This is a genomic window from Pseudomonas sp., assembly GCF_030683065.1.
Classification (GTDB): Bacteria; Pseudomonadota; Gammaproteobacteria; order Pseudomonadales; family Pseudomonadaceae; genus Aquipseudomonas.
Window position 1 is genome coordinate 1 of the sequence record NZ_JAUXMX010000046.1, and the last position, 115343, is coordinate 115343.

A 115343-nucleotide genomic window follows, 5' to 3' on the forward strand; every position below is an offset into this window, starting at 1 on the left:
CGGGATGGAGCAGTCTGGTAGCTCGTCGGGCTCATAACCCGAAGGTCGTAGGTTCAAATCCTGCTCCCGCAACCAGTTTTACGGAAAGGCCACTCAATCGAGTGGCCTTTTTTGTTTGTGCATTTCCAGCGCGCGCCTAAGCAATTGATTAAAAAGCATAAATCAGTTGACAAGATTCGCCATGCGGATAGAATTGGCGGCGCGGGATGGAGCAGTCTGGTAGCTCGTCGGGCTCATAACCCGAAGGTCGTAGGTTCAAATCCTGCTCCCGCAACCAGTTTTACGGAAAGGCCACTCAATCGAGTGGCCTTTTTTTATGCGCGCGCAATACTCATCAGCACAATTGATTACAGCGTAGAAACTGATTGACAAGAACGCGCATTCAGATAGAATCTTCGGCGCGGGATGGAGCAGTCTGGTAGCTCGTCGGGCTCATAACCCGAAGGTCGTAGGTTCAAATCCTGCTCCCGCAACCAGATACTCAGAAAGGCCACTCAATCGAGTGGCCTTTTTGCATTCCACCGCCTGGAACTCCAGTCGCGCATCGTTTTAGCCCAGCAAAGCTCACTCCTCATGCGCCTATGCCTGCACTGCTCAAACCAAACAGCAGCGCAGCCATAATCCGGCATGGCGGTCTTCGCGCCAGCTTGGTGGCGCTTGCTGGCTCGCTTAGCCACTCCAACCCCCAGGATAAAAACCGCCCTGCCCGCCTGTCAGAACTCGATGCACCTGGCGCTACGAGCCCTGATGATCGGCGCAGCGCTGCGCCGGATAGTTGATCCTGCGCACAGCCGGCAAGCCCATACCGTCCGCCAGCCTCACGCTGCCGACACGGGTCAAGAAGACGCCCAATCACGCCGGCACTATAAAGGAAGACCACAAATGGGCCGCGGTCGGCGGTTATTGGCTGATCGGCCTGCTGCGACACCCCCACAGACCGCGGATTGCCCTAGGTAATGGGTGGGCGCGCAGAGCACCTGTAGACAAGCATCTTTCCCAAGTACGCTCAGTGCTGGTCAATCTGGCAATCCACCGCTAGAATTGCGCACTTTTTGATCAGAGGCGCCTCCAGCGCCCATCCTTCAAAGCCTGAGGTTCGCCGCATGTCCACCCCCGCCACGCCGAAAGTCGGATTCATAAGCCTTGGATGCCCAAAGGCCCTGGTCGATTCCGAACGCATCCTCACGCAACTGCGCATGGAAGGTTACGAAGTCGTGTCGACCTACCAGGACGCTGATGTGGTCGTGGTCAACACCTGCGGCTTTATCGACAGCGCCAAGGCTGAATCCCTCGAAGTCATCGGCGAAGCTCTGGCTGAAAACGGCAAGGTCATTGTCACCGGCTGCATGGGCGTAGAAGAAGGCGCAATCCGCAAGGTGCACCCCAGCGTGCTGTCGGTCACCGGCCCGCAGCAGTATGAGCAAGTGCTCAATGCCGTGCATGAGGTCGTACCACCGAATAAACAACACAACCCGCTGATCGACCTGGTGCCGCCGCAAGGCATCAAACTGACACCGCGCCACTACGCCTACCTGAAGATTTCCGAAGGCTGTAACCACACCTGCAGCTTCTGCATTATTCCGTCGATGCGCGGCAAATTGGTGAGCCGCCCGGTCGGCGAAGTCCTCAGCGAGGCCGAGCGTTTGGTCAAGGCAGGGGTCAAGGAACTGCTGGTAATCAGCCAGGACACCAGCGCCTATGGCGTCGACATGAAGTACAAGACTGATTTCTGGAATGGCCAGCCGGTGAAAACCCGCATGACCGAACTCTGCCAGGCGCTCTCGTCATTGGGCGTGTGGGTGCGCCTGCACTATGTCTATCCGTACCCGCATGTTGACGAACTGATCCCGCTGATGGCCGCCGGCAAGATCCTGCCGTATCTGGACATCCCCTTCCAGCACGCCAGCCCGAAGGTGCTGAAAGCCATGAAACGTCCGGCTTTCGAGGACAAGACCCTGGCGCGGATCAAGAATTGGCGCGAGATCTGCCCGGAACTGACCATCCGTTCGACCTTTATTGTCGGCTTCCCCGGCGAAACAGAAGAAGACTTCCAGTACCTGCTCGACTGGCTCACCGAAGCCCAGCTCGACCGCGTCGGCTGCTTCCAGTACTCACCGGTAGAAGGCGCATCGGCCAATCTGCTGGATAACCATGTACCCGATGACGTCAAACAGGATCGCTGGGACCGCTTCATGGCCCACCAGCAAGCCATCAGCACCGCCCGCCTGCAGTTGAAAGTAGGCAAGGAAATGGACGTACTGATCGACGAAGTCGACGACCAGGGCGCAGTGGCGCGCTGCTATGCCGATGCCCCGGAAATCGACGGCAGCGTGTTTATCGCCAGCACTGACGTCAAGCCCGGAGACAAGGTCCGCGTACGCATCATCGATGCCGACGAATACGACATGTGGGCCGAGCTGATCTAAGAGGCTGTGAAAAAGACTCGCGTCCTGCGAACGCCCGCCGCGGTGCTGCATCACCTGAACAGCAGGGGGATTTAGCTCACACCCCTGCTGTTCATTTAGCTCGCCTTGCCGCAAACGCCGGGAGCTTGTTGCGCACCACGTTGACGCAGTAGATCCCTGAGCCAGAGCACCTGCCAGCGCCTCACCGCGCGCCGTCGACTAAAGGCGCCGGAGCGGTGGACATATCGAACAACGCCGCTAGGCAGTTCGGTAACCGCCTAAAGCGAGGGTTCCCCCCAGTACGCAGGCCATATCACCGCGTAAGGGATATGCAGAGACGGCTCGTCATCAGTGCATGCCTTGCGCCCATGCTGGACGCACATAAAAAAAGGCGACCTAAGTCGCCCAAATTGCCTTGCGTGCCCGTGGTTCTGCAAAGACTCAGAGCGTCTTGCTCTTTTGCGAGTCTTTCCAGATGAAATAACCAACGCCTGCGAAGAAAGCGACCATCAAACCGACGGTGCCGATTCCTGCGAGAACTACAACATCGATAAACATGGCTGCCTCCTACGGTAACCCTGCTGGGTTGCTGGGAATGACTGCACGTTATCAGGCCTGCGGAGTGGTTAATTGATCCAGGTCAAGCCCGCACGGGGGCTGCCTGCGCAAGACCGCGGACACTGATCCAGATCAACGAATCAGCCTCAGCCGCGGCGAATCAGCGTTTCTTGGGCTTGCTTTTGGCGTTGCTCTTTTTGCCCTTGGGCAGAGGCAGCGCCTGCTCGAATGCCTGACGCATCTCGTCGAGCTTCTTGTCATGCAGGTCGTGGATACGCTTGCCGCGCTCGGCGCTGAAGTCGATCAGCTTGTCGTCGTTGCTCATGATGGCGACCGGATTAAACGAAACGTCAGATTCAGGCGGGGCGCGCATGGGCTGCGCGTCTTCGCCACTTGGTGCTGCCAATGATGCTGGGTTGGCCCGCCCATGACCAGCAGCGAACCGTGATTGAGCGCCAGGGAGTGCTCGATACGGCTCTGCCCCTTGCGCCGTAGATCGAAGCGCCGGGTGCCTCCCAAGTTGATCGACGCGATCAGCGGATTGACGCCCAACTCGGCCTCGTCGTCGCTGTGCCAGCCCATGGAGTCCTGGCCGTCGCGGTAATAGTTAAGTAACACACCATTGAATGGCTGCCCCACGGTCGCGACCAAGCGGGTGCGAATCTCGGCAAGCAGGACCGTCCAGGCCAGCGGTTGATGAGTCAAGCCGGAGTAGCGGTAGCTGGCCTCGGCATCGCCGTACCAGGCGACCAGCCTCGGCACCGGGTGCTGGCGACCATAAAGCCGCACGTGCGGTTGCTGCCAGGGCGTTTGCTCAAGCAACAGCGCAAGCCAGCGATCTGCCGTCAACGGGTCCAGCCACTGCGGTTTGAAGTCCAACTCGGCGTTGGCCAGGTGCAACTCGGTGTCGGCGAATAGATCCACGGGCGGCTCAGCGGCGGCGAAACAAGGCGGTTATTGTGCGTGACTCATACCTCCACATCCACCCATAGACCTTGGCGGGGCAGCTCGTCGATTACCGCCTCGTCGGCCTCGGCCACTTCGCCTTCCGCCAGCTCTTCGGGGCTGTAACCGCGTCGCTGGCGCCGGCGCTGCTCCTCGCGCAGCAGCTCTGCCGCCTCTTGGGGATGGCGTTTATCCAGGCTCACGCCACTTTCCTTGGCGCTAGCAGCAGCCGGGGTAACCGGCGGAATATCGGGCCTGGGCTTGATCACGTCCTGCTGGACGGTGACCGGCGCCATGCCGTGGGGAATGGGCGGTAGCACTTTATTAGTCCTCCTTTGGTCAGGCTGTCGGCCACTCGAACGCAGGCTTGAGCCAGATCTCACTACACTTTCGACTCAAGTAACTACTTATAAGTGCCGGTTAGCACTATTGCGCCTTTGGCCCAGGCCGGCGTTCCGTTACCATAGCCGGCTTTTTCACACAGGAGACAGGCATGGCGCAGTTTGAACCGGGGCAACGCTGGATCAGTGACAGCGAAGCAGAGCTGGGATTGGGCACCGTCCTTATGCAGGACGGCCGGATGCTCACCGTGCTCTACCCGGCCACTGGCGAAACCCGCCAGTATGCTGCGAACAATGCACCGCTAACCCGCGTGCGCTTTTCTCCGGGTGACGAGATCACCCATTTCGAAGGCTGGAAACTGACCGTCCAGGAAGTCGATGACCTCGACGGCCTGCTGGTTTACCACGGCCTCGATGGGCAAAACCAGAGCGTCACTCTGCCGGAAACCCAGCTGTCCAACTTCATTCAGTTCCGTCTGGCCAGCGACCGCCTGTTCGCCGGGCAGATCGACCCAATGGCCTGGTTCGCCCTGCGCTATCGCACCCTGGAGTTCACCAGCAAGCAGTTGCAGTCCTCGCTCTGGGGCTTGGGTGGCGTGCGCGCACAGCCCATCGCACACCAGTTGCATATCGCCCGCGAAGTCGCCGACCGCATCGCCCCGCGAGTATTACTGGCCGACGAAGTGGGCCTGGGCAAGACCATCGAAGCTGGCCTGGTCATTCACCGCCAATTGCTCTCAGGCCGCGCCAATCGCGTGCTGATCCTGGTGCCGGAAAATCTCCAGCACCAGTGGCTGGTGGAAATGCGCCGACGCTTCAACCTTGATGTCGCGCTGTTCGATGCCGAGCGCTTTATCGAGAGCGATGCCAGCAACCCTTTCGAGGATTGCCAGTTGGCGCTGGTCGCCCTGGAATGGCTGTGCGAAGACGAGCGCGCCCAGGACGCACTGTTCGCCGCCGGCTGGGATCTGCTGGTGGTCGACGAGGCCCATCACCTGGTCTGGCACCCGGAGCACGCGAGCGTGCAATACACCTTGGTCGAACAGCTTGCACAAGTGATCCCCGGCGTATTGCTGCTCACTGCCACCCCGGAACAGCTCGGCCAGGACAGTCACTTCGCCCGCCTGCGCCTGCTCGACCCGCACCGCTTCCATGATCTCGCCGCCTTCCGCGCCGAGAGTGCCCACTACAAGCCAGTCGCCGAAGCGGTGCAGGAACTGCTCGATCAGGGCAGTCTGTCGGCCACGGCACACCAGACCATCCATGATTTTCTCGGCGCCGAGGGTGAAGAACTGCTCGCTGCGGTCAATGCCGGCGACCAGGACGCTTCGGCGCGCCTGGTCCGTGAGCTGCTCGACCGCCACGGCACCGGCCGCCTGCTGTTTCGCAACACCCGCGCCGCCGTGCAGGGCTTCCCCGAACGCGAACTGCATGCCTACCCGCTGCCGAGCCCGGATCTGTACATGGAGCTGCCGATCGGCGAGCACCCGGATCTGTACCCGGAGGTCAGCTACCAGGCCCAGGCCGAGGTCGACGAAGAGCAGCGCTGGTGGCGTTTCGATCCGCGCGTCGAATGGCTGATTGATACCCTGAAGATGCTCAAGCGGGTCAAGGTGCTGGTGATCTGCGCCCACGCCGAAACCGCGATGGATCTGGAAGACGCCCTGCGCGTGCGCAAGGGCATCGCCGCCACCGTGTTCCACGAGGGCATGAACATTCTCGAGCGCGACCGCGCCGCCGCCTACTTCGCTGACGAAGAGTTCGGCGCGCAGGTGCTGATCTGCTCGGAAATCGGCAGCGAAGGCCGTAACTTCCAGTTCGCCCACCACCTGGTGCTGTTCGATCTGCCGGCCCACCCGGACCTGCTTGAGCAGCGTATCGGCCGCCTCGACCGGATTGGTCAGAAGCACCGCATTCAGGTGCACGTGCCTTACCTGGAAAACAGCCCGCAAGAGCGCCTGTTCCAGTGGTATCACCAGGCACTGAATGCTTTCCTCGCTACCTGCCCGACCGGCAACGCCCTGCAGCACCAATTCGGCACGCGCCTGCTGCCACTGCTGGAAAGCGGCGACGACGGCGAATGGCTAACCCTGCTGGAGGAGGCCCGCAGCGAACGCGAGCGCCTGGAAGGCGAGCTACACGCCGGCCGCGACCGTTTGCTGGAGCTAAACTCCGGCGGCGCCGGTGAAGGCGAGGCGCTGGCCGAAGCGATTCTTGAGCAGGACGATCAGTTCGCCCTGCCTATCTATATGGAGCAGTTGTTCGACGCCTTCGGCATCGACAGCGAGGACCACTCGGACAACGCACTGATTCTGCGTCCCGGCGAGAAGATGCTGGATGCCAGCTTCCCACTCGGCGACGACGAGGGCGTGACTATCACCTACGACCGCGACCTGGCCCTGGCCCGCGAGGACATGCAGTTCCTCACCTGGGAACACCCGATGGTGCAAGGCGCCATGGACCTGGTGCGTGCCGGTTCGATGGGCAACACCGGGGTGGCGCTGATCAAGAACAAAGCCCTGAAGCCCGGCACGGTGCTACTCGAACTGCTCTACGTCAGCGAAGTAGTGGCCCCGCGCGCCCTGCAACTGGGTCGTTACCTGCCACCGGCAGCACTGCGCTGCCTGCTCGACAGCAGCGGCAACGACTTGGCCCACAAAGTGGCGTTCGAGACCTTGAACGACCAGCTGGAAAGCGTGCCGCGCGCCAGCGCTAACAAGTTCGTCCAAGCCCAGCGCGATACGCTCAACCCGCTGATCAATGCCGGCGAAAACAAGATCGCACCGCGCCACCTGGAGCGGGTAGCGGAGGCCAAACGCCGCCTGGCTGCCGACACCGAAGAAGAACTGGCGCGCCTGACTGCCCTGCAAGCGGTCAACCCGAGCGTGCGCGACAGTGAACTCACCGCCCTGCGCCAGCAGCGCGAACAAGGTTTGGCGCTGTTCGACAAAGCTGCGCTGCGCCTCGAAGCGATTCGGGTCCTGGTCGCTGGCTAAGGCATACGCCGTTGCAACGAGCGGGCCTGCGCATGCGGGCCCGCTCGTTTGATCGGCACCCCGCCGCGAAGGCCCGCAGGCCCGTCAAATGCTCGCTGCCAAGTCCGCCCTCGAAGAGCACCACCGCATCGTGGGAGGGGCCTTGGCCGCGAACCCTGGCTAAGGCAAATAGCCAGTCGCGGACAAGTCCCCTCCCACCTGAGCACCGCTCCCACAATCCCCGCCTCGATCTTACGCCGGCACCGCCTCGACCATGCCGGCACGCATGCGCGCGGCGTCGGCGACGAAACAGCGCGAGGCCTGCAGCAGCGCCAGCATGGTGAAAAACAGCGCTACCGGGATCAACAACATCGCATCATGCAGCCCTACTGCCTTGAAGGCTTCGCTCATCTCGCTGGCGCCAGCGGCGAGCATCGCTGCATGGGCGAAATGATCGGACAGTAAGCCCACCGCAATCGGGCCAAAGCCACCGCCAAGCAGATAGAGTCCGGCGAAGAACAACGCCATCGCCGTAGCACGCAGGCGCGGCTCGACCACATCCTGAATCGCCGTATAGACGCAGGTATAGAAGTTGTAGGCGAACAACCAGCCGACGCTGAACACCGCAACGAACACGCCAATCTCGACGCGCCCGGCCAATAGTGCATAAGCAGTGGCCAGCGCAGCAATCAGCATGCTCACAGCGGCAAACAACAGCCGCCCGGTTGCCGAGCGCTGATGAATGCGATCGGCCATCCAGCCGCCCAGCGTAAGACCGAACAGACCGGTCAAGCCGACGATCACCCCTGTGGCCACGGCTGCCTGCTCCAGCGGCAGCAGGAAATAACGTTGCAGCATCGGCACCATGAAGGAATTGCAGGCGTAGGTGGCGAAGTTGAAGGCCAACCCGGCAAGCACCAGCCACCAGAAGGTGCGGATCGCCAGCACCTTGCGCAATGGCTTATCCACTGCAGTGGCGGCCACCTGCACCGACTCTGCCGCGCCACGCCGCGGTTCCTTGATGAAGAACATGAACAGCGCGAGGATAATCCCCGGCACGGCAGCGATGAAGAACGGCGCACGCCAGCTGTCGAAGGCCGTGACCATGGCACCAATGGTGAAAAATGCCAGCAGCAGCCCCAACGGCAGGCCGAGCATGAAGATTCCCATGGCCCGCGCGCGCTTGTGTGGCGGAAACAGATCGCCAATCAGCGAATTGGCTGCTGGCGCATAGCTGGCCTCACCGATCCCGACACCCATACGGATCAGCAAGAAGCTCCAGAAACTCCAGGCCATGCCGTTGACCGCGGTCAAGCCGCTCCACGCCAACAGCCCCCAGCCCATGATCTTGCGCCGCGCTCCAGTGTCCGCCATACGCCCCAACGGCACGCCCGCGATGGCGTAGACGATGGTGAATGCGGTGCCGATCAACCCCAGCTGAAAGTCGCTAAGGCCCCACTCCATACGGATCGGCTCGATGATGATCGCCGGTATGGTGCGATCGAAAAAATTGAATAAGTTGGCGAGAAAGAGCAGGAACAGAATGCGCCAGGCATTCGTCGCTTGTTGAGACTGCTGCATGGAATCCATCTCTGATTATTGTTATGAGCGCGATACGCCGCGGCGTACGAGGCAGTCTCTGCCAAGTACCTGTGAGGTCGAATCTAGAGCCTGCGGCCTGAACTGTCTGTGACTATTTGTGGCGCTGATATGAGGAAATCGCAGCGTTTGAAGTCCCTGACTAAATCAGCGCACCGATCAATAGCGGAACATGCGTGTCGAACATCTCCACACGTGCCAATGTCCCATGCGCGGAGAGGTCGACGGGCTAGCATCACGGGCACCGTCTGGCACCGCAATGCCGAGTCATTTTTTAGGGATAGTTCAATCACAGGAGAACCAGGTGGGTCAGTACAACAAGGAACATTTCATCGGCCTGGAGTGGTTACGTTTTCTGCTCGGCGTATATGTGGTGGTTTTCCATACCCTGCATGCCTACCCGAGCGAGCAAAAACCATCTTGGCTAGTGGATCTAACCGGAGTCGGATTCTTTGCCACCAGTAGTTTCTTCGTGCTCTCCGGTTTTCTGCTGGCCCATGTGTACTGCCGCCAAGGGCAATTGCGCGAACCGGCTCGCAGCTTCTGGAGCAGGCGTTTCGCCAACCTCTATCCGCTGCACCTGTTTTCTCTGCTGCTGACGATCAGCGTGCTGTTGATCATCGGCAACCTCGGGATCCCGCCCGACGACAGCAAGGCCAGCGTGCGCTTCGTGATTTACGATACCAATGCTGACCTGGCAGGCGCATCTCGGGAGACCCTTGAACACTTCATGAGTAAAGGCGAACTGCTACTCAACTCCGCCCTGCAGTTGCTCATGCTGCATGCCTGGAATCCTTATTACCTGACGTTTAACGCACCGCTGTGGTCGATTTCCACGCTATTTTTCTTCTACCTGACCTTTCCCCTGCTGGCACCGCGCCTGATGCGTACGCCCCACAAGGGTTGGTGGCTGGTCGCAATAACCCTGATCTACCTGCTGCCACCGCTCTGGGTGATCCAGAGCCAGGAGTACGGCATGCCCTACACCGGCATGCTGCACCGCATGCCCCTGCTGCGTCTGCCGGAGTTTCTCGCTGGCATTCTGTTGTACGGGCTGTTCCGCCAGCTGCGCGACAGCGGATACGCACCCCGCCTGGGCACCAAGGTGCTACTCGGTGGTTTCTGTCTGCTGTGCTTTGCCGCGGCGGTCTGGCTGCTCAAGGGCGAACGCTTCTGGTACTTCCTGCTGCACAACGGTTTGCTACTGCCCGCGCAACTGGCACTGGTCTACCTGTGTGCCCTGATCGCCACGCCGCGCAGCGAACGCTTGATCCACTGGTCACAGCGTCTGGGCGCCGCATCGCTGCCGATGTTCGTTTTACACGTGCCGATTTTCATCCTGTTTTCTCGCCTGGAAAAACTCCTTGGGGTGGTTTCCCAAGCCTGCCTCGACCACTGGATCAGCTGCGCCAGGCAGGCCGGCGAACAAACGCTGGCGCTGTGGTTCTACCCACTCTTCCTGCTAGTGACGATTGCACTGTGCGTCTGGGCGCAAGAGCGCGCAGTAGTGCCTGCACGCAAGTGGCTGCTCAAGTGCCTGCCGGTATCCGCCCACTAAATATCTCCCAGCAAAGAGGAATCATTTGCAGATAAAATAGTCGGAAATCAGTATCCATCTCGACTGAGCCGCTAGCCTCCCTTTGTTTCGTCTGGTGAACCTGTGTCATTGAAAATCGTTAACCGCCCCTCCCGTCACAGCACCTTTTTTACACTGCAACATATGGTCTCTATCACCTTGCTGCTCTGCACTGCTCACGTACAGGCGTTCTCGCTTGATGACGTGGCCGCAAAGGCCAAGGCTCTCGGCGAAGAAAACTACAGCGCGCCGGCCAGCAATCTGCCCAGCGAGTTCCGCGAGCTGCCCTTTGCCGACTACCAGAGAATCCAACCGCGCCCTGATAAATTCGAGTGGAGCGAACTCGACACGCCGTTCAAGCTGGGTTTTTATCACCAGGGCATGCACTTCAATACGCCGGTAAAAATCAACGAAGTCACTGCCAGCACGGTCTCGGAAATCAAGTACGACCCTGCGCGCTTTGATTTCGGTGATCTGGAGTTCGACCAGCAAGCCACCAAAAGTCTTGGCTATGCCGGTTTTCGGGTGATGTATCCGATCAACCAGAAAGGCAAACAAGACGAGATCATGAGCATACTTGGCGCCAGTTACTTTCGGGTGATCGGCAAAGGACAGGTCTACGGCCTGTCAGCACGCGGCCTGAATATCGACACCGCACTGCCCAGTGGCGAGGAGTTCCCCTATTTTCGCGAGTTCTGGATCGAACGGCCGAAGCCGCAGGACAAGCACCTGGTGATTTTCGCCCTGCTCGACTCACCGCGCGCGACCGGCGCTTACCGGTTCATCCTGCGCCCAGGCAAGGATGCCGTGGTGGATGTGCAAGCCCGTGTGTACCTGCGCGATGCAGTCGACGAACTCGGCCTGGCATCGCTGACCAGCATGTTCCTGTTCGACCCGAAGCAGCCGCCCCAGCAGCACAACTTCCGCCCCGCGCTGCATGATTCCAATGGTCTGGCGATCCATACCGGCAGCGACGAATGGCTCTGGCGACCGCTTAACAACCCAAAACACCTGGCCGTCAGCAGCTGGGAAGTGGAAAACCCGAAAGGCTTCGGCTTGCTCCAGCGCGGGCGTGAATTCTCTCGCTACGAAGACCTCGATGATCGCTATGAGCTGCGCCCCAGCGCCTGGATCGAACCCAAGGGCGACTGGGGCAAAGGCCGAATCAAACTGGTGGAAATCCCCACCCAGGACGAGACCAACGACAACATAGTGGCGTTCTGGGTGCCGGATAAATTGCCGGAAAAAGGCCAGCCTCTGGCGTTCGCCTACCGCATGCACTGGACCCGCGATGAGCCGGCGCTGCATCAGCCGGATAGCGCGTGGGTCACCCAAACCCTGCGCGCGGTGGGCGAAGACAAGCAGGCCAACCTGATCCGCCAGCTGGATGACAGCATCGCCTTGCTGATCGACTTCGAAGGCCCCGCGCTGGCCAAACTGGCGCAAGACGCCACACCAAGCTCGCAGGTCAGCGTCGGCGAAAACGCCAAACTGATAGGCCACAGCGTGCGCTTCAACCCCGCTACCGGAGGCTGGCGACTGACCGTGCGGGTCAAGATCAAAGACCCCGAGCAGCCAGTAGAGATGCGCGCAGCACTGCTCAATGGCGACCAGCCGCTGAGTGAAACCTGGAGTTATCAGTTACCCGCCCACACGGCAACCAGTCAATGAACGCGCAGCGGCCCACCGCAACGTGCCAACCAACGCTGGATCGCTACCTGGTAGAGCTGTCACTGCCTGACGCAGAGCGCAAGACCCTGGCGCAGGCCGAGAACTTCGCCGAACTGCACCGTGGTTTGTCTGGCCAGGCAGCGCAGGGCACTGCCGCAGCCGTCTGCCAGTCCGCGACACGCCGCCTGCAACTTGCCACCGGGACCAGCCTGGCCGACGCCGGCGTCCTCGACGAAGACGCCGCTGGCCAGGCGCGCATCCAGGCGACCCCGCCGCTGAACCGAAGCCATGTCACACCAGAAGCCTGGCGCACCAATATCCTGACCCGCGCCTGGCGCAACCTGCTCGGCAGGAAAAGCCCACCCTCACCGCCGCGACAACAATTGGAACCCGCGCGCTGGCGCCAGATCGGCGAGCGGCGCCGACTGGTCTTGCTGCTGCTAATTCTCGGGCAAACGACTGTAGCAACGTGGTACATGAACAGCATCCTGCCGTATCAGGGCTGGATGCTGATCGACCTGCAAGAGACCATGCAGCAGAGCCTGCAACAGAGCTTCACCCAGGTGCTGCCTTATCTGGTGCAGGGCAGCATCCTGGTGCTGTTTTCCATTCTGTTCTGCTGGGTTTCCGCCGGATTCTGGACCGCCTTGATGGGCTTCTGGGAACTGCTGCGCGGCTATGACCGCTACGGTATTTCCGGCGCTCATGCAGGAACTCAGCCGATCCCGGCCCAAGCGCGAACCGCGATCATCATGCCGATCTGCAACGAGGACGTGCCACGAGTTTTCGCCGGATTGCGCGCTACCTATGAGTCGGTAGCCGCCACCGGCGATCTCGATCGCTTCGATTTCTTCGTGCTCAGCGACAGCGGCGACGCCGACATTGTCGTCGCCGAACAAAGCGCCTGGCTGGAACTGTGCCAGGCCTGCAAGGGCTTCGGGCGGATCTTCTACCGGCGCCGGCGGCGCAGGGTCAAACGCAAAAGCGGCAATATCGACGATTTTTGCCGCCGCTGGGGCAGCAACTACCGCTACATGGTGGTGCTCGATGCCGACAGCGTCATGAGCGGCGAAAGCCTCACCACTCTGGTGCGCCTGATGGAAAATAATCCTCAGGCCGGGATTATCCAGACCGCACCGAAGTCCGCCGGCATGAACACCCTCTATGCGCGCCTGCAGCAATTCGCCACCCGCGCCTATGGACCGCTGTTCACCGCCGGCCTGCACTTCTGGCAACTCGGCGAGTCGCACTACTGGGGGCACAACGCGATCATTCGCGTACAGCCGTTCATCGACCACTGCGCCCTGGCACCGCTGCCGGGCAAGGGTGCATTCGCTGGCGCGATCATGTCCCACGACTTCGTCGAAGCATCGCTGATGCGCCGCGCCGGCTGGGGTGTGTGGATTGCCTATGACGTACCCGGCAGCTACGAAGAACTACCGCCCAACCTGATCGACGAGCTGGAACGCGATCGCCGCTGGTGCCATGGCAACCTGATGAACTTCCGCCTGTTTCTGGTCAAGGGCATGCATCCGGTGCACCGTGCAGTGTTCCTCACCGGGGTGATGTCCTACCTGTCGGCGCCGTTATGGTTCCTCTTCCTGCTGCTTTCAACCGCGCTGCTGGCGACCCATACCCTGCTGGAACCTCAGTACTTCATGGTGCCTGGACAGTTGTTCCCGGTCTGGCCGCACTGGAACCCGGAGCAAGCTATTGCCCTGTTCTCAACCACGCTGACCTTGCTGTTCCTGCCCAAACTGCTCAGCATCCTGCTGATCTGGATCAAGGGTGCTCACGCCTATGGCGGCGCGTTCAAAGTCAGCCTCAGCATGCTTCTGGAAATGCTCTTCTCGATGCTGCTGGCACCGGTCAGGATGTTGTTCCACACCCGCTTCGTCACCGCTGCCTTTCTCGGCTGGGCAGTGCAGTGGAACTCACCGCAACGTGATGACGGTATCACCACCTGGGGCGACGGCGTACGTCTGCACGGCTGGCAAACCCTGCTCGGCATCCTTTGGGCTGCCGGGGTCGCTTGGCTCGACCCGGTATTTCTCTGGTGGCTGGCACCGATCGTCGTCTCGTTGATGGTGTCGATCCCGGTTTCGGTAATCTCCAGCCGCCTGAGCCTGGGCCTGAGTGCCCGCCGCAACCAGTTGTTCCTGATTCCCGAAGAGTCTAATCCGCCTCAGGAACTGGTCTCCACCTATGCCTATGCCCGCTACAACCGAGAGCATGCCCTGCATCAGGGATTTATCACCGCAGTCCTGCAGCCGCTCCCCAACGCCATCGCATGCGCCATGGCAACCGCGCGTCATGGCAGTTCGTCACGCCTCGAAACGGCTCGCCAGCGCTTGGTGCAGCACGCGCTGAAAAACGATCCTGAAATGCTCGACGGGCCGAGCAAGCTGGCCCTGTTAAGTGACCCCGTGGTGCTCAACCGCTTGCATGCACTGCTCTGGGAGCGGGCTGAACAACATCCCGCATGGCAATACGCCTTTAGCCAGGTCGCAGAACAGAGCGCCTGTTTACCCGTCACACAGGCAGGGCTGCCCCAGCCCCCGACCGCCACCGCCATCCCGGTAGCCGGCTAACCCAAGCCTTCGGGTGCGCTGATTGACGCACCCGAAGGCTCTGCTGCCGAACCACCTGAGCGCCCCCAGCAAGAACTTGCAGCGGAACATGCCAGCCCACTGTGAACTTGCCTTATGCACAGACTCACTATACTGATGCCAGATCGCCACACTCGTCAGGCATAACCGACGAGCAAAAGGCCGCGCTTGTCCGCTAGAAACACTAGCCTGGGCGCATACGCTTATTGATGATTTTGTATACCTATACGCCGAGTCAACGGCAGGTTGCCATGGTCTCACCTGTAAAAAAATCACCCGCCAAGCGGAGCAAAACGTCGCCACGGCTGTGCCTCGGTCTATTGCTGGCGCAGCTACTCTGCCTCGCCGACGCTATAGCCGCAGAGAACGTTCGCTTGCAACTGCGCTGGCTGCACCAGTTCCAGTTCGCCGGTTATTACATGGCGCTGGAAAAAGGCTTTTATGCACAAGCCGGGCTGGAGGTGGACATCCGCCCAGGCGGGCCCGGCACGCCAAAACCGATAGACCTTCTGCTGGAAGGTGACGTCGATTTTGCCATTGGCAACAGCGGCATGGTCATCGCGCGCATGCAGGGCAAGCCGCTGGTGGCGCTCGCAGCGATCATGCAAAGCTCGCCCATCGTGTGGATCGTGCGCGCCGACTCGGACATCTACACGCCCCATGACCTGGCGGGCAAGCGGGTGATGCTGATGCCTGCACCGGAAAGTGCCGAACTGCTTATCACCCTGGCCCGTGAAGGCGTCGCTCACGACCGCCTGAAGCTGCAACAAACCAGTTTCAACCCGCAAGATCTGCTCGACGGCAACACCGACGCCTACAACGGCTACATTTCTAACGAACCGTTCTGGCTACAACAGCAACAACTGCCCTACCGGCTGATCAAACCGCGCGAATACGGAGTCAACTTCTACAGTGACGTGCTGACCACTCGCGAAGCCCTGCTGCAACAACGCCCGGCACAGGTCGAGGCCTTTCTCCAGGCCAGCCTCAAGGGCTGGCAATACGCCCTGGAAAACGTCGAGGAGAGCGTACAGCTAATCCACCAACGCTACGCCCCCGAAAAAAGCCTGGAACATCTGCGTTTTGAAGCCGAGCAATTACGCAGATTGATCATGCCGGAACTGGTGCAACTCGGGCACATGAACCCAGGGCGCTGGCGAGCCATTGCGCAGAGCTACCAGGACTTGGGGATGATCGAGGGGCCAATCGAGCTGGACGGCTTCCTCTACAAGGGCGAGGCTACAACCGATAACCGCTTGCTCTACCAGATGCTTGCCGGCGCCTTGCTGGCGCTGCTGCTACTGGGTGCCGTAGCCTTGCGTTTTGCCCGGATGACGCAAAATCTGCGCATGGAGGTCAAACGCCGTCAGCTAGCCGAACAAGAACTGCGCAGCAGCAACCTGAAACTGGAACGCTTGGCCAACACGGATCGGCTAACGGGGCAATGGTCGCGGCTAAAAATTGAAGAGCTGGCGCACAACGAAATCAAACGGGCCGAGCGCTACGACTTCCCCCTGGCCCTGGTGTTTTTCGATATCGACCGTTTCAAAGCAGTCAACGATCAATATGGTCACGACGTTGGCGACTGCATCCTCACTGGCGTGGCGCACCGAATCAAGGACCACCTGCGCGACTCTGACAGCCTGTGCCGTTGGGGTGGCGAGGAGTTCATCATCCTGATGCCGCACACCGACCTCGATCAGGCCTGCCTGATTGCGGAAAAGCTCCGCGCCCTGCTCGCTGCCGAACCGCTGACCGGCACTATCAGCGTCACCGCCAGCTTTGGCGTAGCGCAGTGGCAACCTGGGCAAGGCCTGGGCGAGCTGGTGCATTGCGCCGACCTGATGCTCTATCGCGCCAAGAAACTGGGCCGCAACCGGGTCGAACGCTTTTCTCCGCTCGATACCCAGCCCCTGATGTAAAAGACTGCCGCCCCCTCAAGCGGCGCTACGCCAGCTGGCCAGCCAGGCCAAGCCGGCCTGTGTACCAGCCTCGCCCGGCAGGTATTCGGCCCCCAGCCAGCCTCGATAGCCAGTTCGTGTTAACGCATCCAGGACCGGGCCAAACTCAAGCTGGCCAGTCCCCGGCGCCCCACGCCCGGGGCAATCGGCAAACTGTACATGGCCGATACGTCCGGCCAACAACTCGATGCCCGCCAGCAGGTCCACCCCTTGGCGTGCCATGTGATAGAGGTCGTACTGCGCCGCCAGGTTGGGATGGCTGACCGTGCGCAATAATTCATCGAGCTGCTCAGGGGTGTTGAGCAAAAACCCCGGCATGTCCAGCGGGTTGATCGCCTCAACCAACACGCGAATCCCCAACACGTCAAAGGCTGCAGCGGTTTTGTGCAGGTTGACGGCCAGGGTCGCCAGCGCCAACTCGTGACTCACCCCTTCGGCCAGACAGCCGGGCAGTACATTGACGCAGGTCGGCCGCACCATCGCCGCGTAGGTCAATGCGTCCTGCAGCGCCACATCGAACTCAGTCTGGCGTTCCGGCACCGCCGCCAGACCGGCACCGCCGCTGAGCAAGTCGCCAGCGGGCAGATTGATCAGCACCAGCGGCATGCCCGCCGCCTGCAGCGCCTCCTTCAGCTGGATCGCTGCCAGCGCGTAGGGAAACTGGATTTCCACGCCATCGAAACCTGCCGCAGCGGCAGCCACCACACGCTCGCGCAACGGCAGTTCGGTGAACAGCAGCGACAGGTTGGCCGCGATTTTCATGCCTCACCCTCCCGGTACAACTCGACCAGCGTGGCCGGGTCACGCTGCAGGTTGCCATGGCTGCCATGCAAGCGCATCAGCTGCGCCGCCAAGCCGCTGAGCGGCGCGGCCGAACCCAGCTCGCGGGACAGTTTGACCGCACTGTCCAGATCCTTGAGCAGGGTGCGCACATGCCATTTGATCGGTTCGAACTGACTGCTGGCCATTTGTGGGGCGAGGATCTGCAGCGGTTTGGAGTCGGCAAAACCACCGGCCAAGGCCGGCGCAAGCAGGCTGGCATCAACTCCAGCCTGCTCCGCCAGGGCCACCACCTCGGCAATCACCAGCGCGTTACAGGCGACGATCATCTGGTTGCACAGCTTGGTCACCTGACCGGCACCGACCTCGCCCATGCGGGTCAGCCGCTGGCCCAAATGAGCAAGAATCGGCCGTGCCCGCTCGATATCCTCCTCGCGACCACCAGCCATGATGGTCAAACTGCCAGCCTCGGCGCCGGGCGTACCGCCGGATACCGGTGCATCGACCCAGCGCATACCGCAGCGCTGCTCCAGTTCGGCCGCCATCGCGCGGGTCGCCGCCGGCTCCACGCTGGAGAAGTCCACCAGCAACTGCCCGGGCCTCGCGCCCTCGACTATGCCTCCAGGGCCGAAGACCACCTCACGCACCACCTCGGTATTGGCCAGGCAAAGCATCACGACATTGGCATCGGCGCACAATTGCGCCGGGGTTTGCGCACGCTGCGCCCCCAGTTCAAGTAACGCCAGGCACTTGTCCGGCGAACGGTTCCATACGCTGAGGGGATAACCCGCAGCCAGCAAGCGGCGGGTCATGGGCAAGCCCATCAGGCCGATCCCGGCGAACGCCAGGATAGGAAGCGAAGCAGACATGATCGAACTCCTCGTGTAAAAAAACGCGATTATCTTAACGTAGCAAAGCGTGGCTGACCCCTGCGTCGGCAGCAAATCCCGCCACGGTCTGGACGCGCCACGCAACCCGCCAGTGCGCCGCGCAGATAGCCGTTTGAGGCAATACCCATAATGGACCTCACGCACCCACCATAAAGGCATGAATCCCTCTATACTCCGCGGCTTTCCCCGCTATTGAACCGGAGAACCCCCATGTTGAAGCGTCCCTTTGCGCTGGCCGCCGGCCTTGCCTTATGTTTTTCCGCCGTATTTGCCCAAGCCGCCGATGTCCTGCGCGTCTCGGCTATCCCCGATGAAGTCCCCACCGAGCTATTGCGCAAGTTCAAGCCGCTTGGCGCCTACCTTGAACAGCAACTGGACATGAAAGTCGAGTTCGTTCCGGTATCCGACTATGCCGCCGTGGTCGAAGCCCTCGCCGCCGACCGTATCGACATGGCCTGGCTGGGCGGTTTCACCTTCGTCCAGGCGCGCCTGAAGACCGCCGACAGCGCTCACCCGGCGATTCCGCTGGTGCAGCGCGCCGAAGATGAAAAATTCACCAGCAAGATCATCAGCGCCGACCCGGCCGTGCAATCGCTGCAAGACCTGAAAGGCAAGACCTTCGCCTTTGGCTCGGTGTCGTCCACCTCCGGCAGCCTGATGCCACGCTTTTTTATGCTGAAGGACGGCATCAACCCGGAAGAATTCTTCAGCCGCATTGCCTATTCCGGCGCGCATGACGCCACGGCAGCCTGGGTTCAGGCAGGCAAAGCCGACGGCGGCGTACTCAACGCCTCGGTATGGGACAAATTGGTCGCCACCGGCAAAGTCGATACTGACAAGGTCAAGGTAATCGCCACCACCCCACCCTACTTCGATTACAACTGGACAGTGCGCGGCACCCTCGACCCGGTTGTACGCGACAAGATCCAGGCGGCATTCCTCGCGCTCGACCCGGCTAACCCGGAACACAAGGCGATTCTCGACCTGCAAGCCGCCAGTCGCTTTATCCCGACCAAGGCAGAAAACTACACCGGTATCGAGGAAGCAGCCCAAGCGGCCGGCCTGTTGAAGTGAGTGTCAGCCTCAGCGGCGTGGGTCTGACCCACGCCAACGGTCAGGTTGCGCTCAGCGAAATAGATCTACAGGTAAAAGTCGGCGAGCGGGTGGCCATCATCGGCCCGTCGGGCGCGGGTAAAACCAGCCTGCTGCGCCTGCTCGCCAGCAACCTGCAGCCCAGTCGCGGCCAGATCCACCTGCTCGGCCAGCACCCCTGGCAACTTACTGCCGGTCAGCGGCAGAAGCTGCGTGCGCGAATTGGCCTGATTCATCAGGCACCACCCTTGCCGCCACGCCAGCGGGTGGTCACTGCTGTACTGGCGGGCAAGCTGGGCCAGTGGTCGCTGGGTAAAAGCCTGCTCAACCTGCTGTACCCACTGGATATGCCCGGCGCCCAGGCTGCCCTCGGTCGCCTGGACCTGGCGGACAAGCTGTTCGAACGCTGTGACCAGCTGTCCGGTGGCCAGCTGCAACGGGTCGGCATTGCCCGGGTACTCTATCAGGCGCCGGAACTGATCCTTGCCGATGAACCGGTGTCGGCCATGGACCCGGTGCTTGCCGGGCATACCCTGAGTGTTCTCAATGAGGAAGTCAGCCGCCGCGGCATGACCCTGCTCGCCAGCCTGCATGCGGTGGAGCTGGCCCTGGCACATTTCCCGCGAATCATCGGTGTGCGCGAGGGCCGTATCGTCTTCGACCTCCCGCCCGAAGCAATCAGCACCGACGCGCTGGATGCGCTATACGCTAACGAGCAATTGCAAGCCGTCCCCGCTTCGGCAGCGCTGGCGCCGGTGAGCGTGCAGATCCCGCGATGCTGAACCCCGCGCTGCGTGACCCGGCAGCCTTGCCGCGCCTGGCCCTGACCTTGCTGGCAGTACTGCTATTGTGGCCCGGCCTGAGGCTCAGCGAGCTGGATCTGGCGGTGCTGTTCGATGAGCAAAACGCGGCCAATATGGGGCGCTTTCTCGCCGACTTCTGGCCACTGGCGCATGACCGCGAGTTCCTCCAGCTACTCGGCCGCGCCACCCTGGAAACCCTGGCCATCGCTACCGCCGGCATGACCCTGGCTCTTGTGATCGCCATTCCTGGTGCCCTGCTGGCCAGCCGCGCACTGTCACTGTCCGCCATATATCGCGGCGGCCGTCCGGCCTGGTGGGCTCAGGCGCTGCGCTGGCCGGTACGCGGCGTGCTCATCGTTCTGCGCAGCGTGCCGGAAATCGTCTGGGCGCTGCTGTTCGTACGCGCCGTCGGCCTCGGCCCAACGGCTGGTGTACTCGCCATCGCCATCACCTACAGCGGCATGCTCGGCAAGGTTTACGCGGAGATCTTCGAGTCGGTCGACCCGCGCGCGAACCGCGCCCTGCTGATCGCTGGCAGCCCACGCCTGGCCGCCTTCGCCTACGGAATACTGCCCAATGCCGCTGCGGAAATGCTCTCCTACACGGTCTATCGCTGGGAATGTGCCATCCGCGCCTCAGTGGTGATGGGTTTCGTCGGCGCCGGCGGTCTGGGCCAACAGATTGACCTGTCGATGCGCATGTTTGCAGGCGGTGAAGTGGCCAGCATGCTGCTGACCTTCCTGTTGTTGGTGTTGCTCGCCGACCAACTCAGCCGCCTGTTGCGCGCGAGGTTGCTATGAAGCCCGCGGCAGATAAGCGTCTTGGCAACTATGCCCTGCTGCTGGCCTTGCTGGCGGCGGTAGTTGCATCCTTCAGTTTCTTGGGCATCGACCTTGGCGCACTGGTCGGTGGCGACAGCCTGAGTCAAATGGGCCGCTACGCCAGTAACTTCTTCAATCCGGATTTCTCGGCGCCACACGTGCGGGCCATCGGTCAGGGCGCGCTAGAAACCCTGGCCATGTCGGCCATCGGCACCCTGTTGGCGGCCCTGCTCGGCCTGTTACTGGCCTTGCCGGCTGCCGGTCGCTTTGGCTGGCTGGCCCTGAGTGGCTCGCGCTTTCTCTTGAATGCCCTGCGCGCAATACCGGAATTGGTGTGGGCGGCCTTGGTGGTACTGGCCGCAGGCCTGGGGCCGAATGCTGGAACCCTGGCCTTGGCCCTGCACACCACCGGAGTACTGGGTCGGCTGTTCGCCGAGGCCCTGGAAAACACCCCGAGCGAACCGGCCGACGCGATTCGCCTGAGTGGTGGCGGGCATGTGGCGGCATTCTGCTACGGCACTCTGCCGGCGGTATGGCCGCAGCTGATCGCCTATTCGCTGTACCGCTGGGAAAACAATATCCGCATGGCCAGCGTGCTCGGCTTTGTCGGGGCCGGCGGCCTGGGGCAGATGCTCTACGTATCGCTCAGCCTGTTCCAGGAAGCACAGGCAGCGACAGTGATTCTGGCCATGTTGCTGCTGGTGCTGGCGGTGGATGCGTTGAGCGGCTGGGCTCGTCAGCGCTGGGTCAGCGCGTAGGGCGGCCGGGGCGCCGTCCACTCGGAGCAAAGCGACAGCCCGGCACAGGCTGCTTCGCGAATCTGCGGCAGTGACGCCCGATTCGGTAGCGCCACTACAGCCCGTCTTTTTCCAGATGGTCGAGATCGACCGGGTCGCCGCTATGGGCTCCCAGAATGCTACGGATGTGCTCGAACATCTGGTCGAACTCTTCATGACCACGCATGATCATGCTGTGGTTGGCCGGCAGCCCATGCTTTTGCGCCAGACGGGTGGCCACGCTGGCAAAATTGAAGGCGGTATCGCGGTGCAACTCGAACTCTTCCTCGAAGGCCTTGCCCGCCACTTCGCCGACCATGCGCATATGCAGCATCGCCCCCTCCACAGGGTCCTGGCGCACCTCGTAGTAAAGGTCGATGCTGAACAGAGGTCGATCATCACTGACAATCTGGTTGCCGCGATGCAAGTGTCCTGGTTCGAACATGGGCGTTGCCTCTATCTAGCTGCGAGGCCGTCAGTATAACCACCCCACCGACACCTGCATGCCCGCAAGCCGCTAACAAGACACTCGCGCCAGATCAGTGCAGAACCGGGGCAGCCGCGCGCTCTTGCGTCAGCACCCAGGGCGCCACCACCACGGCCCAGAGCTGCGGATCGCGCTGCAGCAGGTCGGCCGCGCAGTCGTCGTCAACCCGCCGCAATTGGCCCGCGGCCAGCCAAGCCGATACCTGGTCTTGGTCGTTCTGCGCCACAGCCTCAGCCACCGCGATCAGGTCCTGGTCAGCCCCAACCAGCAACAAGGCACCACGAGCAAAGAATGGCTGCAATTGCTGCCAGTTAATAGGCGCAGTTTCTCCAAGCAGCTTGGCATAGAGGGTGCTAGGTTGTTCAGTCATGATTTGTCCACAAATATAGTCCGCATTTTGCTGGGGCAGCATGATAGCGCCGAGCAAGCACCTGGCAAGTACGCCGACGCTGGAAGTCACTGGCAAGACACGCCGTTTTTCTATACGTTCCTTGCAATAAAGCGACATATACCTGCACTACGCTCAATGCTTGGCTTTTCAATCAACAAAGCAGCGCTCTACACTGCACCGGTAAAGTTGCCGGGGCTATGACTGGGTGAAGTGATCCAGTTTTGCAGCGTTGGCTGCCAGAACTACACAATGAAAATAAATAAGAGTGGAGCACTATGAACAAGGCTACTAAGCAGATCTCCAAACTGTTTGCCGCCATGGCCATGGCCGGCGTTGCCAGCTACTCGCTGGCGGCTGACACCATCAAGATTGGCCTCGCCGGCCCCGTAACCGGTGCTGTCGCACAATATGGCGAGATGCAATTCATCGGTGCCAAGATGGCCATCGAGCAGATCAACAAAGCCGGTGGCGTCAACGGCGCAATGCTCGAAGGCGTAGTCTATGACGACGCTTGCGATCCGAAACAAGCCGTGGCCGTAGCTAACAAGATCGTCAACGATGAAGTGAAATTTGTGGTTGGCCACCTCTGCTCCAGCTCCACTCAGCCAGCGTCTGACATCTACGAAGACGAAGGCATCCTGATGGTTACTGCGGCCTCTACCAGCCCGGAAATCACCGCTCGCGGCTACGAACTGGTGTTCCGCACCATCGGCCTGGACAGCCTGCAAGGCCCGACCGCCGGCAACTACATCGCCGATCAGGTCAAGCCGAAAGCCGTTGCCGTGATTCACGACAAGCAGCAGTACGGCGAAGGTATTGCCACCGCGGTCAAGCAGACCCTGGAAAGCAAAGGCACCAAAGTAGTTCTGTTCGAAGGCATCAATGCCGGCGACAAAGACTTCTCCGCGATGATCGCCAAGCTCAAGCAAGCCAACGTGGACTTCATCTACTACGGTGGCTACCACCCAGAGCTGGGCTTGCTTCTGCGTCAATCGGCCGAGAAAGGCCTGAGCGCCAAGTTCATGGGACCTGAAGGTGTAGGTAACAAGGAAATCTCGGCCATTGCTGGCCCGGCCTCCGAAGGGATGTTGGTCACCCTGCCGAAGTCGTTCGATCAGGACCCACGCAACCAGGCGCTGGTTGAGGCGTTCAAAGCCAAGAATGAAGACTCCACCGGTCCGTTCGTGTTCCCGGCCTACGCTGCCGTGCAAGTGATTGCCGAAGGCATCGAGAAAGCCGGCGATACCGATACCGCCAAGGTAGCCGCAGCCCTGCGCGCTAACACCTTCGACACCCCGACCGGCATGCTCAGCTTCGATGAGAAGGGCGACCTGAAAGACTTCAGCTTCGTGGTCTACGAGTGGCACCAGGACGGCACCAAGAGCGAAGCTCCGCTGAACTGATAAGCGGCTTCCCGCCTGAACCCAAAGCCCACTGCAGCGCAGTGGGCTTTGTTTATTAGAAGAATTCTGGTCTCACCCTGCGCCATAAGCGCTGACGTGCGTGACGACCCAGGAGTTAGGCAATGCCTGATCTGTATCACTACCTGCAGCAGCTGGTTAACGGCCTGACCGTTGGCAGCACCTATGCCCTGATTGCCATTGGCTACACCATGGTCTACGGCATCATCGGCATGATCAACTTCGCCCACGGCGAGGTTTACATGATTGGCTCCTATGTAGTCTTCATCGTCATCGCCGGCCTGGCCATGTTCGGCCTGGACAGCTTGCCGCTGATGATGATCGCGGGCTTCGCTGCCAGCATCATCGTCGCCAGCGCCTACGGCTACAGCATCGAACGGGTCGCCTACCGCCCTCTGCGTGGCGGTAACCGCTTGATCCCGCTGATCTCGGCGATCGGCATGTCGATATTTTTGCAGAACCTTGTGTTGCTCTCCCAGGACTCCAAGGACAAAGCGATTCCAAACCCCTTGCCGGGCAACTTCGTGTTCGGTGAAAGCGCCATGAATGGCGTGGTCATTTCCTACATGCAGGTGCTGATTTTTGTCGTCACCTTCCTGGCGATGGTCGGCCTCACCCTGTTTATCTCCCGATCCCGCCTGGGCCGCGCCTGCCGTGCCTGCGCCGAAGATTTGAAGATGGCCAACCTGCTGGGCATCAACACCAACAACATCATCAGCCTGACCTTCGTCATCGGCGCGGCCCTGGCCGCGATTGCAGCAGTGCTGCTCGGTATGCAGTACGGGGTGATCAACCCGCACCTGGGCTTCCTCGCTGGCATCAAGGCATTCACCGCAGCGGTACTCGGCGGGATCGGCAGCATTCCGGGCGCGGTACTGGGCGGCCTGCTGCTCGGCGTAGCTGAAGCTTTCGGCGCCGACATCTTTGGCGATCAGTACAAGGACGTGGTGGCATTCAGCCTGTTGATACTGGTGCTGCTGTTCCGCCCGACCGGCATCCTGGGTCGTCCGGAGGTTGAGAAAGTATGAGCATCTTGATCAAGAAAAACCTCAAGACCGCGATCTTCAGTGCACTGCTGGTGCTCGCTGTGGCCTATCCGGTTATCGGCCTGAAGCTTTCCACGGTCGGCATCAAACTGGAAGTACAGGGCGCCAGTCCGGCAGTCCTGTGGACCATACTCGGCAGCTCGATTGCCATGTTTTTCTGGCAATTGTTCCGTGGCCAGCTGAGCGCCGCCTGGAGTCATGCGCCCAAGTTGCCAAGCATGCCGGGCAAAGCCAGCGCGTTTCTCACCCTGCCATCGACACAGCGCTGGGTAGTGCTCGGCCTGATCATCGTGGCGCTGGCCTGGCCGTTCTTCGGCTCCCGGGGCGCGGTGGATATCGCCACACTCATTCTGATCTACGTCATGCTCGGCCTTGGCCTGAACATCGTGGTCGGCCTGGCAGGCTTGCTCGACCTCGGCTACGTGGCCTTCTACGCCGTAGGCGCCTACAGCTATGCGCTGCTGTCGTTCTACTTTGGCCTGAGCTTCTGGATCTGCCTACCCATCGCTGGTCTGATGGCGGCGTTCTTCGGCTTTATCCTGGGTTTCCCGGTGCTGCGCCTGCGCGGCGACTACTTGGCCATCGTCACCCTGGGTTTCGGTGAGATCATCCGCATCCTGCTCAACAACATGACCTGGCTGACTGGCGGCCCCAACGGCATCGGCTCGATCCCCAAGCCGACCCTGTTCGGCCTGTCCTTCGACCGCAAGGCCGCCGAGGGCATGCAGACCTTCCACGAGTATTTCGGGGTGGCCTACAACTCGATCAACAAGGTGATTTTCCTTTACCTGATCGCCCTGGTGCTGGTGCTGCTGACCCTGTTCGTGATCAACCGTCTGCTGCGCATGCCCATCGGTCGCGCCTGGGAAGCCCTGCGCGAGGACGAAATCGCCTGCCGCGCCCTGGGCATGAACCCCACCGCGATCAAGCTCTCGGCCTTCACCATCGGGGCCTGCTTCGCCGGTTTTGCCGGTAGCTTCTTCGCCGCACGCCAAGGCTTGGTAAGCCCGCAATCCTTCACCTTCATCGAGTCGGCAATCATTCTCGCCATCGTCGTACTGGGCGGCATGGGCTCGCAACTGGGGATCATCCTGGCGGCCATTGTGATGATTCTGCTGCCGGAGCTGGCACGTGAATTCAACGAATACCGCATGCTGATGTTCGGCGCCCTGATGGTGCTGATGATGATCTGGCGTCCGCAAGGTCTGCTACCCATGCAGCGTCCGCACCTGGAGTTGAAACAATGAGCCGGCCGATCCTGGAAGTAAGCGGCCTGTCCATGCGTTTCGGTGGCCTGCTGGCCGTCAACGGTGTGGGACTGACCGTCAATGAAAAGCAAGTGGTGTCGATGATCGGCCCGAACGGTGCCGGCAAGACCACGGTATTCAACTGCCTGACCGGCTTCTACCAGCCAACCAGCGGCAATATCCGCCTCGATGGCGAGCAGATCGAGGGCCTGCCGGGCCACAAGATCGCCCGCAAGGGCGTAGTGCGCACCTTCCAGAACGTGCGGTTGTTCAAGGACATGACCGCAGTGGAAAACCTGCTGGTCGCCCAGCACCGCCACCTCAACACCGGCTACCTGGCAGGACTGCTGAAGACCCCGGCGTTTCGCAAGAGCGAACGCGATGCCATGGCCTTCGCCGCGTACTGGCTGGATAAGGTCAACCTCACCGAGTTTGCCAACCGTCCTGCCGGCACCCTGGCCTACGGGCAGCAGCGCCGCCTGGAGATCGCCCGCTGCATGATGACGCGACCACGCATCCTCATGCTCGACGAGCCGGCGGCTGGCCTCAATCCAAGAGAAACGGATGACCTCAAGGCGTTGATCCACATGCTGCGTGATGAACATAACGTCACCGTCTTGTTGATCGAGCACGACATGAAGCTGGTCATGAGCATTTCCGACCATATCTATGTGATCAACCAGGGCACCCCCCTGGCCGAGGGGACGCCGGAGCAGATCCGCGACAACCCGGACGTGATCAAAGCCTACCTGGGGGAAGCTTGATGCTGTATTTCGACAATGTTTCCACCTTCTACGGCAAGATTCAGGCACTCCACGACATCAGCGTCGAAGTGCGCCAGGGCGAGATCGTCACCTTGATCGGGGCCAACGGCGCCGGCAAGTCGACCCTGCTGATGACCCTCTGTGGTTCGCCCCAGGCAAGCAGCGGCAGCATCCGCTACCAGGGTGAAGAATTGATCGGCCAGAATACGCCGGACATCATGCGCAAGAGCATTGCCGTGGTACCGGAAGGCCGCCGCGTTTTCTCCCGCCTGACCGTAGAAGAAAACCTGGTCATGGGCGGTTTCTTTACCGCCAAGGCCGAGTTCCAGGAGCAACTGGACAAGGTCCTGCACCTGTTTCCACGCCTGCAGGAACGCCTGACCCAGCGCGCCGGCACCATGTCCGGTGGCGAACAGCAGATGCTCGCCATCGGCCGCGCACTGATGAGCAAGCCCAAGCTGCTGTTGCTCGACGAACCCTCACTGGGGCTGGCGCCGATCATCATCCAGCAGATCTTCAGCATCATCGAACAGCTGCGCACGGATGGCGTGACCGTGTTCCTGGTCGAGCAGAACGCCAACCAGGCGCTCAAGCTGGCCGACCGCGGTTATGTACTGGAGAACGGTCGGATCGTCATGCAGGGCACTGGGCATGATTTGCTCAATGACCCCAAGGTGCGCGACGCCTACCTGGGCGGTTAAAAACCCGGCGAGCCACGCGCACCAGGCAGCGCTCGCCGCGCGTTGAAACTGACCTCGCACACTGGACACCGCTCTTCTGAGCGGTTTTTTATCTGCACCGTTCGCCCATTGATCCGCGCACAACGCCCCTGGCCAGTTACAATGGTCGCCCTTTTTTGCCGACGACCCTTTCCATGACCGACCCGATACGCCTGTCCAAACGCCTGATCGAACTGGTCGGCTGCTCACGCCGTGAGGCCGAGTTGTACATCGAGGGCGGCTGGGTGCTGGTTGATGGTGTGGTGGTGCAAGAGCCGCAATTCAAGGTTGAAACGCAGCGCGTAGAACTGCTGCCGGACGCCGTACTGGCGCCTGTCGAGCCGGTCACCCTGCTGCTGCACGTGCCCTCTGGTCACTTTCCGGATCGCGCGGTCGAAACCGTTAGCCCGGCCAGCCAATGGCCCGAGGACAACTCTGGCATCCGCCCGCTGAAAAGCCACTTCGCGCGCCTGATCACCTGCTTGCCATTGCAGGCCGGCGCCGATGGCCTGCACGTACTGACCCAGGATTGGCGGATCGAGCGCAAGCTCAAGGAAGACCAAGCCAAGCTGGAACAGGAATATGTGGTCGAGGTGATCGGCACGCTCAGCAACAGCCAGCTGAAACGCCTGAACCATGGCCTGAGCTTCAACGGCACCGCCTTGGCGCCGTGCAAGGTCAGCTGGCAGAACGAAACCCGTCTGCGCTTTGCCTTGAAAAATCCCCTGCCCGGGCAGATCGTCTTCATGTGTAACAGCGTCGACCTCAAGGTGCTGGGCATGAAGCGCATCCGCATTGGCGGCGTGCCCATGGCCAAGGTACAGCCTGGCCAGTGGCGCTATCTGGCCGCGAAAGAACGCTTCTAACTCTTTTTCAGCTGCTGCCGCTTGTGCAGCAGCCCTCTTCAGGACACCCCCATGCTTAATAACGATGTACTGCGCAGCCTGCGCTATATGCTCGACGTCAGCGATGCGCAGCTGAGTGAAATCATCAAGATCGGCGGCAAGCAGGTCGCTCTCGACGACCTCGCAGCCATGCTCAAGAAAGAAGATGAAGACGGTTTTGTCGCCTGCGACGACGAGCTGATGGCTTACGCCCTCGACGGCCTGGTCTACTTCAAGCGTGGCAAGGACGAAAGCCGTCCAGCGCACCCCCTGGAACTGCCCGTGACCAACAACATGGTGCTCAAGAAACTGCGGGTCGCCTACGAACTCAAGGAAGACGACATGCACGAAATCATGCAGAGCGTCGAGTGCCCGGTATCAAAACCCGAGATGAGCGCGCTGTTTCGCAAATTCGGCCACAGCAACTACCGCACCTGCGGTGATCAGTTCCTGCGTAACTTCCTCAAGGGCCTGACCCTGCGCGTGCGCGGCTGAGTCAGCGCACCGGTTAGGGCTAGGCGTAGGCTGGGGCGGGCGGCGTTCCGCGCGGGGTATAGCTGCGCGTCGTTGGGCTTCGCGCAGCTCAGCCCGACCTACTCCCCGTTCTGCCTGCCGCATGGTGGCGTATTTCCAAGGCCAATGATGACTGCCACCACGCAGTCAGGCGATTAGGGTAATGGCACTCATCCGTTAAAAGGATTCGCCATGCACCCTTACTTCTCCCTGCAAGGCCGCACTGCCCTGGTAACGGGCGGCACTCGCGGTATCGGAAAAATGATTGCCAAAGCCTTTGTCGAAGCCGGCGCCAGCGTCTACGTTTGCGCCCGTGATGGCGAGGCCTGCGCGCAAACCGCCGCAGAGCTCTCAGCTTTCGGCACCTGTCACGGTATCGCCGCCAACCTGGCCAGCGAAGAAGGCGTGCAGGCCTTGGCCTCGCAGCTAGCGGGCGAAATCGGCGAGCTGGACATCCTGGTCAATAATGCTGGCACCACTTGGGGTGCACCGCTCGAATCCTACCCGGCCAAGGGCTGGGAAAAAGTCATGCAACTCAACGTGACCTCGGTGTTCAGCTGCATCCAGCAACTGCTGCCACTGTTGCGCAAAGCCGGGTCGGTGAGCAATCCGGCGCGGGTGATCAATATCGGTTCGGTCGCTGGCATCAGCTCCCACGGCGAAGACGCCTATGCCTATGGCCCAAGCAAGGCTGCGCTGCATCAGCTGTCGCGCATGCTTGCCCGCGAACTGGTCGGCCAGCACATCAACGTCAACGTGATCGCCCCAGGGCGCTTTCCCAGCAAGATGACCCAACACATCATCCAGGATGACGCGGCTATGGCCGAAGATACCGCGCTAATCCCGATGCAGCGCTGGGGCCGCGAGGAAGAAATGGCCGCCCTGGCGATCAGCCTCGCCAGCACTGCCGGTGCCTATATGACCGGCAATATCATCCCTATCGACGGCGGCTTTCACCTCTAGCAGGCCGATGACTAACGACGCATGAGACGCTGCGGCAAGTCTGTGGCGCGGCACGAGTCAGGTACTATGGCGGCGTTCTCTCTTGATCACGCCAGCATGCCCTACTCCGTTTCCCCCATCGGCTTCGTCCGCTCCTGCTTCAAGGAGAAATTTGCCATTCCCCGTCAGCCACAATTGGCACCGGCGGCGCGCGGCGTATTGGAACTGGTTGCGCCCTTCGATAGCGGCGATGCCGTGCAAGGCCTGGAGCAGGTCAGCCATGTCTGGCTGTTGTTTCTATTTCACCAGGCACTGGAAGACCGGCCACGTCTGAAAGTACGCCCACCGCGCTTGGGCGGGAATAAATCGGTGGGCGTCTTCGCCACCCGTGCCACCCACCGCCCAAACGGTATTGGCCAATCGGTGGTCAAACTGGACAAGGTCGAACCTGGCAAGCTCTGGCTGTCAGGCATCGATTTGCTCGACGGCACCCCGGTACTGGATATCAAGCCCTATGTGCCCTACGCCGACAACGTCGCGACTGCCTACAACCGCATCGCCGACGCTGCGCCGCAGCTGATCGAGGTGCAATGGCTGGACGCGGCTCTTAGCCAGGCGCGCAGCCACGGCCTGCGACTGAACGAGCCCCTGGTCGAGCTGATCGAGCAATGCCTGGCCCAGGATCCACGTCCGGCCTACCAAACCCCACAGCCCGAGCGGCGCTACGGCTCACGCTTCTGGGATGTCGATGTGCGCTGGCATTACCCAGAACCGGGAAAGATCTGCGTATTGGAAGTAGTGGCGGCAGGCTGAACCATGGGTAAGTAAAGGGCGACGCACCCGTTAACTGTTGCACAAAGAGAAGCCACAATTGGGGCGGTAGCGTTCCGTTGAGGAGCAAAGCAGCGAAGCCGGACAAGCCATTCCGCCGCCTGCTGCCTGCGGCCTGCTGCGCTCGACACCAAGCCATCGATTGCATGCAATGCCTAGCGGGGGCATGGCTGTGGCGTGAAGCCTCTTCACATGCTGATTGAAGTAATCCTTTCGCGGCGCTTGGGCTGCGGCTAAAGTTGGGCCCAAGGCGTTACCTTTTGGCACACCGCCACAGTCTTCTGCAAACCAGGGTTAATCCCGAGAACCCATAATTCACTTTATGAATAAACAGCCTTACGTGCCATCAGTTGACCTCGTAGACCTTCTCCTCGATGCCATCTGTGTGGTCGACAAGCAAGGATGCTTCGTTTTTGTCAGCGCGGCCTGCGAGCGGATTTTTGGTTATACCCCCGAGGAAATGCTCGGCAGGAACATGATCGAACTGGTATTTCCGGAAGACCGCGCCAGAACGCTGCAAGCGGCCAGCGAAATCATGGCAGGCACTAGCAAGCCCAGCTTTGAAAATCGCTATGTGCGCAAGGATGGGCAGATCGTTCACATCATGTGGTCGGCACGCTGGTCGGCGGACGATCAACTGCGGATTGCCGTGGCCCATGACATCAGCGAACGCAAACACAGCGAGACCATGCAAGCAGCGCTCTATGCCATTTCCGAAGCGGCGCACCTGGCCAAGGATCTGCCCGGACTGTTCAAGAAAGTTCACTCAATCCTTGGCGAACTGCTGCCCGCCATCAACTTCTCAGTGGCTCTTTACGATGAGCAGAATGACCAACTGGACTTTCCTTATCATATAGATGAGCAGCACCAGGCACCGGCTCCGCACAAGCGCGATGCACCGACTCTCAGCGCCGAAATCATCCGCTCCGGGCAGACCTTGCTGCGCTCAGCCGAAACGCTGGCAACACTGCCCAAGCATGTACAGTCGATCGACTGCAGCTCACTGTATTGGCTCGGCGTGCCGCTCACCTCGCATAACGGCACCATTGGCGCCCTGGTAGTCCAGAGCTATACCCATGGCGAGCGCTACACCGACAAGGACAAAGAACTGCTGCAATTTGTCTCGACCCAGGTGGCGTCGTCCATCGAACGCCAGCAAATGCTCACTCGCCTGCAGTTCATGGCCCAATACGACGCACTCACCCACCTGCCCAACCGTGCACTGCTCCATGACCGTATGCACACGGCGCTGGCAAGGGCGCACCGGGTGCAGACGCAACTGTCGGTTCTGTTCCTCGACCTGGACAAGTTCAAGCAGGTCAACGATACATTCGGTCATGCCACCGGCGATCTATTGCTACAAATGGTCGCCAATCGACTCAAGCAATGTATTCGCGAGTCCGATACGGTCGCGCGCCTGGGTGGCGACGAGTTCGTGATATTGATCGAGGACTTCCACTCACCGGATCACGCGCTACTGATTGCCGAGAAAATCCGCGTGGCGCTCAACCAGCCGTTCGAGCTGGACGGCCAGTCCCACACAATTTTGCCGAGCATCGGGGTGGCGTTCTACCCACAGCATGGTGATGATGCGCAGCAGCTGCTAAACCATGCCGACAACGCCATGTATATCGCAAAGAAAAACGGCGGCAACTGCTTTCAAGTCACCCTGGAGCCAAACTCACGCTGAGAGCTCGCCGCCCGTTCCAGCGCGGACTCGACGGTTGGGCACATCCGCGGCGGTACAACACATAGATCGGATGTAATGCGCAGGCAATGTGTCAGCGCAGGACGTTTCTGCGAATTGCATCCGCGCAAAAAAATCCCGTTCACTTGAGTCAAGGGAACGGGATTGCAGCTGCAGCAAGCCTTTGCAGTCTCTGGAGCTTACTTCTCGACGAATGCACGCTCGATCAGATAATCGCCTGGCTCGCCCATACGCGGGGAGATTTTCAGGCCGAAGCTGTCGAGCACTGCCGCGGTTTCGTCGAGCATACTCGGGCTGCCGCAGATCATTGCACGGTCGTCCTGTGGATTAATCGGCGGCAGGCCGATATCACGGAACAATTTACCACTGCGCATCAGGTCGGTCAGACGGCCCTGGTTCTCGAACTCTTCGCGGGTCACGGTCGGGTAGTAAATCAACTTGTCCTTCAAGGCATCGCCGAAGTATTCGTTTTGCGGCAAATGCTCGGTAATGAACTCGCGGTAGGCCACTTCGTTGACGTAACGCACGCCGTGCACCAGCACGACTTTCTCGTAGCGCTCGTAGGTTTCCGGGTCCTGAATCACACTCATAAAGGGCGCCAGGCCAGTGCCGGTGCTGAGCAGGTAGAGGTGTTTGCCAGGCAGCAAGTCATCCAGCACCAGGGTGCCGGTGGGCTTGCGGCTGACCATCAGTTCGTCACCCGGCTTGAGGTGCTGCAACTGCGAGGTCAGCGGGCCGTCCTGCACCTTGATGCTGAAAAACTCCAGATGCTCTTCGTAGTTGGGGCTGGCAATCGAATAAGCACGCATCAGCGGGCGGCCATTGTCCTGCTGCAAGCCGATCATCACGAACTGGCCGTTTTCGAAACGCAACCCGGTATTACGGGTGGTCTTGAAGCTGAACAGGGTGTCGTTCCAATGGTGGACGCTGAGTACGCGCTCGACGTTCAGATTGCTCATGCTGGTTCCTCAAGAAGCGCTGGCATAGTTACGGTTGCAGCAGATTCTAGGCGGGCGCAGAATATCTGTTAAGTGAATAATCAAGATATAGGTTATCGGTTATATAGATATGCGATTTACCCTCAGACAACTGCAGATTTTTGTTGCCGTCGCCCAGCAGGGCAACGTCTCGCGCGCCGCCGAATCGCTGGCCCTGTCGCAGTCGGCCACCAGCACCTCGCTGAGCGAACTGGAGCGCCAGTCCGATTGCCAGCTGTTCGACCGGGCCGGCAAGCGTCTTAGCCTCAACGCCCTGGGCATGCAATTACTGCCTCAGGCGGTGGCGATGCTCGACCAGGCCAGGGAAATCGAGCGCCTGCTGGGCGGCAAAAGCGGCTTTGGCTCATTGAACGTCGGCGCCACGCTGACTGTCGGCAATTACCTGGCCACCCTGCTGATCGGCAGCTTCATGCAGCGTCACCCGGAATGTCGAGTGAAACTGCAGGTGCACAACACCGCTTATGTGGTGCAACAGATCGCCCACTACGAACTGGACATGGGCTTGATCGAAGGCGATTGCCAGCACCCGGATATCGAGGTGCAACCCTGGGTGAAGGACGAATTGGTGGTGTTCTGCGCGCCGCAGCATGCCCTGGCCAAACGCGGAGAAGCCAGCGTGGAAGAGCTGACTCGCGAGGCGTGGATTCTGCGCGAGCAAGGTTCCGGTACCCGCCTGACCTTCGATCAGGCCATGCGCCATCACCCCAGCAGCCTGAATATCCGCCTGGAGCTGGAACACACCGAAGCCATCAAGCGCGCGGTGGAGTCCGGCCTGGGGATCGGCTGCATTTCCCGCCTGGCCCTACGGGATGCGTTTCGCCGTGGCAGCCTGGTGGCGCTGGAAACGCCCGAACTGGATCTACGTCGGCAGTTCTACTTTATCTGGCACAAACAAAAATACCAGACCGCAGCCATGCGCGAATTTATCGAGCTATGCCGAGCACTAACTGCCGGAGTCAAGCGCAGCGACGAGATCGTTCTGCCGAACATTGCCTGACCGCCGCCGCTCTCGGGCCGCCGGCCATCAGCCCAGCAGGATCACCGTCCAGACACTGGCAATCAATGCCAGGGACATGAATTGCGCGGCACTGCCCATGTCCTTGGCGTTTTTCGACAAGGGATGCAGTTCCAGGGAGATACGATCAACCGCTGCTTCCAGCGCAGAATTGAGCAGCTCGACGATCAACGCCAGCAGACAGACACCGACCATCAGGGCGCGCTCGCCCCGACTCACATCGCTGTAGAAGGCCAGTGGAATCAGCACCAGATTGAGCAGCATCAATTGACGAAATGCGGCTTCGCCAGAAATCGCGACGCGCAATCCCGCCAGCGAATAACCTGCAGCATTAACAATACGTTTAAGGCCGGTCTGGCCCTTGAATGGCGACATAATACGGCTGCCTGGAATGTAAAAAGCCGGCTGGCAACATAACTATAGACTGGCACCAACAAAGCAACCCAAGCCTGCTCAACTACTCGGGATCGACTCCATCTGCTGCAACAGCAGCGCCGCCTGAGTGCGGGTACGCACGCCGAGCTTACGAAATATTGCGGTGACATGCGCCTTCACCGTCGCCTCGGAAACGCTCAGTTCGTAGGCAATCTGCTTGTTCAGCAAGCCATCGCAGACCATGGTCAACACCCGGAACTGCTGCGGGGTCAGGCTGGCCAAGCCCGCACTGGCAGCCTTGGCCTCGGCAGACACCTGGGCAGCCTCCTCGGTTTGCTCCGGCCACCAGGTATCACCATCCAGCACCACTTGCACGGCCGTCTGGATACTCTGCAGGGAACTCGATTTGGGAATGAAGCCACTCGCACCGAACTCACGCGCCCGCGCTACCACGGCGGCCTCTTCCTGTGCAGAAACCATCACCACCGGCACTTGCGGGTATTGCCCGCGCAGCAATACCAGGCCGGAAAAACCATAGGCACCAGGCATGTTGAGATCGAGCAGAACCAGATCCCAATCTGACTTTTCTGCCAGGCAGGCTTCCAACTCGGCGATGCTGGCTGCTTCCACTAATCGTAACTGCGGGCCGAGGCCCAAGGTCAGCGCCTGCTGAAGTGCGCTGCGAAAAAGTGGATGATCATCAGCAATCAGGATTTCATAGGCCATTGCAGATCCTGTTCTTGTTATGTGGGTAACGCTGGCACTGGCTCATCGAAGGAAACTCAACAGCCAGCTCAATTTAGCCATGCATAGTACACGGGCAAGCACACATGCGCCTAAGGCGGCGCTCAGCATGCCGAGCGATCATGGAGTGGTCAAGCGAGTTACTTTACGTCACAGTTCGCGACTTTGTTCAACGAGACTGTTTTATGCAAAGCCAAGCCCTGCGCGCTGACCTCTTGATGCTGCTGACTGCGATGATCTGGGGCTCGGCCTTCGTCGCCCAGCGCCTGGGCATGGACTCGATAGGCCCCTTCCTCTATAGCGGCCTGCGCTTTGCTTTGGCGGTATTGATTCTGCTGCCCCTGCTACCGCTGCTTGAGCGTCGTTCGCGCAGCGCGCCAAGCGTACCGCTGAACCGTCAACTGCTGCTCGGTGGCGGCCTGATGGGCTTGGCGTTGGCCCTGGGGATCAACCTGCAGCAGGCTGGTTTGCTCTTTACCAGTGTCACCAACGCCGGATTCATCACCGGCCTGTATGTGATCATTGTGCCCTTGCTCGGCCTGCTGATCGGCCACAAGACGGGGCTGGGCATCTGGCTGGGCGCTTCGCTGGCGGTGGGCGGGATGTTCCTGCTCAGCGTCGGCGAAGGCTTTCAAGTCGCCTATGGCGACTGGCTACAGTTGGCCGGCGCATTTGTCTGGGCGGTGCATGTGCTGCTGGTCGGGGTTTTCGCCAGACGCCATGATCCATTGCGCCTGGCCGTGGTGCAATTTGCCACCTGTGCGCTGATCAGCCTGTTGTTGGCGTTGATCTTCGAGGACATCCAGCTTGACTCGATCATCGCTGCCGGACCGGCGATTCTGTATGGCGGCCTGTTCGGTGTGGCCATCGGCTTCACCTTGCAGGTGGTCGCGCAAAAGCATGCGATCGCCTCGCATGCCGCAATCATCCTCTCGCTCGAGGCCGTGTTTGCCGCCATTGCCGGCGCCTGGCTACTGGGCGAAGCGTTGCAACTGCGCGGTTATTTCGGCTGTGCGCTGATGCTCGCTGGCATGCTCCTGGCGCAACTATGGCCGAAAAAAACCAGCACACCGCTCACAGAAACAGCCGCAAGCGCTGATGCAGCGAGTCGTTCAGGTCAACCGCGCGCGGAGCTTTAGCCGCCAGGTAGTGCTGGCTAAAGACATCCAGGTAGGCATTCAGCGCATCGGCGGCCTGCTGATCACCGGCCAGCTCCAAGCAAAGCGCCGCCACCTCGGCGGTGCACAGGTGATCGTCGCGTGTGGAGCGCCGCAGGCGATAGCGTGACAACTGCTCGGGCTGCAGGCTGAGCACCGGCAAGCCTTCTAGGTAAGGGCTTTTGCGGAACATCTTGCGTGCTTCGGTCCAGGTCGCATCAAGCAGGATGAACAATGGCCGCTTGCCAGGCACAGGCTGCACCTCGCTGACCACCCGCTCAGGCGCGACGTATTCACCAGGAAAGACCAGATAGGGTTGCCACTGCGGATCACTCAGCAGCGCCAGCAAGTCAGGCTCGACTACGGTGCGCAACCAGCCAAAGGCCGATGTGTCGCCCACCACATCGGCAATCAACCAACCGGTATTGCTCGGCTTGAGCGCCTCGACATCATGCATCAGCAAGCACATGCCCGACCTCGCTTCCACCTGCGGACGCCAGGCGCACAGGCAATGACTCAGCGCGAGCCGACAACGCTGGCAACGCACAGCCTTGGAACCTCGGGCAAGAAAGGGTTTTTCACTACGGGCAATGCGCGCGGCACGCAAACGAGCGACGGCATGGCTCATGTGTAAAGCATTCCGCAGCGAGAGATGAAAGGCATGTTGAGTCCTGGCGTGATAAGCAGGCCAGTCTAACAAAGCGCCCACTATTGCAGGGATCTACCCTGCCGGTTGCAAGGTAAGCTGGTCACCTACTGAACCTCGGCAGGCTGATGCCTGTCTCAAAGGGTTCTAACTGACTGCGGAGAAGCCCATGCTGCGCCTGATTGCTCTAACCCTTGCCCTACCTGCGCTGGCTCAGGGTGCATCGCTGAACAACTTCGAGCTGAGTAAGGCTCTCGAACGCGTCGCCCGCGAAAGCAGCGTTGGCACGCCACGGGCGATCAACGAAGACATTCTCGACCAGGGTTATAGCGTCGACGGTAATGAGCTGGTCAACCACCTGAGCGTGCGCCCCGAGCATGCTGCGCGGATGCGTGGCAACCCGGATAGCGTGCGCGCGCAGCTGGCCAACAGCGTGTGCCGCAACGCGGGCTACCGCCAGCTATTGGACAGCGGCGCTGTCTTGCGTTACGAGTTCAGCGAGTACAAGACCAACCGCCCGGTCGTCAGCGAGCGTTTCAGCAACAGCGACTGCGGCGAGTAGGCCTGCCAGTCAGTCAGTGCGTCACGCGCCTCACCGGCGAAAAGTTTTTGCACGGGATTCGGGCTCGACCAAGGCAGGGCCGGCCAGCTCGCTGACACTCGGCAATAGTTGAGGCATGGAGGCATGCTCCGCATCGTTTGGCCCAGTCCAGGGCAACCCAAACATCCGAAATGCTGACCTGCATCAAGGTCGTCGACGGGCCTTCCCGGCACCCTGAAGTCACTCGTCATCATCAAGGATTTCCGACATGGCTCTCCTCAGCTTTCTTGGCGCCATCCAGCAAGTCACTGGTTCCTGCTACCTGATCGAAAGCCGCGATGGCGCCAAGGTGCTGCTTGAGTGCGGCATGCGCCAGGGCCGTCGCGAGGAGGATGAAGGCAACCGCGCGCCCTTCCCCTTCGACCCGCTGACACTCGACGCGGTGGTGATTTCCCACGCCCACATCGACCATAGCGGTCTACTGCCAAAACTGGTTGGCGCCGGCTATCGTGGGCCAATTTTCGCCACCGAGGCCAGTTGTGAACTGCTGGAACTGATGCTGCTGGATGCCGCGCAAATCCAGGAGAAAGATACCGAGTGGGAAAACAAGTGGCGTGCGCGCCAGGGCAAACCGCCACTGAGCCCGCTCTACACCACCGAGGATGCCGAGCAGGCCCTCAAGCAACGTCGTCCGCAAGCCTATAGCGCGCAGGTCGAAGTGGCCAAGGGCGTACAGGTTACCTTTCACGAAGCCGGGCATATTCTTGGCTCGGCGATCGTCGAAATGCAGGTGCAGGATCACCACCTCACCCGGCGCCTGGTGTTTTCCGGCGACCTCGGCAACACCTGCTCGCCGCTGATGCACCCCCCGACCACACTCGACCGCGCCGATTTGGTACTGCTTGAGTCCACCTATGGCGATCGCGATCACCGTAACAACGAAGACACCCTGGATGAGCTGGCCGAGATCCTGCAACAGGCCCATCGCGACGGCGGCAACGTGCTGATACCGGCCTTCGCCGTCGGTCGCACCCAGGACCTGATCTATTACCTCGGTCGCTTCTACCAAGAGGGCCGACTGCCGCAGCAAGCGGTGTTCCTCGACAGCCCGATGGCGATTAGCGCCAACGCCATCTATTCGCGCTTTCAACACCTGTTCGACCCGGACGATCACGCCGCCATTGCGCACAAGCCCGCCAGGCGCATCGAGGACTGGCTGCCGATCCTGCGCTGCACGCCAACCCCGGAAGAGTCCATGGCGATCAACCGGGTCAAGAGCGGCGCCATCATCATCGCCGGCAGTGGCATGTGCACTGGCGGACGCATTGCCCATCACTTTAAACACAACCTCTGGCGCGAGGATTGCCACGTGGTGTTCCCCGGCTTCCAGGCCAAAGGAACCCCAGGCCGCGCGATCGTCGACGGTGCCAGCTCAGTGAAAATGCTCCACCAACGCATCGCTGTCAAAGCGCAAATCCACACCCTCGGCGGCTTCTCCGCCCATGCCGGGCAGTCGCAATTGCTCGATTGGGTCAGTCACTTCGACCATCATCCCGAGCTGTACTTGGTACATGGCGAACTGGAGAAAATGCAGATACTGCAGCAAACTTTGCGTGAGCGTTTGAACTGGATTGCCAGCATCCCGGAGCCAGGCGAGCAGATCGCCATCTGAACCCCTGCGCGACAATTGCAGCACGTGCACCTTCCTCAGAGAGTGCAGGTGCTGAGGTTGCAGCGTTCTCGGCCAGCAGACTCTTTACGGTGTTGAGTCGCGCATCCCGGACCAAGCCAATCAGCCCCCCGCAAACCCAGCGATAGAATTCGCGGCACGGAGCTGAAGGCGGCCGAGGCACTGCCTGTGGCGACCTTGAAATCGCGCCCAGGTATCAACAGGCAAGCGTTATTATTACATCCTCTCGCGCGTCGTCCCGGCGAGCCGGTTCGCGCTTCGGCAGCAGGCCGCTAGAATCTGATGCGGTCTTCCCGAGCTTGAAATTTTCTGCATACCAATCAGGTATTTAGCACTTCCAAAGGGCAAGTTCGGGTAATACTCTGAGCATGGCTGGGCGTTCATAACAGCGAATGAGCCCGGCCGGCATCCTGAAAGGAGAAGTTGAATGCCTTATGAATTGGATGATTATTTATCCCGTCATTTTCAGACCAGCGGCATTGATCTTGCCGACAAAGTCGACGAACTGATCGCCCTGGTCGCCCCGGGAGACAGCCCGAACCTGCCGTTATATCGCGACATGCTGATCACCGTGATTCGCATGGCACAGGCCGACCGCAATCGCTGGGACGCCAAGATCATGCTGCAAACCCTGCGTGAAATGGAGCACGCATTCAGCGCCCTCGAGCAGTTCAAACGGCGGCGCAAGGTTACGGTATTCGGCTCGGCGCGCACGCCGCCCAGCCACCCGTTGTATACCTTGGCGCGCGAACTCGGGGCCACCCTGGCGCGGCACGAGCTGATGGTGATTACCGGTGCCGGTGGCGGCATCATGGCCGCCGCCCATGAAGGCGCGGGCCTGGAAAACAGCCTTGGCTTCAATATCACCCTGCCTTTTGAGCAAGGGGCCAATGCCACCGTACATGGCACCAGCAACCTGCTGTCATTCCACTTCTTCTTCCTGCGCAAGCTGTTCTTCGTCAAGGAAGCAGATGGCCTGGTGCTCTGCCCTGGCGGTTTCGGCACCCTGGATGAAGCGCTCGAAGTGCTTACCCTGATGCAAACCGGCAAAAGCCCACTGGTACCCGTGGTACTGCTCGATCAACCCGGAGGCAGTTTCTGGAAAGAGGCCATGGCTTTTATCGAAAAACAGCTGGTGGGTAACAGTTATATCCTGCCCAGTGACCTGCGCCTGGTGCGCCTGGCACACAGCGCCGCCGAGGCAGCCGCGGAAATCGCACACTTCTACGGTAATTATCACTCCAGCCGCTGGATCAAGGATCGCTATGTAATCCGCCTCAACCATGCGCTCAATGAGGTGGCCATGCAGCAACTGAACCTCGAGTTCAGCGGCCTGTGCACCAGCGGTGGCTTCCAGCAGCAGCCTTACTGCGAATCCGAACTGGACGAGCCCGAACTCTGCCACCTGACCCGCCTGGCGTTCGCCTTCAATAGCCGCGACCACGGTCGTTTGCGCGAACTGCTCGACCTGATCAACCTGCCGCAACACTGGCAACAGCCAAGCTGATTACGCCTGAGGACAACGTCTGCTTTGCGTAGCGCGTGCCGCCAACAGCACCGCGCAAATACCCACCGCCCAGAAACACGAAACCCGGAGCACTGGCTCCGGGTTAACAGGGTGTTTCAATCCAGATCAATGCCGCGCAACAAACGACTGATCAGCTCTGGTGGGTAACCACGGTAGCTGAGGAAGCGGCCCTGCTGAGCACGTTCGCGAGCATCGCCCGGCAGTTGACCGGCAAACTTGCGACGCCAGGTCTGCTCCAACTGTTCGCTCCAATCGATACCACTGTCACGTAACGCCTGCTCAACATCCGCACGCAGCAAACCACGCTGGGTCAGCTCTTCACGAATACGCAACAGCCCATAACCGGCCCGCGCGCGATAGCCAACAAAGTTTTCCAGGTAACGCGCCTCGGATAACAAACCTTCGTTCGCCAAACGCTCGAGCGCTGTGTCGATCAACTCAAGCGGCGCGCCACGTTGAAGCAACTTTCGCGTCAACTCGACGCGCCCATGCTCGCGACGCGCCAGTAGATCCATGGCTACTCGACGCACCGCGACGAGGTTATCCAGCACGACAGACATACTCTACGACTCAAGCCTCAGCGGTGACCGGTGCATCTGCGCCAGCTTTGGCCGGCGTGCTTGCGACTAGAAGCTTCTCGCGAATCAGGCCCTCGATGGTGCGTGCCACTTCCGGATTATCTTCCAGGTACTTGGCCGAGTTGGCCTTGCCCTGACCGATCTTGTTGCCCTGATAGCTGTACCAGGCACCAGATTTTTCCAACATGCCGTGTTGCACGCCGAGATCAATAATCTCGCCATTGCGGTAAATGCCCTTGCCGTAAAGAATCTGGAACTCAGCCTGGCGGAACGGCGGCGCCACTTTGTTTTTCACGACCTTGACGCGGGTTTCGCTGCCGACCACTTCATCGCCTTCTTTCACCGCGCCGGTACGGCGGATGTCCAAACGAACCGATGCGTAGAACTTGAGCGCGTTACCACCGGTGGTAGTTTCCGGGCTACCGAACATCACGCCGATCTTCATGCGGATCTGGTTGATGAAGATCACCAGGCAGTTGGCATTCTTGATGTTACCGGTGATCTTGCGCAGCGCCTGGGACATCAGACGAGCCTGGAGGCCCACGTGCATGTCACCCATCTCGCCTTCAATTTCCGCTTTCGGCACCAGGGCCGCCACGGAGTCGATGACGATCACGTCGACAGCATTGGAACGCACCAGCATGTCGGTGATTTCCAGCGCCTGCTCGCCTGTATCCGGCTGCGAGACCAACAGGTCATCGACATTCACGCCCAGCTTGCCGGCGTATTCGGGGTCAAGAGCATGCTCGGCATCGACGAAGGCGCAGGTGGCGCCAAGCTTCTGCGCTTCAGCGATCACCGACAGGGTCAGCGTGGTTTTGCCTGAAGACTCAGGGCCGTAGATCTCGACGATCCGGCCTCTTGGCAGCCCGCCAATGCCCAGGGCAATGTCCAGACCGAGCGAACCGGTGGAAATGGCCGGAATTGCCTGGCGCTCATGGTCGCCCATGCGCATTACTGCACCCTTGCCAAACTGCTTTTCGATCTGGCCCAAGGCTGCCGCCAAGGCGCGCTTCTTATTCTCGTCCATTGAAGTCCTCACGTAATAAAGAAGGGCCTGTTAGCGGCCATTAACAACTGTATAAGTAGACAGTATTATTCCACAGGGCAAGTCGCTCGCCTACCCTGCATTTGGATTTTCTTGTGCAATCACACGCAGCAGCCCCTGCAGAGCGGCCTCGACCGTTTGTCGGCGAACTTCGCTGCGGTCGCCGGCGAACTGCCTGCGTGCGCTGAACAACTGCTCGCCATCGCCCCAGGCCAGCCATACGGTGCCCACCGGCTTGTCCGCCGAACCACCATCCGGCCCGGCCACACCACTGACCGCCACCGCAAAGCGCGCCCCGCTCTGCGCCTGGGCGCCACGCACCATGGCCTCGACCACTTCGCGACTGACCGCACCAACAGTGGCGAACAGCGCCTCAGGCACATTCAGCTGCTTAGTTTTCTGCGCGTTGGAGTAAGTGATGTAACCGGCCTCGAACCAGCCCGAGCTGCCGGGAATCCGGGTAATCGCCTCGGCGATACCACCGCCGGTACAGGATTCAGCCGTACTCACCTGAGCCTGGGTAGCTAATAACTGTCGGCCCAACTCGCTAGCCAGCGAGGTCAGTCGTTGTTCATTCGCGCTCATCTGCACTCCGGGGTTAAAGCCAGCCAGGGCGATACCGTACACTAGGCGCTTTTGCGATTCAGCCGGACAGTTAAAACGATGAGCCAAAGCGACCTCAGTTCTCACACGCCCATGATGCAACAGTACTGGAGGCTGAAAAACCAGCACCCGGACCAGCTGATGTTTTACCGCATGGGCGACTTCTACGAGATTTTCTATGAGGACGCGAAAAAGGCCGCCAAGCTGCTGGATATAACCCTCACCGCTCGCGGCCAGTCGGCCGGGCAGGCCATCCCGATGTGCGGGATTCCCTACCACGCTGCCGAAGGCTACCTCGGCAAACTGGTCAAGCTCGGTGAGTCGGTGGTCATCTGTGAGCAAGTCGGCGATCCGGCGACCAGCAAAGGCCCGGTGGACCGTCAGGTGGTGCGTATCATCACCCCCGGCACGGTCAGCGACGAGGCGCTGCTCGACGAGCGCCGCGACAACCTGCTGGCTGCCGTGCTCGGTGACGAACGGCTGTTCGGCCTGGCCGTGCTGGACATCACCAGCGGCCGCTTCAGCGTGCTGGAAATCAATGGCTGGGAGAATCTGCTGGCCGAACTGGAGCGTTTGAATCCGGTCGAGCTGATGATTCCCGACGACTGGCCGCAGGGCTTGCCGGCGGAAAAACGCCGCGGCGTACGCCGTCGTGCACCCTGGGACTTCGAGCGCGACACCGCACACAAGAGCCTCTGCCAGCAGTTTGGCACCCAGGACCTCAAGGGTTTTGGCTGCGAGAAGCTGACCCTGGCCATCGGCGCCGCCGGCTGCCTGCTGGCCTACGCCAAGGAAACCCAGCGCACCGCCCTGCCGCACTTGCGCAGCCTGCGGCATGAGCGTCTCGATGACACCGTGATCCTCGACGGCGCCAGCCGGCGTAACCTGGAACTGGACGTCAACCTGGCCGGCGGCCGTGAAAACACCCTGCAGTCGGTGGTCGACCGCTGTCAGACCGCCATGGGCAGCCGCCTGCTCAGCCGCTGGCTGAACCGCCCGCTGCGTGACCGCAGCATATTGGAAGCACGCCAGGAGTCGATTGCCTGCCTGCTGGAACGCTACCGTTTCGAGAACCTGCAGCCGCAGCTCAAGGAAATCGGTGATCTGGAGCGCATCCTCGCCCGCATCGGCTTGCGCAATGCGCGGCCGCGTGACCTGGCGCGGCTGCGCGATGCCCTGGCCGCCCTGCCGACGCTGCAAATGGCCATGGCCAACCTTGAGTCGCCGCACCTGAGCGAGCTGGCGGGCGAAGTCAGCACCTACCCGGAGCTGGCCGAATTGCTGGCCCGCGCCATAATCGACAACCCACCGGCAGTGATCCGCGACGGCGGCGTGCTCAAGACCGGTTACGACGCGGAACTGGACGAACTGCAATCACTCAGCGAAAACGCCGGCCAGTACCTGATGGACCTGGAAGTGCGCGAGAAAGCCCGCACCGGCCTGGCCAACCTCAAGGTCGGCTACAACCGCGTGCATGGCTACTTTATCGAGCTGCCGAGCAAGCAGGCCGAGTCGGCTCCGGCCGACTATATCCGCCGCCAGACCCTCAAAGGCGCGGAACGCTTTATCACCCCCGAGCTCAAGGAGTTCGAGGACAAGGCCCTGTCGGCCAAGAGCCGCGCCCTGGCCCGCGAGAAAATCCTCTATGAAGAACTGCTCGAACGCCTGATCGGCCACCTCGGCCCGCTGCAAGACAGCGCTGCAGCCCTCGCCGAGCTGGACGTACTGAGCAACCTGGGCGAGCGCGCGCTGAACCTGGATCTCAATCGCCCACGCTTCGTCGACGAACCGTGCATGCGCATCGATCAGGGCCGTCACCCAGTAGTCGAGCAGGTGCTGACCACGCCGTTCGTGGCCAACGACCTGAGCCTGGACGATGACACGCGTATGCTGATCATCACCGGACCGAACATGGGTGGTAAGTCCACCTATATGCGCCAGACCGCGCTGATCGTGCTGCTGGCGCATATCGGCAGCTTCGTCCCGGCGAAAAGCTGCGAGCTGTCGCTGGTCGACCGCATCTTCACCCGCATCGGCTCGAGCGACGACCTGGCCGGCGGCCGCTCGACCTTTATGGTGGAAATGAGCGAAACCGCCAATATCCTGCACAACGCCACAGAACGCAGCCTGGTACTGATGGACGAAGTCGGCCGCGGCACCAGCACCTTCGACGGTCTGTCGCTGGCCTGGGCGGCGGCCGAACAACTGGCCAAGTTGCGCGCTTACACGTTGTTCGCCACCCACTATTTCGAGCTCACGGTGCTGCCGGAGAGCGAACCGCTGGTGGCCAACGTGCATCTCAATGCCACCGAGCACAATGAGCGCATCGTCTTCTTGCACCATGTACTGCCCGGCCCGGCCAGCCAGAGCTATGGCCTGGCGGTCGCGCAACTGGCCGGCGTGCCCGGCGAAGTAATCCTGCGCGCCCGCGAACACCTGGCACGTCTGGAAACCACCAGCCTGCCCCATGATTTACCCCGCAACGAACCAGGCCAGCAGCCGGCGCCACTGCAAAGCGATATGTTTGCCAGCCTGCCGCACCCGGTACTGGAGGAATTATTCAAGATCAATCCGGATGATCTGACACCGCGTAAAGCGCTGGAACTGTTATATACATGGAAAGCGCGAGTCTAACGCCCGAGCGCGCAAGCTGTTAGAATCGCGCGCGCTTTGGGATGCTGCGGCCTACTAGCCTGGCGTCGCAGTTATAGTTTCCCGAGCCGAGGGGCTGTTTATGGAAAACAGTCCCCGTGCCGTAGCCTGAGGAGAGAATTAGAAATGACCTTCGTCGTCACCGACAACTGCATCAAGTGCAAGTACACCGACTGCGTGGAAGTCTGTCCGGTGGACTGCTTCTACGAAGGCCCGAACTTCCTGGTGATCCACCCGGACGAGTGCATCGACTGCGCACTCTGCGAGCCGGAGTGCCCGGCTCAGGCGATCTTCTCCGAAGACGAAGTGCCGGAAGATCAACAGGAATACATCGAGCTCAATGCCGACCTGGCTGAAGTCTGGCCAAACATCACCGAGAAGAAAGAAGCGCTGCCTGATGCTGAAGAGTGGGATGGCGTAAAAGACAAGCTGCAACACCTGGAACGCTAAGGCTCGACTGGCGTTTACTGAAAGACCCGCCTTGCGCGGGTCTTTTACTTTCTTGCAGGCAAAAAAAGGGGCGGTATTACCCGCCCACTCTTTTGTCCCTACTCCCTGTATTCCCTGCTCATCATCCTGATGAAATCGCGTCCCGCGATTGTCCTGACTACTGTCCGTTGCAGCCTGTGCCAGTCCCTAGACACAGAAGTAATACTAGCGTTTTCCTGACTTGCCACAAGTACACCAAACCTACGGAAAAGCTCAACGGCAACCTTAATAAAAATAAATAACCATATAAATCAGTCAGTTGAAATATACACCCGGACTCCATCAGCGCCTGACTTGCCACTCTTGCCCTCGATCACTTACACGCCTTGTAAGCGATGGCTTACAAAGCACCCGCCACAACCGCGCTCGAACTGTGCCGCCATGTCGCTCAGCACCAGATGTGCTGACTTTGCCCTTGCTCAATCATCGCGCGTCAGCACTTCGAGTAACTCGATCTCGAAGATCAGATTGGAATTGGGCTTGATATGCGGGCCGAATTCTCTTTCGCCGTAGCCAAGGTGAGCCGGGACGAAGAGCTTGCGCTTGCCGCCTACGCGCATGCCCATCAGCCCTTGATCCCAGCCCTTGATTACGCGCCCGGTGCCGATCACGCACTGGAAGGGCTTACCGCGCTCATAGGAGGAGTCGAACGTGCTGCCGTTTTCGAGAAAACCGACGTACTGGGTAGTAATCAACGCCCCCTTGACCACTGCCTTACCCTCACCCAGGTGAATATCTTCGATCTGCAATTCGCTGCTCATTACTCGCCCTCGCATTTATGTGCTCGCATGGCTGCCCAGCCCGGTTCACTTCAGACCTGAACTGCCTGGCCAGCAAGTTTAATCCAGTCGGCACAGGATCGCTTCTACCCGCAGCCACTCAGCTGTCGCACCAGGCCGTCACGCATTCAGCTCGTCGCAGGCGGCAACGAGTCAACCCACCGGCAACACAGCAGGGCATCGGGCAATGCGGCAACTGGCTGAGATTACCGTGGGTGGATGCAAGCGCGGGATGAATCAACTCGGCAATCAGCTGCATGAGGGTCGCGGGGCGTACGTTTGGGCGCGAGAGTTCAGCCTGACTGCTACGGCCTTGCAGCAGAGACCGTGGCAGCGGACCACGGTCGGACTATCGCTCGGCCAGGGGCATGCTATTTCTGTAATCGCGGCATCAGCTCGCGGACGTTGCTCGGGCGCTGACTGAGAAAGCGCGTACAGCTGACACGCAGGAAAGAGGCGAAATTCACCACCTCGCCGCGGTACTCCATGACTTCGTCGTAAAGTTTGCTGATCAGCTGATTGGTGGTCATGCCATCGACCGCGGCGATCTCGGCGAGAATGTCCCAGAACTGGTTTTCCAGGCGCAAGGTAGTGACCACCCCGCGGATGCGCAGCGAGCGTGAGCGGGATTCATAGAGGATGGGGTCGGCTTTGACGTAGAGCTCGCACATGGCAGGCCTTTCCTCGGTCAGGCGTTGGGAGAAGCACCGAACAGGCATCGGTGCATTGGCGCCTGTCCAGACTCCAGTCTACAGGCTGATCTGGGTGCCCAGCAGCTTGAGGAAACCCGCCAGCCAAGCCGGATGCGCGGGCCAAGCCGGCGCAGTAACCAGGTTGCCCTGGACATGGGCCTGGTCCACGGCGATCTCCATGTAGCGGCCACCCGCCAGCTGCACTTCCGGCGCGCAGGCCGGGTAGGCACTGCATTCGCGGCCGTCGAGCACGCCGGCGGCGGCCAGCAGTTGGGCGCCATGGCACACCGCCGCAATAGGCTTGTTGGCGGCATTGAAGGCCTGCACCAGGGCCAGAACCTCGGCATTCAGGCGCAGGTATTCCGGGGCGCGACCACCGGGAATCAGCAGGGCATCGTAATCCTCGGCCTTGACCTGGCTGAAGTCGAAGTTCAGGCCGAAGTTGTGCCCGGGCTTTTCACTGTAGGTCTGGTCGCCTTCGAAGTCGTGGATGGCGGTGCGCACGCTGTCTCCGGCGCTCTTGCCCGGGCAGACCGCATGCACGGTGTGACCCACCATCTGCAGGGCCTGGAACGGCACCATCACTTCGTAGTCTTCGACGTAGTCGCCGACCAGCATCAGAATCTTTTTCGCAGCCATGAGCGTTCTCCTGTAACGGATTGAGGGAGCACAACCAGTATCCGCCTCCCATCCAGCACGCAGGTAATAGCCTAGGACTACATCGCCAGGAAACATGCCCGCACGTCGGACGGCCGTCCCCACGGGCGAAAGGCCGTCTCTGAATTGTTATTTCGGTAACACCGGCGCGCAGGGTGTGCGGGGCCGCTTGAGCAATGATTACTGCGCGGCAGCCCACTAGCGACGGCGGTCGAGCAGGTTCACCACCAGCCGATCCAGCCAGCCCCACAGGCGCTCCTGCACGCGCCGCCACCAGGGTCGTGCTTGCCAGAGTTCCTGGCTGATTTCGAGGCTGTCGGCGAAGTCTGCCTGAAAGCTGGCGACCACGGCGGCGGTCAGCTGCGGGTCGAGCGCTTCCAGGTTGGCGTCGAGATTGAAACGCAGGTTCCAGTGATCGAAGTTGCACGACCCGACACTGACCCAGTCGTCCACCAGGACCATTTTCAGGTGCAGGAAGCGTGGCTGGTACTCATAGATCTGCACCCCGGCCCTGAGCAACTTGGGGTAGTAGCGCTGCCCAGCAAAACGCACCGGCGGGTTGTCCGTGTGCCTGCCACTGAGCAGTAGGCGCACCTCCACCCCGCGCTGCGCGGCCTTGCGCAACGCACGACGGACTTTCCAGGTCGGCAGAAAATACGGCGTGGCCAGCCAGATACGCTGCTTGCCACTGAGCAACGCACGTACCAGCGACTGCAGGATGTCGCGATGCTGGCGGGCATCGGCATAGGCTACCCGGCCCAGGCCTTGGCCCACGGGCGGTGATAGCGGCAGGTTTTTCTGCCCGGGCGCCGGCCTTGGCCACCAGGCAAAACGTGCATGCAGGGTATGCCACTGGCGGTCGAACAACACCTGCCAATCCGTCACCAGCGGACCGGCGATTTCCACCATGACCTCGCGCCAAGCGCTATCCGCTTCGCCCGGAATCCAGAACTGATCGGTCGCGCCAGTGCCGCCAATAAAAGCCAGCCGACCATCAACCAGCAACAGCTTGCGGTGGTCGCGGTAGAAGTTGCGCATGCCGTGGCGCCAGCGCAGCGGGTTGTAGCGCCGCAGTTGCACACCCGCAGCGCTCAGGCGTCGGCGATCCGTCTGGAGCAGTGCCTGGGAACCGAAATCGTCGAACAGGCAGCGCACCTCTACACCGCGCAGCGCCGCCGCGCACAGGGCTTGCGAGAGGGCATCCATACACGCACCGCTTTCCACCAGATACAGCTCCAGCGCGACCAACTCACGAGCCGCGTCGATAGCTGCAATCATCCGCGCAAAGAAGGTCGGGCCATCGTTGAGCAAGGCAAACTGGTTACCGCTGCGCCAGGGGAAAACAGTCCCGGGCATCAGTAAACCGCTGGCAACATGAAGCAGCGCTGACAGATTCGCATAAGGCCCCGTAGGTTAAGCGTCGAGGCCGTCACCATAGTCGCCTGCGGCGGCCTTGCACAGCGCGCAGCAGCCATTCGCTCAGGGCTGAGACTGAAATAACGCGGCGGGCTGCAACTGGCAACCCTGCCGCGGGCCGAGCCACGTGGCGCTGTGGCTGCGGCCCAGGCCGCTGGCGGTGACCTGCTTGCGGCTCTGGTCATCGAGCAACTGACTAACCGGCAGATACTGGCTCACATAGCCTTCGCAGTAGGGTGCGGGGTGGTTCATCACATAGCGGCAGGAGCAATATTCCTTGGCCGTGTAGGCCCCGATGATGTCGGGGAAGGCCTGCAGGTGTGCGCGATTCTGCCAGCCGAGCCCCACCAGCAGCAGGACGATCATCAGCAGCAGGGTGCGCAACGGACGGCGACGGATCATGGCTGCACCTCGCGGGCAAAGGCCGCTTGCACCAGTTTGAGCAGCTGGTTGTGCTGGAAGCTGGCGTCGCGGTCATCGGCGTAGCGCACGATCACCAGCTTCTCCCTCGGCAGCACATATAACCCCTGCCCCCAGTGGCCGAGGGCGGCGAACGCATCAGCAGGCGCATCCGCCCAGGGCCTGGCCGCGCCCGGCAATTCGGCGTTCAACCACCAGTGCCCGCCCGGCACTGCGTCCCCGGCCTTGGCGGTCTGCGGTTGGTAACTGGCCAGGGCCGTGCGATTGAACGTAACCCAGGCCTGCGGCAGTAATTGCGTGTCACCCCAGCGACCATCGCGCTGCATCAGTAGGCCGATACGAGCCAGGTCAGGGGCGCTCATATAGGCATAGGACGAGGCAACGAAGGTGCCGGCTGCGTCGGTTTCCCAGACCGCCGAGGTAATGCCGAGCGGCTCGAACAGCGCGTCCCAGGGATAGTCCGCATAGGCCTCGGTGCCGACCATGCCCTTCAGCGCGGCGGCCAGCACGTTGCTGTCGCCACTGGAGTAGCGAAACCGTACACCCGGCTCGGCAGCGGCGGCGTGCGCAGCGGTGAAGGCCGCCATGTCCGTGCGGCCGCGGGTATAGAGCATGGCCACCACCGAGGACTTCAGCGGCGCGTATTCATAGTCTTCGTGCCAATCCAGGCCTGACGCCCAGTTGAGCAGGTGGCCGACCTTGACCTGCGGATGCCTGGCAAACGGCGGGTAATACTGTGCCACTGGCGCACCGAGTTTGAACCGACCCTGGCCGTAGGCGACGCCCAGGGTGGTCGCGAGCAGGCTCTTGCTCATCGACCAGGTCAGGTGCGGCGTATTCTCGTGGGTCGGCCCGGCGTAACGCTGGTAAACCACCCGACCGTCGCGGATGACCAGCAAGGCATCGGTGCGCACCCCCGTACGGTTTTCGTCGTCGCGAACAGGAAAGGCATAGGCCTCCAGCGCGGCGATGGCTGGACTCGCAGGCACGGACTCCTGCGCCCACTCGGCAGCCGGCCAGCTTTCGGCCTGGACGAGACTGGTGCCGCCCGCCATGGCGAGAATCAAGCTGAACCGATGCAGCAGGGATACGGGCATTGCACTGCCTCCGGGGATGTCCAGCCGTCACCCTAGCACGCCGCCTGTGACGCTAAAAAGCGTGTGTTTCTGGCTGCAGGCAACAGCATCGCGAGTAAGCTCGCGCCTACAGCGGCCGGCCTTTCGTGGACTGCCGGACCGCGCCGCAGGCTGCTCGTGTCTGGGCTCAAGGCTAAGGCTGCAGGCCCAAGGTGGCCTGGGCGCTGGTCAGACGCTTGCCGCGGGCGGCGGCGGCAATTGACAGCAGGCCGCGATCACGTTGCCACAAGGCGGCCCAGTCTGCTGGTCCTGCGGCAAAGGCCGCGTGCACCTCGGTGTCGAGTGCGGCGAACTGGGCGAATAGTCCGGCCAGCAGCAGATGGGTGACGGGTTGCGTCGGGCCTTGCCGGGCCACTTCGGCGCAGCCAGCGAGCAGGCCGAGCAGGCGCAACTGCAAGGCCTGCGGCCAGTTCGATTCCTGGCCCACGCCATACAGCCAGGCGCCCACGGCGGTCAGCACATGCAGGTCCTCGATACTGCGAAACGGCTTTACGTAGTCATCCCAGCCATCGCCGGCCAGGCGCTCGCAGTGGGCGCCCTCCAGATGCAGGCGGGCATGCCCTATATCGGGCATCAAGGGCAAGCTCGGCAGCACCTCGACGCGTACCCCGGGATCGCCATTGCGCACCACGCCCAGGGCCACGTTTACAGCGTGGCCCTGGGGCTCTTCGCGGGCGGCGACCAGCAGCCAGTCGGCGGCATCGCCTGCGGTGACAAAATCCTTGCGCCCGTACAGCCGCAGGTCGCTCAGACGGGTCTGCATATCTGCCGGGCGCACGCTTTTATTCTCGGTGACACAAAGCGCGCCCAGCGACCAGGGCGCGCAAGGCCAGAGCACGCGCAGCGCGCCTTGATAGCCAGCCAGGAAGGCCAGCCCCGGAGTAGCAGCCAAACGTCCGCCGAGCAGCGCCAACTCGAATGGCGATGGCTTGCCCAACCGCACCAGTAGCGCGGTATACCAGGCCTCCAGGTTGTCTGCGGCCGGCAGGCGTTGGTGGGTTTGCAGCAGGATTTGCCAGGGCATACGCAGTTCCTCAGCGAGATAGGGTCGCAAGTGGTTGTCACACAAGCATCACCAAAACTTCACAGGGGTGACACCGCGGCTACATAGCCTGAGCTTGCCCAACAAGATCGACCGGCTGCAAGGCAAAAAAGCCGGCCAACGGAGATGACGGCATGACCCAGATGGCAATCACCCGCGACCGCACCACCCCAGCACGTCGCTTGCAAGCCGAGCGTCTAGTCGGCCCAGCTGCCCTGCGTGAAGCCCAGGCCCTGCGCTTTCGCGTGTTCAGCGTCGAGTTCGATGCCAAGCTCAAGGGTGCCGAGTTCGGCCTGGATATGGACGACTACGACATTCACTGCCAGCACATCGGCGTGCGCGATCTGAACAGCGGTCAACTGGTGGCCACCACTCGCCTGCTCGATCATCAGGCGGCCGCCAGCCTCGGACGCTTCTACAGCGAAGAGGAATTCAGCCTGCACGGCCTGCCGCACCTGCAAGGCCCGGTACTGGAAATCGGCCGCACCTGCGTCGACAGCGCCTACCGCAACGGCGCCACCATCGCCGTGCTCTGGAGTGAATTGGCCGAAGTCCTCAACCAGGGCAATTACCGCTACCTGATGGGCTGCGCCAGCATCTCCATGCAGGACGGCGGCATCCAGGCTCAGGCGATCATGCAGCGCTTGCGCGAACGTTACCTGTGCACCGAACACCTGCGGGCCGAGCCGAAGACACCGCTACCGGCCCTGGACGTGCCGAGCAACGTCATCGCCGAACTGCCACCACTGCTCAAGGCCTACATGCGCCTGGGCGCGAAGATCTGCGGCGAACCCTGCTGGGACCCTGACTTTCAGGTCGCCGATGTGTTCATCCTGCTCAAGCGCGACGAACTTTGCCCGCGCTACGCCCGGCACTTCAAGGCGGCGGTCTGAAGCGACTTAGCGTGTAGGAACGCCGCGAACTCTCCGCGGCACAGCCAACGCTTCGCGGCTGAAGCCCCTCCTACACAGCGGGCCCTGCGCGCATCCGGCTTGCTGCGCGACAGCGCTCCGTCGAAGACGGCGGGCGAACACCTACAGAGGCATTGCAGACTTGCAGCGAGTCCCGGGAACCGGTAGACATGCCGGCACTCGCGCCCCCCTTCGGAGTCATCCATGGCGAAACTACGTTTGTACCTGCGTCTCATGCGGTTGTTCGTCATCATCAGCCTGGGCACCCTGCTGGCCGCAATGGTGAATCTGCTGGAGCGTTTGCTGCGACGTGACCTGATGGGCCTGCGTCAGCGCATGAGCCGCTGGTTCTTCGCGCGCATGAGCAATGCCTTGCCATTCCGCCTGAGCGTGCATGGCGAACTGCCGCAGGAGCCGATGCTGTGGGTCAGCAACCACATCTCCTGGACTGATATTCCGCTGCTCGGCATGCTCACCCCGCTGTCGTTCCTGTCCAAGGCCGAGGTGCGTTCCTGGCCGCTGGCGGGCTGGCTGGCGCACCAGGCCGGCACTCTATTCATCCGCCGCGGCGCAGGCGACAGCAGCCTGCTCAACCAGCAACTCGGCCAGCATCTGGGACAGGGCCGGCCGCTGCTGATCTTCCCAGAAGGCACCACCACCGACGGCCAGGTTCTGCGCACCTTCCACGGCCGCCTGCTGAGCAGCGCCATCGACACCGGGGTAGCCCTGCAACCGGTCGCCATCCGCTACCTGCGTGACGGCCAGCCATGCATGATCACGCCCTTTATCGGTGACGACGACATGCTCTCGCACCTGCTGCGCTTGCTCGCCAGTGACCGCATCGACGTACAGATCCGCCTGCTGCAACCAATTGCCAGCGCTACGCTGAATCGCAACCAACTGGCACGCCGTGCCCATGCCGCAGTGGCCAGCGCCCTGAACGTGAACAGCGAGACTCAAGCCCGGGCCGCGTGAATCGAGGGGCGAAGACGAGCGCTCCGCCTCAACCTCTCAGGCCTGCGGCGGCACGCAGAGAATGTCGCACGGCAACTCAGCCAGCAGTGCCCCGGCGACGCTGCCGAGCAGCAAGCGCCCCAGCCCCTTGCGGCCATGCGTGGCGATCACCAGCAGGTCGGCTTGCACCTCCTTCAATTCCTGGGCAACCACCTGCCGAGGCATGCCTTCGCGCACCCGCACGCGGCCATCGGGCAACGTCATTGCGGCATCATGCAGGTTGCCAAGCAACGTCAGCAAAGCCTCCTCGGCCTGGGATTCAAGCAAACGATGGTCGATCGCCGCCTCTGTCAGCATGCCCATGGGAATGGGTTCCAGAGCATGCAGTACCGTGCACTGCTGCGGGTCGAGCAGGCCCAGCCGCTGTGCGCTGGCCATGGCCTGAATGGCCGCGGGCGATAAGTCGAGCGCCGCCAGGGCATGCCGATAATCGGCAGTGGCTGGTTGCGCGACACGCAGGACCGGCAGCTGACTGCCACGAATCAGGCGTTCCACACTGGTGCCCAGAAAGAAGTCACGCAGCGGCGTCTTGCGGTGGCTGCCGACCACCAGCAGGTCGGCATTCATGCTCTGGCATGCCTCGAAGATGATCGGTTCGATTTCGCCACTGCTCACCAGCACCTGCGGCCGGCTACCCGTCTGGTCGGCCAGTTGCTGCGCTTGCTCATCGAGGAGCCGCTGAACCCGCTGCACATGCTCGGCAACGAAGTCCTGCGGCGCGTCGTCATCGACCACATGCACCAAGGCCCAATCGCCGCCGCCCTGCTCTTTGATCAACCGGGCGGCACGTGCCACGGCATGCGCAGAACGCTGCGAAAGGTCGGTCGCCACCACTAGCTTGATCATCTCGTTCACCTTGCCTGCCTGTAAGTAGTGGGACATTCGAGCGCAAAACAGGCCCCGGGGTGTTGATACAGATCAGACCATAGCTGGCAAATAAGACTACTGTATCGGCACTGTACGTATGGAGATGCCTGAATGGACAGCCGACAACCTGCCAACGCCGAAGCGGCCTGGCACACACTCGACGCACAACAGGCCCTCGACGCCTTGCACAGCACCCGGAGCGGGCTTACCGAGGATGAGGCTACGGCGCGCTTGCAACGCTATGGGGCCAACCGCCTGCCGCCGCCCAAGCGGCGCGGCCCGCTAATGCGTCTGCTGCTGCAATTTCACAATGTACTGTTGTACATGATGATGGCGGCATCCGTTGTTACCGCCCTGCTCGGACAATGGGTGGACACTGCGGTGATCCTCGCTGCGGTGCTGATCAATGTGCTGATCAGCTTCATCCAGGAAGGCAAGGCGGAGCACGCCCTGGATGCCATCCGCAACATGTTGTCGCTGCATGCCATGGTCTTGCGCGATGGCGAGCGCCGGGAAATACCCGCAGAACACCTGGTGCCAGGCGATATCGTCGCGCTGGTGTCCGGGGACAAGGTGCCGGCGGACCTGCGCCTGCTCCAGGTAAAGAATTTCAACGTAGAAGAAGCGGCGCTGACTGGCGAATCGGTACCGGTCGAGAAGTCCATTGCCTGCTCGGCCGCCGACGCCGTACTCGGTGACCGCCGTTGTATTGCTTATTCTGGCACCTTGGTCAGCAGCGGCCAGGCACTCGGCCTGGTGGTAACAACTGGCAGCCTCACCGAACTGGGGCGCATCGGCAGCATGCTGCAACTGGTGGAGTCGATATCCACGCCATTACTGCGGCAGATCAGCGGCTTCAGCCGCTGGCTGAGTGCAGCACTGCTGGTCTTGGCGATCGCCACCTTCACCCTCAGCACCCTGTGGCACGGCCAGGACCCAGCCGAGATGTTCATGATGGTAGTGGCCTTGACCGTTGCGGCCATCCCCGAAGGATTGCCGGCGATCATTACCGTGATTCTGGCCCTCGGCGTACAGCGTATGGCCCGGCAAAAGGCCATCGTACGGCGCTTGCCGGCGGTCGAGACCCTAGGTTCAGTGACCGTGATCTGCTCGGACAAGACCGGCACCCTGACCCGCAACGAGATGACCGTACAACGCTTGGTCAGCGCCGATCGGAGCATCGACGTCAGCGGTGTCGGTTACGCGCCTGCGGGCGGCTTCCACCTCAACGGTGCGCCCCTGGACGTCGATCAGGCCCTGCTCGACATCGGCCGCGCGGCGCAACTGTGCAACGATGCCCGGCTGGAGGAAGACGCTGACGGCAACTGGTTACTGCATGGCGACCCGACCGAAGGCGCACTGGCCACCCTGGCCCTGAAAAGCGGCCTCGACCCGCTGGCCACGCAGACCGACTTGCCGCGCACCGATGCCATCCCCTTCGAGTCGGAACACCGGTTCATGGCCACCTTGCACCATGACCATAGTGGGCATGGGGTGATCTACCTCAAGGGCGCACCCGAGCGACTGCTGGAGATGTGCAGCCAGCAACGCACTGCCGACGGCGACCAGCCACTCGATGCAGACTTCTGGCGGCGTCAGGCCACTGACTTGGCGGCCCATGGCTTGCGCCTGCTGGCCATTGCCAGCCGCCCGGCCGACGCCGAACAACGCAGCTTGAGCTTCTCCGATGTCGAGCAGGGCTTCACCCTGCTCGCCTTGTTCGGCATCATCGACCCGCCTCGCGCAGAGGCTATCAGCGCCGTGGCCGAGTGCCGGCGCGCCGGTATCGCGGTAAAAATGATTACTGGCGACCACGCCGAGACTGCCCGCGCCATCGGTGCGCAACTGGGCATCGGCATTGACCGGCCCGCGCTGACCGGCGCCGAAATCGAGCTGCTCGACGAGGACCGTCTCAGCGAACTACTACCGAACATTGAGGTGTTCGCTCGCGCCAGCCCGGAACACAAGCTGCGCCTGGTAAAGGCCATGCAAGCCAATGGCGAAGTGGTGGCCATGACCGGTGACGGGGTCAACGATGCGCCAGCACTTAAGCGTGCAGATGTTGGCGTAGCCATGGGCCACAAAGGCACCGAGGCGGCCAAGGAAGCCGCAGAAATGGTTCTCGCCGACGACAACTTCGCCACCATTACCGGGGCCGTGCGTGAAGGCCGGGCGGTCTACGACAACTTGAAGAAAAGCATCCTCTTCATGCTGCCGACCAATGGCGGCCAAGCCCTGATCGTGATCGCCGCGATCCTGTTCCAGCTGACCCTGCCACTGACCCCAGCCCAGGTACTGTGGATAAACATGGTCACCTCCTGCACCCTGTGCCTGGCATTAGCCTTCGAGCCGGCCGAGCGCGGCCTGATGGCTCGCCCGCCAAGACCACCAAAGGAACCCCTGCTTTCCGGCTTCTTCGCCTGGCGCGTACTGATGGTCTCGCTGCTGATGATGGGCGGCAGCCTAGGCCTGTTCCTCTGGGAACTGGAACGTGGCACCAGCCTGGAAAGCGCCAGGACCATGGCGGTGAACACCGTAGTGATCTGCGAGATGTTCTACCTGTTCAACAGCCGTTATATGTTCGCCTCGGTGCTCAATCGCGAAGGCTTGTTCGGCAACCCCAAGGTGTTGCTGGCCATCGGCGTGTGCCTGGTGCTGCAACTGCTATTCACCTATGCGCCACCCATGCAGCAGGTATTCGGCTCCACCGGACTGGGCGGTGCTGAATGGCTGCGCGTGCTGCTGGCCGGTTTACTGCTGTTCTGCGTGGCGGAACTGGAGAAAGCGGTTATTCGCCGCTTTCGCCTGCATCCCCAGGCCGTCGGCTGAACCCAGCGGGCGACGCCCCTGGTAGGGTGTGCTGCGCCCACCGGCGGTGCCCGGGATTGCACCGGGCTAGGGCTCGCGGCATAGCTCGCCGCGGGCGAAGGCCATCAGCTCCGGATAGAACTGGCGAAAATCCTCGCTCAGTGGCTGATACAGGCGTTCCAGCTCGAGCAGGCTGCCGTCCAGCACGCCGGGGCGTGAAATGCGCCGGCCCATGCCGGCAATCACCTGCTCCAGCACCGCAAACTCGCGGTAGCGGCCCAGCCAGTCCTGGCTCGCCATGCGCGGCGCAATCTGGGCCAGGCGCTCGGGCAAAAACGGCTCATCGGCCAAGACCCGATACACCCGCCCGGTGAACTGCGCCAGCGGCTCGGCGGCGTAATCCGCCCAATTCAATGCCAGGCAATGGTCAAAGAACAGGTCCAGAAGGATTCCGGCATAACGTCGCCGTCCGGCGGGAAAGCGCGCACGGGCATGGGCCAGCAGTGCGTGACTGTCAGTAAAAGCATCGATGCGCCGATGCAGGACAATCGCCGCTTCGATATCCGCAGGCCACTGTCCGGCCAGCCGGCCTTTGACGAAATCGCCATACAGGCTGCCAAGCAGTTGCGCCGGCGCGTCGCCGCCAAGGTGCAGATGAGCGAGATAATTCATGAGCCAGAGCTTACACATCAGTGCCGGCAATGAGCACTATCGGCGCAAACGATCTGTATATCGCTTCAGCTCGATATAAGGTTCGCCCCATCGCGATATGGCGCGACGACAACCCTGGACACTGCAGACATGCCCATCGATATCGATGAAGTGATCAAAGCCCTCGCCCACCCGGTGCGCCGCGACATCCTGCATTGGTTGAAGACCCCTGAGGCTTATTTCGCCGACCAGGATCATCCGCTGGAAATCGGTGTGTGTGCCGGCAAGATCGACCAGCGCACCGGGCTGTCGCAATCGACGGTCTCGGCCCACCTGGCGACTCTGCAGCGGGCCGGCCTGGTGATCAGCAAGAAGGTCGGCCAGTGGCATTTCTTCAAACGCAACGAGGACGTCATCCAGGATTTTCTGCGCCATATCAGCCACGAGCTTTAACCCACCCCTATGCCAGCACCTGAACCCAGGTTCAGGGCATGACAACCGATGGAGAACCACCCTATGCCGACACTTTTCGACCCGATCAAGATTGGTGACCTGGAGCTGAACAACCGGATCATCATGGCGCCCCTGACCCGCTGCCGTGCCGACGAAGGCCGCGTGCCTAATGCACTGATGGCCGAGCACTACGTGCAGCGAGCCTCCGCCGGCCTGATCATCAGCGAGGCCACCGCCGTCACGCCCATGGGCGTCGGCTATCCAGACACCCCCGGCATCTGGTCCGACGCACAGGTGCGCGGCTGGAGCAACATCACCAAGGCCGTACATGCCAATGGTGGCAAGATCGTCCTGCAACTGTGGCATGTCGGGCGCATCTCCCACCCCAGCTACCTGAACGGCGAGTTGCCAGTGGCGCCCAGCGCGATCCAGCCCGCAGGCCATGTCAGCCTGGTTCGACCGCTCGCTGAATACGTCACCCCGCGCGCCCTTGAAACCGAGGAAATTGCCGATATCGTCGAGGCCTATCGCCAGGGCGCAGAAAATGCCAAGGCCGCCGGTTTCGATGGCGTAGAAGTCCACGGCGCCAACGGCTACCTGCTCGATCAGTTCCTTCAGGACAGCACCAACCAGCGCAGTGATCGCTACGGCGGCTCCCTGGAAAACCGTGCGCGCCTGATGCTCGAAGTAACCGATGCAGTGATATCGGTATGGGGCGCCGGCCGGGTCGGCATGCACCTGGCACCGCGTGCGGACAGCCACGACATGGGCGACAGTAACCGCACCGAGACCTTCACCTACGTTGCCCGCGAACTGGGCAAGCGCGGCATCGCCTTTATTTGCGCCCGCGAAAAAGAAGCCGATGACAGCCTGGCACCAGGCCTCAAGCAAGCCTTCGGCGGCGTATTCATCGCCAACGAACGCTTCACCAAGGCGCAAGCCAACGCCTGGCTCGCCAGCGGCAAGGCCGATGCGGTGGCCTTCGGCATCCCCTTTATCGCCAACCCGGACCTGCCCGCCCGCCTCGCCGCGGACGCCCCTTTAAATGAGCCACAACCAGAAACCTTTTATGGCGCCGGGCCGGTCGGCTATATCGATTACCCACGGCTGTAATGCTGCAGGGCGCGACATACCCGCCGCAATGAAATGAAAAAAGGAGCCCAAAGGCTCCTTTTTTCATGGCTGCAGCACTCTCAGTGGAGGATCTGGCTGAGGAACAACTTGGTGCGCTCGTTCTGCGGGGTGTTGAAGAAGGTTTCGGGATCAGCCTGCTCGACGATCTCGCCCTTGTCGAGGAAGATCACCCGGTTCGCCACGGTGCGGGCAAAACCCATCTCGTGGGTCACGCAGAGCATGGTCATGCCGTCTTCGGCCAGGCCGATCATGGTGTCCAGCACTTCCTTGACCATCTCCGGATCGAGCGCCGAGGTTGGTTCGTCGAACAGCATGATCTTCGGCTTCATGCACAGCGCCCGGGCAATCGCCACGCGCTGCTGCTGACCACCGGACAATTGCCCTGGGTACTTGAGGGCCTGCTCAGGAATGCGTACGCGCTCGAGGAAGTGCATGGCGACTTCTTCGGCCTGGCGCTTGGGCATCTTGCGCACCCACATCGGCGCCAGGGTGCAGTTCTGCAGCACAGTCAGGTGCGGGAACAGATTGAAGTGCTGGAACACCATGCCCACTTCGCGGCGTACTGCTTCGATGTGCTTGAGGTCATGGGTCAGTTCGGTGCCATCAACCACAATGCGCCCTTGCTGGTGCTCTTCCAGGCGATTGATGCAGCGGATGGCGGTGGACTTGCCGGAGCCGGACGGGCCGCAGAGGACGATACGCTCGCCCTGCTTGACGTTCAGGTTGATGTCCTTGAGCACGTGGAACTCGCCGTACCACTTGTGCACGCCTTCCATCAGGATCATCGGTTCAGCGCTGGTTTGTTTATTTGCTACAGACATTGAAATAACTCCTAACGCTTGTGGCCAGTGTTCAGCTTACGTTCCAAATGCATGGAGTAGCGGGACATGCCGAAACAGAAAATCCAGAAAACCAGGGCGGCAAATACATAGCCTTCGGTAGCCATGCCTAGCCAAGCCGGATCGGTGGTGGCTTGCTTGATGCTGTTAAGCAGGTCGAACAAACCGATGATGATCACCAGGCTGGTGTCTTTGAACAGCGAGATGAAGGTGTTGACGATACCGGGGATCACCAGCTTCATGGCTTGCGGCAGAATCACCAGGCCCATCGTCCGCCAGTAGCCAAGTCCCATGGCCGCAGCAGCTTCGTACTGCCCCTTGGGAATCGCCTGCAAGCCGCCGCGAACCACTTCAGCGATATACGCCGACTGAAACAGGATCACCCCGATCAGTGCCCGTACCAGCTTATCGAAGCTCATGCCTTCCGGCAGGAACAACGGCAACATCACCGACGACATGAACAACACCGTGATCAAGGGCACACCGCGCCAGAACTCGATGAAGGTCACGCAGATCACCCGGATCGCCGGCATGTCCGAACGCCGTCCGAGCGCCAGCACCACGCCCAGCGGCAAGGCACCAGCAATACCTACGGCGGCGATCACCAGGGTCAGCATCAGGCCGCCCCATTGGCTGGTAGACACCTCACGCAAACCGAAGAAACCGCCATGCAGCAGCCAGAACGCCAGCAGCGGATAGACCACCAGGAAAATCAGGCCATACAACGCCTTGCGTGGCATTGCCGAGACAAACAGCGGGGCAGCACCGATAACGGCCAACCACAATGTCAGGTCGACACGCCAGCGCAGCCCGGTCGGGTAGAAACCGTACATGAACTGGCCAAAACGCTGCTGGATGAAGACCCAACAAGCGCCTTCCGAGGTGCAGTCCGCGCGGGTCGTACCCACCCAGTCGGCATTAATGAACGCCCACTGAATCAGCGGCGGCGCAATCAGCCAGACAAGGTAGGCGGCGAACAGGGTCAGCAGGCTGTTGAACCAGCTTGAGAACAGGTTGGCGCGCAGCCAACCGAGTACGCCAACGCTCAATAGCGGTGGCGGCAGATCGGGTTTGAAAATATGCGTGCTCATGGCTTGTCCTCTAGCGTTCGATCAGCGCCATGCGCTTGTTGTACCAATTCATCAACATGGAAATGCTGATGCTGATGGCCAAGTACACACTCATGGTGATGGCAATCACCTCGATGGCTTGTCCCGTCTGGTTAAGTACCGTGCCGGCAAACAACGAGACCATGTCCGGATAACCGATACCAGCCGCCAGCGAGGAGTTCTTCGCCAGGTTGAGGTACTGACTGGTCAGCGGCGGAATGATCACCCGCAGGGCCTGAGGCAGGATCACCAAACGCAGGGTCTTACCTGCCGGCAGGCCTAGAGAACGGGCTGCCTCGGTCTGTCCATGACTGACCGCCATGATCCCGGAGCGAACGTTCTCGGCGATGAACGCCGCGGTATAGATGGTCAATGCCAGGGTCAGCGCCATCAGCTCGGGAATCAGTACCCAACCGCCGGTGAAGTTGAAGCCGGTCAGTTCCGGCGTGCTCCATTGCAGCGGGTTGCCGGTCAGCAACACGGCCAACCCGGGCAGTATCAACAACAACGGCACGGCACCCAATGACACCGGGAACAGCTTGCCAGTGGACTCGAATCGCGCCTTCGACCAACGCGACAGCAATATGATGCCAATGATCGCCACCACCACCGCGCCGAAAAAGCTGACAAAGTTGTCAGATGGGCTGGGCGACGGCATATACAAACCGCGGCTATTGAGGAAGAAGGTCTGACCTAAATCCAGACTAGCGCGCGGGCCGGGTAACGAGAGCATTACCGCGAAGTACCAGAAGAAGATCTGCAGCAACGGCGGGATATTACGGAACGTCTCGATGTACACGGTAGCGAGCTTGCCGATCAACCAATTAGGCGACAGCCGCGCAACACCGAGGATAAACCCCAGGATGGTTGCCAGGATGATACCGATCACCGACACCAGCAGCGTGTTGAGCAAACCGACAACGAAGACCCGTCCATAGCTGTGGCTTTCGTTGTAATCGATCAGGCTTTGCGCAATGCCGAAGCCGGCATTGTTGTTTAGAAAGGAGAAGCCAGAAGTAATCCCGCGCTTCTCGAGGTTGGTCTGGGTGTTGTCGAACAGGAACCAGCCGACCGCCACAATGGCAATAACGGCAATGATCTGGAATAGCCAGGCGCGCACTTTGGGGTCGGTCCAGACCGATCCACGTGGGCGCGAGACATTTGCAGGAGTTTGCATAATAGCCCTCAAGGAAGCCTCATGCCCGCATTGGCGGGCATGGGGTTCAGGTCATCTAGAACATGCCGGCACCCCGGACGGGGCGCCGGCAAAGACGATCAGCGCACTGGCGGTGCGTATTGCAGACCACCTTTGTTCCACAGGGCGTTGAGGCCACGCTCGATCTTCAGATCGCTGCCTGCACCAACGTTGCGGTCGAAGCTTTCACCGTAGTTGCCAACTTGCTTGACGATCTGCACGGCCCAGTCTTTCGGCAGTTTCAGATCTTTGCCGAACTCACCTTCGCCGCCCAGCAGTCGTGCGACATCCGGGTTCTTGGTGGATTTAGCCTGTTCTTCGACGTTAGCCGAGGTGAGGCCCAGCTCTTCGGCGTTGACCATGGCGAACAGCGACCAGCGCACGATGTTGAACCACTCGTCGTCACCCTGACGCACGACCGGACCCAATGGCTCTTTCGAAATCACTTCCGGCAGGACCACGTAGGCTTCCGGATCGGCCAGCTTGATACGCTGTGCGTAGAGTTGCGACTGGTCGGAGGTCAGTACGTCGCAGCGGCCAGCCTCAACCGATGTGGCGCTCTCGTCGGAAGTATCATAAGTAATCGGGGTGTACTTCATGCCGTTGGAGCGGAAGTAGTCGGAGAGATTCAGCTCGGTGGTGGTACCTGCCTGGATGCACACGGTAGCGCCGTCGAGTTCCTTGGCGCTGGTGACACCCAGCTTCTTGTTAACCAGGAAGCCCTGGCCGTCGTAGTAGTTCACGCCGGTGAAGTTCAGGCCCAGGCCGGCATCGCGCGAGCTGGTCCAGGTGGTGTTACGCGACAGCACATCGACTTCGCCGGATTGCAGCGCGGTGAAGCGCTCCTTGGCAGTCAACGGGCTGTATTTGACCTTGGTCGCATCGCCAAACAGGGCAGCTGCCACTGCGCGGCATACATCCACGTCGAGGCCGAAATAGTTGCCTTTTTCATCGGCGTAGGAGAAGCCAGGCAGACCATCGCTGATACCGCACTGAACGAAGCCTTTCTTTTGTACCGCGTCCAGGGTCGCGCCCGCGTGAACGAAGCCGCTGACACCCAGAACGGTTGCGGTAGTCAGAATAGCCAGAGTGGATTTCACCATCTTCATTAAAACCTCCAGTTGCTTTTGTTGTGTTTGGAGTCTCGGCCTTACCTCCGTACCCTTTTGGGGCACGTTGATCGTGCTGGCAGCAACGCGATCAACCGGAGATCAGACCTCAGTAAGAGTCTAGTAGCCGGTTGTTTGATCGGCCATCTAAAGCACTTACTCGCCCATTGGTCGAATGGGCCAGAGACGGATAGCGATTCGCTTATCGTCAAACATGCAGCGCTTGACGAGCCTTGTGGAAACCTCCATCAAATGGCTTCCCGTCTGTTCCATACCCGGTTTGGTAATAGTGTTACCGGCCCGGGCTACAGCATCAGTCCCGGTTCGTTATAGCAAGGCCCGTACCAAAGCCTCGCCTTTGCCACCATACGGACAGGTCAAGAGCAAAACTTGTAACCTTGCGACATCTTATTCACAGATTAGCCACTCACTGAAAGTTCAGGTGCACTAAAAGATGCACGCCTGCACCACCCTGGAGCTACCCATGAATGACCCGTTGATCCTTCAGCCCACACTTGATGCCGATGCCTGCGTCATTTGGTTGCACGGCCTGGGGGCTGATCGCTATGACTTTCTCCCCGTTGCCGAAGCGCTACAGCAACAATTGCCCAGCACGCGCTTCATCCTGCCCCAGGCACCGACCCAGCCGGTGACCATAAATGGCGGCTACGCCATGCCCAGTTGGTACGACATTCTGGCCATGAGTCCGGCGCGCGCGATCAACCGCGAACAACTCGAGGCATCCGCGCAGCAAGTGATCCGCCTGATCGAAACCCAGCGCGACAGCGGCATCGACCCTGCCCGGATATTTCTCGCCGGGTTCTCCCAGGGCGGCGCGGTGGTTCTGCATGCCGCCTTCCTGCGCTGGCATGGGCCGCTGGGCGGGGTCATTGCACTGTCTACCTATGCGCCGACCTTCAGTGACGCCATGCAACTGACAGACAGCCAAAAACAACTGTCGGTACTCTGCCTGCACGGCCGGTTCGACGATGTCGTGCTACCCACCATGGGCCGCGCAGCCTACGATCAGCTAGCCGCCCGCGACGTCGCCGTGCAGTGGCGCGATTACCCGATGGCCCACGAAGTGCTGCCGGAAGAGATCCGCGACATCGCCGATTGGCTGGCGCAGCGGCTGAGCACGCCCATGCCACGAGCCGAGAACAACACATGACCAGCCCGCCCATCATTCGCGGTTTAGCCGATATCGAGCAGATCGAAGCCACTCCATTGGCCGCACGCAACCTGCCGGTCAGCACCTACGAGCTGATTAGCCGAACGGCCGCGGCGCAACCGCAGGCACCGGCGCTGTCCTTTATCCTGCAGGGCGCTGCAGACGAGCAGGCCTATCGGCTCGATTACCAGGCACTGCTGGGCAAGATCACCCAGACCGCCAACGCGTTTCATCGACTCGGGCTGCGCCCAGGCAAGGCGGTGTCATTCCTGTTGCCCAACCTGCCGCAGACCCACTTCACCATCTGGGGCGGCGAAGCAGCAGGGATCGTCAACGCGATCAATCCGCTGCTGGAGCCCGAGCATATTGCCGAGCTGATCCACGCATCCGATTCCGAATTACTAGTGACCCTGGCGCCCTTCCCCGGCACCGACCTGTGGTCCAAGGTCGAGTCGCTGCGCGGCCAGCTGCCGGAGCTCAAGGCGGTGATCTGCGTCGACATGGCCAACCTGCTGCCCGAGCCGCAGCGCAGCGCACTCAAGGCGCAACGCGGGCCGCTGCCCGAAGGCGTGCTGGACTTCGACGAACTGATCGCCGCCTGCCCGGCCGACCGGCTGGAAAGTGGCCGCCAATTTCACTCGGACGACATCGCCAGTTATTTCCACACCGGCGGCACCACCGGCACCCCCAAGCTGGCCCCGCACAGTCACGGCAACGAAGTGGCGATGGCCTACAGCATGAATTTGGTGACTCGCTTCGCGCCTGGCGACGTGACCCTCTGCGGCCTGCCGCTGTTCCACGTCAACGGCGTCATCGTCACCGGCCTGACTGCCTTCAGCGGGGGCGCCGAGGTATTCCTTGCCACGCCGCAGGGCTATCGCAACAGCGCACTGATACAGAACTTCTGGAGCATCATCGAACGGCACAAGGTCAGCTTCTTCAGTGGCGTACCAACCATCTATGCCGGCCTGCTACAGGTACCCAGCGAAGGCCATGACCTGAGTTCGCTGAAGTACGCCCTGTGCGGCGCTGCGCCGATGCCGGTGGAGCTGATCCGCCAGTTCGAGGCCAAGACCGGGCTGACCCTGATCGAAGGTTACGGCCTCACCGAAGGCACCTGCGGCACCTGCGCCAATCCTCCAGCAGGGGAGCGTCGTCCCGGCTCGATCGGCCTGCGCATGCCCTACTGCGACGTCAGCATCAAGCTGCTCGACGAGCAGGGCAACTACCTGCGCGATGCCCGGCAGAATGAAATCGGCAACCTGTGCATCCGCGGCGCCACGGTGTTCAAGGGCTATCTGCAAGCCGGCAAGAACGCCGGCATCTGGGTCGATGGCAACTGGTTCAATACCGGCGATCTGGGCCGTATCGACGCCGACGGCTATATCTGGCTGACCGGGCGCAGCAAGGACCTGATCATTCGCGGCGGGCACAACATCGACCCGCAGATGATCGAGGAAGCCCTGCACAGCCACCCGGACGTAGCCTTGGCCGCCGCAGTCGGCAAGCCCGACGAGAAGGCTGGCGAACTGCCGGTAGTATTTGTCCAGCTCAAGCCGGGCAGCCAGGCCAGCGAGGAGGAACTACTGATCCATGCCGCCGCGCATATCTCCGAACGCGCAGCCGTGCCCAAGGACGTCTGGATCATCGACGCCATCCCGCTTACCGCGGTAGGCAAGACCTTCAAACCAACCCTGCGTTTCGATGCCATTAGGCGTGTCTATCAAGCGGCAGTGGCCGAACTGGACGGCGCTATCCGCGTCGAGGTGCTCAGCGACGAGCGCCTCGGTCAGCTTGCCCACATCCACCTGCCCCATCGCGACAGCCAGCTGGAGCAGGCCGTGAGCACGCGTCTGGCGGGGTTCGCAGTGCCCATCAAGCTGCATACCCCGGATTGAAGGCATCGCAGGCGCAAGGACGCGCCCAGCGCAGCGAAGAGCGCCTGTCCCGTGACGGCACCTGCTGCCTTGGAACGCTGCACCGACCCCGTAGGGTGCCCCACACACCGCCACACAAAGGCTATATCCACGCGATTTATTAAGGGAGGGATCTGGCTTCTGCAGGCGCAGCGCGGTTGAAGCCGCGCCTACAGCAGGGCGCTTATATCGCAACAGATAAGTGCGCCATCACTAAAACATAGGAAGCCGGTGCGCACGGCGCACCTACTTGAAATACCGCGCCCGCACCGCCGCCACCGTCGCCTCGCGCAACAGGCCGATAAACAGCTGTTCCACATCGCTCAGCAGCTGGTTTTCCGGGGTCACCAGATACACCTCGTTGACCGGCAGCTCATCATAGGGCGGTAGCTGGAACAGCAGCTTCTGCGCCACAAAGGGTTTGGCCCCTTCCACGGTCAGGGCGCCGAAGCCGAGGCCGGCGAGGATCAGCCGGCGCACTTCCTCCTCGTTGGGCGACACCGCCACCAGACGGCCCCAGAACTGCTGTTGGGTACGCATTGAGCTGACTGCGCTAAGGCCCTCGCCAGGCTGGTCGCTCTCGAAGGAGACGTAGGCCAGACCGCGCAGGTCCGCCGCGGTAAGGTTGTCGCGGCCAAACAGCGGGTGGCGCGGGCCGCAGTAGAAGGCCATCTGCTCGTAGCCAATCAGGTCGAAGTGCAGGCCGGTCTGGGCGGTTTTCTTGTTGCTGATGCCGATATGCAGGCTGCCTCGGGCCACCGCTGCGACGATGTCGGCGCTGGGCTGGGAGCTGAGGCTGATCAGCACATTGGAATAGAGGCAGTGGAACCGCGCCAGGCTGTCGTCAAAGGGTTGGCAGCTGACATGGCTGGCGACCTGGATATGCAGCTCGCCGAGCACTGCACCGGCCTCGCCGGCATATTGCTCGGCCATCTTGTCGATAATGCTGCCGGCCGAGGAAATGTACTCGTAGACCCGCAAGCCCTGCTCGGTGAGGGAGAACATGCCCTTCTTGCGCTGGATCAGGCGCATGCCCAGGTGTTCTTCCAGGCGCTTAAGGGCATTGCTGACGCTGGGCTGACTAAGCGACAGCTTGCGCGCCGCGCCGGTGATGCTGCTTTCCTCGACGATCACCAGAAAGGTGTACAGCAGGTTCCAGTCCAAATTGCGCAGCAGGCGCTCGCGGGGCGACAGCATGATCGGTGATTCTCCCAGGCAGGCCGTCATATCGGCCACTTCTGGGGCAACAGTGCACTGCCCGCGAACCCGAGCGCAAGGCTAGAAGGCCATCGAACCTCGTAGGGTGCGCCGTGCGCACCGGCAATCCGCAACCGGCTGGTGCGCACGGCACACCCTACTACCTGGAACTCAATCCAGATCATGGGCCAGCAGATCGCGGTATTCGCCACGGCGACGGATCAGCCGGCTAACCTGCCGCAGGTCCACCAGCACCGCGGCAGCGGACTGGCGACCACAGTACTGGCTCATCATCTCCAGGGCATAGGCACCCACGTCGAGCAGGGCAATCACATCGCCCTGGGCGGTAGCCGCCGGCAGTTCGCGCAGGTTGGGCTGATGCACCAGCACCTGCTCCAGCACCGCGCGATGCTGGGCCAGGGCCGGCTCCTCGGCGATCAGATCCGCCACCGCGCCCTCGCCTTCGATGTCGTAATAGGTGTCACTGCTGTCGCACAGCGGCCCAGCCATGCGGCAGTTGTGGGTGTCCTGATCATCGGCGCGAGAGGCGTTGAGCATATGGAAGTACCAGCCGTGGTACAGGTCGAACAGCACGCTGTAGCCGGCATCCAGGTAGAACACCGGGCGACCCTGTCGCTGCTTGTGGGCCTCGATGCGGGTCAGCAGGATGGCGGTGTCGCTGACCATGCTGCGCCCCGGTTCGACGATCAGCTCGATCTGCTCGCCCAACGCCTGGGACACCGGTTTGATCAGCTGCTCGGCAAGCTGGGCGAAGTCGACCTCGGTGCGGTAGTTGGCGCGGTAGTGCGGCGCCACCGAATCGAAGTTGGCCTCGGCGCTGCTGTAGTTCTTCGGGAAGCCGCCGCCCAGGTTGAGGTGCTCCAGCGGGTAAGGCAGGCGCTCGGCCACCTGACGCACATAGTCGATCAGGAAGTTGGCCTCGGCCTGATACACAGCAATGTCGGTGATCTGGGTGCCGATATGGGCATGCACCCCCACCAGCTTGAGCGCGGCGGGATGGGCCAGAATCAGCTCGATGGCATCATTCTGCTCGGCAGCGGTCATGCCGAATTTGGAGGTGGATGTACCGGTTTGCCAGCCGGCGGCGGCGCCGGCCTGGATCTCCGGAATGATGCGCAGGCTGACCCGCGCCTGCTGACCCAGCTCGGTTGCCACCGCGAGAATGCGCGAAAGCTCCGACAACGAGTCGACGTTGATCGCCTTGATCCCGGCAGCGATCACCTCGCGCAGCTCCCCGACCTGCTTGGCCACGCCGTTGAATACCATTTGCGCCGGGGCGAAGCCGGCGATCTGCGCCTTGTAGAACTCGCCACCGGAGTTGACCTCCAGATCCAGGCCGCAGTCCTTGAACACCTTGAGCACCGCCAGGTTGGCGCAGGCCTTGCTGGCGAAGCAGACCCGAGTCCGGGCATGCACGCGGCGGAAGTTGTCCAGAATATCCCGGGCGTTGTCCCGCAATTTGCTTTCCGAATAGACGAACAGCGGCGAGCCATAACGCTCGACGAGTTCGAGGGCACTCACCCCGTCGATCAGCAGCTGGTTGTGGGCACTATTAAGGTGCTGCTGTCTTTTCCAGGGGTGCAGGGAGACGACTTGGCTCATAGGTTTCACCGTAGGGTGCGCCGTGCGCACCATTGCGTTATTGGGTTATTGCGGTGTCATTGGTGGTGCGCACGGCAGACCCTACGTCGTCGCCAACAGGCGGCGCAGGTTGTCCGATTGCGGGGCGTTGAACAACTGCTCGGGGCTGCCCTGCTCCTCGATTTGGCCCTGGTGCAGGTACACCACCTTTGACGACACCTCGCGGGCGAAGCGCATTTCGTGGGTAACCATGATCATGGTGCGGCCTTCCTCGGCCAGCTCGCGGATCACCAGCAGCACCTCGCCCACCAGCTCCGGGTCCAGGGCCGAGGTGGGCTCATCGAACAGCATCACTTCCGGGTCCATGGCCAGGGCGCGGGCGATGGCCACCCGCTGCTTCTGCCCGCCGGACAGGCAGTCGGGGTACATCTGGCATTTCTCCAGCATGCCGACCCGGGCCAGCAGCTTCTTCGCCTGGACCTCCACATCTATACGGTTGCGCTTATGCACCAGGCAGGGACCGAGCATCACATTTTCCAGCACGGTCATATGCGACCACAGGTTGAACGACTGGAAGACCATGGCCAGGCGCGCGCGCACCCGCTCGATCTGCCGCTGAAAGCGCCGCGAGCGCCCGCCACGGCGGTTGGTGCCCAACTCCAGCTCCTCGCCATCCACGCGCAGGCAACCACTGTCGGGGAACTCCAGCAGGTTCATGCAGCGCAGCAGGGTGCTCTTGCCCGAGCCGCTGGAGCCGATGATGCTGATCACATCGTGCTTCTCGGCGGTCAGCGAAACGCCCTTGAGCACCGCGATCCCAGCGAAGGATTTGTACAGGTTCTCCACCTGCAGGGCGGCCGTATGGGGGATGCTTGCAGTCATGGCGACACTCCAGTGGAAACCCGCTTTGCGGCGGGCGCTGTGGCAGCGGATGGGGCTTGGCGCACCCGCTGGTGGCGGGTCAGTCGGTGTTCCAGGCAGCGCCAGAGCCAGACGAAGGCGCCGGTCATCAGCAGGTAAAGCAGCGCCGCCCACAAGTACACGGTCAGGTCGAAGGTCTGCGAGAAGATGCGCCGGGTCTGCCCCATCACATCCAGCAGGGTGATCACGCTGACCACCGCGCTACCCTTGAGCAACAGGATTATCTCGTTGCCCAGGGCCGGAAAGGCAATGCGGTAGGCATTGGGCAGGATGATGGTGCGGTACAGGTTAAAGCGCGAAAGGCCCATGGCCACGCCCGCCTCGATCTGCCCATAAGGCACGGCGCGCAGACCGCCACGCAGGATCTCCACCTGATAGGCCGTGGAATTCAGGACGAAGGTCAGCAGCGCGCAGTAGTAGGGGTCGCGGAAGAACCACCAGAGCCCCAACTGGCTTAGCTCGGCGCGGAACTGCCCCGAGCCGTAATACACCAGAAATAGCTGAGCCAGCAGCGGCGTGCCGCGAAAGAACGAGACGTACAAGCGAATTGGCCAACGCAACAGGCCGCGCTCGCCACAGCGGGCGATGGCCAGAGGCAAGGCCAGGGCACAGGCCAGCAGCGCGGCGATCACGGTGAGCTGCAAGGTCAGGCCGGCACCGGCCAGCAATTGACCTGAGAAACGCGCAAGGTCATCCATCATGATGCCAGGCCTCCCGTACGGTAGCCGCGATTGGCGCGGCGCTCCATACGACCCAGCAGATACTCGCAGAGCAGGCAAACCAGCCAGTAGACCAAGCACACTACCAAGAAGAACAAAAACGGCTTCTTGGTGGCGCCCACGGCGATATTGGCCATGCGCATCAGGTCACTGAGGGCGATCACCGAGACCAAGGCGGTGTCCTTGAGTAGATTGATCCACAGATTGCCCAGCCCCGGCAGAGCCAGGCGCAGCAGTTGCGGCAGCTCGATCACCCGGAAGATGGTCAACCGGCGCAGGCCCATGGCCTCACCCGCCTCGCGCTGTCCGCCGTCCAAGGCCTGCCAGGCACCGCGCCAGACTTCGCTGGAATAGGCGGCAAAGACCAGACCAAGGGCCAGTACCCCGGCGATGAAGGGGCTTAGCGCAAGATGGCCGGCATCAGGGTTATACCAGCGCAACAGGGCGTTCAGACCCATGCCCACACCGTGATAGATGATAAACAGGGTCAGCAGCTCAGGCAGGCCGCGCAGAGTAGTGCTGAAAGCCAAAGCCAGAGCCCGCGCAGGGCGAGCACCGAACAGCGCCAGCGCCGCTACTGCCAAGCCCAACAACAGGCCGAGCGGCAAGGTCGCCAGGGCCAGAGCCAGGGTTATCCCAAGGCCCTGCAGCAACTCGTCGCCCCAGCCGGCGTCGCCGAAGCTGAGATAGGTGAGCCAGTCCATAACAGATCCTCTTCGGGTTCAGCGAGTCAGCAGCGCTTGGCTCACTGCTCCAGGGTCAGCAGGTTGACCGAGAAGAACTTGTCGTTGATGGCTTGGTAGGTGCCGTCGGCGATGATCGAGGCCAGGGCCTGGTTAAGTCGCTGACGCAGCGCTTCGTCCTCCTTGCGCAGCGCCATGCCGACACCCTCGCCGACATATTTCGGGTCGCTGATTGGCGCGCCTGCCATACGGCAGCAGCTGCCATCGGCGGATTTCAGGGTCCAGTCGAGCATCGGGATCATGTCGCCGACCTGGGCGTCCAGACGTCCGGAGACCAGATCCAGGTTCACCGCATCCTGGGTCGGATACAGGCGAACGTCGGAGTCAGGGAACATGGCCATCAGGTAATCGGCCTGGGTGGTCGCACCCTGGGCACCGATGGTCTTGCCGGCCAGGGCGGCGGGGCTGAAGTCGGTAAGGTCGGAATCCTTGGCCACCACGAATGTCATCGCCGATTTCTGGTAGGGGTCGCTGAAGGCGACCTTCTGCCGACGCTCCTCGGTGATAAACATCGAGGCGATCACCACGTCGTACTTGCGCCCCAGCAGCGCGGGGATGATGCCGTCCCAGTCCTGAGCCACCAGGCTGCACTTGGCCTGCATACGCTCACACAAGGCTTTGCCGATCTCGATATCGAAGCCGGCCAACTGGCCGTCGGCGGTGTAGTAGTTGAACGGTGGATAGGCACCTTCGGTGGCCAGACGCAGGGTTGGGCCTTCGGCGGCCTGGGCGGCAGCGAACGGCAGGGCACCGAGGCCGGCACAGAGCAACAGGGAGCGGAGAGTCTTATTCATCTTGTTTTCCTCTGGAATCAGGGTTCGCTGTGAAGCCGGCCGTAACCCGCAAGCCCACGTCACATCGCACTGGATGACCAATCGATCACCGCCGCGAAACAAGAATCCGCCCGCACCTCGCATTTATCAAATGTATATTTATTATGTTATGCATAATCCTGAGCTATGCATTTATCTCCAGAAGCCTTGCTCTCGTAGGCCTTCACTCAAGGCGGCACCAAGCTGTCTAACCGTACTTGATGCGGATGACGCGGACCTCGCAGGCCCATGGCAATGCAGCCATTACCCTGGAGCTTTGCCCGCAGACCACCTACGGCGTCGCAGATGCCTCCTCCCTCGCAGGAAACATCGACGCTCTGCAGCGCTTCAGCGAGACCCGCAACCTGAAGCGGATGATCGAGCTAGCGCCAGGTTTGGCAGGAGGGACAGAGCTAAAAGCGCCGCAAGGGTGCCTGTGCCTGCCGCTGCGGTCAGCCGTTCTGCGCTCACGCCCCCGCATGGAGCAGGCAATGGTGCAACTGCTTCTATAGCGCATGAAATGATCGAAAACTCACAGCCTCTAAAACCAGCAAGGACGCGCCGACCGCACCTGACAGCCATGGCACTACGCCGCACCGGCTTCTTGCTTTACACTGGCAACCGTTCACTCCTTAACCAATTGACGAGATGACCGTGCTCAAAGCACTCAAGAAAATGTTCGGCAAAGCCGAGGGCGAGCAGCCCAGCCCAACTAGCACGTCTGCTTCGCCAACCACGCCCCATAGCGGCGACACCCACCACCAGCAATCCAGCCGCCCGGCCAAGCCCCAGACTGCGGCCAGCGATACCGACAGCGAATCTGCGGTGGCGGTCAACCCAGAAAAATCAACCGTCAAGACCGACAAACCCCGGCGCCAGCGTGCAGCCAAACCGGTCGACACCTGGAAGCTGGAAGACTTCGCGGTCGAGCCGGCCGAAGGCAAGACCCGCTTCCATGATTTCAAGCTCTCTCCCGAGCTGATGCATGCGGTTCACGACCTGGGCTTCCCCTACTGCACGCCGATCCAGGCACAGGTGCTGGGTTTCACCCTCAAGGGCCAAGACGCCATTGGCCGTGCTCAGACCGGTACTGGCAAAACCGCCGCCTTTCTGGTCTCGATCATCACCCAGCTCCAGCAGACCCCGCCGCCGAAAGAGCGCTACATGGGCGAGCCGCGCGCGCTGATCATCGCGCCAACCCGCGAACTGGTGGTGCAGATCGCCAAGGACGCCGCGGACCTGACCAAATACACCGGGCTCAACGTGATGAGCTTCGTCGGCGGCATGGACTTCGACAAACAGCTCAAACTGCTTGAGTCGCGCTATTGCGACATCCTGGTAGCGACTCCGGGCCGCCTGCTCGACTTCAACCAGCGCGGCGAAGTGCACCTGGACATGGTCGAGGTGATGGTGCTCGACGAAGCCGACCGCATGCTCGACATGGGCTTTATCCCCCAGGTACGGCAGATCATCCGCCAGACCCCACCGAAGAACGAGCGTCAGACCCTGCTGTTCTCCGCCACCTTCACCGAAGACGTGATGAACCTGGCCAAGCAGTGGACCACCGATCCGGCCATCGTCGAGATCGAGTCGGACAACGTCGCCAGCGACACCGTCGAGCAGCACGTCTACATGGTCGCCTCCAGCGACAAGTACAAGCTGCTGTATAACCTGATCGCGCAGAACGACTGGGTTCGGGTGATGGTCTTCGCCAACCGCAAGGACGAAGTGCGGCGCATCGAAGAACGCCTGACCCGCGACGGTATCAGCGCCGTGCAGATGTCCGGCGACGTGCCGCAGCACAAGCGCATCCGCGCCTTGGAAGGCTTCCGCGAAGGCAAGATCCGGGTGATGGTCGCCACCGACGTAGCGGGCCGTGGGATTCACGTCGACGCCATCAGTCACGTGATCAACTACACCCTGCCGGACCTGCCGGACGACTATGTGCACCGCATCGGGCGTACCGGCCGTGCCGGCGCCAGTGGCACCTCGATCAGCTTCGCCAGTGAAAACGACGCCTACGCCCTGCCACCGATTGAACAACTGCTGGGGCGCAAGATCGACTGCGAGATGCCACCGGAAGTGCTGCTCAAACCGGTGCCGCACAAGCACTAAGCGCGACGCTACAAGAAACAGGCGAAGCCCAGCGGCTTCGCCTTTTTTATTGGCTGTGTAGCAATAGCGTGTTGCGTTCAGTTATCGCCACAGCATTTGAGGTGGTCCGGGCCTGTAGGGTGCACCGTGCGCACCCGTGTTCGTTGCCTGCGTTGGTGCGCACGGCCTGGGCGGCCCCGCGTCACCCTACCCGTTGCCAGCTATGCGAAAAGGGCTTAGGCCTGAATCTCCCATGCAACACGCTATTGGGACAGCGCCTTTTTATAGGCTGTCTGCTGCAGCAATGAGAGGGGTCGGCGGCGATCCATTCCAGCCCTTCAATGCTGCATATTCAACGGCGCCGGGCTAAAGCAAATCACCGCCTAGCATCTGCTCGTTGCAAAGCACGCGCTGCGCTGATATCTGTATATGCAAACAGTATTCGGTTTCCCCATGCAGCCTCAGCTCGACCCCAGCCTGTATTACCTGTCCAACTTCCATAAAGCCCTGGCCTGGCTCCGGGAGCGTCATCACGACCTGTTGCTGGCCGAGGAGCAGGCATTCCTGCAGCACTTCGGTGAACTGGCGCTGCCCAGCCAGGCACTGCTGGTGCGGATGATCATGCGCAAGGGCAGACATTTTCGCGCCAGCAAGCTGGCCTACGCGGAGATCGGCTGCCCGCAGCACGCCGCCCAGGCGCTGCTGGACGCCGGCTGGATCCGGCATGACGCCGACCTGGCACTAGCGGAGCTGTTCGAGCTGTTGCGCAAGGAGGAGCTGCTCGACACCTTCGACGCGCGCGCGCACAAAACCTTGAAGAAACCCGAACTGCTCGCTCAGTTGGCCGCTGAGCACAACGAAGCCCGCAGCTTCGCCGCTTGGTGCCCACGGCTGGACGAGCATATTTATAGCGTGGCCATCGATCCGCTTTGCGAGCGCCTGCGCCTGATGTTTTTCGGCAACCTGCAGCAGGACTGGTCGGAATTTGTCCTCGCCGATCTCGGCATCTTCCGTTACGAACCGGTCGCCCTGAGTGCAGACTCCAGGGTATTTCGCCAGCGCGAAGAAGTGGACTGCTACCTGGCGCTGCAGCGCTGCCGCGAACGTGGCGAGGCTGGCGAGCCGGTCGCCGAGGTGCTGCAACAGATCGCCGCGCTGGACTGCAGCACCGCCTTTCTCAGCATGCGCCGGGCCAAGCTGCTGTTTCGCCTGGGCCAGCACATGGAGCGCGCCGGCGAACTGGAACACGCCCTGACCTGCTATGCCGAGTGCCAATTTGCCGGTGCCCGCCTGCGCCGTATCCGCATGCTGGAGCGCCTGGGTCGTAGCGCCGAAGCCCACTCACTGGCCAGCCAAGCCGCCGCTGCAGTGGAAAACGAGGCCGAGGCGCAAGGCTTGGAACGCATGCTGCCGCGCCTCAGCCGTCAGCTCGGCCTGACACCACCGCCCAAGCCGAAGCCGCCCGCGCCGGCCCGTCTCGATCTGTGCCTGCCACGGCCTGTCGCACAGAGCGTCGAATACGCGGTCAAGCTGCACCTGAGCGAACCGGATGCACCTGTGCACTATGTCGAAAACAGCCTGATCTGCAGCCTGTTCGGCCTGCTCTGCTGGCCGGCTATTTTTGCCCCACTGCCAGGCGCCTTCTTCCACCCGTTTCAGAGCCGCCCGCTGGACCTGCTCAGTGCCGATTTCCGGGCGCGCCGCGCCGAGCTGTTCAGCGCCTGCCTGGCGCAGCTTGATTCAGACGCCTACAAAGAGGTGATCCGCCAGACCTATAGCGACAAGTACGGCATCCAGTCGCCCTTCGTGTTCTGGGCCGCGCTCGACCGAGAGCTGCTGGACCAGGCGCTCGACTGCCTGCCGGTAGCGCACCTGCAGGCCTGGTTCCTGCGCCTGCTGGACGATATCAAGGCCAACCGCGCCGGCATGCCCGACCTGATCCAGTTCTGGCCGGCGCAGCAGCGCTACCGAATGATCGAGGTCAAAGGCCCCGGCGACCGCCTGCAGGACAACCAGCGCCGCTGGCTGGCGTTCTGCGCCGAGCACGGCATGCCGGTGGACGTCTGCTACGTGCAATGGGCCGACGCATGAGCCAACAGCTCATCAAATACCAGGTCGCGGTGCGCGCGTTGTGCGAGTTCACGGCCAAGGTCGGCGACCTGGATCTGCGTTTTACCCCCTCGCCCACCGCCCAGGAAGGCATGACCGGCCACGCCATCGTGGTCGCCCGACGCGGCCCTGGTTACCAGGCAGAGCTGCCGCTCGCCGGCGACTACCAAGGCCTGCAGGTGCGCGGCCGCGCCGATGGCTATGACCCGCACGACAACCGTCTGGAAGAAATCAAGACCCACCGCGGCGACATCGCGCGTATCCCGGAAAACCACCGGTTGCTGCATTGGGCCCAGGCCAAGGTCTATGGCTGGCTGCTATGCCAGCAACAAGGTCTGGCCGAAATCGACTTGGCGGTGGTCTATTTCAACGTCCTCAGCCAGCACGAAACCGCTTTCCATCAGCGCTGCAGTGCCGATGAGCTGCGTGGGTTCTTCGAGCTGCAGTGCAGCCTTTTCATCGCCTGGGCCGAACACGAGCGCGCGCATCGCCTGTTGCGCAATCAGGCACTGCAGCGCCTGCGTTTTCCCCATCAGCAGTTTCGCAGCGGCCAGCGCCAGCTGGCCGAGTCGGTGTACCGCGCCGCCCGCGACGGCCACAGCCTGATGGCCCAGGCCACCACCGGCATCGGCAAGACCCTCGGCACCCTGTTTCCGCAGCTAAAGGCCTTCCCCGAGCAGGAACTGGATCGCCTGTTCTTCCTCACCGCCAAGACTCCCGGCCGGCGCCTGGCGCTGGACGCCCTGGCCACCCTGCGCAGTCAGGAAGTCGCGATGCCGCTGCGGGTGCTCGAACACGTCGCCCGCGACAAGGCCTGCGAACACCCGGACAAAGCCTGTCATGGCGACTCCTGCCCGCTGGCCAAGGGCTTCTACGACCGCCTGCCGGCCGCACGCCAGGCCGCGCTGGAACGCCAGTGGCTGAACCAGAGCAGCGTGCGCGAAACCGCGCTGGCGCATCGAATCTGCCCCTACTACCTGAGCCAGGAACTGTGCCGCTGGAGCGATGTGGTGGTCTGCGACTACAACTACTACTTCGACATGGGTGGCTTGCTGCACGGCCTGACCCAGCTCAACGAGTGGCGCGTGACCCTGCTGGTGGACGAGGCGCACAACCTGATCGAACGCGGCCGCGGCATGTACACCGCCGAACTCGAGCAGACCCGTTTCGAGGCCCTCAGGCGCAACGCCCCGCCAGTGATGAAAGGCCCACTGGAGCGGGTCAACCGCCACTGGCAACAGTTACAGCGCGACCAGGAAGCACCCTACCAGGTCTACCCCGCTGCTCCGGACCTGTTCATCATGGCCCTGCAAAAGGCTGTCAGCACCCTCACCGACCACCTTACCGAACAGCCGGCGGACAATGCCGCCGAGCTGCTGCACTTCTACCTGGATGCCATGCTGTTCTGTCGCCTCGCCGAGGCCTTCGACAGCCACTCGCTATTCGACATCAGCCGCACCGACAGCCCCGGCGGGCCTGCCACATCGACCCTGTGCATTCGCAATATAGTGCCGGCGCCCTTCCTCGCCCCGCGCTTCGCCGCCGCCCACAGCTGCACCCTATTCTCCGCGACGCTGAGCCCTGCGCACTACTACGCCGACCTGCTCGGCCTGCCGGAGCAGACGCCCTGGATCGATGTCGAGTCGCCGTTCAGCGCCGCGCAATTGCAGGTGCAGGCGGTCAGCAACCTGTCCACCCGCTTCGCCCACCGCGAGTACTCGCTGGCGCCGATCGCCGCGCTGATGGCGCGCCAGTTCGCCGCACGGCCGGGTAACTACCTGGCTTTCTTCAGCAGCTACGCCTACCTGCGCCTGGTGCTGGATGAGTTCAGCGCCGCCCACCCGCAGATCCCGACCTGGGAACAATCCAGGCAGATGGACGAAGGCCAGCGCCAGGCCTTTCTCGACCGCTTCAGCAGCACCAGCCAGGGCATCGGCTTTGCCGTGCTTGGCGGCGCATTCGGCGAAGGCATCGACCTGCCCGGCGAGCGCCTGATCGGTGCCTTCATCGCCACCCTCGGCCTGCCGCAGATCAACCCGGTCAACGAAGAGATCAAACAGCGCATGCAGGGCATGTTCGGCAACCACCTCGGCTACGACTACACCTACCTCTACCCCGGCCTGCAGAAAGTCGTGCAGGCCGCCGGCCGGGTGATCCGCACCCAGGACGACCAGGGCGTGGTCTACCTGATCGACGACCGTTTCAACCAGCCCGCCATCCGCCGCCTGCTACCGACCTGGTGGCAGGTTGATCGCTGCCGCCTGCCGCTGCTGAGCGAGCCGAGCCTCTAGCCGGCTGCCCAAGAAGATGAGTGTTGTAGTTCTGGGTGGGTTAGCGGCGCCAACCTCCGAACGATCAGGCACCGCCATCGTGGCGCGCTGCGTAACCCACCAGGCGATGCCCATGCGTTGCGCCGGCTCAGCCGCGAAGGCGCTGCACCAGCCGCGCCTGCAGCTGCTCCAGCTCAGTCGGGTCGGCCTTGCTGGTGGCATGAACGCCCATACCCTGGCCGGCGAAGCGCGGGATGATGTGCATATGAATATGGAACACCGTTTGCCCGGCTGGGGCGCCGTTAAACTGCGCCACCTGCACGCCTTCCGGCTGCAACTCGTCTACCAGCACCTGGGCCAGGTGCTGGGCTACCCGTATTAGCTTGCACAGGTTATCCGCATCGATATCGAGGATATTGCGCGCCGCCGCACGCTTGGGGATCACCAGGGTATGACCGAAGGACTGCGGGAACAGGTCGAGGAAGGCGAGCACGTCGTCGTCCTCATACAGCTTGTAGCAGGGGGCCTCGCCACGAATGATCTGGGCAAAGATGTTTTGCGGATCGTAATTGCCATGCAGGCTCATCGGGGTTCTCCATTGCGCTGGGTTAAAGCACGCACCATACCGGTTTGCCCCCGGCGCAGGGAACCATGCACATGCTGCATCAGCCAGGTTGATGCCCACTACTACACCTATCGATTTCCTCGAAGGAACCGATAGGGGTCTTATTACCCCCGAGCAAGGCCCAGCGCCTGGAGGCTCGCCAGTGGATCATGGGCGACAGCTACAGCATCGCCGACATCGCCACCTTCCCCTGGGTGCGCAACCTGATCGGCTTCTATGCAGCTGGCGAACTGGTGCAGATCGAGCGCTTCGCCAACGTCACCCGCGCACTGGACGCCTTCCTCTCGCGCCCGGCGGTGATCCGCGGGCTGGCCATCCCTACCCGCGACTGAGAGGTTGTGAAAAAACTCCCGCCTACTGCGACCGCCTCAAAACGCCCGCTGCTGGCGTTGCGCTACGGCGCTCGATATTTTCACAACCTCTGAGACCCGGGGTGCGCAGGCGACCGGCTACAGGTATCGTCTGCGCACCGCTGTTATCCAGGATCTGTCTGCCCCATGCGCAAACGCCCTCTGCACACCGCTATCCTCTGCGCCGTCGCATTTTACGCGGCGGCCACCCAGGCCAAGGTCGAGGTCGACGCCGCGCAGCAGCACAGCCTCGGGCAGGTGCTGGCCGCCAGGATCTCCGAGGACATCGCCCCCGGCGACTACGAAGCCCTGATCAAAGGCCTGCGTGCCAACCCCGGCAAATTCACCCGCAAGATCGTGCTGCTCGACAGTATCGGCGGCAGCGCCCCCGAAGCCATGCGCATCGGCCGCCTGCTGCGCGAAACCGGTTTCGAGGTCCTGGTGCCCACTGGCGGCGTCTGCCAGGGCAGCTGCATCTACCTGCTGGCCGCCGGCCACAAGAAGACCGTCAGCGGCCATGTCGGCCTGCACCGCCCCTACTTCCCTGCCGGCGATTCGGCTCGGGCGCAGGCCGCCCACCGGGGCCAGCACTACAGCCCGGCGGCCTATTTCCGCGAAATGAATGTCTCCAGTCGCCTGGCGGACGAGATGCAGCGCATCACACCGCACCGGATGCGCGTGCTCTCGACCGAGGAGTTGCTAGGTTACGGACTGAATTGACTCTGCTCGCGTTCAGGCAGCCCAGGCTGCCATGGGTGGAAAGGCGTTGCGGCTTCCCCGAACTGGTTGCGCACGTTCACGACCGACCGCAACTGACCCCATCCGCCCGTCGTGATAGGCGGCTATCGGCTAGGAGCGGTCATTACGGTATGCCTGAAAAAGCAGGAGCGATTCACTTCGAGGAACTCTTGCATTTCCACGGCCCATCTTATCGGGCCCATAAACGCTCCTTTTCATTTGTCTCAATCGCCAATTGCTCGGCCTACTTGTCGGTAACGGCTCCTTCCGCGGCGCTGGACACCAGCTTTGCGTACTTGGCCAGCACACCTCGTGTATAGAGCGGGGCCGGTTGTGTCCAACGCGCACGGCGCTCGGCGAGAACGGCATCGGACACCGCAACGTGGATCTCGTGGGTTTCGGCATCGATAGTAATCCCATCGCCGTTTTCAATCAGTGCAATCGGGCCGCCATCAAAAGCTTCCGGCGTGATGTGACCGACCACAAAACCGTGCGAGCCACCGGAGAAGCGGCCGTCGGTGATAAGTGCGACGTCCTTACCCAGTCCCTTACCCATGACTGCCGAGGTCGGCGAGAGCATTTCGCGCATGCCTGGCCCTCCCTTAGGGCCTTCGTAACGGATCACGATGACATCGCCCGCGACTACTTCGCCATAGAGGATGCCGGCCAGTGCCTCTTCCTCTCGGTTGTAGACGCGTGCTGTACCTTTGAAGCGCAGACCTTCCTTGCCGGTAATCTTGGCGACTGAGCCGGTCGGCGCGAGGTTGCCGTGCAGGATGACCAGGTGCGAGTCTTTCTTGATCGGCTGGTCGAAGGGTCGAATGATGTCTTGGCCGGCTGGATAGTCGGCGACGTTGGCCAGGTTTTCGGCCAGCGTATTGCCCGTCACGGTGAGCACGTCGCCGTGCAGCAGGCCGGCGTCGAGCATGCGCTTCATCAGCGGCTGGATACCACCGATGGCAACCAGTTCGGACATCATGTACTTGCCGCTGGGGCGCAGGTCGGCCAGCACCGGTGTGGTCTTGCCAATGCTGGTGAAGTCTTCTAGCGTCAACGGCACATCCACGGCATGGGCCATGGCCAGCAAGTGCAGCACGCCGTTGGTGGAGCCGGCCAGCGCAATGATGACGCGGACGGCGTTCTCGAAGGCTTTACGCGTCATGATGTCGCGCGGTTTGATGTCGAGCGCGATCAACTCCAGCACTTGCTGACCGGCCCGGAAAGAGTCCGAGGCCTTGTCGCTGGAGATGGCATCCTGTGCTGAGGAGCCCGGCAGCGACATGCCCATGGCCTCAATGGCCGAGGCCATGGTGTTGGCAGTGTACATGCCACCGCAGGAGCCCGGCCCCGGTATTGCGGTCTCTTCGATGTGTTTAAGCTGGATCAGGTCGAGTTCGCCCTTGGCCTGCTGACCCACCGCCTCGAACACCGAGATAATGTCGGTGTGGCCGCTGCCGGGCTTGATGGTGCCGCCATAAACGAAGATTGCCGGACGGTTCAGTCGCGCCATGCCGATAAGGCAGCCGGGCATGTTCTTGTCGCAGCCCCCAACGGCGACGAGGCCGTCGAAACCTTGGCAGCCGACCACTGTTTCGATGGAGTCAGCGATGACCTCACGCGACACCAGCGAATACTTCATGCCCTCGGTGCCGTTGGCGATGCCGTCGGAAACGGTGATGGTGTTGAAGATGACCGCCTTGCCCCCCGCCGTATTGGCACCTTTTTCGGCCTCTTCCGCGAGCTTATTGATGTGCATATTGCAGGGGGTGACATTGGCCCACGTCGAGGCGATACCGACCTGCGGCTTGTTGAAGTCCTCGTCGGTGAAACCAACCGCGCGCAACATGGCACGGGCGGGGGTCGACTCGATACCATCCACCACGAGGGAGGAATACTTGCGCATACGTTCAGTGATCTCAGTCATCTTAAATTCTCAAAGTAGCTTTCGCGAGCGTACATGCGTGCCGCGCTGGGTCAACAAGTGGCCCAAGATTGTCTCGATAGATGCATTGCCAGCACCCGTGTAGGCACCAGCAACGAGCACGCCCTGCATCATGAGGCTCCCATCTGCGCTGTTTCGATGAGTTTCCACGCAATCCTTCCTCCAGCGCTGGCCCCATTAGAGCTGGTGGGCAGAGTGCATCTCAGTTTGCTCTGCGCGTGGCGATCAAACTGGCAATTACGCTCGAGCCAATCAAGATAGCGACGATGGCGAGCGAAGCCTGCACCGGTACGTGATACCAGGGCGCGATCAGCATCTTGGCACCGATGAAGGTGAGTACCATGGCCAGGCCGTATTTCAGCAGATGGAAACGGTCCGCCACGTCAGCCAGCAGGAAATACAGCGCGCGCAGGCCCATGATGGCGAAGATGTTGGAGGTGAAGACGATGAAGGGGTCGGTGGTGATGGCGAAAATGGCCGGAATGGAGTCCACCGCGAACACCAGGTCGGTGACCTCGATCATAATCAGCACCAGAAATAGTGGCGTGAAATAGCGCACGCCATTCTTTTTTACGCTGAATTTCTCGCCGTGATAGTCCTCGGTGATGCGCAGATGTCGGCGTGCGAATTTTAGTACCGGGTTCTGTTCTAGGTCGGGCGTCTTTTCCGCCATGACCAGCATGCGTATGCCGGTGACCACCAGAAAGGCACCGAAGATATAGAGTACCCAGGAATATTCGCGCACCACCCAAGCCCCGGCGAGGATCATTATCGCGCGCAAGACGATGGCGCCAAGCACGCCGTAGATGAGCACCCGACGCTGGTATTCGGCTGGGATGTGGAAGGCCGTGAAGATCAGCAGGAAGACAAACACGTTGTCCACCGACAGCGATTTCTCGATCAGATAACCGGTGAAAAACTCCAGAGCCTTCTGGTCGGCGACTTCCGGACCCACTGTGCCGCTGAGATACCACCACAGGCCGGCGTTGAAGGCGAGCGCCAGGCTAAACCAGGCCAGCGACCATAGCCCCGCCTCCTTAACGCTCACTTTGTGCACCTTGTTGCCGCCGAACACGAACAGGTCCAGCACCAGCATGATCAGAACGAAAGCGATAAATGCGGCCCACATCCAGGGTTCGCCGATGGAGATAATGGGGCTCGCATCAATGAGGCTCATATAAAAGTCCTTGGTTGTTATTCAAAGCTGGGCTTGCGCGCATCGCATCGAACGCCTCAAAAATCACGGCGACGACAGTTTCAAACGAATCACTACCTGATCACCTTGGTGGCGCAGCAAAGACAGGTCGACGGACTCCGCGTCACGATTGAAGCGGTGTTGCTCGCCCTCGGTGGTGGCAGAGATCACCTCGTGGGCATAGTTCTCCGCAGCGAAGCCATGGACGTAGTGCGCCAGAACCGCTGCGAATGCTGCGCTGCCGGCGTAACGCACCTCGACGATTTCCCCTTCGCGCACAAAGTAGCTGCGCACTAAGCCGGGGAAGCGCGGCACCGGCCCGACATCACTGCCACTGACGTCGTTCGCCGGTAGATCCACGACTAACCCCGGCAACCACTTGCCTGCCTGCTCCTTCACCCCTGCCGGCATCCACTGTTCGGTCTGCTCGCGCAGCCCTGGCGCTACCTGTTCGACCTGTGTCATAGCCTCGCCGGCGAAACGTTTGCCCGCGTCTGAAGCGGTTGCTACATGACCCCATAGCCAGGACAGAACCGCAATGCCGGCCCAGACCAGTAGACCGATGAAAGCAAGTACCGCAGCCCCTAGCATCAGCCAAGTGCGCACGCGTATTTGTTTAAACATCGATGTTGCGTGTGCCAGAAACCCGTGCCTACGAACGCTATTCATATCAACCTCGCTGAAATTGGCTATTGAGATGACCGTGTAGGCGCTGCCGCTCCAGCGTTCGCCCAGCACGGTCCACTGCGCGATTGATCGCGACATGGATGTCCGCTTCAGTGTCTTCGATGAAAATATCGGGCCGGCCCTCGACGCGGATATGGAGGTGACAGTGCAGGGCCGCCCCAGTGCTGCCCACGCTGGACAGGCAGACGGTGATCCGCAGCTCCCGAGCCTGAAAGCGACTCAGGGCGAACTGCAAACGCCGCTCTATATGGGTACGCAACGTCTCAGACAACATGAGCTCACGAGTCTGGATGTCGATCTGCATCCCCCTCTCCTTTAGCCCTAACTCAGGTTTCAAAGGTCAATCCTAAGTTTGCTTCTGCATCAAGAAAAGCAGATTATTCTTTATGATTACATCGGTACAGACTGATAGCGAGCCTCACTGCCCATGCTCAATTACAAACAGCTTTACTATTTTTGGAACGTCGCCAAGGCTGGAAGCATCACGCGTGCAGCCGAACGACTGCATCTCACCCCCCAAACGATTAGTGGCCAGCTCGCTGAGCTAGAGCGGGCATTGACCACGGATTTGTTCCGCCGTGTCGGTAGGCGCCTCGAGCTGACGTCTGCGGGAAAACTGGCGCTGTCCCATGCCGACGAGATATTCCAGATAGGTAACGAGCTCGAACAATCGTTACGCAGTGGGGCCACCAGTGGGGAGCTGTCGTTTCGGGTGGGGGTTGCCGACGCGGTGCCAAAAACACTCGCTTATCAGCTGTTGGCGCCGGCAATGGCGTTAGCTGAGTCCGTGCGCCTCATATGCTACGAGGACAAGTTAGAGCGACTGTTCGCAGAGCTGGCCATTCACCAACTCGACTTGGTGATTTCGGATCGGCCGCTGCCCTCCGAATTGGGGGTGAAAGGCTACAACCACGCGCTGGGGCAATGTGCCATCGCCTTTTATGCGGTGCCGGAATTGGCCGCGCGCTACCGGTCGGATTTTCCACGGTCTCTGGACGGTGCCCCTTTTTTACTGCCTGGAGATAAGGCGGCGGTTCAGGCACCGTTGATGCGCTGGTTCAGCGAGCACCAGATCCAGCCACGCATCGTCGGTAAATTTGACGACAGCGCACTAATGAAAGCCTTCGGTAAGGCCGGTGTGGGCATCTTCCCTGCGCCAATAATACTGAGCGATGACATTAGGGGGCAATATGGGGCCGAGGTTATTGGCTGCGCCCATGAGGTCATGCTGCGCTACTACGCAATCTCCATCGAGCGCAGGCTTACCCATCCCGCCGTCGTGGCGGTTAGCGAGGCGGCGAAAAAATCCTTGTTCAACGAAGCAGAACCTATTCGGTAGCGTAGTGTTCTTTGGGCAGGTGTTCGCTACGTTGGTGTCTCAGAATGAGCCTCTAAAGGCCCAGGCTTGAGTTAAGAATGAAGATATCAGCTTTGTTCGCCCAGGGCAGGTAGTGAAACTCAAGTTGAATTGCCTACGTTTTGTAGACAGCGTGAGTGACCGCTTCCGACCCATAGCGGTCGGTGGCGCGAGGCAATAAATGGCCGTTTTCTGCCCGCCTAAACAGGCAGCAACGGATCAATTGCTGCCGCAAATGACCGAAACCGCCCGGCGATGAATAATCCGAGTCAAGCGCACAGCGCAGTTGGTGGCTGAGTCACCTTCAGGGGCTTCAGCCCATCTGCTTGTCCGCCAGGAAGTCGCTGAATGGGCGCCGTTGCGAGGCCGCAGCAGCAGGCGAGAGTTTTTTCACACGCTCTCAGCCTTCGACCTGGCTCCATTGCTTGGAAAGGCGCTTGTCCGATACCGCCAGCTTGGTGCCGAGCTGCTGGGCGAACAGCGACACCCGGTATTCCTCGAGCATCCAGCGATACTGGGTCAGCTGCGGGTCACGCTTGCCTTCCTTGCGGTGTTTGCCCAAGCGCGCCTGGTACTGCTCCCAGTAGCCGGCCAGCTCGCCGCTCCAGACCCGATCGCGTTGCAGTTGGCCGCCGATCTTGTCCAGGCGCTGTTCGATGGCTTTCAGGTAACGCGGCAGCTCCTTGAGCCATTCGCCCGGGGTTTCGCGGACGAACCCGGGGTAGACCAGGTTGCCCAGCTGCAGCTTGATGTCGTTCAGGGCGATGGCCTGGGCCAGGTCGATCTTGCCCTTGAAGCGCTTCTGCAGGCTGTGCCAGAGCTTGAGAATCTCCAGGGTCAATTTGCCCAGGCGCTCGGCGTGACTGCTCCAGTCGCCGCGCTTCTTCTCGGCCAGGGTCGCCAGAGCGACGCCATCGCGGGGCAGCGTGGCTTCGCCGTCAAGAATGCAGCTGTCCAGGCTGGCCAACAGGATGTCTTCGACCAGCGCCTCGACCCGACCCAGGTCACGGTGCAACAGGCTCAGTTCGGTCAGCCCCGGCAGCTTGCCGCGCAAAAATTTAGCCGGCTCAGCCAGCTGTTGCAGCAGTAGACGCTGCAAGGCGCGGCGGTGCTGGAATTCGGCTTCGGCCTGGGTCGGGAAGCGGCCTTCCTTGACCGTACCGCTCTCCTCCACCAGCGCCGGATAAACGGTCATCGACAGGCCGGCAATCTGCTGCTGGGTTTTTTCGGCCACGGCGACGAAGGCTTTGGCCTCGACCGATTTCTGACTCTTCTCGGTCTGCGGCAAGGCTAGTGCAGCCTGGCTGGCTTCGGCGAAGCGCGCGCACAGCTCGGCCAGGTCGCGGCCCTCACCGAGCAGCTTGCCGTGGGTGTCGACCACCTCCAGGTTCATCTTCAGGTGACTGTCGAGCTGAGCTTCGGCCTCGACCCAGGCCTCCTCGCTCACCCGCACCCCGGTCATGCGCTGCAGTTCACGACCGAGGGCGGCGGACAGACTGCCCTCGCCGACGCTCAACTTGCTCAGCGCGGCGCCAATGAAATCCGGCACCGGCACGAAGTTCTTGCGCAGGGCCTTGGGCAGGTTACGCACCAAGGCAATACACTTGGCTTCCAGCAGGCCGGGCACCAGCCATTGCAGGCGCTCGGCAGGCAGTTGCGGCAGCAACGGCGCTGGCACGCGCAGGGTGACGCCGTCGCGCAGGTGGTTGGGCTCGAAGTGGTAGCTCAGCGGCAGGGTCAGTTCACCTAACCGCAGGGTGTCCGGATACTGCGCGGCGGTGATTTCCTTGGCATCGCGGGCCAGCACGTCTTCTTCGCGCATGATCAGCAGTTGCGGGTCTTTCTGGCTCTCGAGTTTGTACCAGCTGTCGAAGGTCGCAGCCTGGTGGATCTCCGCCGGCAAGCGCGCGGCGTAATAGTCGAACAGGGTTTCCTCGTCGGCGAGAATGTCACGCCGACGGGCCTTGGCCTCCAGCTCGTCGAGCTGCTCCAGCAACTTGCGGTTAGCGCTCAGGCATTTGGCCCGGGAGAGGATTTCACCACCGACCAGACCCTCGCGAATGAACAGCTCGCGCGAGACCACAGGGTCGATCGGGCCGTAATGCACCGGCCGGCGACCGACCACAATCAGGCCGTAGAGGCTTATCTGCTCAAAGGCCACCACCTGGCCGCGCTTCTTCTCCCAATGCGGTTCCAGGTGGTTCTTCTTGATCAGGTGCGGCGCCAGCGGCTCGATCCAGTCCGGCTCGATTTTGGCCACCATACGGGCAAACAGCTTGGTGGTCTCGACCAGTTCGGAGGCCATGATCCAGGTGGGCTTCTTGCGCCCGATCACGCTCGATGGGTGCACCCAGAAACGCCGTTGGCGTGCGCCGAGGAAGTCGCCGTCCTCGGTCTTCTGGCCGATCTGACTGAGCAGCCCGGAGAGGATCGCCTTGTGCACCGCGGCGTAGCCCTGGGCGCGTTGCGCGGCCTCGTCCTTGTCCTTGTCGATGCCATTCGCCGGGGCGATCGCCTGCTGCGCCGAACCGCCTTTCGTAGGATGGCGTTGAGCGGAGCGATACCCATCAGCGTTGCCGTTACCTTCGGCGAGCTTCAGCTCACGGGCAATCAGCACCAGCTGGCGGTGCGCATCGCGCCATTCGCGCAGGCGCAGGTAATTGAGGAAATTCTTCCGGCACCAGCTGCGCAACGCGCCGGAACCGAGGGCCTGGCGCTGCTCCTCGAAGCCACGCCACAGGTTGATCAACGCGGCGAAGTCGGAATCCACGTCCTTCCACTGCGCGTGGGCCTGGTCGGCGGCCTGCTGGCGGTCCGAAGGTCGCTCACGCGGGTCCTGCACCGACAGGCTGCTGGCGATGATCAAGACTTCTTCGAGACTGCCCTGGCTGGCGCCTTCCAGCACCATGCGCCCGAGCCGCGGGTCCACTGGCAGGCGCGCCAGTTGGCGACCCAGCGCGGTCAATTGGCCTTCGCGGTTGACCGCCGAGAGTTCCTGCAACAGGTTGAAGCCGTCGCTGATGGCCTTGCCGTCCGGCGGTTCGATAAAGGGGAAATCCTCGATCTCGCCCAGGCGCAGATGCAGCATCTGCAGGATCACCGCCGCCAGGTTGGTGCGCAGAATTTCAGGATCGGTGAAGGCTGGCCGGCCGTTGAAGTCTTCCTCGCTGAACAGGCGCACGCAGATACCTGGTTCCACGCGTCCGCAGCGGCCCTTGCGCTGATTGGCACTGGCCTGGGACACGGCCTCGATCGGCAGGCGCTGGACCTTGGCGCGGTAGCTGTAGCGGCTGATCCGCGCCGTGCCGCTGTCAATCACGTAGCGGATGCCCGGCACGGTCAGCGAGGTTTCGGCGACGTTGGTGGCCAGGACGATCTTGCGCGCGCCCATGGGCGCGAAAATCTTCTGCTGCTCGGCCGGGCTGAGGCGTGCATACAGCGGCAGCACTTCGCTGAACCTCAGGTTGGCCTTGCGCAGCACCTCGGCACAATCGCGGATCTCGCGCTCGCCAGGGAGGAACACCAGCACATCGCCGGGACGCTTGCCTTCGCTCTTCTCGAAGGCAGCGATTTCTTCCAGCGTGGCGAGAATCGCCTGATCGACCGAGAGGTCTTCCTCGACCCGGTTGCCGTCCTCGTCCTGCTCGGATGTCAGTGGCCGGTACCAGGTATCGACCGGAAAGGTACGCCCGGAGACTTCAACGATAGGTGCGCCGCCAAAGTGCTCGGAAAAACGCTGCAGGTCGATGGTCGCCGAGGTGATGATCAGCTTGAGGTCGGGACGACGCACCAGCAGGGTTTTCAGATAGCCGAGCAGGAAGTCGATGTTCAGGCTGCGCTCGTGGGCTTCGTCGACGATCAGGGTGTCGTACTTTTCCAGGTAGCGGTCGTGCTGGGTCTCGGCCAGCAGGATACCGTCGGTCATCAGCTTGATCAGGCTGCGCTCGCTGCTCTGATCCTCGAAACGCACCTGATAGCCGACCAGCTCACCGAGTGGCGTGCCAATTTCTTCCGCCACCCGCATGGCGACACTGCGCGCGGCCAGGCGCCGGGGCTGGGTGTGGCCAATCAGGCCATGCACGCCGCGCCCCAGCTCCAGGCAGATCTTCGGCAACTGGGTGGTCTTGCCCGAGCCGGTCTCGCCAGCGATCACCACCACCTGATGCTTGGCGATGGCGGCCTTGATCTCCTCGCGCTTGGCGGCGATCGGCAAGGCATCATCGTAGCGCATGATCGGCACGCTCAGGCGGCGCGCCTCGACCTTGGCCGTTGATGCCTGAAAGCGTTCCAGCCACTGCGCCAGCTTGCTCTCGTCAAGCGGACTCTGCTTGCGCAGCTCAAGCAACTGGCGACGCAGGCGATGACGATCGACCTGCAGGGCTTGATCGAGGTTTTGCAGGAGGTGGTCGGTGTCAGTAATCGGATCGGTCATCAGGCAGCCGTGGCAAAGCAGTGTAGGCACGCACGCGCACCCAGCTAGAAATAATAGGCGGGGATTGTCGCAGATTTGCGCCGTGAAAAACGACAGCGTGTAGGTGAGCCCGGATGGCGTCTGCCGGGAGGGAGGCAGGCACGGACGGCGCTCCGGGCGGCCGGGGCGCCGTCCGCCCGGAACGCAGCGACAACCCTCCCGCGTTTATGTCGCGCCCTGCGGCGAGTGGCACCCTATGGATGGCGGACAGCCAGCCAAGCCATATGGATCGGTAAAACGTCAAAACCCCGCACGGGGCGGGGCTTTGGTTGTATAGCCGAGGTTTACTTGGCGGCCAGTTTCTTCAGCTCTTCGTCGCGCAGTTCGCGGCGCAGGATCTTGCCGACGTTGGTGGTCGGCAGCGTATCGCGAAACTCCACAGCCTTCGGCACCTTGTAGCCGGTGAGATTGGCACGCATGTGCTCCATGACCTGCTCCTTGGTCAGGGTCACGCCCGGCTTGACGACCACGAATATCTTGATCGCCTCGCCCGACTTCTCGTCCGGGATGCCGATAGCCGCGCACTGCAACACACCCGGCAGGGTGGCCAGCACGTCTTCCAGTTCGTTGGGGTAAACGTTGAAGCCGGACACCAGAATCATGTCTTTCTTGCGGTCGACGATACGCATGTAGCCGTCTTCCTGGATCACCGCGATGTCACCGGTCTTCAACCAACCGTCAGCGTCGAGGATTTCGTCGGTGGCATCCTGGCGCTGCCAGTAGCCCTTCATCACCTGCGGGCCCTTGACACACAACTCGCCAATCGCGCCGAGCGCCAGTTCATTGCCTTCGTCGTCGATAACCTTGCATTCGGTGGAGGGTACCGGGATGCCGATGGTGCCCAACTGAATGTTCTGGATCGGGTTAACCGAGGCCACCGGGCTGGTTTCGGTCATGCCAAAGCCTTCGCAAATCGGGCTACCGGTCACCTGAGTCCAGCGTTCAGCGGCTGCCAATTGCAAGGCCATGCCGCCGGACAGGGTAATTTTCAGGGCCGAGAAGTCGAGCTTCTGAAATTCTTCGTTGTGGCACAGGGCAACAAACAGCGTGTTGAGGCCGACAAAGCCGCTGAACTTGTAGCGCGACAGATCCTTGACCATACCTGGCAAGTCACGCGGATTGGTGATCAGTACGTTGTGGTTACCGATCAACATCATGGCCATGCAGTGAAAGGTGAACGCATAGATGTGATAGAGCGGCAGCGGCGCAATCACGATCTCGCTGCCTTCATTCATGTTCGACGCCATCATCTCGCGGGCTTGCAGCATGTTGGCGATCAGGTTGCGATGGGTCAGCATCGCGCCCTTGGCCACACCAGTAGTGCCGCCGGTGTACTGCAGTACGGCAATCTCGCTATTGGCTGGGTTGGCGTCCTTGACACTCTTGCCACGACCTTTGCTCAGTGCTTCGGTGAACTTGATGGCGTGCGGCAGGTTGTAGGCCGGCACCATCTTCTTCACGTACTTGACCACACTGTTGACCAGCAGGCGCTTGAGCGGCGGCAGCATGTCGCCGACTTCAGTGATGATGACCGTCTTGATCCCGGTCTTGGGCACCACCTGCTCGACCAGATGGGCCATGTTGGCCAGGCTGATCAGCGCTTTGGCGCCGGAGTCATTGAACTGGTGTTCCATTTCCCGCGCGGTGTACAGCGGGTTGGTGTTGACGACTACCAGGCCGGCGCGGATGGCGCCAAATACGGCAATCGGGTATTGCAGGACGTTGGGCAACTGCACCGCGATGCGATCGCCAGGTTGCAGATCGGTGTGCTGCTGCAAATAAGCAGCAAAGGCACCGGACAGTTCGTACAGCTCGCTGTAGCTGATGGTCTTGCCAAGGTTGCTGAAGGCAGGCTTGTCAGCGAAGCGCTGGCAGGACTGTTGCAGTACCGCCTGAATATTCGGGTACTGATCGGGATCGATTTCGGCAGCAATCCCGACGGGATACTTGTCCTTCCAAAAATTTTCGGTCATGGACGCCCACTCCTAAGCAACAGCTGATCTTCACCGCGCAGAGGCGGTTGTTTATTGTATGTTTGCCTACTTTCAGGCCTATCAGACAGCCAAAAAGCGGCCCGAGAGTAGCAGCTTTGCCCAAGAGCGCCTAGCACCAAACAGTGCCTTGCCAGTGCCAAACGTGACTAATTATTAAAATATAGTCACCTCGCGCACATGTCACCTACGCCTTGCCTGGCAAGCCTTACACAGGTTGGTGTACCCCTGTAGGTTGATGTTGAGCCCAGCGAAGCCCAACAGGTGATGACTTGCCGCCTGGGCCAAATCCGGAGGGCCGGTGTCGCCAGCCCGGGAGCTGGTCGGATTTAACCCTGTTCTGCAGCGCAAGAGCCCGACAGGCTGCTAGGCGATATCGCGCAGCTCGCGGCGGAGGATCTTGCCCACCGGGGTCATTGGCAAGGAGTCGCGGAAAACAATGTGCTTGGGCACCTTGTAGCCGGTGAAATTTTCCTTGCAGAAAGCCTTCAACTCCTCGGCACTCAGACCACTATCACGGGCAACGACAAACAGCTTGACCGCCTCGCCGGACTTTTCGTCAGGCACACCAATCGCCGCACAACTGACCACTTGCGGGTGGCCCATGACCACGTCCTCGATCTCGTTGGGGTACACATTGAAGCCGGAGATGATGATCATGTCCTTCTTGCGGTCGACGATGCGCACAAAGCCATCTGGATCGATTACCCCAATGTCGCCGCTCTTGAACCAGCCCTCGGCGTCCAGTACCTCGCGAGTAGCTTCTTCACGCTGCCAATAGCCCTTCATCACCTGCGGGCCCTTGATGCACAACTCGCCGCGCTCGCCCAGCGCCAGCGTGTTGCCATCGTCATCGATGATCTTGAACGCCGTGCCTGGCACCGGAATACCCACCGTCCCCAGGCGTGCCTGAGCGCCGTAGGGGTTGGTGCTGGCCACTGGTGCAGTCTCGGTGAGGCCGTAGCCTTCGACCACTGTGCAGTCGGTGATGGCCTGCCAACGCTCGGCGGTGGCCTTGACCAGCGCGGTGCCGCCGGAGTTGGTGACCTTGAGCTTGGAGAAATCCAGGTTCTTGAATTGCGGGTGATCCATCAAGGCAACGAACAGGGTATTGAGCCCAAGCAGTGCGGAAAACTGCCATTTGCCCAGTTCCTTGATGAAGCCGGCGATGTCGCGCGGGTTGGTGATCAGCACGTTGTGGTTGCCATTGACCATCATGCACATGCAGTTCGCGGTAAACGCATAGATATGATAAAGCGGCAGCGGCGCGATCATGATTTCCTGGCCCTGCTTCATCAGCGGGCTGCCGTCCTCCCCCAACTGCGACAGGCAGGCATCGACCTGCAGCATGTTGGCCACCAGGTTGCCGTGGGTCAGCATGGCGCCCTTGGCCACCCCGGTGGTGCCGCCGGTGTATTGCAATACAGCAACATCGTCATGGCCGATCTTAACCGGCTTGATCCCGCGCCCATGCCCCTGCTTGAGTGCCACCTTGAACGACACGGCCTGAGGCAGATGGTAGTCCGGCACCATCTTCTTGACCTTCTTCAGTACGGTATTGACCAGCCAACCCTTGAGGGGCGGCAACATGTCGCCCATCCGCGCTTCGATCAGGTAGTCGATCTCGGTGTCGGGCAGCACATCCTGCACCAGCTTGCCGAACATGTTCAGGTAGACCAGGGCACGCACACCCGCATCCTTGAACTGATGACGCATCTCGCGGGCGGTGTACAGCGGGTTGGTGTTGACCACGATCAACCCGGCGCGCATGGCGCCGAACACCGCAATCGGGTATTGCAGGATATTGGGCATCTGCACGGCAATCCGGTCGCCGGGTTGCAGGTCGGTATTTTTTTGCAGGTAGCTGGCAAAGGCGCCGGACAGTCGATCCAGCTCGGCATACGTCAGGGTCACGCCCAGATTGCTGAACGCCGGGCGGTCGGCGAACTTCTTGCACGAGCGCTCGAACACCTCGATCACCGACGAGTAGGCACTCATGTCGATAGTATTGGGCACACCGGCCGGGCGTTTGTCGTTCCAGAAATCAGGCTGCATTATTTTTATCCTCGTCCCCTGAAAGTGTCTACTCCGCGGTGTCCGTCATGGCAAAAAATCACCACGACGGCCGGCAAGAGGCTGACCGGACGTTAGCAGCTCCGCTACGTAGCGCAAATACTTGCGGGGCGTCATTGACAGCGTGAATCTTCGATCACGCCATACGGCTGGGAAAAGCCTACGCGCAAGCTCTACAATGCCAGGCTTCCAACGGCCGAAGGATCCGCCATGCAGCACAATGCCTTTTGGCTCAGTAGCAGCGATGCCGTGCCGCTCTATGTGAACCACTGGTTTGCCGAACAACCGCCAAAAGCGGTGGTGATGGTGGCCCATGGCATGGCCGAACACAGCGGGCGCTATGCTCGCCTGGGCGCCGCCTTGGTCGCTGCGGGCTTCGAACTCTATGCCCACGACCAGCGCGGCCACGGCAAGACAGCCGAAAACGGTCGCCTAGGGCACTATGCGGACGCCAATGGCTGGGATCTGGTTGTGGGCGACCTGGCGTGCCTCAACCATCATATTCGTCAGCAGCACCCGCAGACGCCGATCTTCCTGCTGGGCCACAGCATGGGCAGCTACATCGGCCAGGCTTATTTAATGCAGCACAGCTGCAGCCTGCAGGGCGCCATCCTGTCCGGCTCCAACTACCAGCCACCGGCGCTGTACCGCGCAGCCCGGCTGATTGCCCGCTTCGAGCGCTGGCGCCAGGGGCCTACCGGAAAAAGCGCACTGATCGAGTGGATATCCTTCGGCGCGTTCAACAAGGCCTTCACGCCCAACCGCACCCGCTTCGACTGGCTGAGCCGCGACCCTGCCGAAGTAGATGCCTACCTCAACGACCCGCTCTGCGGTTTGCGCTGCAGCAACCAGTTATGGCTCGACCTGCTCGACGGCCTGCTGCAGATCACCCCGCGGCATAACCTGGCGCAGATCGACTGCAAACTGCCGCTGCTGGTGATCGGCGGCGCCTGCGACCCGGTCAGCGACGGCAAGCGCTTAACCGACCTGACCACCGCCCTGCGCGAGGCTGGCCATACCCAGGTGCAACTTAAAATCTATCCGGGTGCTCGCCACGAGCTGCTCAACGAGAGCAACCGTGACGATGTCACCGCCGACTTGATCGACTGGCTGGAACAGGCCCTGAGCCATCCCCGCCAGCTTCACCCAAAGCCCCAGGAGAAACACCCATGAGTCAAAGCAGCAACACGCCTTACGACGTTTTAGAAGTAGGCCAGACCGCGAGCTACAGCAAGACCGTCGAAGAGCGCGACATCCAATTGTTCGCCGCTGTTTCCGGCGACCGTAACCCCGTGCACCTGGATGCCGAATACGCCGCCACCACCATGTTCAAGGAGCGTATCGCCCACGGCATGTTCAGCGGCGCCCTGATCAGCGCGGCAGTGGCCTGCGAACTGCCCGGACCCGGCACCATCTACCTGGGCCAGCAAATGCGCTTCACCGCCCCCGTAAAGCTCGGCGACACCCTCACCGTACGCCTGGAAATCCTGGAAAAGCTGCCAAAATTCCGTGTGCGTGTTGCCACTCGGGTGTTCAACCAGAATGACGAACTGGTCGTCGACGGTGAGGCAGAAATCCTCGCCCCGCGTAAACAGCAGACTGTAGAGCTGGCCGAGCTGCCGCCAATCACCATCGGTTAAGCCTCGATTTTTTGCGGAGGTGCTATTCGCCTCCGCTGATCGCGGGCTCGATGAGGGGGTGGACCGCCCCTCCCGTCAACTAATCCTGTACAGGCCGCCCGCAAGAACACCCTTGTAGCGAGCCTTCCCCCATTGTTTCACTGGAGAATTCCATGTCCCTGTCCATGCACCAAGCCTCTGTACCGGTGTTTATCCGCCAACTCGGCAACCTCTCGACCATCCTCGGCCTGGCAGCCACCGACGCCGAAAACCGCAAGATCGAGCCCGCTGTTCTGCTCAATGCCCGCCTGGCGCCGGACATGTTCCCGCTGATCCGCCAAGTACAGATCGCCTGCGATGGCGCCTTGGCTGGCACCGCACTACTGGCCAACATTGACGCTCCCGGCCAGACCGATGACGAAGCCAGCTTCGCCGAACTGCAGGCACGGATTGCCCGGGTTCAGGCCTTTCTGCAAGGCATCAGCGCAGCCCAGATCGACGGCAGCGAAGAACGCACCGTGACCCTCTCGCGTCGCGGCAAGGACACCCACTTCCAGGGCCAGGCCTTCCTGCTCGATCACGTCATGCCGAACTTCTATTTCCACCTCACTACCGCCTACGCCATTTTGCGCCACAACGGCGTAGCCATCGGCAAGCGCGACTTCCTCGGCACCCGCTGAGCAACAAGACCAAGGGTGGGGCTCTTGCGGAAACACCGAACGGTCCAGACTGGATTGTTCGGCTCACATCCAGTTGAGGTCTCCACCCACGGCACTGGCGTCACGACAACACAGCAATCTCGGAACTTAGTGGGCCTGGCGGCGCAGGGCATATGCGCACTAACGGCGCCCTTGCCGAGCGCCGCACAACGCAGCGCGCGCACTGGGGCCATTGATGCAATGGCCCGAAAAATAACCGTGGACGGGCTGGGGCTCCATGCCCAGATGCAGGTTAGCCGGATAATCTAGCAGGCTGTTGAAACACTACCTGCGCAGCTAATCCTGCGTTGTTCAACGGCCTGCTAGCGATTAGCCGCCGCGAGTATCAACTGTTTCATCTCCACCACCGCCTGCTTGAAACCGACAAACAGCGCATGGGCGACCAGCGCGTGGCCGATGTTCAGCTCGTTGATCCCCGGGATCGCTGCCACCGGCTCGACATTGTGGTAGTGCAGGCCGTGACCGGCGTTGACGATCAGGCCATGGGCCAGGCCGCAGGCCACGCCGTCGCGAATCCGCGCCAACTCCCTGGCTGTTTCGGCCGGGGTAACAGCATCGGCATAGCGCCCGGTATGCAGTTCGATAGCCGGCGCACCGACGCGTTTGGAGGCTTCGATCTGCTGCGGGTCAGGGTCGATGAACAGCGAGACTTCGCAGCCGATCCGACTCAGGCGCTCCACGGCGGCGCGAATCCGCGCTTCTTGCCCTGCCACATCCAGGCCACCCTCAGTAGTCAGCTCCTGACGAGTTTCCGGTACCAGACAGACGTGTTCGGGACGAATGCTTTCGGCGAAGGCGAGCATCTCTTCGGTGACGCCCATCTCGAAGTTCATCCGCGTCTGCATGACCTCCTTGAGCATCCGTACGTCGCGCTCCTGGATATGTCGGCGGTCTTCGCGCAGGTGCACGGTGATGCCATCTGCGCCCGCCTCTTCGGCGTCCAGCGCGGCCTTGACCGGGTCCGGATAGCGCGTGCCGCGGGCCTGGCGCAGGGTCGCCACATGGTCGATGTTCACACCCAGCAGAATACGGTTAGCGTCAGTCACGTGGTGGCTCCTTGAGCGTCATGAACAGTTCGCGGCTGACCAGCGGTCGACCGCCTAAATGGGGCGCCAGCGCCTGGCGCATCAAGCGTTTGGCCGCGGCCAGGGCGCCCGGAGCGCTCCAGTCGGCCTCAGCCATGGCGAGTAATTGGTTGCCGTGAAACACCCCGGGCTGCAACTGGCCGACCGCCTCCAGGCCAGCGTCCGCTTGCAGGCGATAGAGGCCCGTCGCAATGATCGGTTGGCCCTGCCGGTCAACATCCAGGGCGAAACCATAGCCCAGCTCATCCAGCAAGCGCCACTCAAACGCGCGCAATAGCGGCTCCAGTGCCCGGCCTTGGGCCAGCGCCAGCACAGTCAGGGCGTAGTGTTCGAAGGTTGCAGGGTGCGGGTCTTGCTCGGGCAGCAAGCGGATCAGCAGTTCGTTCAGGTAGAGACCACTGAACAGCGCCTCACCACGCAACAGATTGGGGATGCCGGCGGCTTCGAGACGGCTGACATTCTTCAGCTCGCCGCGCCCGCGAAATTCCACTTCCAGCGGCACGAACGGCCGTGCCAGAGTACCAGCCTTGCCCCGCGCACCGCGCATAACCGCGCGCAAGCGGCCTTGCGGAGTAAGGAAATCCACCAGCGCACTGCTCTCGCGGTAGGCACGGCTGTGCAGGACATAGGCAGGCTGAGAGGTCATGGATTGTTGACTGCCACGTTCAGGATGGGTTGGCTGCCAGCCCTACAGCCGAGTCAAGGCAGCGTTTCTGCGTGCGGCGTAACCTACGAAGTGGCAGTGTCCTAGCCAATGCGGGCGCGAGGATGCGCCCGCCCGTTGCTCACATATTGTCGTAACCCAGGGATCGCAAGGCGCGTTCGTCGTCCGACCAACCGCTTTTGACCTTGACCCAGAGGTTGAGCATGACCTTGGAGTCGAACATCACTTCCATGTCCTTGCGCGCCTCCTGGCCGATGCGTTTGATCCGCTCGCCCTTGTCGCCAATGATAATTTTCTTCTGACCGTCGCGCTCGACCAGGATCAGCGCATGGATATGCAGAATGCGCCCGTCGCGCTTGAATTCCTCGATTTCCACGGTGATCTGATACGGCAACTCGGCGCCGAGCTGACGCATGACCTTTTCGCGCACCAGTTCGGCGGCGAAAAAACGGCTGGAGCGGTCGGTGACCTGATCTTCCGGGAAGAAATGTACGCCCTCGGGCAAACGCTCGCCGACCAGTTTTTCCAGGGTATCGAGGTTATGCCCGTGCTGCGCGGAGACCGGCACGATCTCGGCGTTGGGCAACTGGGTGGCCAGCCACTCGAGATGCGGCATCAGATCGGCCTTGTCTTCAAGGCGGTCGGTCTTGTTGATCGCCAGGATAACCGGCCCCTGCACATACTGAATACGCTCGAGCACCATCTGGTCCTCATCGGTCCAGCGGGTGCGGTCGACCACAAAGATCACCACGTCGACATCTTTCAGCGCCGACGAGGCGTTCTTGTTCATATAGCGGTTGAGGGCTTTCTCGTTGTTCTTGTGCAGGCCGGGGGTGTCGACATAGATCGCCTGGATCTCGCCTTCGGTCTTGATCCCGAGCATGTTGTGCCGGGTGGTCTGCGGCTTGCGCGAGGTGATCGCCAGTTTCTGGCCGAGGATGTGGTTGAGCAGGGTCGACTTACCCACGTTGGGCCGGCCAACAATGGCGACATAGCCACAGCGTGTAACGGGTGTATCAGTCATGCCCATTCTCCACCCCGAGGGCAATCAAGGCAGCGGCTGCAGCGACCTGTTCGGCGATGCGACGGCTGGCACCCTGGCCCAGGGTTTTATCATTCAGTAAGGAAATCTGGCATTCGACGACGAATGTCCGGCAATGCGGATCGCCCTGGATATCCACCACGTCATAGCGCGGCAGTTCACAGGCACGCGATTGCAGAAATTCCTGCAAGCGGGTTTTAGGATCCTTGTTGGTATCGACCAGCGTCAGACTTTCCAGTTCATTGGTCAACCAGGCAACCACCCGCTCGCGCGCAGCGTCCATTCCGGCATCTAGGTAGATGGCGCCGATCAGTGCTTCGAGGGCATCGGCGAGAATCGACTCACGGCGAAAACCACCGCTTTTCAACTCGCCCGAACCGAGCCGCAAGTAGTCACCCAGATCAAAGCCGCGCGCCAGGATGGCCAGGGTCTCGCCCTTGACCAGGCGCGCACGCAAACGTGAAAGCTGGCCTTCGCGCGCCAAGGGGAAGCGCTCGAACAGCGCCTCACCGGCAACGAAGTTGAGAATGGCGTCACCAAGGAACTCCAGGCGCTCATTGTTGCGCCCGGCGAAACTGCGGTGGGTGAGCGCCAGCACCATCAGGTCCTGGTCTTTGAAGGTATAACCGAGCTGGCGCTCCAGACGAGCTAACGAAACACTCACGGCATGCGCACGCGGTATTCTTTGTCGAACCGGACCACCAGATCGAGATTCTCGATCAGCGGCTCGCGCTTTTCATACTTCAGATGAGCGCGAAACTCATTATTTTCAATTTTCACTTTAAGGGCTTCTTTTAAATCCAGATCACGAATGCTGTTGACCTCCATGCCCTTGCCGACATGGCCATAGAAAGCGCCGACCGAGCGGATATCCATGGTTTGATCAGTTTCCACCGAGGTAATTATTTTATCCATCGACATATAGTCGAGGTAGTGCGGCAACATCTTGAATGCCGTGCTGGCGAAGAACGCCACAAACGCGAGCACCATCAACCAGCTCAGTATCGACAAGCCTTTCTGCGAACGCGCAAATGTCATGTTTGCCCCCAAGTTCGATCAATGTGAGTGCCCGGCGGGCTAAGACTATATATAGCCTGCGGCGCCGTATTGAACAGCGCCGCAAAATAGGCGAAACGTCAGTAAATCAAACCAACGCGAGAGAAATTCGGCAGGTTACGCAGTTTCGGGTCAGGCCAGCTCATCCAGATGGCGAACGCTTTACCGACGATATTCTGATCCGGCACCATGCCCATCAGCGGTTTGGGGATAGCGGGATCATTCCAGTAACGGCTGTCGTTGGAGTTATCGCGGTTGTCGCCCATCATGAAGTAATGCCCTTGCGGCACTACCCACTCACGTCCTGGCTCGGCCCGATAACGCGTCATTTCCTTGCGAATCTGGTGTTCGGTCGCGCCCAGCCGCTCTTCATAAAGAGCCACGCTACCCAGGCTGCCAGGCTCTTCGCCGAGCAATTGCTGAGCTACTGGCTGCCCGTTGACGAACAGACGTTTGTCGCTGCTGTAGCGAATCTGATCACCCGCCAGGCCCACTACACGCTTGATGTAGTTGATATTCGGGTCGCTCGGATAACGGAACACCATGACATCGCCGCGCTGCGGGTCGTCCACCTCGATGATCTTGGTATCCAGTACCGGCAGGCGAATCCCGTAGGCAAACTTGTTGACCAGGATAAAGTCGCCCACTTCCAGGGTTGGCTTCATCGAGCCGGACGGAATCTGAAACGGCTCGACCAGAAAGGAGCGCAACACCAGCACAATCGCCAGGACAGGGAAGAACGATTTACCGTACTCCACCAGCAAGGGTTCTTTGTTCAGGCGCTCGACCACCGCCTCGTCAGGCTGGTTGACCTGACCACGGTAATTGGCAATCGCCGTGCGCCGACGCGGAGCCAGAAAGACCAGATCAAACAGCGCCAGCACACCACAAACGGCGACGGCGATTACCAGCAACAACGGGAAATTTAGCGACATAAGACCTAACTATCCAACCTGAGCACAGCGAGGAAGGCTTCTTGTGGAATTTCCACGTTGCCGACCTGCTTCATCCTTTTCTTACCGGCCTTCTGCTTTTCCAGCAGCTTGCGCTTACGGCTTACATCGCCACCGTAACACTTGGCCAGCACGTTCTTTCTGAGTGCCTTGACAGTGGTACGCGCCACAATCTGCCCGCCAATGGCGGCCTGAATTGCCACATCGAACATCTGCCGCGGAATCAGCTCTTTCATCTTTTCGGTCAACGCACGACCTTTGTAGTGCGCATTGTCGCGGTGCACGATCAACGCCAGGGCGTCGACCTTTTCACCGTTGATCATCACGTCCAGCTTGACCAGATTGGCCGACTGATAACGATCGAAGTGATAGTCCAGCGAGGCATACCCACGGCTGGTCGACTTCAGGCGATCGAAGAAGTCCAGGACCACCTCGTTCATCGGCAGGTCGTAGGTCACCTGCACTTGCGAGCCGAGGAACAGCATGTCGTGCTGGATGCCACGCTTCTCGATACACAGGGTGATGACGTTACCCAGGTGCTCCTGCGGCACCAGAATATTGGCCCGCACGATCGGCTCACGCATGTCTTCGATGGTCGACAGGTCGGGTAGCTTGGACGGGTTATCGACGTAGACCGTCTCACCGGTCTTGAGCAGCAGCTCAAAAATAACCGTCGGTGCAGTGGTGATCAGGTCCAGGTCGTACTCGCGTTCAAGGCGCTCCTGAATGATCTCCATGTGCAGCATGCCGAGGAAGCCACAACGAAAACCGAAGCCTAGGGCATCAGAGCTTTCCGGGGTGTACTGCAAGGAGGAGTCATTCAGCGTGAGCTTTTGCAGGGCCTCACGGAAATCCTCGAAGTCGTCGGAGCTGACCGGGAACAGGCCTGCATACACCTGCGGCTGGATGCGCTTGAAGCCTGGCAGCATGTCGACGTCAGGCGTGGAGCTCAAGGTCAGGGTATCGCCCACTGGCGCACCGTGAATGTCCTTGATACCGGCAATAATAAAGCCTACTTCGCCAGCCTTGAGGTCAACCGTAGCGCTGTGCTTGGGATTGAATACGCCGACGCTGTCAACCAGGTGAATCTTGCCGGTGGACTTCACCAGCACCTTGTCACCCTTCTTGATCCGCCCGTGACGCACGCGCACCAGGGAAACCACGCCAAGGTAGTTGTCGAACCAGGAGTCGATGATCAGCGCCTGCAAAGGCGCCTCAATATCACCGGTCGGCGCGGGAATGGTCTGCACCAGACGCTCGAGCACCTCGTCAACACCCTGGCCGGTCTTGGCACTGCAGGTCACGGCATCAGTGGCATCGATGCCAATGATCTTCTCGATTTCATCTTTGACCCGGTCCGGATCGGCCTGCGGCAGGTCGATCTTGTTCAGTACCGGCATCACCTCGAGGCCTTGCTCGATGGCGGTGTAGCAGTTGGCCACCGATTGCGCCTCGACGCCCTGACCAGCATCGACCACCAGCAACGCACCTTCACAGGCGGCCAGGGAACGACTGACTTCATAGGTGAAGTCGACGTGCCCGGGGGTGTCGATGAAGTTCAACTGGTAGGTCTTGCCGTCGCGCGCCGTGTAATACAAGGTCACGCTGTGCGCCTTGATGGTAATCCCGCGCTCACGCTCAAGATCCATGGAGTCCAGCACCTGGGCTTCCATTTCACGATCAGCCAGGCCACCACACATCTGGATAAAACGGTCAGCCAGGGTGGACTTGCCGTGATCAATGTGGGCGATGATGGAGAAATTTCTTATATGGCTCAGGTCACTCACAGGACGACACTCGAAAAGGTCGCAGGCACAGCCCGCCGAAAATAGCCGTGAAGTGTACCCGATTGGCGCCGCAGCAGTCACGCGCAGGTGCCAATCGGCGGATATGAAGAAGGGCGATCGAAATCGCCCTTCTTTAATCTTGCGGGTAGCGCCCCGACACCAGCTGCGACGCCGCTTTAGCGACGAGCAGCCCGCACCGAGATCACTCGGCCAATTTGAAGGTAATGAAGCTGGCGCGCCCCTGGCGTAGCACACGCATTGATACAGAGCGGTTCTTCGGTAAATCCTGAGCCACTTGGGTAAAGGTTTTTGCCGAGTCAATTGCCTGATTGTTCAAATGCGTAATCACATCGCCCGGACGCAAACCGATCAGGGCAGCGGGACCGTCGAGCACTTCGCTGATAACCACACCGCCTTTAAGGTCGAGGCTTTTCTTCTGTTCGGCGGTCAGCTCAACCACCTTGACCCCAAGGCGATTGCTGCTGCGCTCGTCGCCAGGGCCAGTCACGCCAGCCACGGTTTCGCCATCTTCCGGCAAGGCACCGATGGTCAGCTTGAGCTTCTTGCGTGCGCCTTCGCGCACCACATCCAACTCGGCTTTGCTGCCTGGCTTCAGGCGACCCACCAGATGCGGCAAATCACCCGACATAACGATCGGGGCGCCATCTATATTGAGAATCACATCGCCAACCAGCAAACCGCCCTTGGCCGCCGGGCCGCCTTCAAGCACTTGAGCAACCAATGCGCCCGCAGGCTTGTCCAGACCAAATGACTCGGCAAGGTCCTTGTTCACTTCCTGAATCACCACGCCCAGCCAGCCGCGGCTGACCTTGCCGTCGGTTTTAAGCTGTTCGGCGACATCCAGGGCAACGCTCATGGGAATGGCGAAAGACAAGCCCATAAACCCGCCCGAACGGGTGAATATCTGCGAGTTGATCCCAACCACCTCTCCCGCCAGATTGAACAATGGGCCACCGGAGTTACCCGGATTGATTGCCACATCGGTCTGAATGAACGGCACATAGCTTTCATTTGGCAGGCTACGCCCCTTGGCACTGACGATGCCGGCAGTCACCGAATGGTCGAAGCCGAAGGGTGAGCCGATGGCCAGCACCCACTCGCCGACCTTCAGATCCTCGGACTTGCCTAACTTGACCGTTGGCAGATTTGTGCCTTCGATCTTGAGCAGGGCCACATCGCTGCGCGGATCGGCGCCGATTAGCTTGGCTTCCAGCTCACTGCGATCTGGCAGGCGCACGATTATTTCATCGGCACCGGCGACCACATGGTTATTGGTCAGTACGTAGCCATCGGCAGAGATAATGAAACCGGAACCCAGCGACTGCGCTTCACGCTGGCGACCACCGTTTGGCGCGCGCGGAACCTGCGGAATATTGCGCTCGAAGAATTCGCGAAAGATCGGCGGCAGGCCTTCAAGATCGGGAATAGCCAGCTCGCCAGCCCCCGACGCACGCGCCGGTATCTTTTGCCGGGTACTGATGTTGACGACTGCTGGCGCGGCCTCTTCGACCAACTCGGTAAAGTCCGGCAAGTTGGCCTGGGCAACCACCGCTTGCCCCAGAAGCAGGACAGCGACCGAAGCTGAGAAAAACCATTTCAGGCTAGGCATCGTTATGAAACTCCCCATCGAAAACCAGCAAAAGGCTAAAACGCCGCAGCGGAACCGGCGAGCAAGGCGCGCATGACCACAGGCTGCAAGGCCGGATCATCTGCTGTGCGAGCACTGTGCCAACGCACCGCCAACCAGGCTGCGAGCAAACCAACAAAGGCAGACAAAATAACCAACGGCTCCCCCCACGCCAACTGCTCGGCAAGCAAGGCAGCACTGAACAGCCCGATCAACGGCAGCAAATAGACCAATAACGAGCCACGCACCAGCAACTCCTCGCGCACGCCGATGATCACTGCATCGCCCACGCTCAAGTGCAGATCGCAGACTGCGCGCACATAGGCGGGACGGCCACTGGCACCCAGTTTTTCGAGTACGCCATGACCACATCCTGCGCTTACCGAGCAGCTGGAGCAGGTGCTTTTGCGCAAAGTCTCAACCCAGACCGCGCCGGGCTCGACCGCAACCACTCGCCCCTGCTCTTCGATCATTGCGGGGCCTGTGCCTCTGCGGGACGCATCGACAAGGCGACACGCTCTGCCGTACCCAAGGGTATCTCACCAACAACCGTAACCATCACGTCACCGTCATCAGTCACTAGCCGTCGTGAAACCGCGGCAGTCGGACCCAGCTGACTACGCGCATCCTCGGCCATGACACCACGCAGGGGTTCAAGAAATACCGAAAAACGCGCCATGCCATCGTCATAAACCAGGCAGGCCACTTGCTCATCGGAGACCGGGCTACGCCGCTCGGCGATACGCGTCAACGTAAAGCCTGGCGGCAGCCAGTCAGAGCGCCAGGCCTCGACGGCCTCAGTCTCAATCTCACTGGCAATGACGGGGTTGCAACCCGCGTCAGACTGCAGCTCCTGATCGGTGGGTAACGTACCTACATCGAGCTGGGTGAACTGGAAGCGCTCAAGCAACTGGCCCTTGTCATTCAGCAGCAAGAATTTCAACGGCAGGGCGCTTTCCTGATCCAGGTGCAACTCGACAGCGTAGCGATGCTGGTCACGCGGCGACAGCGAGAGCACCACAGCCGCTCGTCCGGCCACACGCGAATCGCCAATGACACGCAGATCATAGGATTCAAGCAAACGCTGAGCATTCAGATCGCGTGCCGCCCAGGCTTTCTGGTCACCAGCCTGGTCGACCAGGCTACCGCTGTCGCATTTTGTGCGGCCATCGACCCGCAGCACTTCACGCTCTGGCCCATCCAACTGCAATAAACGCTCGCGCACACCACCTGCATCATCTACCCGATGCCAGATGCTGTGGGTGGAAAAACTGCCATTGCGTTCATACACAAATACGCCTTGAAAGCTCTGGCTTCGCCCGGCATCTGCCAGGCGGAGTAGCCAATCTTGTGCTTCAACAGCAGCAGCAACAGGCAGTGCAAGGCAACTACCGAGCAACAAAGAGATGACGGGGATAAAGCGCATGCGCCTCCTTAGCGACTTTCCAAGCTTGCAGCACGCGCATAAGGCAGCGCACTTTCATGGGCATTTATAACCGCTTGCTGAGCATGTTGACGCAGATACGATGGCAGGCGTTGATCATGCCAGCCTGAAGCAGCTGCACCGGCAGCGTCAACCGCTGGAGGTTGCTCGCCAGTAGTACTGAAACCAGCAAGCATGGCTGGCCCCTGGACTTGCGGAGTGCTCAAGGCCGGCTGGGTAGCCTGCTGCGCCAATTGTGTACTCGCGACGTCGTCCTGATTATACAAACGCACCCCCGCAAGCACAGCTACCGTAACTGAAGCGGCCACTGCAAAGCGACCAATCGAACGCCACGGACCGCGAATAACGCTTTTACCCTGCACCGGCAAAGCTTCGTTGGCCAGCGCAGCAGAAACAGCGGCTGCAATGTCCAGACGCGGTTCTAGCAGTTCCTTGTGCATGACTGCTCGTGCAATTTGGTAGCGCGACCAGGTGGCACGCAGCTCGGCATCGTCGCTCGCATTGAGCACACGCCGCAGCTCCATTTCGTCCGCTTCGTTATCCATAACCGCGGACAGCGATTCCTGCAAGTCTTCACGACTCATGGCGGTTCCTCTCTTGGCTGTCGCCGCTGTCTTAACTGTCCTGCAACAGAGGCTGCAAGGACTTGTCTACGGCCTCGCGAGCTCGGAAAATTCGCGAACGCACTGTACCGACTGGACATTGCATGACGCTGGCAATGTCCTCATAACTGAGACCATCAAATTCACGCAAGGTTAGTGCTGTGCGCAAATCTTCTGGCAATTGCTGGATGGCACGGTGCACGGTGGCTTCGATTTCATCCCGCAGCAGCAGTCGTTCCGGGGATTCAATGTCCTTGAGGGCGTGATCGCCATCATAGAACTCTGCATCCTCGGCACTTACATCACTCTCTGGCGGGCGCCGACCACGCGACACCAGATGGTTTTTCGCCGTATTGATAGCGATACGGTACAGCCATGTATAAAACGCACTGTCTCCGCGAAAATTACCCAGCGCGCGATAAGCCTTGACGAAGGCTTCCTGCGCAACATCCTGCGCTTCATGGGTGTCGTGCACGAAACGCACGATCAACCCGAGAATCTTGTGCTGGTACTTCAATACCAGTAAATCGAATGCTCGCTTGTCACCGCGCTGCACACGTTCAACCAGTTGCTGATCTTCTTCCTGAGCTAGCATCAACACTCCTCATTAAGTCCGAAGGAGCGCAACACCAGCCAATCAATCGGCTTGCCAAGATAGACTCGGACGTTGCGCAAAAGTTCTCCCCTCCAAACAAGCTTCCTGCAGAACTCTTAATGTCCTGCACGGAGTGACGCAGCAGTGACCTGAAGCCCTACTGCGTAATAATCTTAGTAAACGTACCCGACAAACAGACACAAACCATTCTACGGGCGACCTTTTATGGAACCTGAACGTCTAAGAAAGTTCCCCAGCAGCACAGTAGGTCATAAGTCCGCTATTGTGCCGCCCACCCCCTCTATATACTAGGGCCCGCTTACTTGCGGGATCACGACATGAGCCAACACTACCAACACGACGTCCTGGTCATCGGCAGCGGAGCCGCAGGCCTTACCCTCGCACTGACCTTACCCGAGCACCTGCGCATTGCTGTGCTGAGCAAGGGCAATCTGGCCAATGGCTCGACATACTGGGCACAAGGTGGCGTGGCGGCGGTACTCGACGACACCGACACCGTCGACTCGCATGTCGAAGATACCCTCAATGCTGGCGCTGGTTTGTGCCGTGAGGACTCTGTGCGCTTCACTGTGGAACACAGCCGCGAAGCGATCCAATGGTTGATTGACCAGGGCGTGCCCTTCACCCGCGACGATCAGACCTCCCATGAAGACGGCAGCTTCGAGTTTCACCTGACCCGCGAAGGCGGTCATAGCCACCGACGCATCATCCACGCCGCCGACGCCACCGGTGCAGCGATCTTCAAGACTTTGCTCGAACAGGCAAAACTGCGGGGCAATATCGAACTGCTCGAACAGCGCGTGGCGGTTGACCTGATCACCGAACGTAAACTCGACCTGGCTGGTGAACGCTGCCTGGGCGCTTACGTACTCAATCGCACCAGCGGCGAGGTTGATACCTATGGTGCACGCTTCGTGATCCTCGCCACAGGTGGCGCGGCCAAGGTTTACCTGTACACCAGCAACCCGGACGGTGCTTGCGGCGACGGCATCGCCATGGCCTGGCGCGCCGGCTGTCGGGTCGGCAACCTGGAGTTCAACCAGTTCCACCCGACCTGCCTTTACCACCCGCAGGCCAAAAGCTTTCTGGTTACCGAAGCCCTGCGCGGTGAAGGTGCGCTGCTCAAGCTGCCTAACGGCGAGCGTTTCATGCAACGCTTCGATGAGCGCGCCGAACTGGCACCACGCGACATCGTCGCCCGCGCCATCGACCACGAGATGAAGCGTCTCGGCGTGGATTGCGTGTACCTGGATATCAGCCACAAACCGGCTGACTTCATCAAGACGCACTTCCCGACCGTGTATGAGCGCTGCCTCGACTTTGGTATCGACATCACCCGCGAGCCTATCCCGGTAGTACCGGCCGCACATTACACGTGCGGCGGCGTGGTCGTTGATCAGAGCGGACACACCGATGTACCGGGTCTGTACGCCATCGGCGAGACCAGTTTTACCGGTTTGCACGGGGCCAACCGCATGGCCAGCAACTCGCTACTGGAATGCTTCGTCTACGCCCGCTCGGCGGCGGCCGACATCGTGCAAAAGCTCAACGATGTGAGCGCACCGGCCAATCTGCCGACCTGGGATGCCAGCCAGGTCACAGACTCCGATGAAGACGTGATCATCGCGCACAACTGGGATGAGCTGCGGCGCTTCATGTGGGATTACGTCGGCATCGTGCGCACCAACAAGCGCCTGCAACGCGCCGAACACCGGGTGCGCCTGCTACTCGACGAGATCGATGAGTTTTACAGCAACTACAAAGTGAGCCGCGACCTGATCGAGCTGAGGAACCTGGCGCAGGTGGCCGAGCTGATGATCCGCTCAGCCATGGAACGCAAGGAATCTCGCGGCCTGCATTACACCCTGGACTATCCGCAGCAGTTGCCTGAGGCCAAGGATACTATTCTGCGGCCGCCCATCTACGGCGACTGAATTTCAGGCGCACGCGCAGACGCCTGTGCATATCTGCAGCCATGGCGTCATGCGGGATGCACAAGCCGCGCACCCAGCGTTCACCTGGCAGGCTGTAACGCAGCACCACGACCAGCGGTAACGCCAGGCTGTCGGGGCGTAATTGAATGGTCTGCCAGCCGCCCAAATCACTCCACAGCTGCCAACCCTCTGCCGTGCAGCGCAGCCCACTGAACGCGTGTGGCGCACTCAGCAAGATGTGCCGCGGCAATACCCAGGCGGCATGCCCAAGACACAGGGCAAGACCCAGCAACAGTGCCCACCATGCAATGCTGACAAGCAACAGACTGAGCAGCGCTAGCGCCTGGACGAAAGCATAGAGCAGCAGCAAGCGCCGCGACGGCTGCCAGCGGCACTCGAAGCTGTCACTTGGGCTGGACACGGTCCAGAATCATGCGAACCATGCGCTGCAACTCGGCATCTTCAGATTCGGCACGCTGCATAAACCAGCCAAACATGTCCTGATCTTCACACTCGAGCAGCTTGCGGTAACACTCGCGATCTTCGGCATCGAGGGTTGGATAAACCTCTTTGACGAACGGTACCAGCAGTACATCCAGTTCCAGCATGCCGCGACGGCTGTGCCAGTAGAGACGATTGAGTTCTGTCGAATCGACCATGGAGCGCTTCCTTGATAGAGCCTGGCGGGAATTGAGCGCAGGAGTATACCAGTCGGCCGCAAGACGGGTGGCCGCCCCTGCAAGCAATCAAGGGTGACTAGAAGTGCGCGCCACTCAAGCTTTTTCCCAGCTTTTAAACAAAGCCTGTAGCTTGAGGCTTATGGCTGCTTTTATGATGATGGCCCTAACGTTCACCCAGCGATTGTTTACCCTATGGCCGATTCCGCGTTTTTCTCCACCCTCAGCCACGAAGGCGTCCTCGCCGTTCGCGGTTCTGATGCGAGCAAACTCCTCCAGGGCCAACTGACCTGCAACCTCAATTACCTGAGCGCTACCCACTCCAGCCTCGGCGCCCGCTGCACCCCCAAAGGGCGCATGCTGTCGAGCTTCAGGATTGTCAGCGTAGCCGACGGCTTCCTGCTGGCGATGGCCAGTGAGCTGGTCGAGCCGCAACTGCTCGACTTGCAGAAATACGCCGCATTCAGCAAATCCAAACTGATCGACGAAAGTGCCGACTGGGTACGCTTTGGCCTGCAGGACGGCGACGCCGCGCTGGCCAGCCTCGGCCTCGACCTGCCCCGCGACGCCGATAGCGTTGCCCGCACCGACGATCTGCTGGCCGTGCGCCTGAGCGATGGCCGCGCCGAACTCTGGGCGCCGGCCAGCCAAGCCGAGAACCTGCACGCCCAACTGGACGCCCAGCTGGCGTACGCCCCACTCAATCAGTGGCTGCTGGCCCAGGTACGCGCCGGCATCGGCCAGGTGCTGGGTTCCACCCGCGAGCTGTTCATCCCGCAAATGCTCAACCTGCAGGCACTGGGCGGGGTCAGCTTCAAGAAAGGCTGCTACACCGGCCAGGAAATCGTCGCGCGCATGCAGTACCTCGGCAAGCTCAAGCGCCGCTTATATCGCCTGACCGTGGAAGGCGAAAGTCTCCCACTGCCGGCAACCGAACTATTTTCCCCAGAGCGCAACAGTAGCGTCGGTGAAGTGGTCCTGGCGGCGCAAAGCGACAGCGGCTTCGAGCTGCTCGCGGTATTGCTAGAGGACGCGGTCAGTGACGGACGCATTCACCTCGGCACACCGCAAGGCCTGCCGCTCAGGCTGCTCGACCTGCCCTACACCCTGGACAGCAACCGCGAAATCCAACGCTAACCACACTGCACCTGCAGCCGATGACTGAAGAGATCTGCCCATGAGCAAGCTTGCCGAGAAAGTCCAACAGGAACTGATCAAGGCCATCGACAACGATGATCTGGTATTGCCCACCCTGCCAGAGGTCGCCCTGAAAGTTCGTGAAGCGGCAGAAGACCCGGACATCGGTATTCCGCAGATCAGCAAGGTCATCGGCAACGATGCAGCACTGACCGCCCGCATCATCAAGGTAGTGAACAGCCCATTGCTGCGCACCAACAAGGAAATCACTGACCTGCAGATGGCCGTTAGCCGGCTGGGCATCAACTACACCTGCAACCTGGCGACCGGCCTGGCGATGGAGCAGATGTTCCAGGCCACCTCGGACATAGTCGACCGCAAGATGCGCGAAGTCTGGAACAAGAGCACGGAAATTGCCGGGATCTGCCACGTGCTGTGTAAACACTACACCCGCCTGATGCCGGATCAGGCAACCCTCGCCGGCCTGGTTCACCAGATTGGCGTATTGCCGATCCTGACTTACGCCGAAGACCACAACGAACTGCTGTCCGACTCGATCAGCCTCAACCACGTCATCGAGCAGATTCACCCGATGATCGGCGACAAGATCCTGCGTGCCTGGGACTTCCCCGAATTGATCGCCATGGTGCCGAGTCAACACCTGGATTTCACCCGCGACAGTGCCAAGGTCGACTACGTCGACATCGTCCAGGTTGCCATTCTGCAGAGCTACCTGGGCAGCCAACATCCGTATACCGAGATGGATTGGAGCCAGATCCCGGCATTCCGCAAACTGGGTCTGGACCCGCACCAGAACCTGAATGACAACGAAGACCTCTCCGCCGCCATGGAAGCGGCCATGGGCATGCTGCAGTAAAGCGCTCAGAGGTGGGACAGCCTGCCACTCCCGGACAGGCTCCTGGAGGGGCCGCCCCGTATACGACGCCGCGCTGTCGCGCAGCAAACCGAGGTGCGCGCGGGGCCAGCTGTCGTAGGAGCGGCTTCAGCCGCGAATTCTTCGCGGCACAGCAAAGCTTCGCGGCTGAAGCCGCTCCTACAGAAAACGTAATCATCAATAAATCAATGATATTCAGGTTGTTTGATAAGAGCTCGTGGAAGTATCGAGCGCCGTCACAAGCGCTCTTTCACGCCCTATCAAATAGGCTCGACAACAAACTCGACGCGCACCAGCAGCCCCTGCGGCAGGGCCTGATGCAGACTGATGCGCGCCTGGTGCGCGCGACAGATCTCGCCGACGATGGCCAAGCCCAGGCCCGCGCCAGAGCCTTGCACGCCGCGCCGATAAAAGCGCTCGAAAACCTTCTCGTGCTCCTCTAAAGGAATCCCAGGGCCATCGTCCTGAACCTCCAGGACACCTGGCGCCACCACCCGCAGGATCACATTGCCGCCGGCCGGGGTATGCGCCAGAGCGTTATCCACCAGGTTGCACAACAACTCATTGAGCAGGGTCGGCTCGCCGCGCAGCCACACCGGTTGTTCGGCCTCCAGCGCCAAGGAAATTCCGCGCGCGTGGGCCAACGGCGCCAACGCCAGCCCCAGCTCACGGGCCAACTGACTGAGGTCCAGCTGCTGTGCGCCACCCTCGGCAATCGCCCGCGCCCCACTTTCAATGCGCGCCAGCGAGAGCAGTTGATTGGCCAGCTGAGTCAGCCGATCGGTATTCTGCGCCGCTTCTTCCAGGGTGCTGCGCCAGGCGGCAGGTTCCTGCGCACGCAGACCCAGTTCGACCCGCGCCTTGAGCGCCGCCAGGGGCGTGCGCAGTTCGTGGGCAGCATCGGCGATGAATTGCGACTGACGCTCGAACAGGCCACGCAGACGTTCATTGAACTGATTCAAGGCACTCACCAGCGGACGCAACTCGCGTGGCAGCTCGGCATCCGGTAGCGGCCGCAGGTCGTCGCTGGCACGCGCGGCCACCGTCCGTCGCAACAGTTCCAGCGGACGCAGCGCGGCACTCACCGCCAGCCACACCAGCAGCAGTGCGCTGAACGCCAGCAAACACATGCGCCACAGCGTGCCAACCAATAACTGATGCGTCATACGTTCACGTGCGCCTAGCGTCTCGGCCACTCGAATCTCGGCAATACCATTGAGCAGGGGTTCGCTGACCGGTTGCAGCAGGCTGACCACGCGCACACCCTGACTGCGGTAGAAGCCATCGTAGAAACGCGCCAGCGCCGGGTAATCGTCGGTACGCGGAGTGCCGGCAGGCGCCGCCGGTAGATCGTCGTAACCGGAGACCAGTTGCCCACGCTGATCCAGCACTTGGTAGTAGATGCGCCCAACGCTGTCGTAGGCGAAGGTG

103 protein-coding genes, 2 tRNA genes and 1 pseudogene (1 of these 106 running past the window's edge) are annotated in these 115343 nt (G+C 61.1%); 48 read left to right on the top strand and 58 right to left on the bottom strand.

The window, feature by feature from the left end:
* Positions 1-200: 200 nt before the first annotated feature.
* The 3 genes from Q8K09_RS14975 to rimO all read left to right on the top strand — a co-directional run bounded on the left by Q8K09_RS14975 (position 201) and on the right by rimO (position 2426).
* A tRNA-Met gene (locus tag Q8K09_RS14975) sits at positions 201-277 on the top strand.
* Between the two features lie 122 nt (positions 278-399).
* A tRNA-Met gene (locus Q8K09_RS14980) sits at positions 400-476 on the top strand.
* Between the two features lie 627 nt (positions 477-1103).
* Complete coding sequence (gene rimO / locus Q8K09_RS14985) at positions 1104-2426, top strand: 30S ribosomal protein S12 methylthiotransferase RimO (protein WP_305255778.1); 1323 nt, start codon at positions 1104-1106, stop codon at positions 2424-2426.
* A 420-nt stretch (positions 2427-2846) separates the two neighbouring features.
* Here the strand turns inward: rimO and ccoM are convergent, their stop codons facing one another.
* The 4 genes from ccoM to Q8K09_RS15005 form a co-directional block, all read right to left on the bottom strand.
* Positions 2847-2963 (bottom strand): cytochrome c oxidase subunit CcoM, encoded by a 117-nt coding sequence (ccoM, locus tag Q8K09_RS14990; protein WP_305255779.1) that lies wholly within the window; start codon positions 2961-2963, stop codon positions 2847-2849.
* 160 nt (positions 2964-3123) lie between these two features.
* Positions 3124-3288, bottom strand: a complete 165-nt coding sequence (locus Q8K09_RS14995) for a hypothetical protein (protein ID WP_305255780.1) — start codon at positions 3286-3288, stop codon at positions 3124-3126.
* Entirely contained in the window at positions 3285-3887 is a 603-nt protein-coding gene (locus tag Q8K09_RS15000) for an alpha-ketoglutarate-dependent dioxygenase AlkB (protein WP_305255781.1), read from the bottom strand. The genes Q8K09_RS14995 and Q8K09_RS15000 overlap by 4 nt, the downstream gene beginning before the upstream one ends.
* A gap of 44 nt (positions 3888-3931) precedes the next feature.
* Positions 3932-4228: an aspartate-semialdehyde dehydrogenase gene (locus Q8K09_RS15005; protein WP_305255782.1), complete on the bottom strand. Its 297-nt coding sequence runs from the start codon at positions 4226-4228 to the stop codon at positions 3932-3934.
* 173 nt (positions 4229-4401) lie between these two features.
* Between Q8K09_RS15005 and rapA the strand changes: the two genes are divergently transcribed.
* Positions 4402-7245, top strand: coding sequence for an RNA polymerase-associated protein RapA (gene rapA, locus Q8K09_RS15010; RefSeq protein WP_305255783.1), 2844 nt, complete (start codon positions 4402-4404; stop codon positions 7243-7245).
* 231 nt (positions 7246-7476) lie between these two features.
* Here the strand turns inward: rapA and Q8K09_RS15015 are convergent, their stop codons facing one another.
* Positions 7477-8805 carry an MFS transporter gene (locus Q8K09_RS15015; protein ID WP_305255785.1) on the bottom strand — a complete coding sequence of 443 codons (1329 nt, stop codon included), beginning with the start codon at positions 8803-8805 and terminating at the stop codon, positions 7477-7479.
* 322 nt (positions 8806-9127) lie between these two features.
* On the opposite strand from Q8K09_RS15015, the gene Q8K09_RS15020 reads away from it, so the two are divergent.
* The 4 genes from Q8K09_RS15020 to Q8K09_RS15035 all read left to right on the top strand — a co-directional run bounded on the left by Q8K09_RS15020 (position 9128) and on the right by Q8K09_RS15035 (position 16601).
* The gene (locus Q8K09_RS15020) at positions 9128-10381 is read left to right on the top strand and encodes an acyltransferase (protein ID WP_305255786.1); all 1254 of its coding nucleotides are present in this window, start codon (positions 9128-9130) and stop codon (positions 10379-10381) included.
* Positions 10382-10543: 162 nt separating this feature from the next.
* Complete coding sequence (locus tag Q8K09_RS15025) at positions 10544-12070, top strand: glucan biosynthesis protein G (protein ID WP_305255787.1); 1527 nt, start codon at positions 10544-10546, stop codon at positions 12068-12070.
* Positions 12067-14661, top strand: coding sequence for a glucans biosynthesis glucosyltransferase MdoH (gene mdoH / locus Q8K09_RS15030; RefSeq protein ID WP_370869547.1), 2595 nt, complete (start codon positions 12067-12069; stop codon positions 14659-14661). The genes Q8K09_RS15025 and mdoH overlap by 4 nt, the downstream gene beginning before the upstream one ends.
* A gap of 392 nt (positions 14662-15053) precedes the next feature.
* Positions 15054-16601, top strand: coding sequence for a GGDEF domain-containing protein (locus Q8K09_RS15035; protein ID WP_305255788.1), 1548 nt, complete (start codon positions 15054-15056; stop codon positions 16599-16601).
* A 15-nt stretch (positions 16602-16616) separates the two neighbouring features.
* Here the strand turns inward: Q8K09_RS15035 and Q8K09_RS15040 are convergent, their stop codons facing one another.
* Both Q8K09_RS15040 and Q8K09_RS15045 read right to left on the bottom strand, forming a co-directional pair.
* Positions 16617-17402 carry a hydroxypyruvate isomerase family protein gene (locus Q8K09_RS15040; protein ID WP_305255789.1) on the bottom strand — a complete coding sequence of 262 codons (786 nt, stop codon included), beginning with the start codon at positions 17400-17402 and terminating at the stop codon, positions 16617-16619.
* A complete protein-coding gene (locus tag Q8K09_RS15045; RefSeq protein WP_305255790.1) occupies positions 17399-18289 on the bottom strand; it encodes an NAD(P)-dependent oxidoreductase in 891 nt (296 codons plus the stop codon). Before Q8K09_RS15045 ends, Q8K09_RS15040 begins: the two co-directional genes overlap by 4 nt.
* A 231-nt stretch (positions 18290-18520) precedes the next feature.
* On the opposite strand from Q8K09_RS15045, the gene Q8K09_RS15050 reads away from it, so the two are divergent.
* The 4 genes from Q8K09_RS15050 to phnE are packed head-to-tail and all read left to right on the top strand — an operon-like array spanning position 18521 to position 21784.
* The gene (locus Q8K09_RS15050; protein WP_305255791.1) at positions 18521-19384 is read left to right on the top strand and encodes a putative selenate ABC transporter substrate-binding protein; all 864 of its coding nucleotides are present in this window, start codon (positions 18521-18523) and stop codon (positions 19382-19384) included.
* Positions 19381-20184 (top strand): phosphonate ABC transporter ATP-binding protein, encoded by an 804-nt coding sequence (locus tag Q8K09_RS15055; RefSeq protein ID WP_305255792.1) that lies wholly within the window; start codon positions 19381-19383, stop codon positions 20182-20184. The genes Q8K09_RS15050 and Q8K09_RS15055 overlap by 4 nt, the downstream gene beginning before the upstream one ends.
* A complete protein-coding gene (locus tag Q8K09_RS15060; RefSeq protein WP_305255793.1) occupies positions 20178-21005 on the top strand; it encodes an ABC transporter permease in 828 nt (275 codons plus the stop codon). The genes Q8K09_RS15055 and Q8K09_RS15060 overlap by 7 nt, the downstream gene beginning before the upstream one ends.
* A complete protein-coding gene (phnE, locus tag Q8K09_RS15065) occupies positions 21002-21784 on the top strand; it encodes a phosphonate ABC transporter, permease protein PhnE (RefSeq protein WP_305255794.1) in 783 nt (260 codons plus the stop codon). Before Q8K09_RS15060 ends, phnE begins: the two co-directional genes overlap by 4 nt.
* Before the next feature lie 94 nt (positions 21785-21878).
* Here phnE and Q8K09_RS15070 read toward each other — a convergent pair whose 3' ends face one another.
* Both Q8K09_RS15070 and Q8K09_RS15075 read right to left on the bottom strand, forming a co-directional pair.
* Positions 21879-22247 (bottom strand): DUF5064 family protein, encoded by a 369-nt coding sequence (locus Q8K09_RS15070; RefSeq protein ID WP_305255795.1) that lies wholly within the window; start codon positions 22245-22247, stop codon positions 21879-21881.
* A 94-nt stretch (positions 22248-22341) separates the two neighbouring features.
* The gene (locus Q8K09_RS15075; RefSeq protein WP_305255796.1) at positions 22342-22659 is read right to left on the bottom strand and encodes a DUF2288 domain-containing protein; all 318 of its coding nucleotides are present in this window, start codon (positions 22657-22659) and stop codon (positions 22342-22344) included.
* A 296-nt stretch (positions 22660-22955) separates the two neighbouring features.
* On the opposite strand from Q8K09_RS15075, the gene Q8K09_RS15080 reads away from it, so the two are divergent.
* From Q8K09_RS15080 to Q8K09_RS15125, 10 genes are all read left to right on the top strand, one after another.
* A complete protein-coding gene (locus Q8K09_RS15080) occupies positions 22956-24083 on the top strand; it encodes a branched-chain amino acid ABC transporter substrate-binding protein (RefSeq protein WP_305255797.1) in 1128 nt (375 codons plus the stop codon).
* Positions 24084-24205: 122 nt separating this feature from the next.
* A complete protein-coding gene (gene livH, locus Q8K09_RS15085; RefSeq protein ID WP_305255798.1) occupies positions 24206-25129 on the top strand; it encodes a high-affinity branched-chain amino acid ABC transporter permease LivH in 924 nt (307 codons plus the stop codon).
* Positions 25126-26394, top strand: a complete 1269-nt coding sequence (locus Q8K09_RS15090) for a high-affinity branched-chain amino acid ABC transporter permease LivM (protein ID WP_370869549.1) — start codon at positions 25126-25128, stop codon at positions 26392-26394. Before livH ends, Q8K09_RS15090 begins: the two co-directional genes overlap by 4 nt.
* The gene (livG, locus tag Q8K09_RS15095; RefSeq protein WP_305255799.1) at positions 26391-27158 is read left to right on the top strand and encodes a high-affinity branched-chain amino acid ABC transporter ATP-binding protein LivG; all 768 of its coding nucleotides are present in this window, start codon (positions 26391-26393) and stop codon (positions 27156-27158) included. The genes Q8K09_RS15090 and livG overlap by 4 nt, the downstream gene beginning before the upstream one ends.
* Positions 27158-27859: an ABC transporter ATP-binding protein gene (locus Q8K09_RS15100; protein WP_305255800.1), complete on the top strand. Its 702-nt coding sequence runs from the start codon at positions 27158-27160 to the stop codon at positions 27857-27859. The genes livG and Q8K09_RS15100 overlap by 1 nt, the downstream gene beginning before the upstream one ends.
* Positions 27860-28032: 173 nt before the next feature.
* Complete coding sequence (locus Q8K09_RS15105) at positions 28033-28743, top strand: rRNA pseudouridine synthase (protein ID WP_305255801.1); 711 nt, start codon at positions 28033-28035, stop codon at positions 28741-28743.
* A 51-nt stretch (positions 28744-28794) separates the two neighbouring features.
* Positions 28795-29256, top strand: a complete 462-nt coding sequence (locus Q8K09_RS15110; protein ID WP_305255802.1) for a DUF1456 family protein — start codon at positions 28795-28797, stop codon at positions 29254-29256.
* 210 nt (positions 29257-29466) lie between these two features.
* Complete coding sequence (locus Q8K09_RS15115; RefSeq protein ID WP_305255803.1) at positions 29467-30237, top strand: SDR family oxidoreductase; 771 nt, start codon at positions 29467-29469, stop codon at positions 30235-30237.
* A gap of 96 nt (positions 30238-30333) precedes the next feature.
* Complete coding sequence (tsaA, locus tag Q8K09_RS15120; RefSeq protein ID WP_305255889.1) at positions 30334-31029, top strand: tRNA (N6-threonylcarbamoyladenosine(37)-N6)-methyltransferase TrmO; 696 nt, start codon at positions 30334-30336, stop codon at positions 31027-31029.
* Positions 31030-31369: 340 nt separating this feature from the next.
* Positions 31370-32737, top strand: coding sequence for a bifunctional diguanylate cyclase/phosphodiesterase (locus tag Q8K09_RS15125; protein WP_305255804.1), 1368 nt, complete (start codon positions 31370-31372; stop codon positions 32735-32737).
* Positions 32738-32934: 197 nt separating this feature from the next.
* On the opposite strand, the gene fpr is transcribed toward Q8K09_RS15125, so the two are convergent.
* A complete protein-coding gene (fpr, locus tag Q8K09_RS15130; RefSeq protein ID WP_305255805.1) occupies positions 32935-33714 on the bottom strand; it encodes a ferredoxin-NADP reductase in 780 nt (259 codons plus the stop codon).
* Positions 33715-33823: 109 nt separating this feature from the next.
* Between fpr and Q8K09_RS15135 the strand changes: the two genes are divergently transcribed.
* Positions 33824-34750 (top strand): LysR family transcriptional regulator, encoded by a 927-nt coding sequence (locus tag Q8K09_RS15135; RefSeq protein WP_305255806.1) that lies wholly within the window; start codon positions 33824-33826, stop codon positions 34748-34750.
* A 27-nt stretch (positions 34751-34777) separates the two neighbouring features.
* On the opposite strand, the gene Q8K09_RS15140 is transcribed toward Q8K09_RS15135, so the two are convergent.
* Both Q8K09_RS15140 and erdR read right to left on the bottom strand, forming a co-directional pair.
* The gene (locus Q8K09_RS15140) at positions 34778-35143 is read right to left on the bottom strand and encodes a diacylglycerol kinase (RefSeq protein WP_305255807.1); all 366 of its coding nucleotides are present in this window, start codon (positions 35141-35143) and stop codon (positions 34778-34780) included.
* Between the two features lie 78 nt (positions 35144-35221).
* Entirely contained in the window at positions 35222-35869 is a 648-nt protein-coding gene (gene erdR, locus Q8K09_RS15145; protein ID WP_305255808.1) for a response regulator transcription factor ErdR, read from the bottom strand.
* 203 nt (positions 35870-36072) lie between these two features.
* Here erdR and Q8K09_RS15150 point away from each other — a divergent pair, with 203 nt between their 5' ends.
* Positions 36073-37026: a DMT family transporter gene (locus Q8K09_RS15150; protein ID WP_370869550.1), complete on the top strand. Its 954-nt coding sequence runs from the start codon at positions 36073-36075 to the stop codon at positions 37024-37026.
* On the opposite strand, the gene Q8K09_RS15155 is transcribed toward Q8K09_RS15150, so the two are convergent.
* The gene (locus Q8K09_RS15155; protein WP_305255810.1) at positions 36962-37672 is read right to left on the bottom strand and encodes a tRNA-uridine aminocarboxypropyltransferase; all 711 of its coding nucleotides are present in this window, start codon (positions 37670-37672) and stop codon (positions 36962-36964) included. The genes Q8K09_RS15150 and Q8K09_RS15155 overlap by 65 nt on opposite strands.
* Positions 37673-37859: 187 nt before the next feature.
* Between Q8K09_RS15155 and Q8K09_RS15160 the strand changes: the two genes are divergently transcribed.
* The 3 genes from Q8K09_RS15160 (at position 37860) to Q8K09_RS15170 (ending at position 41428) form a co-directional block, all read left to right on the top strand.
* On the top strand, positions 37860-38252 hold the full coding sequence (locus tag Q8K09_RS15160) for a quorum-sensing-regulated virulence factor family protein (protein ID WP_305255811.1): 393 nt from the start codon (positions 37860-37862) through the stop codon (positions 38250-38252).
* A gap of 247 nt (positions 38253-38499) precedes the next feature.
* The gene (locus Q8K09_RS15165; RefSeq protein ID WP_305255812.1) at positions 38500-39903 is read left to right on the top strand and encodes an MBL fold metallo-hydrolase RNA specificity domain-containing protein; all 1404 of its coding nucleotides are present in this window, start codon (positions 38500-38502) and stop codon (positions 39901-39903) included.
* Between the two features lie 445 nt (positions 39904-40348).
* On the top strand, positions 40349-41428 hold the full coding sequence (locus Q8K09_RS15170; protein WP_305255813.1) for an LOG family protein: 1080 nt from the start codon (positions 40349-40351) through the stop codon (positions 41426-41428).
* A 116-nt stretch (positions 41429-41544) separates the two neighbouring features.
* Here Q8K09_RS15170 and recX read toward each other — a convergent pair whose 3' ends face one another.
* The 3 genes from recX to Q8K09_RS15185 form a co-directional block, all read right to left on the bottom strand.
* Positions 41545-42009, bottom strand: a complete 465-nt coding sequence (gene recX / locus Q8K09_RS15175) for a recombination regulator RecX (protein WP_305255814.1) — start codon at positions 42007-42009, stop codon at positions 41545-41547.
* Between the two features lie 10 nt (positions 42010-42019).
* The gene (recA, locus tag Q8K09_RS15180; RefSeq protein ID WP_305255815.1) at positions 42020-43057 is read right to left on the bottom strand and encodes a recombinase RecA; all 1038 of its coding nucleotides are present in this window, start codon (positions 43055-43057) and stop codon (positions 42020-42022) included.
* Between the two features lie 90 nt (positions 43058-43147).
* Positions 43148-43660 carry a CinA family protein gene (locus Q8K09_RS15185; protein WP_305255816.1) on the bottom strand — a complete coding sequence of 171 codons (513 nt, stop codon included), beginning with the start codon at positions 43658-43660 and terminating at the stop codon, positions 43148-43150.
* 78 nt (positions 43661-43738) lie between these two features.
* On the opposite strand from Q8K09_RS15185, the gene mutS reads away from it, so the two are divergent.
* Entirely contained in the window at positions 43739-46312 is a 2574-nt protein-coding gene (gene mutS / locus Q8K09_RS15190) for a DNA mismatch repair protein MutS (RefSeq protein WP_305255817.1), read from the top strand.
* Between the two features lie 144 nt (positions 46313-46456).
* The gene (fdxA, locus tag Q8K09_RS15195) at positions 46457-46780 is read left to right on the top strand and encodes a ferredoxin FdxA (protein ID WP_090500306.1); all 324 of its coding nucleotides are present in this window, start codon (positions 46457-46459) and stop codon (positions 46778-46780) included.
* Between the two features lie 458 nt (positions 46781-47238).
* Here the strand turns inward: fdxA and Q8K09_RS15200 are convergent, their stop codons facing one another.
* The 7 genes from Q8K09_RS15200 to Q8K09_RS15230 form a co-directional block, all read right to left on the bottom strand.
* The gene (locus Q8K09_RS15200; RefSeq protein WP_305255818.1) at positions 47239-47580 is read right to left on the bottom strand and encodes an FKBP-type peptidyl-prolyl cis-trans isomerase; all 342 of its coding nucleotides are present in this window, start codon (positions 47578-47580) and stop codon (positions 47239-47241) included.
* Positions 47581-47969: 389 nt separating this feature from the next.
* A complete protein-coding gene (locus tag Q8K09_RS15205) occupies positions 47970-48269 on the bottom strand; it encodes a ribbon-helix-helix domain-containing protein (RefSeq protein ID WP_305255819.1) in 300 nt (99 codons plus the stop codon).
* Positions 48270-48347: 78 nt separating this feature from the next.
* On the bottom strand, positions 48348-48929 hold the full coding sequence (locus Q8K09_RS15210; RefSeq protein ID WP_305255820.1) for a DJ-1/PfpI family protein: 582 nt from the start codon (positions 48927-48929) through the stop codon (positions 48348-48350).
* 216 nt (positions 48930-49145) lie between these two features.
* A complete protein-coding gene (locus Q8K09_RS15215; protein WP_305255821.1) occupies positions 49146-50303 on the bottom strand; it encodes a phosphatidylserine/phosphatidylglycerophosphate/cardiolipin synthase family protein in 1158 nt (385 codons plus the stop codon).
* A gap of 123 nt (positions 50304-50426) precedes the next feature.
* A complete protein-coding gene (locus Q8K09_RS15220; protein ID WP_305255822.1) occupies positions 50427-50765 on the bottom strand; it encodes an amidase in 339 nt (112 codons plus the stop codon).
* Positions 50762-51880: a serine hydrolase gene (locus tag Q8K09_RS15225; RefSeq protein ID WP_305255823.1), complete on the bottom strand. Its 1119-nt coding sequence runs from the start codon at positions 51878-51880 to the stop codon at positions 50762-50764. The genes Q8K09_RS15220 and Q8K09_RS15225 overlap by 4 nt, the downstream gene beginning before the upstream one ends.
* Before the next feature lie 172 nt (positions 51881-52052).
* Positions 52053-52943: an acyl-CoA dehydrogenase gene (locus Q8K09_RS15230; protein ID WP_305255824.1), complete on the bottom strand. Its 891-nt coding sequence runs from the start codon at positions 52941-52943 to the stop codon at positions 52053-52055.
* 152 nt (positions 52944-53095) lie between these two features.
* Here Q8K09_RS15230 and olsB point away from each other — a divergent pair, with 152 nt between their 5' ends.
* Together olsB and Q8K09_RS15240 are read left to right on the top strand one after the other, a co-directional pair.
* Positions 53096-53854, top strand: coding sequence for an L-ornithine N(alpha)-acyltransferase (gene olsB / locus Q8K09_RS15235; RefSeq protein ID WP_305255825.1), 759 nt, complete (start codon positions 53096-53098; stop codon positions 53852-53854).
* Positions 53855-54076: 222 nt separating this feature from the next.
* Complete coding sequence (locus Q8K09_RS15240) at positions 54077-54847, top strand: 1-acyl-sn-glycerol-3-phosphate acyltransferase (RefSeq protein WP_305255826.1); 771 nt, start codon at positions 54077-54079, stop codon at positions 54845-54847.
* Positions 54848-54883: 36 nt separating this feature from the next.
* Here Q8K09_RS15240 and Q8K09_RS15245 read toward each other — a convergent pair whose 3' ends face one another.
* Positions 54884-55732 carry a universal stress protein gene (locus Q8K09_RS15245; RefSeq protein WP_305255827.1) on the bottom strand — a complete coding sequence of 283 codons (849 nt, stop codon included), beginning with the start codon at positions 55730-55732 and terminating at the stop codon, positions 54884-54886.
* Between the two features lie 132 nt (positions 55733-55864).
* Here Q8K09_RS15245 and Q8K09_RS15250 point away from each other — a divergent pair, with 132 nt between their 5' ends.
* Entirely contained in the window at positions 55865-58582 is a 2718-nt protein-coding gene (locus tag Q8K09_RS15250) for a cation-transporting P-type ATPase (RefSeq protein WP_305255828.1), read from the top strand.
* 66 nt (positions 58583-58648) lie between these two features.
* Here the strand turns inward: Q8K09_RS15250 and Q8K09_RS15255 are convergent, their stop codons facing one another.
* A complete protein-coding gene (locus tag Q8K09_RS15255) occupies positions 58649-59233 on the bottom strand; it encodes an ACP phosphodiesterase (protein ID WP_305255829.1) in 585 nt (194 codons plus the stop codon).
* A 129-nt stretch (positions 59234-59362) separates the two neighbouring features.
* On the opposite strand from Q8K09_RS15255, the gene Q8K09_RS15260 reads away from it, so the two are divergent.
* Together Q8K09_RS15260 and Q8K09_RS15265 are read left to right on the top strand one after the other, a co-directional pair.
* Positions 59363-59665, top strand: a complete 303-nt coding sequence (locus tag Q8K09_RS15260) for a helix-turn-helix transcriptional regulator (protein ID WP_305255830.1) — start codon at positions 59363-59365, stop codon at positions 59663-59665.
* Between the two features lie 63 nt (positions 59666-59728).
* Entirely contained in the window at positions 59729-60778 is a 1050-nt protein-coding gene (locus tag Q8K09_RS15265; protein WP_305255831.1) for an alkene reductase, read from the top strand.
* Between the two features lie 80 nt (positions 60779-60858).
* Here the strand turns inward: Q8K09_RS15265 and Q8K09_RS15270 are convergent, their stop codons facing one another.
* The 4 genes from Q8K09_RS15270 to Q8K09_RS15285 form a co-directional block, all read right to left on the bottom strand.
* Positions 60859-61620, bottom strand: a complete 762-nt coding sequence (locus tag Q8K09_RS15270; protein WP_305255832.1) for an amino acid ABC transporter ATP-binding protein — start codon at positions 61618-61620, stop codon at positions 60859-60861.
* Between the two features lie 11 nt (positions 61621-61631).
* Positions 61632-62729 carry an amino acid ABC transporter permease gene (locus Q8K09_RS15275; RefSeq protein ID WP_305255833.1) on the bottom strand — a complete coding sequence of 366 codons (1098 nt, stop codon included), beginning with the start codon at positions 62727-62729 and terminating at the stop codon, positions 61632-61634.
* Between the two features lie 10 nt (positions 62730-62739).
* A complete protein-coding gene (locus tag Q8K09_RS15280) occupies positions 62740-63924 on the bottom strand; it encodes an amino acid ABC transporter permease (RefSeq protein ID WP_305255835.1) in 1185 nt (394 codons plus the stop codon).
* A gap of 98 nt (positions 63925-64022) precedes the next feature.
* Positions 64023-65051, bottom strand: a complete 1029-nt coding sequence (locus Q8K09_RS15285; RefSeq protein ID WP_305255836.1) for an amino acid ABC transporter substrate-binding protein — start codon at positions 65049-65051, stop codon at positions 64023-64025.
* A 484-nt stretch (positions 65052-65535) separates the two neighbouring features.
* Here Q8K09_RS15285 and Q8K09_RS15290 point away from each other — a divergent pair, with 484 nt between their 5' ends.
* Positions 65536-66222, top strand: a complete 687-nt coding sequence (locus Q8K09_RS15290) for an alpha/beta hydrolase (protein WP_305255837.1) — start codon at positions 65536-65538, stop codon at positions 66220-66222.
* The gene (locus tag Q8K09_RS15295) at positions 66219-68120 is read left to right on the top strand and encodes an acyl-CoA synthetase (protein WP_305255838.1); all 1902 of its coding nucleotides are present in this window, start codon (positions 66219-66221) and stop codon (positions 68118-68120) included. Before Q8K09_RS15290 ends, Q8K09_RS15295 begins: the two co-directional genes overlap by 4 nt.
* A 264-nt stretch (positions 68121-68384) precedes the next feature.
* On the opposite strand, the gene Q8K09_RS15300 is transcribed toward Q8K09_RS15295, so the two are convergent.
* The 6 genes from Q8K09_RS15300 to Q8K09_RS15325 all read right to left on the bottom strand — a co-directional run bounded on the left by Q8K09_RS15300 (position 68385) and on the right by Q8K09_RS15325 (position 74114).
* Positions 68385-69335, bottom strand: coding sequence for a LysR family transcriptional regulator (locus Q8K09_RS15300; RefSeq protein WP_305255839.1), 951 nt, complete (start codon positions 69333-69335; stop codon positions 68385-68387).
* A 171-nt stretch (positions 69336-69506) separates the two neighbouring features.
* On the bottom strand, positions 69507-70958 hold the full coding sequence (gene lysA, locus Q8K09_RS15305) for a diaminopimelate decarboxylase (protein WP_305255840.1): 1452 nt from the start codon (positions 70956-70958) through the stop codon (positions 69507-69509).
* Between the two features lie 81 nt (positions 70959-71039).
* The gene (locus Q8K09_RS15310) at positions 71040-71819 is read right to left on the bottom strand and encodes an ATP-binding cassette domain-containing protein (protein WP_305255842.1); all 780 of its coding nucleotides are present in this window, start codon (positions 71817-71819) and stop codon (positions 71040-71042) included.
* Positions 71816-72559 (bottom strand): ABC transporter permease, encoded by a 744-nt coding sequence (locus tag Q8K09_RS15315; protein ID WP_305255843.1) that lies wholly within the window; start codon positions 72557-72559, stop codon positions 71816-71818. The genes Q8K09_RS15310 and Q8K09_RS15315 overlap by 4 nt, the downstream gene beginning before the upstream one ends.
* Positions 72556-73281: an ABC transporter permease gene (locus Q8K09_RS15320; RefSeq protein ID WP_305255844.1), complete on the bottom strand. Its 726-nt coding sequence runs from the start codon at positions 73279-73281 to the stop codon at positions 72556-72558. Before Q8K09_RS15320 ends, Q8K09_RS15315 begins: the two co-directional genes overlap by 4 nt.
* A 41-nt stretch (positions 73282-73322) precedes the next feature.
* Complete coding sequence (locus Q8K09_RS15325) at positions 73323-74114, bottom strand: ABC transporter substrate-binding protein (protein WP_305255845.1); 792 nt, start codon at positions 74112-74114, stop codon at positions 73323-73325.
* A gap of 666 nt (positions 74115-74780) precedes the next feature.
* On the opposite strand from Q8K09_RS15325, the gene rhlB reads away from it, so the two are divergent.
* From rhlB to Q8K09_RS15340, 3 genes are all read left to right on the top strand, one after another.
* Positions 74781-76247 (top strand): ATP-dependent RNA helicase RhlB, encoded by a 1467-nt coding sequence (gene rhlB / locus Q8K09_RS15330; RefSeq protein ID WP_370869551.1) that lies wholly within the window; start codon positions 74781-74783, stop codon positions 76245-76247.
* Positions 76248-76655: 408 nt separating this feature from the next.
* A complete protein-coding gene (locus Q8K09_RS15335; RefSeq protein WP_305255847.1) occupies positions 76656-78317 on the top strand; it encodes a VRR-NUC domain-containing protein in 1662 nt (553 codons plus the stop codon).
* Positions 78314-80626 carry an ATP-dependent DNA helicase gene (locus Q8K09_RS15340; RefSeq protein WP_370869552.1) on the top strand — a complete coding sequence of 771 codons (2313 nt, stop codon included), beginning with the start codon at positions 78314-78316 and terminating at the stop codon, positions 80624-80626. Before Q8K09_RS15335 ends, Q8K09_RS15340 begins: the two co-directional genes overlap by 4 nt.
* A 127-nt stretch (positions 80627-80753) precedes the next feature.
* Here Q8K09_RS15340 and Q8K09_RS15345 read toward each other — a convergent pair whose 3' ends face one another.
* Positions 80754-81191: an HIT family protein gene (locus Q8K09_RS15345; protein WP_305255848.1), complete on the bottom strand. Its 438-nt coding sequence runs from the start codon at positions 81189-81191 to the stop codon at positions 80754-80756.
* Between the two features lie 164 nt (positions 81192-81355).
* Here Q8K09_RS15345 and Q8K09_RS15350 point away from each other — a divergent pair.
* Both Q8K09_RS15350 and Q8K09_RS15355 read left to right on the top strand, forming a co-directional pair.
* A pseudogene (locus Q8K09_RS15350) lies at positions 81356-81562 on the top strand (glutathione S-transferase); the annotation flags it as partial.
* A gap of 165 nt (positions 81563-81727) precedes the next feature.
* Positions 81728-82300, top strand: coding sequence for a hypothetical protein (locus Q8K09_RS15355; protein ID WP_305255849.1), 573 nt, complete (start codon positions 81728-81730; stop codon positions 82298-82300).
* A gap of 262 nt (positions 82301-82562) precedes the next feature.
* Here the strand turns inward: Q8K09_RS15355 and ilvD are convergent, their stop codons facing one another.
* The 4 genes from ilvD to Q8K09_RS15375 form a co-directional block, all read right to left on the bottom strand.
* The gene (ilvD, locus tag Q8K09_RS15360; protein ID WP_305255850.1) at positions 82563-84242 is read right to left on the bottom strand and encodes a dihydroxy-acid dehydratase; all 1680 of its coding nucleotides are present in this window, start codon (positions 84240-84242) and stop codon (positions 82563-82565) included.
* 220 nt (positions 84243-84462) lie between these two features.
* A complete protein-coding gene (locus tag Q8K09_RS15365) occupies positions 84463-85437 on the bottom strand; it encodes a TerC family protein (protein ID WP_305255851.1) in 975 nt (324 codons plus the stop codon).
* Between the two features lie 63 nt (positions 85438-85500).
* Positions 85501-85920 (bottom strand): hypothetical protein, encoded by a 420-nt coding sequence (locus Q8K09_RS15370; protein ID WP_305255852.1) that lies wholly within the window; start codon positions 85918-85920, stop codon positions 85501-85503.
* Between the two features lie 205 nt (positions 85921-86125).
* Positions 86126-86446, bottom strand: a complete 321-nt coding sequence (locus Q8K09_RS15375; protein ID WP_305255853.1) for an HPF/RaiA family ribosome-associated protein — start codon at positions 86444-86446, stop codon at positions 86126-86128.
* Between the two features lie 123 nt (positions 86447-86569).
* On the opposite strand from Q8K09_RS15375, the gene nhaR reads away from it, so the two are divergent.
* Entirely contained in the window at positions 86570-87481 is a 912-nt protein-coding gene (nhaR, locus tag Q8K09_RS15380) for a transcriptional activator NhaR (RefSeq protein WP_305255854.1), read from the top strand.
* A 418-nt stretch (positions 87482-87899) separates the two neighbouring features.
* Here nhaR and hrpA read toward each other — a convergent pair whose 3' ends face one another.
* The 3 genes from hrpA to fadD2 all read right to left on the bottom strand — a co-directional run bounded on the left by hrpA (position 87900) and on the right by fadD2 (position 96016).
* Positions 87900-91931, bottom strand: coding sequence for an ATP-dependent RNA helicase HrpA (hrpA, locus tag Q8K09_RS15385; protein WP_305255855.1), 4032 nt, complete (start codon positions 91929-91931; stop codon positions 87900-87902).
* Positions 91932-92254: 323 nt separating this feature from the next.
* On the bottom strand, positions 92255-93943 hold the full coding sequence (fadD1, locus tag Q8K09_RS15390) for a long-chain-fatty-acid--CoA ligase FadD1 (RefSeq protein WP_305255856.1): 1689 nt from the start codon (positions 93941-93943) through the stop codon (positions 92255-92257).
* Between the two features lie 384 nt (positions 93944-94327).
* On the bottom strand, positions 94328-96016 hold the full coding sequence (gene fadD2, locus Q8K09_RS15395) for a long-chain-fatty-acid--CoA ligase FadD2 (protein WP_305255857.1): 1689 nt from the start codon (positions 96014-96016) through the stop codon (positions 94328-94330).
* 228 nt (positions 96017-96244) lie between these two features.
* Between fadD2 and Q8K09_RS15400 the strand changes: the two genes are divergently transcribed.
* The 3 genes from Q8K09_RS15400 (at position 96245) to Q8K09_RS15410 (ending at position 98333) form a co-directional block, all read left to right on the top strand.
* The gene (locus Q8K09_RS15400; RefSeq protein ID WP_305255858.1) at positions 96245-97207 is read left to right on the top strand and encodes an alpha/beta hydrolase; all 963 of its coding nucleotides are present in this window, start codon (positions 96245-96247) and stop codon (positions 97205-97207) included.
* Positions 97204-97674 carry a MaoC family dehydratase gene (locus tag Q8K09_RS15405; protein ID WP_305255859.1) on the top strand — a complete coding sequence of 157 codons (471 nt, stop codon included), beginning with the start codon at positions 97204-97206 and terminating at the stop codon, positions 97672-97674. The genes Q8K09_RS15400 and Q8K09_RS15405 overlap by 4 nt, the downstream gene beginning before the upstream one ends.
* Before the next feature lie 152 nt (positions 97675-97826).
* Entirely contained in the window at positions 97827-98333 is a 507-nt protein-coding gene (locus Q8K09_RS15410; RefSeq protein WP_305255860.1) for a DUF1993 family protein, read from the top strand.
* 341 nt (positions 98334-98674) lie between these two features.
* On the opposite strand, the gene pdxJ is transcribed toward Q8K09_RS15410, so the two are convergent.
* The 12 genes from pdxJ to rpoE form a co-directional block, all read right to left on the bottom strand.
* On the bottom strand, positions 98675-99418 hold the full coding sequence (pdxJ, locus tag Q8K09_RS15415; RefSeq protein WP_305255861.1) for a pyridoxine 5'-phosphate synthase: 744 nt from the start codon (positions 99416-99418) through the stop codon (positions 98675-98677).
* Positions 99411-100103 (bottom strand): DNA repair protein RecO, encoded by a 693-nt coding sequence (gene recO / locus Q8K09_RS15420; RefSeq protein WP_305255862.1) that lies wholly within the window; start codon positions 100101-100103, stop codon positions 99411-99413. Before recO ends, pdxJ begins: the two co-directional genes overlap by 8 nt.
* 139 nt (positions 100104-100242) lie before the next feature.
* Entirely contained in the window at positions 100243-101145 is a 903-nt protein-coding gene (era, locus tag Q8K09_RS15425; RefSeq protein ID WP_305255863.1) for a GTPase Era, read from the bottom strand.
* On the bottom strand, positions 101138-101827 hold the full coding sequence (rnc, locus tag Q8K09_RS15430) for a ribonuclease III (RefSeq protein ID WP_305255864.1): 690 nt from the start codon (positions 101825-101827) through the stop codon (positions 101138-101140). Before rnc ends, era begins: the two co-directional genes overlap by 8 nt.
* Positions 101824-102201, bottom strand: a complete 378-nt coding sequence (locus Q8K09_RS15435) for a DUF4845 domain-containing protein (RefSeq protein WP_305255865.1) — start codon at positions 102199-102201, stop codon at positions 101824-101826. The genes rnc and Q8K09_RS15435 overlap by 4 nt, the downstream gene beginning before the upstream one ends.
* 98 nt (positions 102202-102299) lie before the next feature.
* Positions 102300-103154 (bottom strand): signal peptidase I, encoded by an 855-nt coding sequence (gene lepB / locus Q8K09_RS15440; RefSeq protein WP_305255866.1) that lies wholly within the window; start codon positions 103152-103154, stop codon positions 102300-102302.
* Between the two features lie 5 nt (positions 103155-103159).
* Complete coding sequence (lepA, locus tag Q8K09_RS15445; RefSeq protein ID WP_305255867.1) at positions 103160-104959, bottom strand: translation elongation factor 4; 1800 nt, start codon at positions 104957-104959, stop codon at positions 103160-103162.
* 202 nt (positions 104960-105161) lie between these two features.
* Positions 105162-106589, bottom strand: a complete 1428-nt coding sequence (locus tag Q8K09_RS15450; RefSeq protein ID WP_305255868.1) for a DegQ family serine endoprotease — start codon at positions 106587-106589, stop codon at positions 105162-105164.
* A 35-nt stretch (positions 106590-106624) separates the two neighbouring features.
* Positions 106625-107080 carry a SoxR reducing system RseC family protein gene (locus Q8K09_RS15455; RefSeq protein WP_305255869.1) on the bottom strand — a complete coding sequence of 152 codons (456 nt, stop codon included), beginning with the start codon at positions 107078-107080 and terminating at the stop codon, positions 106625-106627.
* Positions 107077-108033 (bottom strand): MucB/RseB C-terminal domain-containing protein, encoded by a 957-nt coding sequence (locus tag Q8K09_RS15460; protein WP_305255870.1) that lies wholly within the window; start codon positions 108031-108033, stop codon positions 107077-107079. The genes Q8K09_RS15455 and Q8K09_RS15460 overlap by 4 nt, the downstream gene beginning before the upstream one ends.
* An 8-nt stretch (positions 108034-108041) precedes the next feature.
* Entirely contained in the window at positions 108042-108635 is a 594-nt protein-coding gene (locus Q8K09_RS15465; protein ID WP_305255871.1) for a sigma-E factor negative regulatory protein, read from the bottom strand.
* A 31-nt stretch (positions 108636-108666) separates the two neighbouring features.
* Entirely contained in the window at positions 108667-109248 is a 582-nt protein-coding gene (gene rpoE, locus Q8K09_RS15470) for an RNA polymerase sigma factor RpoE (RefSeq protein WP_305255872.1), read from the bottom strand.
* A 338-nt stretch (positions 109249-109586) separates the two neighbouring features.
* On the opposite strand from rpoE, the gene nadB reads away from it, so the two are divergent.
* Positions 109587-111203, top strand: coding sequence for an L-aspartate oxidase (nadB, locus tag Q8K09_RS15475; RefSeq protein WP_305255873.1), 1617 nt, complete (start codon positions 109587-109589; stop codon positions 111201-111203).
* On the opposite strand, the gene Q8K09_RS15480 is transcribed toward nadB, so the two are convergent.
* Both Q8K09_RS15480 and Q8K09_RS15485 read right to left on the bottom strand, forming a co-directional pair.
* Positions 111172-111624 (bottom strand): protein YgfX, encoded by a 453-nt coding sequence (locus tag Q8K09_RS15480; RefSeq protein WP_305255874.1) that lies wholly within the window; start codon positions 111622-111624, stop codon positions 111172-111174. The two genes, nadB and Q8K09_RS15480, sit on opposite strands and share 32 nt — an antisense overlap.
* On the bottom strand, positions 111608-111862 hold the full coding sequence (locus Q8K09_RS15485) for a succinate dehydrogenase assembly factor 2 (protein WP_305255875.1): 255 nt from the start codon (positions 111860-111862) through the stop codon (positions 111608-111610). The genes Q8K09_RS15480 and Q8K09_RS15485 overlap by 17 nt, the downstream gene beginning before the upstream one ends.
* Before the next feature lie 213 nt (positions 111863-112075).
* Here Q8K09_RS15485 and Q8K09_RS15490 point away from each other — a divergent pair, with 213 nt between their 5' ends.
* Both Q8K09_RS15490 and Q8K09_RS15495 read left to right on the top strand, forming a co-directional pair.
* On the top strand, positions 112076-113017 hold the full coding sequence (locus Q8K09_RS15490; protein ID WP_305255876.1) for a folate-binding protein YgfZ: 942 nt from the start codon (positions 112076-112078) through the stop codon (positions 113015-113017).
* Between the two features lie 40 nt (positions 113018-113057).
* A complete protein-coding gene (locus tag Q8K09_RS15495; protein WP_305255877.1) occupies positions 113058-113894 on the top strand; it encodes an HDOD domain-containing protein in 837 nt (278 codons plus the stop codon).
* A 278-nt stretch (positions 113895-114172) separates the two neighbouring features.
* Here the strand turns inward: Q8K09_RS15495 and Q8K09_RS15500 are convergent, their stop codons facing one another.
* Positions 114173-115343, bottom strand: partial view of a sensor histidine kinase gene (locus tag Q8K09_RS15500; RefSeq protein WP_305255878.1) — the 3' portion only. 221 nt of this gene lie beyond the right edge of the window; the window shows 1171 of its 1392 coding nt (coding positions 222-1392); its start codon lies off the right edge, out of view; its stop codon occupies positions 114173-114175.

Bases quoted from the DNA above. Each gene is read 5' to 3' on its own strand.
- rimO (WP_305255778.1), top strand. From the start codon at position 1,104: ATGTCCACCCCCGCCACGCCGAAAGTCGGATTCATAAGCCTTGGATGC.
- ccoM (WP_305255779.1), bottom strand. From the start codon at position 2,963: ATGTTTATCGATGTTGTAGTTCTCGCAGGAATCGGCACCGTCGGTTTG.
- Q8K09_RS14995 (WP_305255780.1), bottom strand. From the start codon at position 3,288: ATGAGCAACGACGACAAGCTGATCGACTTCAGCGCCGAGCGCGGCAAG.
- rapA (WP_305255783.1), top strand. From the start codon at position 4,402: ATGGCGCAGTTTGAACCGGGGCAACGCTGGATCAGTGACAGCGAAGCA.
- Q8K09_RS15015 (WP_305255785.1), bottom strand. From the start codon at position 8,805: ATGCAGCAGTCTCAACAAGCGACGAATGCCTGGCGCATTCTGTTCCTG.
- Q8K09_RS15025 (WP_305255787.1), top strand. From the start codon at position 10,544: ATGGTCTCTATCACCTTGCTGCTCTGCACTGCTCACGTACAGGCGTTC.
- mdoH (WP_370869547.1), top strand. From the start codon at position 12,067: ATGAACGCGCAGCGGCCCACCGCAACGTGCCAACCAACGCTGGATCGC.
- Q8K09_RS15040 (WP_305255789.1), bottom strand. From the start codon at position 17,402: ATGAAAATCGCGGCCAACCTGTCGCTGCTGTTCACCGAACTGCCGTTG.
- Q8K09_RS15045 (WP_305255790.1), bottom strand. From the start codon at position 18,289: ATGTCTGCTTCGCTTCCTATCCTGGCGTTCGCCGGGATCGGCCTGATG.
- Q8K09_RS15050 (WP_305255791.1), top strand. From the start codon at position 18,521: ATGTTGAAGCGTCCCTTTGCGCTGGCCGCCGGCCTTGCCTTATGTTTT.
- Q8K09_RS15060 (WP_305255793.1), top strand. From the start codon at position 20,178: ATGCTGAACCCCGCGCTGCGTGACCCGGCAGCCTTGCCGCGCCTGGCC.
- phnE (WP_305255794.1), top strand. From the start codon at position 21,002: ATGAAGCCCGCGGCAGATAAGCGTCTTGGCAACTATGCCCTGCTGCTG.
- Q8K09_RS15070 (WP_305255795.1), bottom strand. From the start codon at position 22,247: ATGTTCGAACCAGGACACTTGCATCGCGGCAACCAGATTGTCAGTGAT.
- Q8K09_RS15075 (WP_305255796.1), bottom strand. From the start codon at position 22,659: ATGACTGAACAACCTAGCACCCTCTATGCCAAGCTGCTTGGAGAAACT.
- Q8K09_RS15080 (WP_305255797.1), top strand. From the start codon at position 22,956: ATGAACAAGGCTACTAAGCAGATCTCCAAACTGTTTGCCGCCATGGCC.
- livH (WP_305255798.1), top strand. From the start codon at position 24,206: ATGCCTGATCTGTATCACTACCTGCAGCAGCTGGTTAACGGCCTGACC.
- Q8K09_RS15090 (WP_370869549.1), top strand. From the start codon at position 25,126: ATGAGCATCTTGATCAAGAAAAACCTCAAGACCGCGATCTTCAGTGCA.
- livG (WP_305255799.1), top strand. From the start codon at position 26,391: ATGAGCCGGCCGATCCTGGAAGTAAGCGGCCTGTCCATGCGTTTCGGT.
- Q8K09_RS15100 (WP_305255800.1), top strand. From the start codon at position 27,158: ATGCTGTATTTCGACAATGTTTCCACCTTCTACGGCAAGATTCAGGCA.
- Q8K09_RS15105 (WP_305255801.1), top strand. From the start codon at position 28,033: ATGACCGACCCGATACGCCTGTCCAAACGCCTGATCGAACTGGTCGGC.
- Q8K09_RS15110 (WP_305255802.1), top strand. From the start codon at position 28,795: ATGCTTAATAACGATGTACTGCGCAGCCTGCGCTATATGCTCGACGTC.
- Q8K09_RS15115 (WP_305255803.1), top strand. From the start codon at position 29,467: ATGCACCCTTACTTCTCCCTGCAAGGCCGCACTGCCCTGGTAACGGGC.
- tsaA (WP_305255889.1), top strand. From the start codon at position 30,334: ATGCCCTACTCCGTTTCCCCCATCGGCTTCGTCCGCTCCTGCTTCAAG.
- Q8K09_RS15125 (WP_305255804.1), top strand. From the start codon at position 31,370: ATGAATAAACAGCCTTACGTGCCATCAGTTGACCTCGTAGACCTTCTC.
- fpr (WP_305255805.1), bottom strand. From the start codon at position 33,714: ATGAGCAATCTGAACGTCGAGCGCGTACTCAGCGTCCACCATTGGAAC.
- Q8K09_RS15135 (WP_305255806.1), top strand. From the start codon at position 33,824: ATGCGATTTACCCTCAGACAACTGCAGATTTTTGTTGCCGTCGCCCAG.
- Q8K09_RS15140 (WP_305255807.1), bottom strand. From the start codon at position 35,143: ATGTCGCCATTCAAGGGCCAGACCGGCCTTAAACGTATTGTTAATGCT.
- erdR (WP_305255808.1), bottom strand. From the start codon at position 35,869: ATGGCCTATGAAATCCTGATTGCTGATGATCATCCACTTTTTCGCAGC.
- Q8K09_RS15150 (WP_370869550.1), top strand. From the start codon at position 36,073: ATGCAAAGCCAAGCCCTGCGCGCTGACCTCTTGATGCTGCTGACTGCG.
- Q8K09_RS15155 (WP_305255810.1), bottom strand. From the start codon at position 37,672: ATGAGCCATGCCGTCGCTCGTTTGCGTGCCGCGCGCATTGCCCGTAGT.
- Q8K09_RS15160 (WP_305255811.1), top strand. From the start codon at position 37,860: ATGCTGCGCCTGATTGCTCTAACCCTTGCCCTACCTGCGCTGGCTCAG.
- Q8K09_RS15165 (WP_305255812.1), top strand. From the start codon at position 38,500: ATGGCTCTCCTCAGCTTTCTTGGCGCCATCCAGCAAGTCACTGGTTCC.
- Q8K09_RS15170 (WP_305255813.1), top strand. From the start codon at position 40,349: ATGCCTTATGAATTGGATGATTATTTATCCCGTCATTTTCAGACCAGC.
- recX (WP_305255814.1), bottom strand. From the start codon at position 42,009: ATGTCTGTCGTGCTGGATAACCTCGTCGCGGTGCGTCGAGTAGCCATG.
- recA (WP_305255815.1), bottom strand. From the start codon at position 43,057: ATGGACGAGAATAAGAAGCGCGCCTTGGCGGCAGCCTTGGGCCAGATC.
- Q8K09_RS15185 (WP_305255816.1), bottom strand. From the start codon at position 43,660: ATGAGCGCGAATGAACAACGACTGACCTCGCTGGCTAGCGAGTTGGGC.
- mutS (WP_305255817.1), top strand. From the start codon at position 43,739: ATGAGCCAAAGCGACCTCAGTTCTCACACGCCCATGATGCAACAGTAC.
- fdxA (WP_090500306.1), top strand. From the start codon at position 46,457: ATGACCTTCGTCGTCACCGACAACTGCATCAAGTGCAAGTACACCGAC.
- Q8K09_RS15200 (WP_305255818.1), bottom strand. From the start codon at position 47,580: ATGAGCAGCGAATTGCAGATCGAAGATATTCACCTGGGTGAGGGTAAG.
- Q8K09_RS15205 (WP_305255819.1), bottom strand. From the start codon at position 48,269: ATGTGCGAGCTCTACGTCAAAGCCGACCCCATCCTCTATGAATCCCGC.
- Q8K09_RS15210 (WP_305255820.1), bottom strand. From the start codon at position 48,929: ATGGCTGCGAAAAAGATTCTGATGCTGGTCGGCGACTACGTCGAAGAC.
- Q8K09_RS15215 (WP_305255821.1), bottom strand. From the start codon at position 50,303: ATGCCCGGGACTGTTTTCCCCTGGCGCAGCGGTAACCAGTTTGCCTTG.
- Q8K09_RS15220 (WP_305255822.1), bottom strand. From the start codon at position 50,765: ATGATCCGTCGCCGTCCGTTGCGCACCCTGCTGCTGATGATCGTCCTG.
- Q8K09_RS15225 (WP_305255823.1), bottom strand. From the start codon at position 51,880: ATGCCCGTATCCCTGCTGCATCGGTTCAGCTTGATTCTCGCCATGGCG.
- Q8K09_RS15230 (WP_305255824.1), bottom strand. From the start codon at position 52,943: ATGCCCTGGCAAATCCTGCTGCAAACCCACCAACGCCTGCCGGCCGCA.
- olsB (WP_305255825.1), top strand. From the start codon at position 53,096: ATGACCCAGATGGCAATCACCCGCGACCGCACCACCCCAGCACGTCGC.
- Q8K09_RS15240 (WP_305255826.1), top strand. From the start codon at position 54,077: ATGGCGAAACTACGTTTGTACCTGCGTCTCATGCGGTTGTTCGTCATC.
- Q8K09_RS15245 (WP_305255827.1), bottom strand. From the start codon at position 55,732: ATGATCAAGCTAGTGGTGGCGACCGACCTTTCGCAGCGTTCTGCGCAT.
- Q8K09_RS15250 (WP_305255828.1), top strand. From the start codon at position 55,865: ATGGACAGCCGACAACCTGCCAACGCCGAAGCGGCCTGGCACACACTC.
- Q8K09_RS15255 (WP_305255829.1), bottom strand. From the start codon at position 59,233: ATGAATTATCTCGCTCATCTGCACCTTGGCGGCGACGCGCCGGCGCAA.
- Q8K09_RS15260 (WP_305255830.1), top strand. From the start codon at position 59,363: ATGCCCATCGATATCGATGAAGTGATCAAAGCCCTCGCCCACCCGGTG.
- Q8K09_RS15265 (WP_305255831.1), top strand. From the start codon at position 59,729: ATGCCGACACTTTTCGACCCGATCAAGATTGGTGACCTGGAGCTGAAC.
- Q8K09_RS15270 (WP_305255832.1), bottom strand. From the start codon at position 61,620: ATGTCTGTAGCAAATAAACAAACCAGCGCTGAACCGATGATCCTGATG.
- Q8K09_RS15275 (WP_305255833.1), bottom strand. From the start codon at position 62,729: ATGAGCACGCATATTTTCAAACCCGATCTGCCGCCACCGCTATTGAGC.
- Q8K09_RS15280 (WP_305255835.1), bottom strand. From the start codon at position 63,924: ATGCAAACTCCTGCAAATGTCTCGCGCCCACGTGGATCGGTCTGGACC.
- Q8K09_RS15285 (WP_305255836.1), bottom strand. From the start codon at position 65,051: ATGAAGATGGTGAAATCCACTCTGGCTATTCTGACTACCGCAACCGTT.
- Q8K09_RS15290 (WP_305255837.1), top strand. From the start codon at position 65,536: ATGAATGACCCGTTGATCCTTCAGCCCACACTTGATGCCGATGCCTGC.
- Q8K09_RS15295 (WP_305255838.1), top strand. From the start codon at position 66,219: ATGACCAGCCCGCCCATCATTCGCGGTTTAGCCGATATCGAGCAGATC.
- Q8K09_RS15300 (WP_305255839.1), bottom strand. From the start codon at position 69,335: ATGCTGTCGCCCCGCGAGCGCCTGCTGCGCAATTTGGACTGGAACCTG.
- lysA (WP_305255840.1), bottom strand. From the start codon at position 70,958: ATGAGCCAAGTCGTCTCCCTGCACCCCTGGAAAAGACAGCAGCACCTT.
- Q8K09_RS15310 (WP_305255842.1), bottom strand. From the start codon at position 71,819: ATGACTGCAAGCATCCCCCATACGGCCGCCCTGCAGGTGGAGAACCTG.
- Q8K09_RS15315 (WP_305255843.1), bottom strand. From the start codon at position 72,559: ATGATGGATGACCTTGCGCGTTTCTCAGGTCAATTGCTGGCCGGTGCC.
- Q8K09_RS15320 (WP_305255844.1), bottom strand. From the start codon at position 73,281: ATGGACTGGCTCACCTATCTCAGCTTCGGCGACGCCGGCTGGGGCGAC.
- Q8K09_RS15325 (WP_305255845.1), bottom strand. From the start codon at position 74,114: ATGAATAAGACTCTCCGCTCCCTGTTGCTCTGTGCCGGCCTCGGTGCC.
- rhlB (WP_370869551.1), top strand. From the start codon at position 74,781: ATGACCGTGCTCAAAGCACTCAAGAAAATGTTCGGCAAAGCCGAGGGC.
- Q8K09_RS15335 (WP_305255847.1), top strand. From the start codon at position 76,656: ATGCAAACAGTATTCGGTTTCCCCATGCAGCCTCAGCTCGACCCCAGC.
- Q8K09_RS15340 (WP_370869552.1), top strand. From the start codon at position 78,314: ATGAGCCAACAGCTCATCAAATACCAGGTCGCGGTGCGCGCGTTGTGC.
- Q8K09_RS15345 (WP_305255848.1), bottom strand. From the start codon at position 81,191: ATGAGCCTGCATGGCAATTACGATCCGCAAAACATCTTTGCCCAGATC.
- Q8K09_RS15355 (WP_305255849.1), top strand. From the start codon at position 81,728: ATGCGCAAACGCCCTCTGCACACCGCTATCCTCTGCGCCGTCGCATTT.
- ilvD (WP_305255850.1), bottom strand. From the start codon at position 84,242: ATGACTGAGATCACTGAACGTATGCGCAAGTATTCCTCCCTCGTGGTG.
- Q8K09_RS15365 (WP_305255851.1), bottom strand. From the start codon at position 85,437: ATGAGCCTCATTGATGCGAGCCCCATTATCTCCATCGGCGAACCCTGG.
- Q8K09_RS15370 (WP_305255852.1), bottom strand. From the start codon at position 85,920: ATGACACAGGTCGAACAGGTAGCGCCAGGGCTGCGCGAGCAGACCGAA.
- Q8K09_RS15375 (WP_305255853.1), bottom strand. From the start codon at position 86,446: ATGCAGATCGACATCCAGACTCGTGAGCTCATGTTGTCTGAGACGTTG.
- nhaR (WP_305255854.1), top strand. From the start codon at position 86,570: ATGCTCAATTACAAACAGCTTTACTATTTTTGGAACGTCGCCAAGGCT.
- hrpA (WP_305255855.1), bottom strand. From the start codon at position 91,931: ATGACCGATCCGATTACTGACACCGACCACCTCCTGCAAAACCTCGAT.
- fadD1 (WP_305255856.1), bottom strand. From the start codon at position 93,943: ATGACCGAAAATTTTTGGAAGGACAAGTATCCCGTCGGGATTGCTGCC.
- fadD2 (WP_305255857.1), bottom strand. From the start codon at position 96,016: ATGCAGCCTGATTTCTGGAACGACAAACGCCCGGCCGGTGTGCCCAAT.
- Q8K09_RS15400 (WP_305255858.1), top strand. From the start codon at position 96,245: ATGCAGCACAATGCCTTTTGGCTCAGTAGCAGCGATGCCGTGCCGCTC.
- Q8K09_RS15405 (WP_305255859.1), top strand. From the start codon at position 97,204: ATGAGTCAAAGCAGCAACACGCCTTACGACGTTTTAGAAGTAGGCCAG.
- Q8K09_RS15410 (WP_305255860.1), top strand. From the start codon at position 97,827: ATGTCCCTGTCCATGCACCAAGCCTCTGTACCGGTGTTTATCCGCCAA.
- recO (WP_305255862.1), bottom strand. From the start codon at position 100,103: ATGACCTCTCAGCCTGCCTATGTCCTGCACAGCCGTGCCTACCGCGAG.
- era (WP_305255863.1), bottom strand. From the start codon at position 101,145: ATGACTGATACACCCGTTACACGCTGTGGCTATGTCGCCATTGTTGGC.
- Q8K09_RS15435 (WP_305255865.1), bottom strand. From the start codon at position 102,201: ATGACATTTGCGCGTTCGCAGAAAGGCTTGTCGATACTGAGCTGGTTG.
- lepB (WP_305255866.1), bottom strand. From the start codon at position 103,154: ATGTCGCTAAATTTCCCGTTGTTGCTGGTAATCGCCGTCGCCGTTTGT.
- Q8K09_RS15450 (WP_305255868.1), bottom strand. From the start codon at position 106,589: ATGCCTAGCCTGAAATGGTTTTTCTCAGCTTCGGTCGCTGTCCTGCTT.
- Q8K09_RS15455 (WP_305255869.1), bottom strand. From the start codon at position 107,080: ATGATCGAAGAGCAGGGGCGAGTGGTTGCGGTCGAGCCCGGCGCGGTC.
- Q8K09_RS15460 (WP_305255870.1), bottom strand. From the start codon at position 108,033: ATGCGCTTTATCCCCGTCATCTCTTTGTTGCTCGGTAGTTGCCTTGCA.
- Q8K09_RS15465 (WP_305255871.1), bottom strand. From the start codon at position 108,635: ATGAGTCGTGAAGACTTGCAGGAATCGCTGTCCGCGGTTATGGATAAC.
- rpoE (WP_305255872.1), bottom strand. From the start codon at position 109,248: ATGCTAGCTCAGGAAGAAGATCAGCAACTGGTTGAACGTGTGCAGCGC.
- nadB (WP_305255873.1), top strand. From the start codon at position 109,587: ATGAGCCAACACTACCAACACGACGTCCTGGTCATCGGCAGCGGAGCC.
- Q8K09_RS15485 (WP_305255875.1), bottom strand. From the start codon at position 111,862: ATGGTCGATTCGACAGAACTCAATCGTCTCTACTGGCACAGCCGTCGC.
- Q8K09_RS15490 (WP_305255876.1), top strand. From the start codon at position 112,076: ATGGCCGATTCCGCGTTTTTCTCCACCCTCAGCCACGAAGGCGTCCTC.
- Q8K09_RS15495 (WP_305255877.1), top strand. From the start codon at position 113,058: ATGAGCAAGCTTGCCGAGAAAGTCCAACAGGAACTGATCAAGGCCATC.